Genomic DNA, 113054 nt, shown 5'->3' on the forward strand with positions numbered 1-113054 from the left:
AGATGGGTATCAGAGACAGCCCCGGAGGCCACCCAAGCCCCGGCGGGCGAGAACGGTGAAACCGGCGAGGGCAGCGAGGGCGGTGAAAGCCAGCCCACACCGGCCCCCACAGCCGCACCCACTCCGGCCCCGACCCCGGCGCCCACACCCGCGCCCACCCAGGCGCCCAGCACCGGCCTGTCCATGACCTGGCCGCTGCCCGGCTACTCCAAGCTGTCCACCCATTTCGGCGAGGTGATCTACGGCAGCCCTCATTACGCCATCGACATCCCCGCCCCCAAGGGCACCCCCATTGTGGCGGCAGCGGACGGCACCGTGCTGCTGGCGGGCTGGAACTCCAGCTACGGCTACTGGGCCCTCATCAACCACTCGGACGGCATTTCCACCGTATACGCCCACATGACCGAGGGCAGCCTGGCGGTGAGCGCCGGTCAGACGGTGAAGAAGGGCCAGACCATCGGCGGCGTGGGCAACACCGGCTTCTCCTTCGGCAACCACCTGCACTTTGAGGTTCGCAAGAACGGCGTGAAGGTGGACCCGCTGGGCTACGTCTCCCCCTGACCGAATTTTCATTTTGAACGCACAAACGCCCCCGCCCCGGAAGTTATTCCGGGGCGGGGGCTTCAGCTTATCGATTCATTCGCTCTGATAATGGAGCGACACAAAAAACGTCAGGATTCACGGGCATGTACCGGAAATCCTGACACCTTGACAGAAAAAATACCCGGTTTCGTGTGCGAAGTGCGCGAAACCGGGTGTTTTTTCGCCGGAAAAGGGTACTGGGGGAAACCAATAAGCATCCCCCGCGCCTTGCGCGGGTGGTGCGTTTGGTGTCCCTCAGGAGTCTGGCGAACTTTTCGCCAGACTCAATTCAGGACTTTTTATAGCCGCACTTGGGGCATACGCCGTTCTCGTTCAGGGCGATGCCGCACAGGGGGCAGCGGTCGATGTGGTTGCGGGTCTCGAACTCGGCGCTGGCTGCGTTCACGCCGCTGGTGAAGGTGATCTTGGCGATGTTCAGCTTGTCCTTCAGCAGGTCGTAGACGATCTTGATCATGCCTTCCACGGTCAGGGTCTCCTTGGTCACCACCAGGCGGCACTCCGGATAGGCGGTGGCCAGCTCGGTCTGGAAGGCGGGGCCCTTCATCTGGTTCTGAGGCGCGCCGTTTCGGATGCCCTGCTCCTCATACACCTTCAGTACCGCGGGCAGCAGGGGGTCGTCCTCACGCAGGATCAGCGCGTGGTCAAAATTCTTCAGCACCTCCCAGGCGGTCTTCTGGATCTCGTTGCAGGGGAAGACCATGTTCACGCCGGGCTCCACCGTGTCCTCCACTTCGATGGTCAACACGCCGGTGTGCCCGTGCAGATACTGGGCTTCGCCCTTAAAGCCATAAAAACGGTGGGCATACTGCAGGTCCAATTTGGTGATACTTCTCATGGAATAACCTCCTTAACTGTTTTGATTGCTTGCGTTTTGGGGAGCTTTTCGCCCCGACCGCTGGGGATGCGGCCTCGCCTGTTCGGCCCCTTCATGGCTTTGGCGCTTGGGAGAAAAGCGTTAGCAGGAATATTTCCTGATTAGATGATACACGTTTTTCCTTCTCTTGTCAAGAATAATTCCTATTATTTTGATCTAATTCTGAAAATAAGCCATTCTATACAAAAAATCCGCCGCTGTTTTGTTCCAAACAACGGCGGATTTCGTTTCAATTTTGTTGATTGGGGGCAGGCACACAAAAGCGCCCGCACAGGTTTGTAACCGGCGCGGGCGCTTCGTTTTGCATATGTATGAAAATCAGAACTTGGCCAGGACCTTGCCCTCATCCTGCCGGTCGAACAGCACCGCGCTGATGTGGTCCAGATAAATCAGGGCCAGATGCTTGCCGCTGTCGGCCTTGTAGGCCTCCTTCAGGTCGGGCATGGCCTCGTACACCGCCGCGTAGGTCTCGGGGCTGCGGTCGAAGTTCACGGTGCCCTGAATGCGCAAAAAGCTCTCCTCGCCCAGCGCCACGCACAGCTCCAGATTGGTGTTGTCCAGCAGCTGCTTGTAGGCTTCCTTGTCCTTGCACAGGGCCAGGTAGAAGTAGCCCTTGTAAATCATATAGTGGTTCACGGGGCGCACACGGGGGCAGTAGCCCTCCACGGTGGCCAGATACATCGTGGGTCTTGCCTTTAACAGCTCCATCAATTCATCCATCATGAATCCCTCTCTCCCAGCGTACCCGGTCCGCTGCCCCCTCCCGGGGCTTTGCCGCACGGCTCAGGCCGCTTTTCTTCTATTATAGCATCCATCCCCCGGGGTGCAAGTACAAATTTATTACGGCACCACCGCACACATGTTCTCGCCTGTTCCTTTTATAAAGGCACTCACACCTCCACCACGCCGGTGTAAACGGTCTTGGCCGGGCCGGTCATTCGGATCTGCCAATCCTCGCTCACCCGGATGGTCAGCCGCCCGCCGGGCAGGTCCAGGGCGATGTCGGTGTCCGGCTCGCACAGCCGCAGCATCACCGCGGCCGCCGCCGAGGCGCAGGCTCCGGTGCCGCAGGCCAGCGTCTCGCCGCTTCCCCGCTCCCACACCCGCATGGCCAGATGGTTCTTGCCCATCACCTGGATGAACTCGGCGTTCACATGCTCGGGGAAGGCCGGGTGGTTCTCGAAGCCGGGGCCGATGCGCTCCAGATCCAGCGCCTGCACATCCTCCACCAGCGTCACGCAATGGGGGTTGCCCATGGAGAGAGCGGTCACCTGCCAGGGCTGGCCCTCCACCGCAATGGCCCGGTTGATCACCGGGTCCGGTCCAAGGCCCTTCACCGGCACCAGAGCCGGCTCGAATTCGGCGGTGCCCATCTCCACCTGCCAGATGCCCTCGCCCTTGCGGGAAAGGTGCTTGATGCCTGCCAGCGTCTCGATGGTCATCTCCTCCCCGGCCACCCCGTGCTCATACAGCCACTGGGCCACGCAGCGGATGCCGTTGCCGCACATGGCGCTCTCGCTGCCGTCGGCGTTGAACATGCGCATGGTGGCGTCGGCCACCTGGGAGGGGGCGATGCAGATCAGCCCGTCCGACCCCACCGAGAACCGCCGGGGGCTGAGCAGCCGGGCCAGCTCGGGGGCATTGTCGATCATGCCCTTCAAACAATCCAGATAAATATAGTCGTTGCCGCAGCCATGCATCTTGGTAAATTCCAGCCGCATGCCCATCCCCTCCTGTCACATTCGGGCCCGGGGCCCGTTGATTCTGCTTTTATTATAGCCGGATTTGGCCCGGCGCACAAGAAGCCTGCCGCCGGGCCGTTTTTTCGGGTTGCACCGGCCTGTTTTAAGGATTTAACCCTTGACAAGGTTCCCCAGATACGCTATAAAATGTATAGTAAATAAAAGGCAGCCCCGCTCGATTCACGCCTAGCGGCTCAGGCGGCGTTGCCCTAACTCGCCCGACTTGCATGGGCATATAATAAGGAGAGTTTTGGAATATGGATACTTTCGAGCGCATCCGTGAGCTTCTGGCGGAGCAGCTGGACATCGACGAGGAAAAGATCACCATGGACAGCAACATCCTGGAGGACTTCGAGGCCGACAGCCTGGACGTGGTCGATATGGTCATGAGCCTGGAGGATGAGTTCGGCGTGGAGATCCCCGACGAGGAGATCGAGAATCTGCACACCGTGGGCGATGTGGTCCGCTACGTGGAAGACAACACCTGATCCCACCCCAATCACATCATGCTGCCTCCCCGGCAGGCCGGCCGGCCCGCCTGGGGGGCTTATTTTTGCCCGGGGGTTCCGGGGCGACGAGTAAGGAAGGAAAAAGCAAATGAGCGAGCAGAAGAAGAAACTGGTGGAGGCCATCACCCCCATCAACGAGGACTTTACCCAGTGGTACACCGACGTATGCCTGAAGGCCGAGCTGGTGGACTACTCCACCGTAAAGGGCTGCATGATCCTGCGCCCTTACGGCTACGCCATCTGGGAGAACATCACCCACATTCTGGACGGCATGTTCAAGGCCACCGGTCACGAGAACGTGGCCATGCCCATCTTCATCCCCGAAAGCCTTCTGCAAAAGGAGAAGGACCACGTGGAGGGCTTTGCCCCCGAGGTGGCCTGGGTCACCTACGGCGGCGCCGAAAAGCTGGAGGAGCGCATGTGCGTGCGTCCCACCAGCGAGACCCTGTTCTGCGACCACTTCGCCCATGTGCTGCACTCCTGGCGCGATCTGCCCATGAAGTACAACCAGTGGTGCAGCGTGGTCCGCTGGGAAAAGACCACCCGTCCCTTCCTGCGCAGCCGTGAGTTCTGGTGGCAGGAGGGCCACACCATCCATGAGACCGCTCAGGAGGCCATGGAGGAGACCGAGCAGCAGCTGAACACCTACGCGGACTTCTGCGAGAACTACCTGATGATCCCCGTGGTGAAGGGCAAGAAGACCGACAAGGAGAAGTTTGCCGGCGCCGAGGCCACCTACACCATCGAAGCCATGATGCACGACGGCAAGGCCCTGCAGAGCGGCACCAGCCACTACTTCGGCGACGGCTTCTCCCGCGCCTTCGGCGTGCAGTTCGCCGGCCGCGACAACACCCTGCAGTACCCCCATCAGACCAGCTGGGGCGTGTCCACCCGCCTGATCGGCGCCATCATTATGACCCACGGCGACGACGAGGGCCTGATCCTGCCCCCGGCCATCGCCCCCTTCCAGGTGGTCATCGTGCCCATCGCCGCCCACAAGCCCGGCGTGAACGAGAAGGCCGAGGAGCTGGCCGCCCGCGTTTCCAAGTTTGCCCGCGTCAAGCTGGACAACAGCGATAACTCTCCCGGCTGGAAGTTCAGCCAGTGGGAGATGAAGGGCGTGCCCCTGCGTCTGGAGATCGGCCCCAAGGACATCGAGAAGAACCAGTGCGTGCTGGTGCGCCGCGACACCCGCGAGAAGTACTTCGTGAGCCTGGATGATCTGGAGACCGAGATCCCCCGCCTGCTGAACGAGCTGGCTCAGAACATCTACAACCGCGCTCTGGAAAACCGCGAGAACCGCACCTGGACCGCCACCACCATGGACGAGGTCAAGGAGCTGGCCGAGAAGAACAACGGCTACATCAAGACCATGTGGTGCGGCGACCTGGCCTGCGAGGAGAAGATGAAGGAAGAGGTTGGCCTGTCCAGCCGCTGCATGCCCTTCGAGCAGGAGAAGCTCAGCGACGTCTGCCCCTGCTGCGGCAAGCCCGCCAACCTGATGGTCTACTGGGGCAAGGCTTACTAAGCCGCACCCTTTGCAGCCCATATTCTGCAACAACAAACCCGCCCCCTCGGACACTTCCGAAGGGGCGGGTTTTCTGTTCTGCACAAAAAACGCGGGAATTTTTCTCCTTCTCCCCGCCCCGGGTTTTGCCCCGTTTGTGCAATGAGCGGGGCCTTCGGTTCGTTTTCAGGGTAAGAGAAGTATTTTTTAACGATCTTTTTCTCCCATTCCCTGAAAAAGGAGGGATTTTCCATGACCCGCAGCTTGACTCGTTTTGCCGCCCTGTCCCTTTGCGCCGGGCTGCTGTTCACTCTCTGCACCGGCTGCGCGCCCGCCGCCCCCGCGCCCTCGGAGGCTCCGGCCAGCTCGGTGACCGCCGAAAGCTACGCGCCCGCGCCCACCACCATCCCTCTGCCGGACCCGCTGCCCGAGCCGCTCCAGCCCACCGAGGAGGAGCTGGCCGCTCTGACCGATGCCATCGAGGCCGGCTTTCGGGCCGACTGGGACCGGCCGGGCCGGTATCTCACCGCCCGGCTGGACAGCGTGCGGGTGATCCCGCCGGAGGAATGGGCGGATCTGGAGCTGCCCCTCACCAGCGGCAACACCCGGCTGGGGGGCAAAAGCTGGATGGACTGCATCACCGACCCGGGCGGCTGCCTGCTGATGGCCCAGACCACCACCGAATATACCCCCGAAGCCCTGGTTGGGGTGCCCCAGTATTCCGACGGGGTGATGACCCACGTGTATCTGGCGGTGAACGGCGACGAGGGCTGGACCATCGCGGACCAGTGGGCCTACTATAAGGGCAGCGAGCTGCCCGAGCCCAGCCCCGACCCGGCCCAGGAGGAGCTTGGCCTGACCCGGAACCAGTGGGTGATGCTGCAGCACCAGACCCGGGCGCTGGCCCTTTCCGGCATCTTCCGGGACCTTGACGATCCCTTAACCGAACTGACCGCCGAAGAATGGGCCAATTACCTGTATGCCCGGTCCGAGAGCTGGTTCGGCCTGGCGGAGGACGGCCGCACCGAGATTCCCGCAGGCACCATTTTCCGGGCGGACTTCACCGACCGGATCAGCGGCGAGGACCCGACCCTCGCCGCGCTGGAAAACACAGAGGAGCCGCTGCCCGCCCCCTGTGCGGCCTGTGAGGAGATCAAAACGCTGCTGGACGCGGACCCCCAGGCCATCGCCTACAGCCGCACCGGCGACGTGGTCACCGCCACCCTGACCCTTCCGCTGGAAAGCGGCACCGTGGCCATGGAATACATCTTCGGCCTGGTGCCGGACGACCCCGCCCCCTTCAGCCGCACGTATCTGCAAAGCGCCCACCGGGCGTGAGTTTTTCGCACATCCGCCGCGCGTTCTTTTGGCAGACCGCACGGTTTGCCTGATTCCCCAAAAGGAGGGAGTTCCCATGACCCGCAGCACGTTCCGCCTTGCCGCCCTGGCCCTCTGTGCCGGGCTGCTTTTCACTCTCTGCACCGGCTGCGCGCCCGCCGCGCCCGCGTCCTCGGGGGCTCCGGCCGGTTCTGCCGCCGAAAGCACCCTCACCGTCACGCTGCCGGACCCACTGCCCGAGCCCATCCAGCCCACCGAGGAGGATCTGACCGCCATCACCGATGTGCTGGAGACCCGGTTCCGGGCCGACTGGGACCGTCCGGGCCGGTATCTCACCGCCCGGCTGGACAGCGTGCGGGTGATCCCGCCAAAGGAGTGGGCGGACCTTCAGATCCCGCTGACCGACAACACCCCCTGGCTGGACGGCAGAAGCTGCCTGGACTGCATCACCGACCCGGGCGGCTGCCTGCTGATGGTGCGGACCACCACCGAATACACCCCCGAGGCCATTCTCTGCGGGCCCCAGTATTCCGACGGCACAGCCGACTACGTGTATCTGGCCCTGAAAGAAGACGCAGGCTGGACCATCGCGGACGGCTGGCGCTATTACATGGGCGGCGAGCCGGTCACCCCCAGCACCGACCCCATGCAGCAGGAGCTGGAGCTGACCATACAGCAGTGGCTCATGCTGCAGCACCAGACAAGGGCGCTGGCCCTTTCCGGCATCTTCCGGGACCTTGACGACCCCTTACAGGAGCTGACCCCCGCCGAGTGCGCCTGGTACCTGTACGCCCGGTCCGAGAGCTGGTTCGGCCTGACCGACGAGGGTCGAACCCAAACGCCCTCCGGCATCATCTTCCAGGCGGATTTTGCCCGGGAAAACGCCTCCTGGGCGGGGGACTGGCGGGGCGGCGGGCCCTGCATGCCGGTGGCCCTGCAGAGCCCGGAGGAGGTGCTCCCCGCCCAGAACCCGGACGAGGCCGCCATCCGCGCCGCGCTGGACGCGGACCCGGACGCCATCGTGTATGAACGCACCGGCGACACCGTGACCGCCACCCTGACCCTGCCGCTGGAGAGCGGCACCATCGCCATGGAATACACCTTCGGCCTTGTGCCGGACAGCACCGGCCCGGTGAGCCGCACCTGGCTGCAAACCGCCCGCCGGCTGTGAATGCCGCCCGCGCACACAATTCTCTTCAAGCCGCAGTCAACCGCGCCCGGAGCAAAGCCGGGCGCGGTTTTCGCGTCTTTTTCTGCTGCCAAAGTTTTTTCCTGTTTTTCATCCAATATGCCTATTGACAATATAGGTTTTTGGCCGATTCGCCGGATTTTCCCGGCTTTTTTGTGCGAATTCCCCTTGTGATTCCCCTGCTTTTGACGGGTTTGGCCCATTCGATTTACAGCTCTGCCGTGGACAAGTGTTCCTTTTTGTGCTACACTGGAACAACTTACTTTTTCCCAACCAGCGATTCGACGCTTTTTTATAAGGAGGAAACAGCGTGCAGCGATTATCCAAACGGGACAGCTTCTTTGTGGGCCTGACCCTGTTTTCCATGTTTTTCGGGGCGGGCAACCTGATCTTCCCGCCCTTTCTGGGCGCGCAGGCGGGCACCGATACCTGGCCCGCCATGATCGGCTTTGCCATGAGCGCCATCGGTCTGCCCGTTCTGGGCGTGGTGGCGGTGGCCCAGTCCGGCGGTCTGCCGGTGCTGGCGGGCCGGGTGAGCAAACGGTTCGCCTGGCTGTTCACCCTGCTGATCTATGTGTCCATCGGGCCGGGGCTTGCCATTCCCCGCACCGCCAGCACCTCCTTCGAGATGGCGGTGAGCCCCTTCTGGCCGGACGCGCCCCTCTGGGTGCTGTGCGCCTATTCCTTCGTATTCTTCGCGGTGGCCATGCTGGTGGCCTTCAAGCCGGAAAAGCTCACCGACCGGCTGGGCAAGGCGCTGGGACCCATTCTGCTGGTGCTGATCTTCGTCATGGTGGCAGGCTGCTTCGTGAACGCCCCCGGCGGCTACGGGGTGCCCAGCCGCAACTACACCGGAAACGTGGTGGCCCAGGGCTTTGTGGACGGCTACCAGACCATGGACACCATTGCCGCTTTGAACTTCGGCATCATCATCGCGCTGAACATCCAGAACCGGGGCGTGACCGATGAAAAATCGGTGGTGCGCCACACCATCCGTGCGGGCTGGATCGCCGGTGCGGTGCTGCTTGTGGTCTACTCGGCGCTGGCTCACATCGGCGCGGTGAGCGGCGGCAGCTTCGACAATTATTCCAACGGCGCGGGCGTGCTCACCAACCTGATGAGCTGGATGTACGGCCCGGCGGGCACCGCCCTGCTCGGCCTGATCTTCGTGATCGCCTGCCTGAACACCTGCATCGGTCTGTTCAGCTGCTGCAGCGAATATTTCAGCCTGCAGTGGCCCAAGATCCCTTACAGGGCCTGGGTGGTCATCTTCGCGGTGATCAGCTTCTTTGTTTCCATCGCCGGGCTGAACACCATCCTGGCCATCTCGGTGCCCATCCTCAGCGCCATCTACCCGGTGGCCATCGTGCTCATCGCGCTGGGCCTCGCCCACCGCATCACCGGCAAGGCGCCTTTGTGCTACCCGGTGGCGGTGGCCTTCACCATTCTGATGAGCGTACCCGGCGCTCTGGTGCAGGCAAAGCTGCTGGGCGGCCCGGTGGCGGCCTTCTTCGAGGGCCTGCCCCTGTATACCGAGGGCCTTTACTGGCTGCTGCCCGCCGTTCTGGGCGGCGTGCTGGGCGCGCTGGCCAGCCTGCTGGGCATCGGCCGCCGCCGCAAACTCTGATTTTCTTCTCTATATGCATTTTCTCCCCAAGCATGCACAAGGCCCCCGCGGGCAAACGGCTGTTCTGCCGCCCCGCGGGGGCCTTGTGTTTTGTTTTGTATCTTAGATAAGAGAAAACGCCTTTGCCGCTGCTCAGTCGCTAAAGACATATCTGTCCAGCCGGTCGAAGGCCTCCTGAATCCGGGAAAGCGGCGAGGCCACATTCATCCGGATATGGCAGGGCCCCTGGAAGGCGCGGCCGTCCTGCCAGCCGACGCCCACCGCCCAGCCGGCCTTCAGCACCTCATCCAGCGTGCGGCCGGTGCGCCTGCAGTATTCGGTCAGCTCCAGGAACAGCATGTAGGTTCCCTGGGGCATGGCGGCCCGCACGCCCTGATAATGGTCCCGGATGTGCTCACAGGCATAGCGGCAGTTGCCCTCCAGCACCTGCAGCAGCTCCGCCACCCATTCCTCGCCCTCCTGGCTGTAGGCGCCCAGCAGCGCATGCATGGAAAGCACGTTCATCTCGTTGTAATGGGTGGAGCGGCCCTCGCCGGTGACCCGGTCGCGCAGATACTGGTTGTAAATGATGTGATAGCTGCCGGTCAGACCCGCCAGATTGAAGGTTTTGGAGGGGGCATACACCGCCACCGTGTGCTCTCTTGCCCAGTCGTTCACCAGCAGGGTGGGGGTGTGCTTATGGCCGGTATACACAATGTCTGCCCAGATTTCGTCGCTGATCACCAGGCACTGGTTCTTTTCAAACACCTCCATGGCCTTTTCCAGCTCCCAGCGCTCCCATACCCGGCCCGCCGGGTTGTGGGGCGAGCAGAAGATGGCCAGATGAATCCGGTTCTCCCGCAGCTTCCGGTCCATGTCCTCGTAATCCATCCGCCATATTCCCTGCGCATCCTGCGCAAGGGGGCTGTACACCGGCACCCGCCCCAGCATATCCACATCCGCCTTGAAGCCCACATAGACCGGGCTGTGCAGAAGAATTCTGTCGCCGGGGGCGGACAGGGTCTTCACCGCGCTGGTCACGCAGCCGTGCACCCCGTTTTCATAGCCGATGTATTCCTTTTTCAGATCGGCGAAGCTGTTGCGGCGGGTCCGCCAGCTTATGATTTTGGAAAAGTATTCCTCCCGGGGCTGAAAATAGCCGTACAGCCCATGCTGCGCCCGCCGGATGATGGCCTCCGGCACCGCCGGGCAGGTGGCAAAGTTCATATCCGCCACCCACATGGGAATGGCATCAAAGCCCTCCGCCGGGGCCTCCGGCTCACTGCCCCAGTATTTCTGGCCGATGCCCTCGACGGCGGTTGCATCAAAGCCCCGCCGGTCGATGATGGAGGTAAAATCGTATTTCATTGCACTCGTCTCCTTTTCCGCGCAAAGGGTGCCTGCTTTCAGGCAAACACCTCCCGGCTGCGGCGCACATCATCGGCATAGGCCTCGTTGATGCGCTGCTGCACCCGCAGATAAAGCGCCAGCTCCTCCTCGGTGAACTCGGCCAGCCGGTCAAAGGTTCGCTGCTGGCAGTCGGCGCTGAAGGCGGCGTGGTCCCGGTACAGGGCCTGACCGCTCTCGGTCAGCTGCAGCTTGTACTGGCGGTTGTTGGCGGTGTTGCGCAGCTGCTCCACCAGCCCCTTCTCCCGCAGCTTGCGCAGGGTCTGCGAGCAGGCGCTGGGGGTCTTGCGCAGAATAACGGCCAGGTCCGCCGCGGTGATGTCCGGGTACTGGGCGATCAGGTCGATCATATGGGCCTGGGCCTGATACAGCATGCACGCACCGTACCGGTGGGGCATGGCGTCGTATTCACACATCAGATCGTAGGCCTGGTTCTGCTGGTTCCAGATCTGCTCCAGCAATTCGCGGCGCTTTTCGTCGTTCACAGCCGTGTTCCTCCCGTCTTGTTTTGCCTGCACCGAGCCCTCAGGGCTGGCCGGTCAGGTCCCGCACCACCTTGCCCGCGATGATCAGCCCCGCCGCACCCGGCACAAAGCTCACGCTGCCGGGGGTCTGCTTTTTGGGGTTTCCCTGCCGCACCGCAGCGCCCGGCACCTCGGCCGGGCCGTCCAGCTGCTTCGGAGTGAGGGCAGGCTCGGTGGAATACACCACCGGAATGTTTTTGTAGCCTCTTGCCCGGCACTCCCGGCGCATCACCCGGGCCAGGGGGCAGGCGGTGGTCTTTTCAATGGTGGTCAGCTCCAGCAGCTCCGGGTGCAGCTTGTTGCCGGTGCCCATGCTGGAGATCACCGGCACTCCGGCGGCCAGCGCCCGGCCGATGATCTCCAGCTTGGCGGTCACGGTGTCCACCGCGTCCACCACATAGCTGGCCCCCTCGAAGGGGATCTGGTCGGCGGTGTCCGGCATATAGAACAGGGCGAGGGCCTGGACCCGGCAGTCCGGGTTGATGGCCCGGATGCGCTGGGCGGCCACCTCCACCTTGCTGCGGCCCACCGTGTCGGTGAGGGCGATCAGCTGGCGGTTGCGGTTGGAGTCGGCAATGGTGTCGTCGTCCACCAGGGTCAGACGGCCCACGCCTGCCCGGGCCAGGGCCTCGGCCACGTAGCCGCCCACGCCGCCTACGCCGAACAGAATCACGTGGGCGGCGTGCAGGGCGTTTACGCCCTCCTCGCCAAGCAGAAGGGCGGTGCGCCGTTCAAAGGGTGCGATGCTCATGGGTCTTGGTTCTCCTTTTTTGGGGTATCGTTTGGATGAAAAAGGGGCCGGGGGCAGCTTCCCCCCGGCCCGGCGCTCGCTCAGCGCTCGAAGGTCATGTTCAGATCGGTGCTCCAGCTCTCGCCCGCGGCCAGGGCGGCGGCGCAGGGCTTCTCGTTCCAGTCCCCGCCGAAGGTCTCGGTATCCGGCAGGCTGTGCCAGGGCTCGATGCACACAAAGTGCAGGTTCGGGTTGCCGGGCGCGCTCCAGATCAGGGTGTAGGCAAAGCCCTCCAGGCCAACGGTGACGCGGCGGCCAGTGTCCTTCTCCACCACGCTCAGGGTCTTGGCGGTCAGCTGGCTCATGCAGGTGGAATCGTGGTCGAACATCCGGTCGTCCATGGGGATGACGGCGCTGTTCTCCATCAGCACACGGATCTCGCCGGTGACCAGGCCGCTGGTGGCGCCGGTCTCGATGACCACGGGGGTCTGGGGGGTATCGAAGCGCAGCTCGTAGTCGGCGGTGGTGTGCTTGTCGTCAAAGGGCAGCGCGAAGCCCGGGTGGAAGCCGAAGCCGAAGCGCAGCTCTTTGTCGCCGGTGTTGGTCACGGCGATGGTCTGGCGCAGGGTGCGGCCGGTCAGGGTGAAGGTGCTCTCCAGGGCGAAGTCCCGGGGCAGCTTCTTGCGGGTTTCCTCATTAGAGCGCAGCACAAAGCGCATCACACCGTTTTCGGCGCTCACGAACTCGTGCTCGAAATCCCGGCCGAAGCCGTGCTGGCCGCCCTCGTAGGTCTCGCCGTCCAGGGTGTAGCGGCCGCCGCTGAGCTTGCCGCAGTAGGGGAACAAGATGGGTGCGCGGCGGGGCCACACATCCTTCTGGCCGTCCCACATCATCTCGGCGCCGGTGGCCTTGTCCACCACGCTCATCAGCTCAGCACCCTTGGACTCCACGGTGACGGTCAAAAATTCATTTTCAATGGTATGCTGCATAAAAACGCTGCCCCTTTCTTTTTGGTAAAGACGTTACCTAAAGTATAGTACACCCGGGGGAAAATTCCAAGAGTGTCGATTGGCACGTTTGCGGAATATTCTGGAACCAGAGCGGACGGCACACACGCACCCGCCCGCACGCCAAATACCAACCAACGAAAGGAGTTTTGTCCCATGATGAACGGCTGCCTTTTGGTGCAGAGCTACGCCGCCCGCCAGAGCGCCCCGGTGCCGGGCGTGACCGTGACGGTGCGCGGCGAGGGCCATGCACCCGTAACCGTGACCACCGATGAAACCGGCACCGCGCCGGTGATCACACTGCCCGCGCCGGATAAGGCGCTCAGCCTGGACGAAGCCAACACCCAACAGCCCTACAGCGTGTGGGAGGTCACCGCTGAGAAGGAGGGCTACCAGACCGTGACCATGCAGGGGGTGCAGGTGTTCGCCTGCCAGACCGCCCTGATCCTGCTGGAGATGCTGCCTGCCCAGCGGCTGGGCGGGCCCCAGCCAAAGCCGGAAAGCTTCGACATTCCGGCCCACTCCCTCTACCGGCCCGAGGGCCCCTCCAGCGTGGCCCCGGCGGCGAACTGCCCGGCCCCGCTGGTGCTGGCCACCCCCATCGTGCCCACCACCATCACGGTGCACCTGGGCAAGCCCAAGGAGAGCGCCCGCAACGTGACGGTGAGCTTTCGGCACTACATCGCCAACGTGGCCTCCAGCGAGGTCTACCCCACCTGGCCGGGCGTGACCAAACCCGCGGCGGCGTTTGCCAAACAACGGATTTTTCCGGCGGATGTGGTATACTAGCCTTAACGAAACATTCCCCCAAGACCGCGGCACCGCCGCAAGGAGACTACTCTTATGTGCACAAGCATTGCTTTTTCCGCCCCCTATCCCCTGTTCGGCCGTAATCTGGACCTGGAAACGCCCTTCGGCCAGCAGGTGGTGGCCACCCCCCGCTCCTTCGCCTTCCATTTTCACCGCCGCCCGTCGATGCCTCACCATCTGGGCATGATCGGCATGGCCACCGTGGCCGGGGGTGTGCCCCTGTATGCCGAGGCCATGAATGAGGCCGGGCTGTACATGGCCGGGCTGAACTTCTCCGGCAACGCCTACTACACCCCCGCCGACCAGGCCGCGCCGGACGCGGTGGCTCCCTATGAGCTGATCCCGCTGGTGCTGGGCAGCTGCCGCACCCTGAAGGAGGCCCGGGAAATGCTCACCGGCATCGACCTGCTGGGCATCCCCTTCGCGCCGGGCTATCCGCTGGCCCCGCTGCACTGGCACATTGCCGACGGCACCGGTTCGCTGGTGATGGAGGTCACCGCCGAGGGCTCCCGCCTGTACGAGGACCCGGTGGGCGTGCTCACCAACAACCCGCCCTTCCCGGTGCAGCTGGCCAACCTGACCGGCTACCAGACCCTTTCCGCCGCGCCGCCGGAAAACCGCTTCGCCCCCGGCCTTGCCCTCACTCCCTACGGCCAGGGCATGGGCGCCATCGGCCTGCCGGGCGACTGCTCCCCCATGAGCCGGTTCGTGCGGGCAGCCTTTCTGAAGGGCAACTCCATCCACACCACCGGCGACGACGCGGTGAACCAGTTCTTCCACATTCTGGACGCGGTGGCCATGGTGCGGGGCAGCGTGATGACCCCGGAGGGCAAGCCGGACCTGACCCTCTACTCCTGCTGCGCTGACCCGGCCCGGGGCGTGTACTACTTCAAGACCTACGACAACAGCCGCATCCACGCGGTAAGCCTGCTGCGGGCCCCGCTGGAGGCAAGCACCCTCTGCTGCTGGCCGCTGCCTGGCGGCCACGGCTTCGAAGCCCTGAACTGAATTCTTCCCTTTTCCCCCTGGCCTTCGGGTCAGGGGGATTTTTTCCTTTTCCTCCTTTTTTTGCCGCAAACGCAAAACCGTTGTTTGGCAAACCGTTTCCCGCCCGGATTCAGCGTATGATGAATACAGGTCAAAGGCGATGCGCCTTGCCGGTTTTCCCTTTCTTGCAAACGCTGTGTGCTGCTGCAAACGGGCAAGCAGGCCCGGGTCCTCCCGCTTTTTGTACCATCCATTTTCTTTTTATCGCCGGGCAGGGTAGCGCCCCCCCGGCACAGGAGGTATTTTTTATGTACTACAGCAACGGCAACTACGAAGCGTTTGCCCGCCCCCGCACCCCGAAAAAAGCCGAGGGCAAATCTGCCTGGCTGGTGGGCGGCGGCCTTGCCAGCCTCTCGGCGGCGGCCTTCCTCATCCGGGACGGCGGCGTCCCCGGCGAGCGCATCCACATTTTGGAGGAATCGCCCCTGCCCGGCGGCGCCTGCGACGGTATTCTGGACCCCCAGCTGGGGTTTGTGATCCGGGGCGGCCGGGAGATGGAGGACCACTACGAATGCCTGTGGGACCTGTACCGGTCCATCCCCTCGCTGGAGGTGGAAAACGCCAGCGTGCTGGATGAATTCTACTGGCTCAACAAGGACGACCCCAACTTCTCGCTGAACCGGGCCACCCTGAACCAGGGCGTGAGCGCCGAAACCGGCAACCGCTTCGGTTTAAGCGACGCGGCGTCTCTGGAGCTGATGGCGCTCTTCTTCGCAAAGGACGAGGACCTGTACAACAAGACCATCGACGAGGTGTTCAGCGACGAGTTCTACGCCTCCAACTTCTGGCTCTACTGGCAGACCATGTTCGCCTTTGAAAAATGGCACTCGGCGCTGGAGATGAAGCTCTATCTCCACCGGTTTTTGCACCACATCGGCGGTCTGCCCGACCTTTCCGCCCTCAAATTCACCCGGTTCAACCAGTACGAATCGCTGATTTTGCCGCTGGTGGAGTACCTGAAAAAGGAGGGCGTGCAGTTTGAATACGGCATCAAGGTGACCAACGTGCTGTTTCACTTTTTGCCCGGCAAGAAGGTGGCCCACCGGCTGGAATTCATCCAGAACGGCCAGCCCCGCAGCCGGGAGCTGGACGAGAACGATCTGGTCTTTGTGACCAACGGCTCCTGCACCGAGGGCGCGGCCCTTGGCTCCAACGACGAGGCGCCCCGCCTGACGGTGGAGAACGGCGAGGGCAGTAGCTGGCAGCTGTGGAAGAACCTGGCGGTTCAGAACCCGGCCTTCGGCAACCCGGACGCCTTCTGCTCCGACATTCAGGCCACCAAGTGGGAATCCGCCACCGTGACCCTGCTGGACGACCGCATCGCCTCTTATGTGCAGAAGATCTGCCACCGGGACCCCTATTCCGGACGGGTGGTGACCGGCGGCATCGTGACCGCCAGGGACTCCGCCTGGCTGATGAGCTGGACCTTCAACCGGCAGCCCCACTTCAAAGCACAGCCCGCGGGCCAGCTGGTCGGCTGGATCTACGGTCTTTCCCCCGATGAACCCGGCGACTATGTGGGCAAGCCCATGGCGGAATGCACCGGCGCCGAGATCTGCATGGAGTGGCTGTACCATCTGGGCGTACCCGAGAACGAGATCGAGCTGCTGGCCCGTGAGGCCGCCTCCACCGTTCCCTGCATGATGCCCTACGTGACCGCCTTCTTCATGCCCCGTGCCGCAGGCGACCGGCCCCAGGTGGTGCCCGCCGAATGTGTGAACTTCGCCTTCCTTGGCCAGTTCGCCGAGACCCGGCGCGACACCATCTTCACCACCGAATACTCGGTGCGCACCGCCATGGAGGCGGTCTACACCCTGCTGGACGTGGAGCGGGGGGTGCCCGAGGTGTTCGGCTCCGCCTACGACCTGCGGTGCCTGCTCAACGCCACCCACTACCTGCTGGACGGCCGCAAGCTCACCGACATGAAGCTGCCCCTGCCCTACAAGCTGGCCCTGCACGCCGGGCTGGACAAGTTCCAGGGCACCGTGCTGGAGGAGCTGCTGGCCCGCTACCAGCTGATCTGACCCCAAGGCAGGCCAGGCCCGGCACAACACCAGGCCCGGCAAAAGCCGAAGCCAACGAACCATCCTGAGGAGGAATCATCCATGAAAGAAACCAATTACACCTATACCCACACCGGCGCGGACTACCTGAACGACGGCCCGCCCCGGGCGGAATTTACCCCCGACGGGGAAACGGCCTTTGTGCCGGTGAACGGCAAGAGCGGCCTGCTGGTGGGCGCGGCTCTGGTGGGGGTGGGGCTCGTCTCCATTCTGGCGCCGGGGGCGGCGGGCATCTCGCTGGCCACCCTGCTCACCGGTGGGCTGGGCGTTTACGGCATAGCTCAGATCATCGCCTTCGCCCGCCTTCCCTGGGACAAGCGCAGCGGCTGGACGCTGGCCAACGGCATCGCCATGACGCTGCTCAGCGTCGTTACCCTCTGGATGGCCCTGACCACCCCCCTCGGGATGGTGAGCATGATCGCATCGCTGGCCTCGGTGGCCGCCTTCTTCGGCCTGCTGGCCGGTGTGGGGCAGCTGTTCCAGTACACCACCCTCCGGCGCACCAAAAGCCCCGGCGCGGGCTGGGTGCTGGCCAGCGGCATCGTGAACCTGCTGGTGGGCCTTGTGGTCATGGCCGCTCCGGTGGCCGGCTGGTTCGCCCTGAGCACCCTGTGGGGCACCTTTCTCGCCGGCAGCGGCGTGGCGGTGCTGGCGGAATCCTGCTCCGGCCACCGGGGCCTGCGAGCGGTGGAATAACCGCTCCCGGCTCCGCGCCGCAAACCGCAAATCAAAGAACGCCTTTCCGAAGTTCGGAAAGGCGTTCTTTTTTGCCTGCATTTTTCCGTTGCCGCAGGCGCTTTCCTCCACCATGCTCCCACAGCCCTCTGCCGTGCCCGCCAGCGCGTGCCCAGCCCCGGGCAGGGGCCTTGTACTCAGAGTTCAAACAGCCGCCCAGGGTGCCCTGCAGCCCGCCCCAGAGGGTGCCGGCATCCCCGCAAAAAAGCCCCCGAGCTGCATTAGCCGGGGGCTCTGGATATGTATGGGTCACTCCTCGTTGGGGTCCGGCTCGTGGTCGGTGATGGGCATCTGCACCAGCAGCTCAAAGCGGCTCTTCTCGAACTTGAGCAGCCCCTCGTCCCGCATCTTGCACAGCTCGTTGGACATGGCGCTCCGGTCCACAAACAGGAAGTCCGCCAAATCCTGCCGGTTCAGCGGGATCACAAAGGTGCGGCTGCCCGCCTTGTGGTACTGGGCGCTCAGGTAGTCCTGCAGGCGCTCGCGGGTGGTGCGGCGGATGCTGTCCTCCAGCTTTTTGGTCAGCCGCTGGGCCTTCTGGGCCACCGCCAGAGTCAGGTTCTGCACAAAGCGGATCTGCCCCGGGTCGGTGAGCCGGTTTGCCCGCAGCAGCCCCTCCACCCGGAAGAAGAGCACCTCGGCGGCAGTGGCGGCGGTAATGGTGCTGTGCAGCCGGTAGCCGCCCACCGCGTTCAGCACGCCCAGGGTGTCGCCGGGGCCCAGCACATCCATCAGGTTGCTGTTGCCCGCCGCATCCGCGTGGGCCAGATGCAGATTGCCGGAAAGGATCAGCGCCACCTCCTCCAGCGCATCGCCGTCCTGCCCGATCACCGCCCGCCGGGCATAGCTCGCCCGCCGGGCATTCACGGCCGCCAGCGCACTGCGGATCTCCTCATCGGTCATGTTGCGGAACAGGATGCAGTGCCGCAGCGTTTCCAGCTCCACCCCCAGCCGCTGTTCCATGGATTGTTCGGTCTCCATGCCGGTTCCCCCTTTTTGCTCCGGCATGCCATACCGCAGCCGGTATTCCTGCTTTACATTGTTCTGTTTCATCCTTATTATACTCCTTGTGCGGCGGCCTGCAAGACCGCCCTTTTTGTGTTTTGACTCAGCGAAGCGGCGGGCCGTATCCGGTCCGCCGCTTCGTGTATTGGTGCCAGGGAATTACTGTTCGCTGCCGGTGAGGGTGCGCAGCTCCTCCATGGCCTCCGGGTGGAGGCTGGTGGTGGAGCCGGGGTTGCGCTGCAGTACCCGTGCCGCCCGGCGATACATCTCGTCGGTGCGCCGGTGCATGGCCGACAGCTCCCGCTGAATGGCCTTCTGGTCCGGCCCGGCAAGACCCGGGTGCAGCTTGCCCTCCCGCCGCAGCTGTTCCAGCTGGCGGCTCATCTGCCAGAGCATCCTGCGGCGGCGTTCCCGGGCCGCCTCCAGCCGCAGGCTCACCACGCCGGCGGCCCGCTCGCCCTCCTTGCGCAGGCCGTCCAGGGCATCTCGGGCATCCTGCTGCAAAAAGACCCCTGCAATTTCCAGCCGCCTTTGCAGCCGTGCAATCTGCTGCCGGCTTGCGCTCAGCTGCTCCAGCAGCCGCCGCAGGTCCAGGGCCTCCCGGGTGGAGGCGATTGCATCCGCCGCAAAGGCCAGGGTCAGCGCCGCGGCCAGCATGGCCGCCGCCGGGCCGCTCAGTGCGGTGACGGCACCCGCCACCGGGGGCTGGATGACCCGCAGCAGCAGTACCGAGAATACGCCCCAGCACAGCGAGGCCATCAGGCAGATGTACCCGTTCAGGTTCCACTTTTCCTTGCTGTAGTCCCAGTAGCGTACATGGAACATCCGCTCCATGGCCCAGCCGGTGGCGTATTCCAGCGCCGTGGCCCAGAACATGCCGCTGAAAAACAGCATCGGCAGGCTGCCCGCCACCGGGGCGCACAGGGCCAGAATGGCCACCGCGCCGAACCCGTAGATGGGGATCACCGGCCCATGCAGAAAGCCCCGGTTCACCCAGTGCTTCTGACGCACCGAAACATACCCGCTTTCCCAGACCCAGCCCAGAAATCCATAGCTAAAAAACAGCAGCACCCATTGGGGAAGTGTATAAAGTCCCAACATCATATTGCTTCATCCTTCCATTGGCCCGGCCGTCTCGCCGGGTCCATGATCTCATTGTACCCTTTCGGGGCTTTTGTTGCGGTTGGCTGCACAACGGACTGGCTCTTCCGTACAGATTTTGCGCATTTTTCCGCCCGCCCGGCTCATAGGATGATACGGCGGCAGCTGCCGCGAAATGCATCGAACAGGAGGGATTTTTTCATATGGCGTCCATTCATTACATTCTGGAGGAGCATTTTCTTGCCAAGGGCGACCGGGAGCGGGCGGCGGCGGTGCGCCGTCTGGCCGAGGCGCTGACCGAAAGCACGCCCCAGCCGCCCAAAGAGGAGCCGGAGCGTTGACGCGGGCGGCGCTCTACTGCCGCCTGAGCCGGGAGGACGAGGGGCTGGAAGCGTGTGCCGAGAGCGAGAGCATCCAGAACCAGCGCTCCATGCTGCTGGCCTGGGCGGAGCGGCTGGGCTATGCGGTGCAGGGCGTTTACTGCGACGAGGACTACTCCGGCGCGGACCGGGATCGCCCGGCCTTCAACCGGATGCTCGCCGCCGCCCGGGCCGGGCAGATCGACGTGATCTTAGCCAAAAGCCAGTCCCGCTTCACCCGGGACATGGAGCTGGTGGAAAAGTACCTGCACGGGCTGTTTCCTCTCTGGGGGGTACGGTTTCTGGCGCTGGTGGACCATGTGGACACCGGCGACGCGGCGGGCAAAAAGAGCCGCCAGATCTACGGGCTGATGAACGAGTGGTATCTGGAGGACCTTTCCGCCAATGTGCGGGCGGTGCTCACCCACAAGCGGCGGCAGGGGTGCAGCATCGCCAGCAGCCCGCTGTATGGCTACCAAAAGGACCCGGCCCAAAAGGGTCACCTTCTGCCGGACGAATCCACCGCCCCGGTGGTGGAGCGCATCTTCGCGCTGGCCCTTTCCGGCCTGGGGTGCGCGGCCATCGCCCGTCGGCTGAACGCCGAGGGCATCCCCGCCCCCGCCGCCGCCAAGGCGCTGGCGGCGGGCAAAGCGCCGGGGCCGGGCCTCTGGAGCAAGGCCACGGTGCACCGGCTGCTCACCAACCGCACCTACGCGGGGGATCTGGTGCAGGGGCGGGTGGAACGGATCAGCTGGCGGGGCAAACAAACCCGCCGCCTGCCGGAAAGCCGCTGGATCGTGGCCCCCGCCAGCCAGCCCGCTCTGGTGAGCCGGGCGGTGTTCGACCGGGTGCAGGCGATGCTTGCCGCCCGGGCCCGCTCGGGCAGCCGGGGCGCGCCCCATCCGCTGGCCGGGCTGGTGGTCTGCGGCCTGTGCGGTCATTCGATGGAACAGACCCGCTCCGGCACCATCCCCAAAAGCGGTGCGCCCACCCGGTATTTCCGCTGCCGCACCGCCCGCCAGAGCCCCACGGCCTGCCCCGGTCAGCCCTATCTGCCCCTTTCGGAACTGGAAGCGCTGATCGCCGGGCGGGTGGCCGCGCTGTTTGAAGCCGCGGCCAGCCTGCCCCCGGCCCCGGCCAAGGCCCCGCCCCCCGGCGCGGGGGCGGGGCGGCGGCTGCGGCTGGCGCTGGCCCGGCTTTATCAGGACAAGGCCGCCGGGGTTCTGGGGGAGGAGGAATTTGCCGCTTTGCGGGGCGAGCTGCTGGCCCGGCTGCGGCAGCTGGAGCCGCCCCAGGGCCCGGAAGCGCCCGAAGCGCCGGACCCCTCCACCCCTTTGCCCCTGAGCCGGGAGCTGACGGCGGCGCTGATTGAAAAGATTGTAGTCTGGCCGCCGGACGCAGCGGGCAACCGGCGGCTGGAAATTTTCTGGCGGGTGTAACGCGCGGGTTTGGTCACGCCCGCCTGGCCGGAGCAGGCCCTGCGGGCCAACATCCACGCCCAGATCAGTCTGGCCATGAACCGCATCTTCACCGAGTGGTACCCCAGCCGGGGCTACACCTTCAACATCACCAACTCCACCAGCTACGACCAGTATTACGTGCACGGGCGCAACATCTTTGAGGTGATGGAAAAGCTCACCGACGACATCTTCAACACCTATGTGCGCCGGCAGGGCACCATCGAGCCCTACTACACCGAATACTGCGACGGCAAGTCCGTCACCTGCAAGGGCATGAAGCAGTGGGGCACGGTGGACCGGGCCAACGAGGGCAAGAACGCCCTGCAAATCCTGAAATACTACTACGGCAACGACATCGAGATCGTGCGCACCAACAACCTGCAGGACATCCCGGAAAGCTATCCCGGCAGCCCGCTCCGCCGTGGCGACAGCGGCACCAACGTGCGCATCATCCAGCGGCAGCTCACCCGCATCGCCAAGGACTACCCCTTCTTCGGCAACCCGGGCACCGACGGCGTGTTCGGCGCGGCCACCGAGTCCACGGTAAAGGCCTTCCAGAAGCAGTTCAGCCTGACGGTGGACGGCGTGGTGGGCCGGGCCACCTGGTACAAGATCAGCTATATCTATGTGTCGGTGAAGGACCTGGCGGAGCTGACCAGCGAGGGCGAAAAGCCCAGCGGCGAGAGCAACGTGAACGGCAGCACCTACCCGGGCACCGCTTTGCAGGTGGGCAGCACCGGCACCGGGGTGGAGCGCATCCAGTTCTGGCTGAATGCTTTGGCCGAATTCGACCCCGCCCTGCCCAGCCTCACGGTGGACGGCATCTACGGCAATGCCACCGCCAATGCGGTGCGCGCCTTCCAGCGGGAGAACGGCCTGACCGTGGACGGCGTGGTGGGCCCCGCCACCTGGGAGGCCATTGCCGCCGCCTACAACAGTCTGGAAAGCGACATTCAGGACCAGCCCAGCGGCTACCCGGGCACCCCGCTGCGTCAGGGCGACCGGGGCGACAGCGTGCGCCTGATGCAGTTCTACCTGCGCATGGTGGCCTCCAACTTCTCGTCCATCCCCACCATCACGGTGGACGGCATCTTCGGCGCGGCCACCACCAGCGCGGTGAAGGCCTTCCAGAAGGAATTCGGTCTGACCCAGGACGGCGTGGTGGGCCCAGCCACCTGGCAGAAGCTGTATGAGGTATACGGCGACGTGGCCGACAGCCTGCTTGCCCCCAACCAGCGCCCCGGCACCTACCCGGGCACCCCCCTCAAGCAGGGCAGCACCGGCAAGTCGGTGCGGGAGGCCCAGTTCTATCTGAAGCTGCTGGCAGTCTACTTCCCCACCCTGCCCACCGTGACCATCGACGGCATCTACGGCCCGTCCACCACCGCGGCAGTGCGGGCCTTCCAGACCATGTTCGGCCTGACGGCGGACGGCATCATCGGCCCCGCCACCTGGCAGGCGCTGTATGAGCAGGCCCAGCGGCTGCGCTCGTCCGACGGGCTGCTGGCCGCCTTCAACCTTGTGCCCTGGCCCGGCTTTGAGCTGATGATGGGCGCCGAGGGGCCCTCGGTGGCCTTTGTGCAGTTTTTGCTGCGCTATATCAGCTATTTCTACGACACCGTGCAGGACCCGGGCAAAATCGACGGCATCTTCGGCCAGAGCACTCTGGATTCCCTGCACAGCTGGCAGCTGGAGTTCAACCAGCCCGAGAGCGACACGGTGGACGAATTCACCTGGAACGCGCTGGAGGCCACCTTCCTGAGCCTGGCCGGCGGGGTGCCGGATTCCACGGTGCCCGCCGCCGCGCCGGAGTACCCGGGCTACGTGATGGCTCCGGGCAGCGCGGGCGGGGCGGTAAGCTCGCTGCAGCAGGCCATGAACGGCATCGCCCAGCTGTACTGCGTGGCGGATTTTGTTCCCAACGACGGCGTTTACGGCACCGAGACCACCAGCGCGGTGACCGCCTTCCAGCAGGGTCTGGGCCTGCCCGCCACCGGCGTGGTGGACCGCACCACCTGGGATGCCATCTTCGCGCTGCTCTATCCGCCCATTCCCGAAGCCTGAACACCCCACCAAACGAAAGGAGCGAACACCATGCCCAAGATCTTTGTGTACGATGCCTATTCCAACAAGATGATCACCTACAACCTGGGCGAGAACGACACCATGCCCTACTCCTACGGCACCACCATGAAGGTGAAGGAGTTCCGGGGCAGCAGCCAGAGCCCCACCCTCTGGACCACCACCGCCGCCATGGAGGCCTGGAACCTGACCCGCCGGTCCTACGGCAAGGGCATCCACATCGGCTACGCCTTCAAGCGCATCTGGGAGGGCGGCCACGGCACCCGCAGCCAGCACTACGCGGGCGTTGCCTTTGACGTGGGCCAGGGCCAGGGCTCCAGCGCCCGTAACGCCATCTGGAAAGCGGCCAAAAACACCGGGGCCTGGGGCTACGTGGAGCCCCAGGACATGACCCCCACCTGGGTGCACTTTGACCGGCGCTACGGCAAGCCCGCCTGCAGCGGTACCACCGCCGGATACCCCACTGTGCGCCGGGGCTCGGTGAACACCTACGTGCTCATTCTGCAGGACGCGCTGAACGCCCTGGGCTATTCCACCCGCACGCTGGACGGCAAGTTCGGCGCCAACACCGAAAATGCCCTCAAGGCCTACCAGCGGCAGAGCGGCCTGACCGCGGACGGCATCTGCGGCTGCAACACCTGGAAAAAGATCACCGCCGCCTCGGTGGGCATCGGCCGCACCAAGACTGTGATCGACTGACCGCCGTCCTCTCACAAAAAGCCGGGCTTCCCAACGGGAGGCCCGGCTTTTCTGTAAACTTTTTGTACCCATTTCATGACAAAATCACTCAAAATATGGACTTTTGCGCTTGTTTGTTTATAATAGGGAATAAGACTGTTTTCCCGCGCCGGGTTTTGCCCGCCGCCGAAAAGGGGGCTTACCTGTTTATGATCCGCAAAAATCAGAGGCTGCTGAACATCGTCAACTGCCTGTTGGATATCTCGCTCATCGCGCTGGCCTATCTGCTGGCGGTGTGGCTGTGGCTGGGTGTTTACCGCGACAACCTGTTCAACCCGGCGGTGGTGCTGCTGCGCACCGGGTCGCTGCTGCCCGCTTTTTTCTACGGGGTGGTCATGGCCGCCATCTACTATGCCTTCAAGCTGTACGGCTCCTTCCGGTTCTCCACATTGCTGGACGAAACGGTGGCCCTGCTCAAGGCGAACCTGCTGGGCCTTTTGCTCATCGGCATGACGCTTTACCTCACCCGGGCGGTGGATTTCTCCCGCGGGGTGCTGGCGCTGTTTTATGTGTTCTCCACCGTTCTGGTGGTGGCCAAGCGGATCACGGTGCGGCGCATTCTGCGCCACTACCGGATGCTGGGCTACAACCTGAAGCACGTGCTGATCGTGGGCAACGGCCGGCTGGCTCTGGAATATGTGGACTCCCTGCGCCGCAACCCCCAATACGGCTATAACGTGATCGGCTATGTTGCCGCCAGCGAAAAGCCGGGCCTGGGCAGCCATCTGGGCCGCTACGAGGACCTGCCGGACCTTCTGAGCGGCCCGGCGGTGGACGAGGTGATCGTGGCGCTGGAGCCCCACGAGGCCCGGTTTATGAACACCATCATCGCCGCCTGCGAGAAACAGGGCACGAAGATCCGCATCATCCCCTTCTACAACGACTACATTCCCAGCCGCCCCACCGTGGATGTGATCGGCTCGGTGAAGCTGATCAGCATCCGCACCATCCCGCTGGACAACATGCTCAACGCCGCCTTAAAGCGGGCCATGGATGTGGCGGGCAGCCTTGTTCTGATCGTGCTCACCAGCCCCATCATGCTGATCGCGGCCATCGGGGTGCGGCTTTCCAGCCCGGGGCCGATCCTGTTCCGGCAGGAACGGGTGGGCCTGAACAAACAGACCTTCACCATGTACAAGTTCCGCAGCATGCGGGTGAACGCCAGCCAGGACACCGGCTGGACCCAGGACGCCGACCCCCGCAAAACCTGGTTCGGCAGCCTGATCCGCAAGTGCAGCATCGACGAGCTGCCCCAGTTCTTCAACGTGCTGAAAGGCGACATGAGCCTGATCGGCCCCCGGCCGGAGATCCCCCATTTTGTGGAGCAGTTCAAGGAGACGGTGCCCCTTTACATGGTCAAGCATCAGGTGCGGCCGGGCATCACCGGCTGGGCCCAGGTGAACGGCTTCCGGGGCGACACCTCCATTGAGGGACGCATCCAGTGCGACATCTGGTACATCGAGAACTGGTCCATCTTCCTGGACATCAAGATCCTGTTTATGACCGTGTTCGGCGGCCTGTTCAACAAGGAACAGCTGCAGACCGGCCACGCGGCCTCATCCCCCAAAAACGGACAGGCTGAGGACAAAACGGACAAGCCGGACCAATAACAAAAAGCGCCGGGCCGGTGCGAAGAGAAAACCTCTCTCGCACCGGCCCGGCTTTTCTGTTTTATCCGGCGGAACGCTCCGCCCGGCTTTGATACCACCGGCAGGCGGCAATGCACAAAAGGATCTGAACCGCCGAGGAGATGGGTGTGCCCAGACCGATCTCAAACAGACCCACTCCCGGGATACGGCTCATCAGATACACTACCGGAATGCGCACGCAGAAGGCGCCCACCACACCCTGCACCATCACAAACACGGTGCGGCCGCAGCCGTTGAAGCAGCCCACAAAGCAGAACAGCACCGCGGTGAGCAGGCAGTCGATGGCATAGGCCTTCAGATAGGCGTGGGCCTCGGCAATGACCAGCGGGTCAGCAGTGAACAGCCCGGCCAGCTGTGCGCCGCCGAACAAAGGCGGTGCCCGCAAACCGCCCCACGATGATCAGGTCCGCTGCGCCGTACATGGCCTGCAAAAACAGCGCCGCCAGAATGTTGCCCCGGGTCAGCGCCGGGGCGTTTTTTCACTTTGCCCGTTCATAAAATTCTCCTCTTTGTGTTGCGCAGAGCGAAAAAAGAGCCGGCAAAGGGGTTGTCACGCGGGCTGTTTGTTTTTGGTGAACTTCAGCGCCAGCGCCGCTGCCAGAACGCCCGCCAGAATCTTGCACACAAAGAACGCCGCCACGCTGCGCGAATCGCTCACGCTGGACACAAAGGCCATCTGCCCGCCCAGCACGAAGGCCCCGCTCACCGACACCGCCGCGTTCATCACCTTGCCCCGCACATCCATGCGGGAGTAAAGGGGCAGCATGGACACGGTGGACACCAGCGAGGCCAGCAGCCCCAGCACCGCGTATTCGTTCACGCCCAGCCGCCCGGCCACCCGGCGCACCGCCTCGCCGCAGCGGGCCAGCAGCAGAGCCGTGGCCACCATGGCGCCGCACACCACCACCGTGATCTTGAACACGATGATCAGCGCCTCGGCCACCAGGCTCTGGGGGGCGATGGCCAGCCCGGGCAGAAACAGGCCCAGCGCCACCGCGCCGAAGGCCAGCACGCCCAGCACCCGCACCGCCTCGCCAAAGCCCGCCAGCGCACCCAAACAGAGCCGGGGCGCTTTGGCCAGACCCAGCACCAGCAGCGCGCAGAGCACCAGCACCGGCCACAGATTCTGCGCCAGTGCCAGCGGCGCAAGGCCCAGCGCCAGCCCGCCCGCCACCAGGCCCGCGGGCAGGGCGATCAGACCCCACACCACGCCCTGCATAAAGCCGGTGACCTGATAGTTTTCCAGACTGCCCAGAGCGATGGGCAGCGTAAAGCTCACAAGGCAGCCCAGAGTGGAGGCCACCAGCAATCCGCTGTAGGCCGCCAGAGCCTCGCTGGCCGCCAGCTGGCTGGCGGTGGCCCAGCCGCCCATGTCCGGGGCCAGCAGCATGCCCGCCAGCAGCGACGCGTCGAAGGGCAGCGCCCGGCTCACCGCCGAAAGCCCGCCCTCCAGCGCACCCACCGCGGCGATGATGAGGCAGTAGATACCGGTCATGGAAAGGCTCAAACCGCCCATGGCCGCAAGCCCCCGGTCCAGCTCGGCGGCAACGCCCAGCCGCCCGCCCAGAGCCTTATCAAACAGGCCCAGGGCCGCAAAGCAGAGCAGTATCCCGATGCAGATATTCATGGTTTTCTCCCCCGTTTTTCCGTTTGCACCCGGGCACAAAAAAGCGGCCCGGCCCCCTTTTGCAAGGGGAGCCGCGCCGCGTTGTTTTGTTCTGTGCTCCGGGCGCGTCATGCCCAGTATATCACATTTTTTTGCCGCCGCGAAGCGGGGTTTCTCACAGGTTCAGCACCTTGGACAAAAAATCCTTCAGCCGGTCGTCGTGGGGATCTGCGAACAGGTCCCGGGCGGGCCGGTCCTCCCGGATCTGGCCGTCGGCCATGAAGATGACCCGGCTGGACACCTCGCGGGCAAAGCTCATCTCGTGGGTGACCACCACCATGGTCATGCCCTCGGCGGCCAGGTCCTTCATAACCTGCAGCACCTCGCCCACCATCTCGGGGTCCAAAGCGCTGGTGGGCTCGTCGAAGAGCATCACGTCCGGCTCCATGGCCAGCGCGCGCACGATGGCCACGCGCTGCTTCTGGCCGCCGGAAAGCTGGGCGGGGTAGCTGCCCGCCTTATCCGCGAGGCCCACCCGGTCCAGCAGCTGCAGGGCCTTTTCCTCGGCGGCCTTGGGGTCCATCTTGCGGATCTTCACCGGCGCGGCGGTGATGTTCTGCAGCACGGTCATGTTGTTGAACAGGTTGAACTGCTGGAACACCATGCCGATCTTCTGGCGGTGCAGGTCGATGTTGGTCTTTTTGTCACAGATGTCCACGCCTTCAAAGAACACATGGCCGCCGGTGGGAACCTCCAGCAGGTTCAGGCAGCGCAGAAAGGTGCTTTTGCCGCTGCCGGAGGGGCCGATCACCGCCACCACCTCACCCTTGCGGATGGTGGTGTTCACGTCCTTGAGCACATGCAGCTTGCCGAAGGACTTATTCAAATCTTTTACAACGATCAGTTCATCTTGTGCCATTGGCCATTTTCCTTTCTGCAAACGCGATCAGACGGGAGGTGAAGAAGGTCATGATAAAGTAGATGATGGCAGCCACGGCAAGGGTCTCCAGCTGGATGTAGGTCACCGACATCACGCCGCTGGTCTGATACATCAGATCAGCGATGCCGATGATCGACACGATGGAGGATTCCTTGATGACGGTCACGAACTCGTTGCCCAAAGCGGGCAGGATGTTCTTGATGGCCTGGGGCAGCACCACCATCATCAGGGTCTGGCTCTGCTTGAAGCCCAGACTGCGGGCGGCCTCGGTCTGGCCCTTGTCCACCGCCTGGATGCCGCTGCGCACGATCTCGGCCACATAGGCGGCGCTGTTGATGCTCATGGCAAAGATGCCGGCGGCAAAGCGGTCGAAGTTGGGAATGAACGATACGGTGGGGAAGGTGATGCCCGCCATGGGCAGACCGTAAAAGATAAACATCAGCTGGATCATCAGCGGGGTGCCGCGGATGAACTCGATGTAGGCGGTGGCAAACCAGCGGGTGGGCTTGAGCTTGCCCATCTTCATCACGGCCAGCAAAGTGCCCAGAATGGTGCCCAGCAGCACCGCGAAAAAGGCGATGATAAGGGTATTCATCACGCCCTGCCCAAAAAAGCTGCTGTATTTGGTGGCGATGCGGACCATCCGGTCCAGAAAATACAAAAGCCCTTCAATCGGATTCATACAGTACCTCTCTTATTGGAAAACACAGCAGCATCCTCACGCCCCGGAATGGTGCGTGAGGATGCCTTTTCTTTTTGATGCGCGGCTCAGATGCCCATGCTCTGGCTCAGCTCCACCGCTTCGTCGTAGGCGGCCTGGAAGGAACCGTCGGCGGTCACGTTGGCGATCACCGCGTTCACCAGCTCCTTCAGGTCCTCCTTGCCCTTGGCCAGCACGGCGGCCTTGCCGAAGTTGGCCTCCTCCTGGCTGAAGGTGAAGTTGGCCTGGGCGATGCCCGGGTTATTGGCCACCAGGCCCTCACCCACAGCGCCGTCCACCACGATGGCGGCAATGTTGCCGTTGGCCACTTCCATGGCCAGAGCGGGCCATTTGTCCAGCTCGAACAGCTTGGAATCGGGCAGAGCGCTCTGGATCAGCTTGCTCTGGGTGGTGCCGCGCTGGGCGCCAACCTGCTGGCCGGCCAGGGACTCCTTGGTGGTGTAAACTTCCTCATTGCCCTTCTTGACGATCAGCATCTGCTCGTCCTTCTGGTACATATCGGTGAAGTCGATCTCCTTGGCGCGCTCCTCGTCCACGGTGAAGGCGGCGATGCCGATGTCCACCTGGTTGGACTTCACGGCGGGGATGATGCCGTCGAAGGCCATGTCCATTACTTCCAGCTCAACGCCCAGAGCGTCGGCGATCTGCTGGGCCAGCCACATGTCGCAGCCCACGAAGTTGGCATTCAGGTCCTTGAACTCGAAGGGAGCGTACTGGGCCTCGGTGCCCACCACCAGCTTGCCCTTGGCCTTGATGGCCTCGATGGTCTCGCCGGTGTAGGAAGAGTAGTCGTAAGCAGCGGTGGAAGCGCTGGCAGCTTCGGAAGAAGCGCCGGTGGAGGCGGCCTCAGAGGAAGAAGCAGCGGCGGAAGAGGCGGTGCTGGAAGAAGCGCCGCCGCAGGCGGCCAGGCTCAGGCTGAGAACAGCCGCCATGGCAATGGCAAGAAACTTTTTCATGGTTGGATTCCCTCCGTATATGGGGCGGCTTCGGGATGCTGTTGGTTCCCCGGTCGGGCTCCCTTTGCCCGGCCCGCGCCGCCGTGGTTTGTTTTCGATTGGCTTTCTGGGGGGCGTCGGCCCCGTCCATGTGTATAATTATACGCGCCATTCCGATTTTTGCAAGGCATTTTTGCAAAAATATTCAGTCTCAGAGGGTTTTTCCATGAATCTCACAAAACCGGACCGGCTTTGGCGGCGGCTCTGTGCAGTTTGCACGGAAGCAAATGCATAAACATTCATTATGCAATGAATATGCAGCAGCTTCTCCGGTCACTTCACCGCCGGGATAACGGTGGAGCCGTTGGGGATCACATACACCAGCTTGCCGTCCAGCTCCAGCTGGCGGCACAGCTCGGCCGGGTCGGTGAAGGCCTTGATGCCCATGCGCGCCAGCGGCTCGGCGGGGGCGGTGGTGAGCATGCGGATGTTATACCGGGCGGCCTGCTCGCAGTTCAAATAGAAGATGTAGCCGGGGATGGTGAAGTTCTTGCGCAGGTCCGCGTCCAGGGTACCGGCGCAGAGGGAGTCCACCCAGTCAAAATATTCGGCGGGGCCGCCGCCGTCCCGGCATTCGGCCAGCAGCACCAGCGTTCCGCCCTTTTTCAGGCCGAACTCCACGTTGTCGATGGTCTTGGTGCCCTGATACAGCGACATATCCTTCGGGTAGCCGCCGCAGCTGGTGATGATCACATCCGCCTTTTCCGGGATGGGGGTCTGGTACATGGCGTCAGCGGCCTTGCAGGCCTCCAGCCAGGAATCCAGCCAGTGACCGGCGGTGATGCGGGCCAGCTTCATGCCCGCGTTCATCACCAGATTCACCACATACAGCTGCTCCACCATGGCCGCCGCCTCGCACATGTCCTCGTGCAGGGGGTTGCCCTTAAGCACCGCGTTGCCGATGGCCGGGTTGGAGTGGGGCTCGTTGGGGTCCAGCGAATGGGCGTGGTTCTGCTGGATGGTCTTCATGGAGGCGATGCCGGGCAGGATGCTCTTGCGTCCGCCGCCGAAGCCCGCCATCACGTGCTGGGTGGCCGCGCCCAGAGCCACCACCTTGCGGCCCACCGCCAGCGGGTTCACCACCACATCGGTGCCCCGGCTGGTGGTGCCCAGATAAACAAGGTCGTCGGCCAGGCAGTCGTGGTTCACCACCCGCACCCGGTCATAGACCGCATCGGTCACCAGCGTGCGCAGCTCGGCCTCGTCGCCGCCGATGTGGGTGCCGTTGGCCACCAGAATGACCAGGTCGTCGGTCTTGATGCCGCATTCCTTCTCCATATACTCCACCAGCGCCGGGATCACCAGATCCTGCCGCATCCAGAAGCGGCTCATGTCGCTGATGATGAGGGTCACCGCATCGCCGGGCTGCAGCCAGCCGCGCAGGGGCTTTTCGTGGATGGGCGCTTCCAGCGCGGCGCGCAGGGCGGCGGGGATGTCTTCGATGGGGGGCTCGTTGTGGCCGCGCAGCTCCTGGTACCGGGCATTCTCCGGCAGATCCAGCTGGACCCGGCCGCTTCCGTAGGCAAAATCAAAGCAGGGCATATCTTCACATTCCTTTCTGTGGGGCGGCCGGCGCTTTGGGCCGCAGCGGCGCGCCGGGCTGGCGCACCAGACAGTATTGGGTCAGTTCAAAATGGCTTTTCAAGGTCTTGTACACATCAAAGCCGTAGTGGTTGTAGCGGGGCAGGTTGGCCGGGTTGTGGGTCTCCAGCGAGATGAGCAGCCCGTGTTCGTCGGCGTAGTCCAGTACCGGCTGGATCATCTTGTGGCCCACCCCCGCGCCCTGTAAGGCCGGGCGCACCGCGAAGTAGATCAGCTGCATCCGGTTATCCGGCAGCTCCTCGGTCCAGCGGGAGTTCAGATACTGCCGGCCCAGAAAGAAGTTCCACAGGGTTTTCAGCGACCAGTCCTCCCGCACCAGACACACATCGGTTTTCAGGGCGTAGAAGGCCTCGGTGGAAAAATACCGCAGCGGGTCGTAGGGCTCGGTCTCGTCGTCCAGAATCACCAGCCCGCCCACCTCGTGGCTGTCCGCATACACGTTGCAGCAGGAGAGCATCTCGTTGGCGTCGCAGTTAAAAATTTCCGGCAGGGTGCGCTGGCGCACATCCGCGTCCGGGATCAGCTGGCGATACAAGGGGTCCGCCTGAAAGCACTCGGTCAGGGTGCGGATCACGTTGGGGATGTCGTATTCCGTGACCCGGTAAAGTCGGTCGGTCTGCACGGCGGCTCACTCCCCTTTCCCGGCAAAAAATTCGCCGGTGGCCTGCTTGAGGGCCTTGCTCAGCCGGGCAAGGTCGGCGGTCTCGTTCTTGACGATTTCTTTCAGCAGCTCCTGCTGGTCCTTTTTCAGCTGCTTGACCTGGGCCAGGGCGGCGGTGTGGTCCGGCTTTTCGGCGGTTTCCTCCGCCTTGATGCGGCGCAGAAGACTCCCCAGCGCCAGCCGTTCCTGCAAGCGGCCCGCGCCCCACATCAGCCGCTCGGGGGGCTGGTTGCGGGCCTTGTCCGCAAAGTAATCCACCACCGCCGGGTCAAAGGCGTTGGCGTAACGGTTGTCGTCGATGTCGCACAGGCTCTCCACCGCCTGTTTGCCCATGCCCGCGGCCAGCTGCCAGGCGGCGGTGTGCAGCGCGCTCAGGTTGGCCTGGGTGTTCTCGTGGGGGAAGATGGCGTTTTCGCTCCAGTCCAGCCGCACGAAGCAGTCCTGCGCAAGGCGGAAAATCTCCAGCAGGCGGCGGCGCAGCGCGGCGCGGTCCGCCTCCTCCATCGTCACCTCGCCCTGATTCACCTTCCAGACCCAACGGGTGAGCTTGTCCGCCCGGCGGGCGGCTTCGGCCAGCTTTTTGCGGAAGGCGCCCTCGGTCTGGGGGCTCAGCTTCTGGCTGGTCAGGCTGGCATCCAGCGCCCACAGCCGCTCGGCAAAGTCCAGCGGAGGCAGCACGCAGCGGTCCAGCCGCAGCAGCACCCAGGTGTAGAACAGATGGTGGAACAGATACACCTTTTCATCGTATGCCCTGTCGTTGTCAAACTGGGAGTGATAGTGGGTGGCCATGAACCGGCCGCCGCCGAACTCGTCCACCATGCTGGGCACGCCGCCGATGGCCATGGAGAAATCGTCCGACCAGGTCTGCACCGGGCAGACGACCCCCACGCCCTTGGGGTAGAGGTTCGCCACCTCCTGGGGCAGGGCGCGGATGCACTCCTTCAAAAAGCGCTTCAGCTCGTACACGCTGCGCACCTGATGCTTTTTGCCGTGGGCGTGGGCGGGCAGCTCCAGATTGATGTTGGCGATGACCCGGCCCGCCCAGTCCGGCCGGACCCGGAAGATCTGATTGTAAGCGCCGGTGGACCAGTCGTAGCGGCTGTCGATCACGCCCCATTCCTCGGCGGCGAAGGCGCAGAACACCAGCGTCTTTTTGGGCTTGTAGCCCGCCAGCTTCAAAGCCCGGGCCATGCCCAGCATCAGGGAAACGGCGGTGTTGTCGTCCTGAAAGCCCTCAAAATAGGAATCGTAGTGGGCGCTCACCACCACCATCTCGTCGGTGTCCTCACCGGGCAGGGTGCCCACGATGTTGTAGCTCTCGGTTTCGGGCATCACGGTGGACAATGCGTCCAGCGTCACCTCGGCGCAGCGGCCGAAGCCAAGGTGCGCCGCTTCGGCCAGAGCGGCCGCGTCCTTGCGGGCGATGGAGAAGGCCGGCGCCTGCCGAGGGCCGCAGATGTTCTGGGCGTTCAGCGCCTGCTCGTTCACCTCGCCGTAGCCGCCCGCCTGCACCGCCAGAATGGCTGCCGCGCCCCGCAGATGGGCCTGATAGGCCGGATAGTTGATCCACCAGTCGTTTCGCTGGTTGATGTGCACCAGCACCAGCTTGCCCCGCACGTCCAGCCGGTCCAGCTCGGCGGCGGTGCCGGTGCCCGCGTCGATGAGGGTGTAGTGCTTCGGGCCCTTGGTGTCGAAGTCGGTCTGGTAGCTGCCCAGCTCGGCGGTGTGGGCGCGGCCCTCTTCGTCTTTATAAGTAAGGCGGGCGTGGTGGAAGTCCCACCCGTCCAGCGTAAAGCGGTGCTTTTCCACCGAAAGGCCGATGGCACGCATCTCGGCGGCCAGCACTTCGCCGGTCTCGAACTCGGCCCGGCTGCCGGCGGTGCGGTAGCCCAGCACCGGGTTGGTGCGGGGCTCCTCCATCCGCTTTGCCAGCACGTAGGAATAAGAGATATCCAGATACCGCCGGATGCGGTTCCACTCCTGCAGCTGCTGTTCGATTGTTTCCATACTCGGTTCCCCCTCCAAACGGCGAGCCGGTTTGGCTCGACCGCGCAAATTAATCCATTTTAATCTTGGTATATCACAGCCGCCGGGCTTTGTCAAAACAAAAAGCCGGGGAGCCTTAGCCGGGGTGACATAAGAAAACAACGCCGGAAAAGGCCCGCTTTTGCGGGATTGCAGCGTCAAAGCCCCTTGACAACCACCAAGGGTGCCTGCGAGGCTTTTCCTTGCACTCCCATCAAAATCGGGCCTTTTCCGGTGCTTCGCAGTTCTGCCCCAGGATTTTGGATGCAGAAAGTGCGAAAAGGGGCAGAGCAAGCCTTGGTGGCTTGCCTGCCCCTTTGAACATTTTGTGCGCCAAAATCCTACGGCAGAACCGTCGTTTTCTTGTGCCACACCGGCCTTACTCCCCGGCCCGTTGTTCTGTTTTCGCTTCAGGCGGGCTGTTCGGCGAGCAGCTGCTGCACCGTAACCGACCGCATGGAATTTTCCATCACCTGCTGCAGCTCCAAGAAGTAGTGCTGCATGCCCGCGATGGCGCCGCTCTGCTCCGGCGTTTTTGCCGTATCATCCAGGCAGCGGCCCAGCATGGTGTGGTCCTCCATACAGGTGATGATGTCCAGCATGGTGATCTGGCTGGCGGGGCGGCCCAGCTTGTGGCCGCCGGTCACGCCGCTGCGGGCCTGCACCAGCCCGGCCTTTTTCAGCCGGCTGAGCACCCGAGGAATCACATTTTCCGGCACATCCATGGCCGCGGCAATCTTGCCCGCCTGCGCATAATCGGTCTGCTGCGCCAGATAAAGCATGCAGCGGATGCCGTAATCCGTTTCCAAACGCAAACGCATGGGAAATCGCGTCCTCCTTTCCGTTGTTCTCAAACTCTCTCATCCAAATATTGATAAAACGCCCGCAGGCAGGATGTATAAAGCCCGCGAGCGGAGTGATATTCCTTTGGAATCCCGTCAAAGCGGGTGGATTATTTAAATAATGATTTAAATAAAAGAAAGTTCATTGTTTAATCATAGTATGGATGGCTGTTTTTGTCAATAAAAGTACGATCATTCGCAAGCAACATTTCACAATTTGTTAAGATTCTTTGCGCCGCCGGTGAACTCGGCCTGTATTTTGTGTGACATTGTCGCTTTTTTCGCCCATAAGGCAGTTGTAAAACCGCTCAAAATCGAGTAAAATGGTAGACAAGGACCCCCTTTGATTGACGAGCGCAGGGAAAGGAGCGTTTGGTATGGAATTCTATCGTTGTGAACACTGTGGCAATATTGTTGCCTTTTTGAACAAGAGCGGCGTGCCCGTGGTCTGCTGCGGGGAGAAGATGAAGCTGCTGGAGCCCGGCGTGGTGGATGCCGCGGTGGAAAAGCACCTGCCGGTGGTGGCCGTGAACGGCCGCACGGTGACGGTGAGTGTGGGCAGCGTGGCCCATCCCATGACCGAGGAGCACCTGATCCAGTGGATCGTGCTGGAAACCAGCCAGGGCTGGCAGCAGAAGGCGCTTTCCGCCGGGGACGCCCCGGAGGTAAAATTCGCGCTGGCCGAGGGCGAGGCCCCGGTAGCCGCCTGGGCATACTGCAACCTGCACGGCCTGTGGAAGACCGTGATCTGACCCTGAAAAACACATTGGCCCCCGGAGAACTCCGGGGGCCTTTTTCTGTATTTCAGCCCAGCGCCAGGTTCAGCGCCATCAGCAGGCCGAAGCCCACCGCCGCCGCCAGAACGCCCCCGGCCCCCTGCTGCGCCGCCGCGGCCAGCGGCTCCTGCACCGCCGCCGCCAGCATCACTCCGGCGGCCAGCGCCAGCAGCCAGGGCATCAGCCCGGCCAGCACGCCGCCCGCAAGCATTGCCGCCAGCGCCGCGCCCAGGGGTTCCACCAGTCCGCTGGCCACCCCCGCGCCGAAAGCCCTCCAGCGCCCGGCCCCGGCCCGCCAGATGGGCAGGCTCACCGCCGCGCCCTCGGGCAGGTTCTGCAGGCCGATGCCCACGCTCAGCGCCAGCGCACCCGCCGCGGCTCCGGTCTGACCGGCTGCGCCCGCCGCGGCCAGACCCACCACCATGCCCTGGGGCAGGTTGTGCAGCCCGATGGCCACCGCCGCGCCCCAGCCGCCGGACCTGCCCGGCCGGGCGGAGCCGTTTTCCAGCGCACCCGCCAGCCGCTCGGCCAGCAGCAGAAGTGCCGCCCCGGCCACCAGCCCCGCCGCCGGGGCAAGCCACCCGCTCTCGGCCGCGGGCAGCAGCAGATTGAACACACAGGCCGCCAGCATCACGCCGCCGGCCAGCCCCTGGCCCGGTCCGCCGCCGGGCGCGGGCCGGGCCAGAAACACCGCCCCCGCCCCCAGTGCGGTACACAGGCAGGGAAAGGCGGTCATGGAGACCGCCGTCAGAATCTGGTGCATCTTGTCTCTCCCCCTTTCCTCTGCCCTCACCCTATGCGAAGGGGGCGGCGGGGGTTCCTGACCGGAGCGCCTGCGTCCATGGGGGGAAACCTGCCTGTTTTCAACGCTTTCCACTTTTTTGTGTGGAAAACCCGCTGAAAAGGGCCCCGGTTTTCCACAATGAGGAAACTGCCGGGGCCTTCTGTTTGCTGAAAATAATTCCTGTTACCTGGTTTTTGCCATTTTCCCACCATTTTTTTGCAGGGATTTTACAAAACACCGGGTTTTCCACACCCGGTGGAAACCCCCGATGTTGAAAACCTGTCGAAAACCGTGGAATACTTTTCGTATTTTTGTGGAAAACTTTCCCGCCGGGAATTACTCCACCCGGTATTCGTCGGCCAGATCCCCCCGGGTGGCGCACCAGTAGGCGGCCATGCTCTGACCGGGGGTGCCGGTGACCTCATCGGACAGATACTCCGCCAGCGCGCCGGGCTGCCAGGCGCGGGCGGCGTCCTCGCTGTCAAATTCCACCTCGGCGTAGAAGAACTCGCCGGGCTGGCCCGCGTCCACCTGGTTCACCTCCAGCACAAGGCCGCCCTCCAGCCGGTAGCGGCGCTGCTCCTTCTGAATGAGCGGCCGCTGCAGAAAGGCCTCCAGCCGGGCAAAGAGCGCCGGGTCGATGGGCGCTTCGATCTCCTCCCGGGCCAGGCCATCCGCGCTGGCCTTGCCTTTAAAGCAGAGGATGTAATCGGTTTTGCCCTCACTTTCCTCGCTGCGGATGCGCACGGTGGGGCGGGTCGTCACATAGCCCTGGCGCATCACGAAGGTTTTCACGGGGGCAAGGCCCTGGGGCCAGCCCTTCACCAGCCACTTGCGTTCGATCTCCATGGTCGTTTCTCCTTTTTCAGGGCCTGCACCGGCGGCGGATTTCGCTTGCCACCGGGATGCAAACCGGGTATACTGGAATTAATAGTAAAAATTTTTGCAGTCGGGGCCGGGCGGCCCCGCACAAACGCTCGGTTTTATTATAAAAGAAACCGTCAGGAAAGGAAAGTGTACCATGAAACAGACCCGTCCCTACCCCGTTTACACCGTGACCAAGAAGGCCGAGAACAGCATTCTCAGCGGCCATCCCTGGGTCTATGCCGACGAGCTGACCGGCCAGCCGGAATCGCAGCCGGAAAACGGCGCGCTGGTGGATGTGCTGAGCGGCAAGGGCCGTTACCTGGGCACGGGTTTTCTGAGCTGGGAGAGCAAGATCCGCATCCGGCTGATCAGCCGTAACGCCAACGACAGCTTCGACGAGGCCTTCTGGCGGCGGCGCTTTGAATACGCCTGGGCCTACCGCAAGACCGTGATGGGTGAAGAGGACCTTTCCTGCTGCCGGGTGATCTTCGGCGAGGCGGACCAGATGCCCGGCCTCACCGTGGACCGCTTCGGCGACATTCTGGTCACCCAGACCCTGTCCTACGGCATGGAGATCCGCAAGGCCCAGCTGTTCCCTTTGCTGGTGGATGTGCTGCGCGCCGACGGCCAGATCATCAGCGGCATTTACGAGCGCAACGATGTGGCCCTGCGCGCCCGGGAGGGCCTGTTTGAAAACAAGGGCTGGTTCGAGCTGCACGGCGAGGACCACCCCGCCTCCACCGTCACCGAGATCTGCGAGAACGGGGTGCGCTACGCGGTGGATTTTGAGAACGGCCAGAAGACCGGCTTTTTCCTGGACCAGAAATACAACCGCCGCCAGGTGGCAAAGCTGGCCCGGGGCAAGCGGGTGCTGGACTGCTTCACCCACACCGGCAGCTTTGCGCTGAACGCCGCCTACGGCGGAGCCGCCCACGTGACCGCGGTGGATGTGAGCCAGACCGCGGTGGACATGGCCCGGGCCAACGCCCGGCGCAACGGCCTTGAGGACCGGATGGACTTTGTCTGCACCGATGTGTTCGAGCTGCTGCCCACTCTGGAGGGCACCCACAACTACGACTTTATCATTCTGGACCCGCCCGCCTTCACCAAGGCCCGCAAGACCGCGGCCAACGCCATGCGGGGCTATAAGGAGATCAACTACCGGGCCATGAAGCTGCTGCCCCGGGGCGGCTACCTGGCCACCGCCAGCTGCAGCCACTTTGCCACCGAGGAGATGTTCATCAAGATGCTGAAAAGCGCCGCAGCGGACGCCGGCCGCCAGCTGCGCCAGATCGAGGTGCGCCAGCAGTCCCCGGACCACCCCATCCTGTGGAACGTGGAGGAGACCAACTACCTGAAATTCTTCCTGTTCCAGGTGATCTGACCGGCGATCCGGCCCAGCTCCGCCCGAACCGGCACGCTGCCGCCCGCAAGGGCCTTTCCCACCGCCGGAAAGGCGGGGGAAAAATCACACTTTTCGCCGCCGGTTCTCGGCACTGTCACCAACAATTTTTGCCCGCGTGGGCCCGGTCTTTGCAAACCCGCCAAACTGCAAGGCCGGGCCCTTGTTTTGAATTGACGGCGCGTGTAAAAAACCATATAATTTTTTGTGAAATATTCGTATGGGAAACCGCCGGGCCCGTCCGGCCTTTCGTGAGGGAGGAACAGTTATGGCACCAGCCAATACCAAAGAGATCTACGGTTCGCTCGTGTTCAACGAGCATGTGATGAAGGAGCGCCTGCCCAGCGCCACCTACAAAAGCCTGAAAGCCACCCTGCAGCGGGGCGCGGCACTGGATCTGGACCTGGCCAACGTCGTGGCCAGCGTCATGCGGGACTGGGCCATTGAAAACGGCGCCACCCATTACACCCACTGGTTCCAGCCGCTCACCGGCATCACCAGCGAAAAGCACGACAGCTTTTTGAGCCCCAACAAGGACGGCACCGCCATCATGGAGTTCTCCGGCAAGGAGCTGGTGAAGGGCGAGTCCGACGCTTCCAGCTTCCCCAACGGCGGCCTGCGCGCCACCGCCGAGGCCCGCGGCTACACCGCCTGGGACCCCACCAGCTATGCCTTCATCAAGGACGGCACCCTCTGCATCCCCACTGCCTTCTGCAGCTGGACCGGCGAGGCGCTGGACAAGAAGACCCCCCTGCTGCGCAGCATGAAGGCCGTGACCACCCAGGCCAAGCGGGTGCTGCACCTGTTCGGCAAGGAGGTCAGCCATGTGGATGTGACCGTGGGCCCCGAGCAGGAGTACTTCCTGATCAAGAAGGAGCATTACGCCGCCCGTGAGGACCTGATCCTCACCGGCCGCACCCTGTTCGGCGCTGCCCCCTCCAAGGGCCAGGAGATGGAGGAGCACTACTTCGGCGCGCTGCGCGGGGAAGTGTCCGCCTTTATGAAGGATCTGGACCAGGAGCTGTGGAAGCTGGGCGTTTCCGCCAAGACCAAGCACAACGAGGTCGCCCCCTGTCAGCACGAGCTGGCCCCCATCTTCGACCGGTGCAACGTGGCCGTGGACCACAACCTGCTCACCATGGAGATGATGAAGAAGCTGGCCCCGAAGCACGGCCTGGTGTGCCTGCTGCACGAAAAACCCTTCGAGGGCGTGAACGGCAGCGGCAAGCACAACAACTGGTCCCTGTCCGCCCCCGGCATGAACCTGCTGGACCCGGGCGACACCCCCAAGGACAACCTGCAGTTCCTGATCTTCCTGGCCGCCATCATCAAGGCCGTGGATGAATACAACGACCTTTTGCGCATGAGCATCGTGGGCGCGGGCAACGAGCACCGCCTGGGCGGCAACGAGGCGCCCCCGGCCATCGTGTCCATCTTCATGGGCGAGGTGCTGGAGGGCATTCTGGACGCCATCGCCTCCGGCAGCGAGTACGTGGCCCCCGCCGCCGCCAAGATCGACCTGGGCGTGGAGGTCCTGCCTCAGTTCGCCAAGGACGACACCGACCGCAACCGCACCAGTCCCTTTGCCTTCACCGGCAACAAGTTCGAGTTCCGCATGCCCGGCTCCTCGGTGAACATCTCCGACGCCAACACCGTGCTGAACACCGCCGTGGCCAAGGAGCTGAAGGGCTACGCCGACGAGCTGGAGCAGGCCGAGGACTTCGACAAGGCCGTGGTCAAGCTGATCAAGCGCACCATCCGCGACCACAAGCGGGTGATCTTCAACGGCAACGGCTACAGCAAGGAATGGGAAGAGGAGGCCGCCCGCCGCGGCCTGAAGAACGAGCCCAGCGCCTGCGAAGCCCTGGGCGCCTTCGTGGCCCCGAAGAACATCGCTCTGTTCGAGCAGATGGGCGTGCTGAACGAGGCCGAGTGCCGCAGCCGCTACGAGGTAAAGCTGGAGAACTACGCCAAGGTTCGCCACATCGAGGCCGTGACCATGCTGGAGATGGCCCGCCGCCAGCTGGTGCCCGCCGCCAGCCGCTACATGGGCGACATTGCCAAGGGCATGAACCGGAAGAAGTCCGCCTGCCCGGGCATCAGCTGCAAGGCTGAGGAGAAGGTGCTGCGCCAGCTGACCAACTACACCGACGCCATGAGCGACGCGGCCGACCGCCTGGAGGCCTGCGTGGAGAAGGCCGAGCGCAGCGAAGGCGCACTGGCCACCGCCCGCTGCTACCACGACGTGGTACTGCCCGCCATGGCCGACCTGCGCGCCGCCGCCGATGCCGCCGAGTCCATCTGCGGTGCCGAGTACTGGCCCCTGCCCAGCTACAGCACCATGCTGTTCTACGTGTAAGCGTGTAAACGCGGGACAAGCCCCTGCAATCCAAAACAAAACCAGCCGCCGCCCCGGCGCACAAACGGGGCGGCGGCTGGTTTTTTCACACGCAAAAAGACCGGCAGTCCAAAACGGCTGCCGGTCTTCTTTTGCTCGCTTTTATGAATCACTTACGGATCACGGAAATGCTGTCCACTTTGATTTGCCCGCCGTCGGTTACCGTCCGGATAGAGCCGGATATTTCCGTGGAGTCCTGCGCAGATTCGTCCACCGAAAGATGAACGACGAAATTGAATTCCCCCGAATTTTTGCCATTTCGCACGGTCAGTTCGACGGTTTCAGCCGATACGTCCGCTTGGGCATTTTGAGCAATTCCCATTACAATGGTAAAAACCCGCTGATTCAACGCGCTTTCATAGCCGGTTTGCGTCATATCTCCAGCAAACTGCGTATTGCAATATTCCAGCAATTCGGAAGTTTCATCGGAAGTTATTCCAACAGTTGCCAAAACATCTTCACTTGTTTCCAGCTCCATCAGGGTCTGAGCGTCTTCAAGCGTGCATGTGAACGCTTTCTTCAAAAACAACGAAGCAGCTTTCTCTTCCTTGGAAGGAGCAAGTGAAGGGAAAAAGATTCCCGCCACGGCAATCACAACAGCAGCTGCAATCAGTACAAGAATCAACCCACGTTTACTTCTGGAATTTTTCATAATTTAATACATCCATCTCCTTTCTCTGTGCAGGCATTATTTCAGCCATCAATCGTCAAAAGCCCCACATTCCTTCACCAGCAAACTTCGCGAGCAATTCCACATTCAAAATCATGTCCGGGGCTGTTATCTTAGTACCAGTTTAGCAAGGCAATATATATTTGTCAATAACAAATATATAAAAGTACTGAATAACATGCTATAATGTTCGATGAAAGGGGAAGGTGCACGCTCTATGAAAACAGAGAAAACAGAAAAGGCAAACGACACCTCCAAAAAGGGAAGCTGGGATGCCTTGAAGAAGGCGACCACGGAAATGCTGGTTCTCTTTATGCTGCGCCAAAAACCCATGTACACCTACCAGATGGCGCAGGAAGTGGAGCGGCTGACCCAAGGGGTATTGACCTACAATACCATGTATCTTGCGGTATACCGGCTTCAGGCAAACGGATACATTGAGGAAAAGGAAAAGCGCATCGAAGATGGGCGGGCGCGGATCTATCTGGCTCCTACGCCTGCAGGGGTAAGCTATTATGAAACCTTGCGGCAGGAATATCAATTGTTTACTGCTACCCTGAACACCTTGATGGAGCAGGATGGAACGATCTACGACGGAGGAACAAGCGATGCGTGAAAATGAGCAAACCCGCTTTTTGAAAACAGCACAGGCTGTTTTGCCCGGCCCCACAGCGCGAAAAGCGTTTGTGCAATATGTGCAGACCGTGACGCAGGATATGCAGGAAAATGCGGAGGCCGGGGATTTCTCCGCCATCGCAGAGCAGCTGGGGCCTTCTCCCCGGCAAGCCGCATTGGATTTCTTTGACAGTCAGTCTCCCGAAATTCAAGCCCAATGGACCGCGGAAGGCAAGCGAAGGAAAACGCTTCTCTGGCTGGCTGTGGGTGCGATTCTTGCAATTCTGCTTCTGACCGTGGCTTTTTTTGTGGTAACAGAAGGCGTGATGATCGTGAACACCGAAACAACGAATTTCGATTTCAGCGGCACCAGTATGACCTTAGAGGAGCAGACAAAATTGGTTATGGAGCTGATGAAGCCGGAGGGGTGACCAAAGACCCAAAAGCAGCAGGAGAGTAGTACGAGCAACAGTCGTACCGCTCTCCTGCTTTGTTGTTTTCCTCTGCATCCCCATGGGCGACGGGGTTGCGTATACGCTCTCCGCTGCGGGCAATGGATACCGGCAAAACATACAGCCGGCAGCGCCGCTTTTCGTGAATACTTTTCATTGACAAATATACCGCCATTTTGTTACACTGAAGCTGGGAAAGCACTCCTCAAGAAAAGAGGTCCGGTGATTTCCGTGCAGAAAGAAAAAACTGCCTAAAGTGAAATGGTGCGAGGAGGAGTGTCGCCGTGCTTGCGAATTTGATTATGGGATTGGAACTGCTGCTCATCTACCTCATCAAATACGGGCTGTTCCTCATTCCCTTGTACTTTGTTGTGAAATTTGCGATAATCGCGGCATTGCGAACGGTCCGGGAGGAGTATGCGGCGGAGCTGTACGACCATCCCGGTCCCACCGGCGATGAGAACGATGGAGCGATGCTGTGAATTTGTTATACAGAACGGGTGGATAGCATGAATCACATTGTTTCTGGATTTCTTTATTTTCTGGGGTCTTTGATCGCGGCCGGCTGCTTTTTGGGGATTTTTGTGTATTCTCGAAATCAGATTCGCTGGATCGCGAAGCGCACCGAACCGCACCGACCCCATCTGATGGCCGAGCTGAAGCTTGGCAAATGGGGCAGCGCTGTCGGCTTTGTCATTACGGTGGCAGCCATTGTTCTGGAACTCTGCTCACTGCCTGTAATATCGGCCCGGATCGGCAGCGCATGTCTGACAGTTTTTATCCTGCTTCAGATTGCGGCACATCTGCTTTTCCGCTGGAAGGAACGATAATGCCCCCTGAGAAGCCCCCCTTCTTCCATTTTCCGCACGCAAAAAGACCGGCAGTCCGAAACGGCTGCCGGTCTTTTCTTGTTTGTTGATTTCAGGCGGCGGCTGCCAGGGTCAGGCTCTGAGCCAGCGCTTCCACCTGGTCGGCGGTGAGGGGGGCGTCCTCCTCCATGCGCAGGGCCACATAGACCCCAAGCTCCTTGTCGTAGGCCAGCGCCCCGTGGGCGGTATGCTCTTGGGCAGCCGCCGCGCTTTCGCCCGGCTCTGTCTGGCCGTAATGCACCGTGGCCACCGCGTTTTCGCCGGACGCGGTGCGCTTTACCACCCGGTAGTCCTCCCAGAAGCAGCTGGAGGGTGTGCGCAGATAACAGTACACCAGCTTGTACTCCTTCCCGGCCTCCGGTTCATTCCCCGGCTCGGCGGCCTCGATCAGCCCGTAGCCGATGCGGCCCACCGCATTGCCCGCGCTGTCGCAGACCAGAAGCTGGGTGTTCATGCCCTGGTCGAAGACCCGGTCGGCCTTCTCCGGCTCCTTCAGGCTCCAGCCCTGGGGCAGAAGGAAGCTGGCGGTGAAGGGGGCCTGGTCATAATATTCTCCGTTATACTCGCTCCGGCCCTCCTGATAGGCGGGGAAGGTGGCGCTCACCCGCTGGATCATATCCTGCTCGCTGGTGCTCTGTGGAATGCTTTCCACCGGCTGAGCCTCCGGGGCGGCGGGTGCCTGGGGCTGGGGCTGCCCCTGGGCCAGGGCCAGCAGATCCACCGACAGCTCCGCCTCCTCGTCGGAATAGAGGCAGGCGCTCAGGTTCAGGTCCAGATAGCCCTGGGCACACTCGATCTGATAGGTCTGCCCTGCCTTCCAGGCCTTTCCGGCGTTCTCCTTTTCCATCAGGTGGATGCTCATACCGCCCTCGCCCATGGCGGCGCGGCCGCTGATCTGGATGTTCCAGTCCTCACCGGGCCAGCCCTCGGGCAGGGTGAACTCCACGCCCTTTTCATAGGGGCGCAGGCTGCCCTCCAGAAAGGCCATGGCATCCTGACCGGTCTGGGGAATGCTGCTGCCCGCCATCACGCTGCCGCTGGCGGGGCTGCTTTCCTCCGGGGAGTGCTGCCCCTGCCCGGCGCAGCCGGACAGCACCACACAGAGGGCCAGCGCACAGGCCAGCGCCTGTTTCCTCATTTTCCCGCTTTTTTCTCCGTGTTGCTTCGTCATGGCGGCACACTCCCTTCCGGTTTGTCTTCATAGATAGAACGCGCCGGAGGGGCTGTTTATTTCACATTTCGGCGGGATTTGCGCTTTTTCACTCCGCCGTGCCGGGTGTGCCGCTTCCGGCAGCCTCAGCCCGCCTGGCCCAGCTCCTCCATGGCCTCGCGGGCGTTGTCGGCCGAGAACAGAAAAACGCCGCTCCGGCTGTATACCTCCACATGAGACCCCACGTAACGAATGATGCAATCCATACTCGACCCTGCCTTTCTTCTGATTCCTTGTGTTGCTTTCGGGGGCCGCGCCCCCTTCCGATGGTCTTATTCTACCAAAGAAGCAGTCCTATAATTTGTACTTCAAGCATTTCCACTCGGAAATGCAGTCCCATAAACCTCCCTTTTAACGCAAACAGAAAAAGGCCCCCGGAAACCTCCGGGGGCCTTGCTGCTTTTGATCAGGTTATTCCGCCTTCTCGTACACGGCCTCGATCTCGGCCACGTACATGGTGTGGTAGTCCTTCAAAGGGTAGCAGTCCTCATCGCAGCTGTTGCCGGGCAAAAAGCACTCCGGCTCCAGCGACTGGGCGTAAAGGCTGCGGCAGACCAGCACCAGCCGGGCCTCCTCAAAGGCGGGCGCGCCGTCGAAGTCCCGCACGTTGAAGCCAACCTTCGCGATCTTATCCTCGTCCCGGCCGCTCACCTTGCCCAGATACCCCAGCTCCTTCTTCGCGCCCTCGCCGTAAAAGCTCAGGGTGAAGCGGCCGGCCTGGTCCACAAACTCCTTGGTGTAGCGCTGGGGGCGCAGATAGATCTGCACCACATTCTTGCCCCACAAAACACCCATGGAGCCCCAACTCACGGTCATGGTGTTCACGGTGCCGTCGGCCTTTTTGGCGCTCACCAGCGCCCACTCCTTGCCGATCAGCTCAAAGGGATTGCCGCCGATGGCAGCGGGTTCGATCTTGCGATACTCCATTTGTCAAAACACCTTTCTTTCGCTCGATTTGCCGGTTTTCTGGCTGTCCAGCACGGGGGCCACCGCCCGGTAGCGGTCGTAGCAATACTGGATGATGGCATTGCGCTTGACCAGGCCGATGAAGCTCTTTTTGTCGTCCAGCACGGGCACAAAATTCTGGGTCATGGCGGCGGCCACCAGTTCGTCCATCTGGGTGGTCACGGCCACGGGCTTGTAATCCCGCTTGCGGGGGATGCTGCTTAAGGGGATATCCTCCGCGTCGTCCAGGTCGATGCCCTGGTTCTTGATGGCCCAGAGCAGGTCGCCCTCGGTCATGGTGCCCACATACTCGCCCACCCGGTTCAGCACCGGGATGCTGGAATAACGGTGGTACTCCATTTTTTCCAGCGCCTGGCGCAGGGTGAAGTCCTCATACAAAAAGGCCACGTCCTGCTTGGGCGTTAAAAAGAACAGCAAATTCACTCACAAAACCTCACTTTTCGCGCTGCATTCTCACTCGGCAGCCCCACAGGGTTCACAACGCGGCGCTGCCTCAAAAAGCGAGCCGGAATGCTCCGGCCCGGGATTCCATGTTTGTTCCAGGATTCTGCATTTCTATTTTATCACATTTTTCCCTTCGGGGTGTGAAAAACTTATGAAGGCAGCGCCGGACGGCGCAAAGGGGCTTTTTTGCCCGGTTTCACTGGTCAACCGCCTCGATTTATGATATGCTTTAAGGTACCGATTCTGACCTGAAAAGGATGTGTTGCCCATGGCCCGATTCCGCCGCCTGGCGGCTTTTGCGCTTTGCCTTGCCCTGCTTGCCGGCTGCGGCGGCAATGCCGCTTCCTCCGCTTCCTCGCAGGCGGCTTCGTCCGCCTCCTCCGCAGCCTCTGTGCCCCAGCAGAGCGCCAGCGCCCCCACCGCTCTGGTGCTGGGCTACACCCCCTCGGCGGGCTTCAACCCCTACGCCTCCTCCTCCAATCTGGTGGAGCAGAACGCCGGGCTGCTGTTCGAGTGCCTGGTGGAATTGACGCCGGAGCTTTCGCTGGAATACCGGCTGGCGGATTCCATCGTATCGGCGGGCGAGACGGTGACCATCCACATCCGCCCGGGCTGCACCTTTGCGGACGGCACCGCCGTCACCGCGCAGGATGCCGCCGCCAGTCTGGAGGCCGCCCGCCTCAGCGAGCGCTACGCCGCCCGCTTTGCCGGTGTGACCGAGGTGAAGGCCAGCGGCGACACCGTCACCGTGACCCTGTCCGCGCCGGATTCCATGTTCGCCTACCTGTGCGACATTCCGGTGCTCAAGGCCGCCGAGACCGCCTCGGCCCAGCCCACCCCCAACGGCCGCTACACCTACGGCGACAGCGGCAGTCTGGTGCGCAACGCCTCCTGCGCCTTCGCGGAAAACGGGCCGGACACCATTTATCTCACCGAGGTGAGCAGCTACGAGGAAATGGTCTCCGGCTTTGCGGTGGGCAGTCTGAACCTGTACACCGCCAGCGACTCCGCCCAGACCAGCGCGGGCTTCTCCAGCGTGTCGGACTATTACAAGACCAACAACCTGGTCTTCCTGGGCATCAACGCCACCCCGCCGGAGAGCGGCGAAAAAAGCCCCCTGCTCACCACGCCCGGCGGGCGCGGCCTGCTCAGCCAGCTGATCGACCGCACCCAGCTGGCCCAGAAGAGCTACTACTCCCGTGCCTACCCGGCCACCGGCTGCATCAACGACCACTACGACTGCGTGGCCGACGGCCACGTGATCCTCTCGGGCGCCGAGCTGACCGCCGACCAGGCCGCGGCCGACATGGCCGCCCTGGGCTACAGCCTGGACGACGCGGGCTACTACCAGAACGCGGACGGCGAGCGGCTGAGCCTGCGGCTGCTGGTCTACAGCGGCAACACCTACAAGCGCTACGCCGCCACCCTCATCAAGGAGCAGCTGGGCGCGGCCGGCATCTATGTGGCGGTGGAGGAGACCCCGGATTTTGACGTTTACAGTCAAAAAGTTGCATCTGGTGATTTTGACCTGTACATCGGCGAGGTCAAGTTGTATAATAATATGGATATGAGCCCCTTTTTTGAAGGGGGTCAGGCCAGTGTGGGCATTGTGCAGAGCGAAGCGCTCGCCGCCGCCTACGCCGCCTTTAAGGCAGACCAGAACACCGCCGCCGCGCTGGAAGAGGCCTTTGCCGCCGAAATGCCCTATGTGCCCTTGTTGTGGCGCAACGGCACGGTGGTGCACAGCAACGGCATCAGCGGTCTGAGCTGTTCCATCAGCAACGTATTCTATTCGCTGGAAGGCCTGCGCTTCGACGCGGCCGAATAACCGACCCCACCGCCCACGGGCGGATACAAATGCAAAGGAGCGGCAGTTTATGATCACATTGCAAAACCCCATGGGCACCATAAGCATGACGTCGGACTACTTCGCCGAGCTGGTGAGCCAGGCGGCGCGCAGCTGCTACGGCGTGGCGGGCATGGCCACCGGCGGCCGCGGAGACGATTTGAAGAGCCTGGTGTTCGGCAGCGATTTCCCGGAAAAGGGCGTGCGCGTGACCCAGTCGGACCGTCAGCTCACCATCGAGCTGCACATCAAGGTGGGCTACGGGCTGAACATCGCCACCATCGTGAAGAGCATCACCCACAAGGTCAAGCATGAGGTGGAAAAGGCCACCGGCCTGACCGTGGCCCGCATCGAGGTCTCGGTGGACGACATCGTGGCGGACTGACCCCGCCCCATACAACAACGACATTTTACTTTACATGAGGTGCAATAGCTTATGATTACCGGTAAGATCCTGCGTGACGCCATCATCTCCGGCGCCAACAACATCTCCAACCAGCGCTCCCGTGTGGACGAGCTGAACGTTTTCCCCGTGCCGGACGGCGACACCGGCACCAACATGAGCATGACCGTGATGGCCGCTGCCCGTGAGCTGGAAAACCTGGCCGACAGCTGCACCGTGGGCGAGGCCGCCAAGGTGGCCGCTTCCGCCATGCTGCGGGGCGCCCGCGGCAACTCCGGCGTTATCACCAGCCTGCTGTTCCGCGGCCTGTCCAAGGCGCTGGACGGCAAGAAGGAGGCCGGTGCCGAGGATCTGGTCCACGCGCTGGAAAAGGGCGTGGAGGCCGCCTACAAGGCCGTGATGAAGCCCACCGAGGGCACCATGCTCACCGTGGCCCGCATCGCCAGCGAGGAGGCCACCGCCAGCGGTCTGGCCGATGTGAACGAGCTGTGGACTCTGGTGCTGGCTGCCGGCCAGCGCGCACTGGACAACACCCCCAACCAGCTGCCCGTCCTGAAGAAGGCCGGCGTGGTGGACGCGGGCGGCCAGGGCCTGATGGTGATCTTCGAGGGCATGGACATCGTGTTCAAGGGCGGCGAGCCCGTGAAGGGTGAGGAGCAGACCCAGAGCAAGGTCAAGCACTCCAGCGACGCCGCCGGCAAGGGCGTGTTCAGCGACGACCTGATGAAGGTTGAGGACATCAAGAACGGCTACTGCACCCAGTTCCTGGTGAACAAGAACGAGGGCGTTTCCAGCGACAAGCTGCGCGCCTTCTGCGAGAGCAACGGCGACAGCGTGGTGGTCATTGAGGACGACGATGTGATCAATTGCCACGTGCACACCGCCGACCCGGGCAAGATCCTGAGCCACGCCATCCAGTACGGCTACCTGACCGGCTTCAAGATCGAGAACATGCACGAGCAGTTCCTGGCCCGCCAGAAGCAGGGCAAGGGCCTGGAGAAGCAGAAGGAAGCCGAGCAGGCCGAGCAGACCAGCCCCTTCGTGTACGCCGCCGTGGACCCGGACCAGGAGTACGGCTTTGTGGCCGTGGCTGCCGGTGAGGGCCTGGCCAACGTATTCACCGACCTGGGCGTTTCCGCTGTTGTGTCCGGCGGTCAGACCATGAATCCCTCCACTGAGGACATCGTGGCTGCGGTGCAGAGCGTGCCCGCCAAGACCGTGTTCGTGCTGCCCAACAACAAGAACATCATCATGGCCGCCGAGCAGGCCCAGAAGCTGGCCGACCGGCGCATCGTGGTGCTGCCCACCCGCACCATTCCCCAGGGCATCACCGCCATGCTGAGCTTTGACCCGGACGCCACCGTGGACGCCAACACCATCAACATGATGGACGCCGCCGGTCAGGTGAGCACCGGCCTTGTGACCTTCGCCGCCCGCAACAGCGACTTCGACGGCCACAAGATCAAGAAGGGCGAGATCATGGCCATGGAGAACGGCAAGATCGTGAACATCGGCACCGACATCACCAAGACCACCTACCGTCTGGCCCGCAGCATGGTGAAGAAGGACACCAGCTTCATCACCCTGATCTCCGGCTGCGACGTGAGCGAAGAGGACGCCCAGCGCACGCTGGAGCTGGTGCAGGCCAAGGTGGGCGACGGCATCGAGGTCACCCTGATCAACGGCGGCCAGCCCGTCTACTACTACATGATCAGCGTGGAGTAAGCCTTCCCTGATCGCAAAGCGTTTTCAAGCGTTTCTCAAGCGCCGCCGAAAATCGGCGGCGCTTTTTTCTACCCTTTGATTCTCAAGCCAAAAAGGAGGCCCCGCCATGAAGCCGGATACCCCCATTCAATACGTCAAGGGCGTGGGCCCCAAGCTGGCCGAGCGGTTCGCCCGGCTGGGCATCGCCACCGTGGGCGACCTGCTCTGCCACTATCCCCGCCGCTACATCGACTACAGCCAGCCCAGCCCCATCGCCGAAGCCCCCTCCGGCGCCGAGGTGGTCATCAGGGCCGAAGTCTGCGCTAAAAAGGGCGCGGTGCGCCTGCCCGGCGGCCGCACCATGGTGCAGGCCACCGCCGCGGACGATACCGGCACCCTGACCCTCACCTGGTTCAACACCCATTTCATGGCGGACAAGCTGCTGCTGGGCGAGGAATACTACTTTGAGGGCCGGGCGAAAGGGGCGCTCTCCCGCCGGGAGATGGCAAACCCCATCGTGCGCACCCAAGCGGAGGTGGAGCGCAAGCCCTTCGTGGCGGTCTACCCCCAGACCGAGGGCCTGGCCAGCGGCCAGATCGCCCGCTGTGTGGAGAACGCGTTGGCCACTGCCGACCCGCTGCCCGAGCCGCTGCCGCCGGACTACCTGCCCCGCTTCCGGATGCCGGATAAGTGGACGGCAGTGAAGAACATCCACCACCCCTCTTCCCCCCAGGCACTGGCGGCGGCACGGCGGCGGCTGGTGTTTGAGGAGCTGTTCACCCTGCAACTGGGTCTGAGCCTTTTAAAAAGCCGGGGCGCGGTGAAGAGCGGCGCGCCCATGCAGCCCACCGGCCTCACCCCCTTCTGGGACAGCCTGCCCTTCTCCCCCACAGGGGCGCAGCGGCGGGCCGCCGCCGAGATCTGCGCCGACATGGCCGCAAAGCAGCCCATGAACCGGCTGTTGCAGGGCGATGTGGGCAGCGGCAAAACGCTGGTGGCGGCGGCGGGCGTTTACATGGCGGCGAAGAACGGCTACCAGAGCGCCCTCATGGCCCCCACCGAGATTCTGGCCGCTCAGCACGCGGCCACATTACAGACCTTTCTCGCGCCCTTCGGGCTGCGGGTTGCCCTGCTCACCGGCGGCATGAGGGCCGCCCAGAAGCGCACCACCCTTGCAGCCATCGCCGCACACGAAGCGGATCTGGTGGTGGGCACCCACGCGGTGATCAGCAGCGGGGTGGAGTTTGCCCGCCTTGGCTTTGCGGTGGTGGACGAGCAGCACCGGTTCGGGGTGCGCCAGCGAGGCCTGCTGGCGGACAAATCCATCGCCCCCCATGTGCTGGTGATGAGCGCCACGCCCATTCCCCGCACCCTGGGTCTTTTGATGTACGGCGACCTGGACATCTCCATTCTGGACGAGCTGCCCCCCGGCCGTCTGCCGGTGAAGACCTACGCAGTGACCGGAAAAAAGCGGCGGGACATGTACCACTTTTTAGACGACCAGATCGACAAGGGCCACCAGGTCTACATCGTCTGCCCCCGGGTGGAGGAAAGCGATACCGAAGCGCCCGGCGCGGCGGACCTGCAGGCGGTGACCAGCTACCTCACCGATGTGGCACAGGCCCTTTTGCCCCACCGGCGCATCGGCCTGATGCACGGCAAGCTGAAACCCAAGGAAAAGGCCGCTGTGATGGACCAGTTCAAAAACGGCGAGCTGGATGTGCTGGTCTCCACCACCGTGATCGAGGTGGGCGTGGATGTGCCCAACGCCACCGTGATGGTGATCGAGAACGCGGAGCGGTACGGCCTGTCGGCGCTGCACCAGCTGCGGGGCCGGGTGGGCCGCGGCGGCGGCGAGGCCTACTGTATCCTCATCAGCGACCACACCGGCGAGGCGGTGCGGGACCGGCTGCGCTTTCTCTGCCACACCCAGGATGGCTTCGAGATCGCCAAATACGACCTGGAGACCCGCGGCCCCGGCGACTTCTTCGGCGACCGGCAGCACGGCCTGCCCACATTGCAATTGGCCGACCTGATGGGCGACACCCGCACATTGGAAGCCGCCCAGAAATGCGCCCACGAGCTGCTGGAGCAGGACCCCAAGCTCGCCGCCCCGGAGCACAGCCTGCTGGCGGCGCAGGTGTCCCATTTGTTTGAACGCACCACCTTCAACTGACCAGGCGGCGGGCGGCCAAACGCCGCGCCCCGCAAAAAGGAGAAATGACCATGCTCCGTGTAGGCATCGCCGGAATCGGCTCCATTGCTCAGGTGTATCTGGGCCTGTTCGCTGCCGGGAAAATCCCCGGCGGGCGCGTCACCGCTCTGTCCAGCCGCAGCCCGGACCATCTGACCAGCGCCCGGGACGCCTTCTGTACCCCGGACACTGCCCTTTTCACCGACTACGAAGCCATGCTGCACAGCGGCCTTATTGACGTGGTGATGATCTGCACGTCCCACAACCGGCATGTGCCCATGGCGCTACAGGCGTTAAAGGCCGGGGTGCATCCCCTGATTGAAAAGCCGCTGGCGGTGGACGCGGACGAGGCCCGCACCCTGCTGGATGCCTGCCGTGCCCACCCGGAGCTGACCGCCGGGGTGCTCTACTGCCGCCGGGCCAGCACCGCCTATCAGCAGGCAAAGCAGCTGGTGGAACGCGGTGCGCTGGGGCAGCTCAAACGGGCCTGCTGGCTCATCACCAATCTCTACCGCACCCCCGCCTACCACGCCAGCCAGCCCTGGCGGGGCAGCTGGAAGGGCGAGGGCGGCGGACTGCTGCTCACCCAGGCCAGCCACCAGCTGGACCTGCTCACCTGGCTCTGCGGCATGCCAAGCGGGGTGACAGCCCTGTGTGAATTCGGGGCCGAGCGGGCCATTCAGGTGGAAAACGACGTGACCCTGCACCTGCGCTGGACAGACGGCGCCACCGGCCAGTTCATCGCCTCCAGCCGGGAATTCCCCGGCACCAACCGGCTGGAACTCAGCGGCAGCAAGGGCCAGCTGATTCTGGAAAACGACCGACAATTCACCCTGCGCCGCCTTTCCCGGGACGAGCGGGACTTCGCCCAAAGCACCACCGGCTATTTCGGGCCCATCCCCTTCACCGAGGAGCAGTGGACCGCCCCCGAGGAGCCGAACGAAGCCCAGCAGGCGGGCATCGTGGCGGATTTTCTGGCAGCAATCGCCCAGCGCCGCGCCCCTCTCTGCCCGGCAGCCGACGCACTGGAAAGCCTGCTGGTCACCAACGCGGCCTATCTCTCCGCCTGGCAGGGCGGCACCGTTCCGGTGCCCCCGTCCCCGGGCGCCTACGCCGCCGAACTGGCAAAGCGGACGAAAGAGGAATAAAAAGAAAAACGCCCCCGTGCCTGCCGTTTCTGGCAAGGCCCGGGGGCGCTGTTTTGTATATTCAGTTCTGTTCCGCGGACGGCTGGGCATTTTCGTCCCGCAGGTTCACGCCGCCGCAGTTCAGCCGGAACACATGGAAGCCGATCTCGGCGAAGGGGTAGCGGTTCAGCAGCGCGCTGGCCGCGTTCAGCACCGGCTTCAGATCAAAACAGATGCAGTCGATGTAGGAATAGGCAAAGCCGGTGGCTCCGCCCAGAATCCACAGATTCTCCCCTGCCGCCTGCTGCAGCTCATCCTCCAGGCGGCCCCGCAGCTCCACCCGCTGGGCCTCCGGCACCTGCTCGGTGCTGTAGAAGAAAAAGCCGCAGATCACGCCGTCCGCCTGCAACCGGTCCATCCGGGAATCGTCGCCCCGGTAGTAGTCCGCCAGCAGCTCGCTGCAGCAGGTAGCACCGGCGATCACGTCCTGCCGCAGAGCCCAGTCCTCCTGGGTGGCGGGCTCGTAGCAATAGTTCTGGTAATTCCAGCCGATGGACTGGGCCTCGTCCAGCGCGGCCTCGTCGCCGCCGCAGAACCAGTCCGCCATCTGCCTGCGCAGCTGGCGCAGCGGCATGCCGCCCTGGGGCCGGGGCTCGCTCAGCACCTCCAGCCGCTCCACGCGGCACAGCGCGGCTCCCTCGCCCATGGCCTGGCTCAGCAGCCGGGCCGCGGGCGCGATGTCCTGCCCGGCGTGCAGATCCGGGGCCCAGAGAGCCACCACGGCCTTCTCGCCCCTCTTCTGGGGCCAGGCCAGCGCCTCCTGCAGGGCCGGGGCATCCGGGTCAGCGGGCTGGCCCGCCCAGAATACCCAGTGCTCCGCCAGCGCCGCGGGGGCCTGCTCCCGCCAGTGAAGGATCTGAATCAGCCGGGTGGGCATGCACTCGGCCCACACCGCCAGCCGCAGACGGCTATCCAGCCCGGTGTCCAGCGAGAATTCCGCCCCGCCGAACACCCCGGCCAGCAGCTCTGCGTGGGCCTGGCGGGCTTTTTCGCTCTCGCCCGCTTCGCTCAGCGCCCGCAGCTCGGCTTCCCGGGCCGAAAAGGCGGCCCAGTAATCCCGCACACGCTCGGTGAAGGGCTGCTTTTGCACCGGCAGGGCAATGGCGCTGCGGCACCAGTCCAGATACCGCTCGGTCTCCTCATCGCCGGGGGCCAGCTCGTCCGCCCGGTCAAAGGCCTCCAGTGCCTTTTCCTCTTTGCCCAGATGATACCAGGCGTACCCCGCCCGGAAATGCCACAGCGGGTCCGCCGCGCTCTGCTCTTTGCACAGCTCCAGGATTTTCAGCGCCTCTTCAAAGCGGCCCAGGTTGTTCAGCGCCCGGGCCTGCTGGCCCAGCAGCTTCGGCCCGCGCTGTTCGGGCGAAACCTCCAGAATGGCTTCCAGAATCCGCTCGTACTGCCGGTCCGCGTTCCAGGCCTCGATCTGCTCCAGCAGGGCCTCGTTTTCCGGCGCACCGCCCTTTGCCGGGCAGGCATTGGGCCGGAGGTTCTCGCCCAGCGGGGCACGGGGCTCCAGCTGGGCCTCATCGAACCGGCGCAAAAGGCCCTCGGCCTCCTGCTCCAGCTTATAGGCCATCTCCTCGTTATAAAGGGGCGCGGCCTGATACAGGTTCACCTCGCCCCCATCGGGCAGCGGGCAGACCGCCGCCGCGTCCGGCACGCCGCCGGGGGTGAGCAGGATCACCCCGGTAAAGCCGCAGCCGGGTGCAAAGGGCCGCCCGTTGGGGATGGTATGACCCCAGCCCAGCCAGGTGCCCTGCTGGCGGGGCATGGCGGCCAGCAGCCGCAGCCAGCCCACCGGCCAGGCGTCCCGCGGGTCGGCGGAAAGGGCGTTCCAGTCCGGGGGCAGATACATCATGATCTCGGCCCGCTCGGCCCCAAAGCCCGCCAGCTCCGGCGGCACGTTCATGGGCACAGCGCCCATGCCGCAGGTGATGAGCACCGTCCAGTGCCGGTGCCGGGTGGGCCCCAGAACCAGCAGCTCCACCCCGCCCTGCTCGGCCGGGGGGATCACCCGATCCACCGGGCCCAGCCAGCGGCGCAGATGCTCGATCAGCCGTTCCTTCTGCTCCTTTGTATAGGCGGCAGCGGGAGCCAGCGGCCCCTCCTCCTCCGGGGGCAGGGGCAGCTCGTCCGCCGAGTAATCCTCGTATTGCGGCTCGCCCCAAATCTTAAACCGGGGGTCGAACCGCTGGTAGGCGAAGAGCCGTTCCTCCCGGCTGCGGCCCACCTGATACCCCAGCCGGAAGCAGCCGCTGCGCTCAACGAGCAGATGGGCCAGCTCCAGCCGACGGCCCGGCTCCTTTTTGCGGATGGCCGCCTTTGCCAGCCGGTCCAGCTCCTCCAGCCGGGCGGTGAGGGCGGCGGCCCAGTCCTGGCCGATCTTGCCCGCGCCCCGCTGGTTCATGTCCAGCCGCAGGTTCACAAAATTGCCCTGGAAGATCAGGTCCGCAAAGCAGTAGATGCCCTCAAAGAGGGGATTCTCCGCCCCGAAGGCTGCGGCGGCTTTTGTCAGGCCCTCGTCGTCGCCCAGCATGCAGAACAGCGCTTCTTCCGCGGGGGTGCGCAGGCCTCGGTCTGCACGCTCCTCGCTCTGGGCCGGGCAGATGCCCTCCGCCTCCAGCCGGGCTGCCTCGATCTGCTCAAGGCTCTGCCCCGCCTGCAAGCGCTCCAAAGCGTCCGCAAGGCGGCGCTGGCCGGGGTGGGCGGCAAGGCCAGCCTCCAGCAGCGCGATGCCCTCGGCCCTGTCGCCAAAATGGGCGGCAAGCACCGCCGCCAGATACCGGCAGGTCTCGTCCTGCCCGTCCAGCGCAAGACCCATGCGGGCCAGACGCAGCGCCTCCTCGGGCGCACCGGTATACAGCCGGGCCAGCGCCAGACTGCGGCACCATTCCGGATTGCCCTGGCCCTGCTCCTCCAGCCGGGCCAGCCACTGCACCGCCTGCTGCCAGGCCTCGTACTCCGCCGCGCCCAGGTCCAGCCGGGCCACTAGCAGCGCCAGCTCCAGGTCCGCGCGCATCTGCTCCCGGCTGACAAGGCCAAGATCAATGGCTCCCTCCACCTGATCCTGCACCAGATCCAACGCGTCGTACCAGCGGCGCTGGGCCGCCAGCTCCTCAGCGCGGATTCGGGTCTTTTCGTCCAACAGCCCTGTCATCCCCTGTCTCGTTCTCCTTCCCTGTTTTCTGTGTCAAATTCCCTGTGCTCAAAAGCCCAGCTTGAAGCTTTCGCCCTCCACGGCCACACCGGCGCTGCGGCTCACCGGAACCGGCACGCCGTCCCCGGTGTCCAGCGTCTGGCCCTCGGCCAGCTCCAGGTCCCCCTCCAGCAGATCCATGACCAGATTTGCCAGCAGGTCCCGCAGCTCCACCGGGCGGCGGGCGCTGTGCAAAATCTCCAGCTCGGGCAGCTCAAAGTCCCGCAGGCCATACGTGTAGGCGCACACCCCCTGCTCGCTCTGCCACAGGCCGAAGTACACCCAGTTCAGGATGGGCAGCACGTCCTCCTTCATGGTGTCGGCCACGGCCTGGTAAAAATCCGGGGCCAGCAGGGTGCCCGCCGCCATCACGCCCAGCGCGCCGGGCTGGGCGCAGGCCGCCGCGCTCACCTTGGTGAGCAGCTTGGCCGCCTCCACCGGGCTCGCCTGCCCCTGGGGCAGCACGGTAATGAGCAGATGGGCCTTGTGGGCCGCCGCGGCCTGCACCGCCTGGGGCCACCAGTAGTTGGTTTTCGCCTGCTGCTCCGCCTCGCCCTCGGGCACCGGCGCGTCGATCAGCGCTACCGCCGCGATCATGCCCTGATCGTCAAACACCACGTTGCCGGTGGCGGGGACCTCCTTTTCACCGTTCCCCGCCAGAGCCCATTCGCTCTGCAGGTCCCGGAGCAGCTTCTCCCGGTCAAAGGCGGGCTGCTCCAGCAGCACAAAGTTCACCAGCGTGCCGCCGGTCGCTCCGGCCACGGTCTTTTTCTCTTCCATGGTGGTTCCTCCCTATCCGCCCGTTCCATTGCGGGCCGTTTATTCAAATGGTCAGGGCCGCTGCCCGGCCAGATTTTCGTTTTTAGCCGCCGGGGGCTGTTTGCCCGCCTGCATCGCCAGCAGCACCAGCGCCGCCACAGCCGCCAGGGCCACCGCCGCGGGCCAGGCCACCCACACGCCGGTCAGCTCCAGGAAAAGGGGCAGCACCAGCAGCATCAGGGGCTGGGTGCCCAGCGGTTCGCCGTAGGCCAGAATGCCGCTGAACACCGGCTCGCCCACCGCGCAGAAGTAGCTGCTGCAAAAGCGCACCACCGCCATGACGGGGTAGCCGATGCAAAGGGTCCACATGGCCGCCGCACCCTCGGCGGTGGCCTCGGGGCTGGCCCCGAACACCAGCGGCAGCTGGCTGCGGCCAATCCAGGTAAGAACGCTGCACACAAGGGCAACCCCCACCGCAAGGCTCAGGCCCCACCGGCGCAGCAGGGCCAGCTGGCCCCACTCGCCCGCGCCCCGGGCATGGCTGAGCAGCGGCTGCACGCCGTCGCCCACGCCGGTCACCAGCGGGATCACCGCGCCCAGCACATAGCTGAGCACCGCATACACCGCCACGCCCCGGGTGCCGCCCCAGTGCAGCGCCTGCAGATTGGTGATGAGCAGAATCACACTGGTGGAGATGGAGAGGCCAAAGGGCGAGATGCCGTATTGCACGATGCCCCGGAGCATCCGCCGGCGGGGGGCGAAATCCGCCCGGCGCAGCGGCAGCTCCCGCACGGCCAGCAACGTGGGCAGGGCCAGAACCGCGCAGAGGATCTGGGACGAGCCGGTGGCCACCGCGGCGCCCGCCAGCCCCCACTGAAAGACCTGAATGAACAGCCAGTCCATGAGGATGTTGCCCAACAGGCCCACGATGGTGAAGCTCATGGCCTGCATGGTCTTGTGGCTGCCCCGCAAAAGGGGCAGCACGCCGGTATTGATGGTCTGGCCCAGAGCCAGCGCGCAGATCATCCGGCTGTATTCCAGCGCCGGGGCATACAGCTCCCCCTTCGCGCCGATCAGCGGCAGGATCACCGGGCAGGCCAGCCAGAGCCCCACGCTCATGGCCACGCCCGCCGCGGCCAGCGCCGTGAGGGTGTTGCCCCGGGCCAGCGCGGCTTCCTCCTTATCGCCCCGGCCCAGAGCGGTGGAAAGACGCACCGCGCCTCCCAGCCCCAGACCCAGGCTCACCGCCTGGATGAAGGCGGTGATGGGCCAGGCCACGTTGATGGCCGCAAGGCCGATGTCGCCCAGATTCCGGCCGATAAAAAAGCCGTCCACAATAATAAAGCAGCTGTTCAGCAGCTGGCTCAGCATGCTGGGCAGCGCATAGCAAAAAAACTGTCGCTTCAAGGGGGTCAAGACACCCGCTCCTTTCCGTTTGCCAGGGGTCCGGCCCCGCTTTTATTCGTTAAACAAGATTGCGCCGCTCGCCCTGCAAAAATGCCTCCAGATTGGCGCACACCTCGGCGCTCAGCCGGGCCAGCGCCTCCTGGGTGGCCCAGGCCACGTGCGGAGTAAGCAGCACATTCGGGCAATGGAGCAGCTCATCCTTCGGGCGCACCGGCTCGTGGGCCGCCACGTCCGAGGCATAGTAGCCCAGATGCCCGCTTTTCAGCGCGGCGCACACCGCCGCCTCGTCCACCAGCGCGCCCCGGGCGGTGTTCAGAAGAATCGCTCCCGGCTTCATGGCCGCCAGGGCCGCCTCGTTTATTATGCCCCGGGTCTCGGCGGTGGCCGGGCAGTGCAGGCTCACCACGTCGCTGTCCTCCAGCAATTGCTCGAAGGGCACGAATTCCACCCCGTCGGCGGCATATTCCGGCTTCACATGGCGGGTATAGGCCAGCACCCGCATACCGAAGCCCTTTGCGATGCGCGCCGCCGCCCGGCCGATGGCTCCGTAGCCCACCACGCCGAAGGTGCGGCCCGCCAGCTCAAAATGGGGGTGAATGCCGTAGGAATCCGGCACGCCGGTCTGCCAGTAGCCGTCCCGCAGGCTGGCGGCCCGGCCGGCGATGCTGTTGGCCAGCTCCAGCAGCAGGGCAAAGCCGTGCTGAGCCACACTCTCGGTGGAATAGCCCGGCACATTGGCCACCGCCACCCCGTGGCGATGGCAGGCCTCCAGATCCAGACTGTCGGTGCCGGTGGCGGTCAGGCCCACCCAGCGAAGGCGCGGGCAGGCATCCAGCACCGCGTCGTCGATGCGGCACTTGTTGCTCACCGCAAAATCCGCGTCCCGCAGCCGGTCGATCAGCTGCTCCGGAGGCGTGCGGGGGTATTCCTCCACCACATCCGCCAGGTCGTACAGGCCGGTCCAGTCCAGGTCTCCCGGGCGCACACAGTAGCTGTCCAGCACAACAATTTTCATCGGTTCTTCTCCCCCTTTGCGGAGCGTTTGTGCCCCATTTTTGTCTCTTTTGTAATTTTACCTGCTTTTGCGGGGCCCTTCAACCCCCGCTGCTGGATTTTTTCCTCCGGTTCGTATATAATGAAAAGGTAACTATTGCGAGGGGGGCTTTTGCATGTATACGCCAAGGCTTGTGATCCGCAAGCTGCTGCTGGGCGCGGTGCTCATGACCGTGGCCATCATCATCACGGTGCTGATCCGGGAAAATATGGATGTGAAGGACCCGGAGCAGGCGCTGCCCACCATCACCATCACGGTGAACGGGGACATGAACCTGAACGACAAGATGGTTTTCCGGGCCGGATACGAGTGGAACTTCTTCACCACCGTGGCCAAGAACACCCCCACCTATACCAGCGCCACCCTGCGGGAGCAGCTGTATCCGGTGGATCTGGCCCCCAACAGCGTGCTGGACATCAGCTTTTCGCTGCCGCCCAAGACGCTGCGCATCCAGCGCGCGTCGGACGATGCGCTGGAAAACTTTGTGGAGCTGGCCGATGTGAGCGACGGTCAGATCATCAGCCCCGGCACCCCGGGCCTTTACCTCTATCAGGTGGAGGCGGGCTTCGGCTGGCGCGGCTCGATTCGTTATTTCTTCCTGGTGCGGGTGCAGCAGGCTGCCTGAGCGTGAATTGAAAAATAGAAAGGGAGCGTTCCTTCGCAGAACGCTCCCTTTTCTGTTGTATTTCAGGGCGCGGGCGCTTCACTGCCCGCCAGAGCCAGCGCCGCATTGTGGCGGGCCAGCAGCCGCCGCTGGTAGTCGCCCGCATAGGTGCCGTGCAGCAGCTTGGGCAGGGCTTCCTCCTCCAGCGAGTGCCAGCACGCGGCCTCCTGCCCCGGCAGGATGGGGTAAAACAGCACGCTGTTTTTTTCCGCCGCCGCCAGACACTGGGACCCGAAGCCCACCACCAGCACCTTCTGCCGGTCGTAGCCCCGGTTCAGCAGCTCGTTCACGCAATAGGCCAGCTCCCGCCGCTTGATGCACATCGCCGCGCAGGGGGGCAGGCTGTGGAAATTCCACTCGCTGCAGGCCGAGCGCACGTTCAGATTGGTGAGCAGCACAATGTCGGCCACGATGCGCATTCGTTCCAGGCAGGCCCTTACCCCGTCGAATGCCTGACCGCGGGCGGCGTCCAGGGCGTATTCCGCGCCCAGCAGGCAGACCATGAACGCCTTGGCCCTCGGCGGGATCTTCTGTGTCCGTTCCATAACAACGCCCCCAATTTCAATCAAATTATCCGCGCCGGGTAAAATTCTTTATAACTTAACTATACCAGCACAGCGGGGGCAGTTGCAACAGTTTTTGTATGTTTTTAATGATTTTTTGTAATTTTATTGAATAATTCTATCTCATTCTCCCAAAACCTGGCCGATGGGTTGCTGGATGCACAGGGTGGCCAGCTTGTCCGCCGGGGTGGGGGTCATGTTGATGACCACCAGCTCTTTGCCGCCGTAATAGCGCAGAAGGCCCGCCGCCGGATACACCGCCAGACTGGTGCCGCCCACGATGAGCAGGTCCGCCGCCTCCAGCGCGCGCACCGCCCGGGTCAGCACCTTCTGGTCCAGCGATTCCTCATAGAGCACCACATCCGGCTTCACGACGCCGCCGCACTCGCACCGGGGAATGCCCTGGCTCTCGGCAATGAACTCCACCGGATAGAACTTGCCGCAGCGGGTGCAGTAGTTGCGCAGGGTGCTGCCGTGTAATTCCAGCACGTTCTTGCTGCCCGCCGCCTGGTGCAGCCCGTCGATGTTCTGGGTGATCACCGCTTTCAGCTTGCCCTGGGCCTCCAGTCTGGCCAGCCGCAGATGGGCCGCGTTGGGCTTTGCGTCCTTCACGATCAGCTTGGCCCGGTAAAACCGGTAGAACTCCTCGGGATCGGCTTCAAAAAAGCTGCGGCTGATGATCTGCTCCGGCGGGTATTTCCACTGCTGGTTATACAGGCCGTCCACACTGCGGAAGTCCGGGATGCCGCTCTCGGTGCTCACCCCCGCGCCGCCGAAAAACACGATGTTATTGCTCTTTGCGATCAATTCCTCCAAACGCTGGTCCATGGGGCCACACTCCTTTGCCTTGCATCTCTTTGCCGCCCGGGGGCGGTTGTAGTATAATAAAATCATACCACAAAACACTCCGCCCGGCCATGCCGCCGGGCGAAAAAGGGGAGGAACGGATATGGCAAAGGAGATCACGGCGAGCCTGGTGTTTGAGCATCTGCCCGCCCGCAAGCCGGACAGCCACAAGGGCAGCTACGGCAAGCTGCTGTGCGTCTGCGGCTGCAATCAGTACCGGGGCGCGGCGGCGCTGGCGGTGGAGGGCGCGCTGCGCGCCGGGGCCGGGGTGCTGACTCTGGCGGCCATCGAGCCGGTGATCCAGGCGGTGGGCGCCCGCTGCCCGGAGGCGGTGTTCCTGCCCTGCCGCACCGGTGAGGACGGCGGCATCGACCCGGCGGAGGGCGAGCGGATTCTGCAGGCGGCCCGTGGCTCGGACGCGCTGCTCTTCGGGCCGGGTCTGGGCAACACGGCGGGCACCGCGGCCCTTCTGGAGCAGCTGGGCGAGAGCGCGGGCTGCCCCCTGGTGCTTGACGCGGACGGCCTGAACGCCGCAGCTGCCATGCCCAGCTTGCCCCGCCCCGCCAACCTACCCCTCATCATCACCCCCCATCCCGGCGAGATGGCCCGCCTCTGCGGTGTGACCACGGCGGAAATCAACGCCAGCCGGGAGAGCGTGGCCGCGGGCTATGCCCGGGCCAACCGGTGCGTGGTGGTGCTGAAGGGACACCGGACCATCGTGGCCGGGCCCCAGGGCGAGGTCTTCTGCAACACCACCGGAAACCCGGGGCTTTCCCGGGGCGGCAGCGGCGACATTCTGGCGGGCATGACCACCGCCTTTCTGTGTCAGGGGCTGGACCCGCTGTATGCGGCGGTGTGCGCGGTGTGGCTGCACGGTGCGGCCGCGGACCGGTGCGCCGCCCGGCTGGGCCAGTACGGCATGCTGCCCCACGACATTTTGTACGACCTGGGCACCATCTTTGCGAACAGCGGCCGTTAACGGCCCGCCGATAAACTGCAGGCAAAAAAGGGGGGACCGCCATGCAGAACATGAACGCCTACTACGATTTTTCCGGCCAGAAGTTCGGCCACCCCTTAAGCCTGAGCATCAACGGCTTTGACCGGCAGGTGTTCAGCCAGCAGACCAGCCTGGAGCTTTCCTACGTGCTGGAGGGGCGGTATGAGGTGATCACCGAGGGCTTTTCCCGCATATTGGACCGCCACCAGCTGGCCCTCATCGCCCCCAGCGAGATCCACATGATCCGCAAGGCACCCGGCGCGGAAAACGCTGCGGCCAGCGTGATCCTCACGCTGCACATCGACTTCGAGCGGATGCCCGAGGCTCTGGTGGGCCAGGTGGAGGGGCTGTTCTCCACCCTGGTCTGCACCGAAGAGGAGAATGCCGCCCTGCTGGGCCGGGTGCGGCAGACTCTGGGTCGGCTGCTGCGGCTGCTCACCCAGCCGGAGCACAGCCTGTTCCAATTGAATGCCCTGATGATGGAGCTGGCGGACCTGTGCGCCAGCGGAGCGCACCGGCCCATGGAGTCCATCCCGCTGCAGTCGCCCCTGCACGAAAGCTCCCGCCGGGCCATCCGGTTCATCAACCGGAACTTCCGGCGGGACATCCATCTGGAGGATGTGGCGAAGGAGCTTTCCTTCAGCGTGTCCTATACCTCCAAGCTGTTCACAAAGCACATCGGCCTGCCCTTTGTGAAGTATCTTTCCTATGTGCGGGTGCGGGCCTCGCTGGAGGCGCTGCTGGAAGGCAAGGAGAGCATCGAGGCCATCGCACTGGACTGCGGCATGGCCAGTGCCAAGGCCTATGCCGCCGCCTTCAAGGAGATGTACGGCATATTGCCCAGCGTCTACCGCAAGCGCTTTTTGCAGAACCTGCGCTACAGCGAGACCGGCGCGGACCAGAAGATGCGGCTGGACGCGGCCCATCTGGCCCTGCTGGACCACCTGCTGCGCCAGCCGGACCAGATGATCTACCAGGCCCCCGGCCTTGCCATCCTGCGCCGGGGCGAGGCGGTGGTGTGCGAGAGCGAAGGCCCCGCCGCCCTCACCCAGCAGCAGGGCAAGCTGGTGGTGGAGTTCGGGCCGAAGCAGGATTAACCTCCATTTTCAACTTTTCTTCCCAGAACAAATAATGCCGGTTTTGGCGTTTCAGCGCACTAAAACCGGCATTTTTTGTCTTTTCCCGGCGTTTTTATGACCCAACCCGTCAAACTTCTAACAAAATCCCGCCGTTGATGGCAACCAGCGCCCGGGCTTTTGCCCGCCCGGCCGTGCTATAATGGGGCCAACGAAACGAAAGCACCCAACCGGCACGGCAGACCAGCGGCCCCGTGCCCCATACGAAGGAGTTTGGCTATGAGCAAATACGAGCATCTGCTTTCGCCCATCAAGATCGGCGAGACCACCGTGAAAAACCGCATCTTCATGCCGCCCCTGTCCACCAATCTGGCGGATAAGGGCTACGTGACCGACGAGCTGGTGGAGCACTATAAGGCCCGCGCCAAGGGTGGCGTTGGTCTGTTCGTCACCGAGGTGGTGACCGTGGAGCCCACCTACTGCTACCTGCCCGGCGACATGTGCATCTACGACGATTCCTTCATCCCCGGCTGGAAGAAGCTGGCCGACGGCGTACACGAGTACGGCGCGAAGATCCTGCCCCAGCTGTTCCACCCGGCGCATGTGGCCTTCCCCCTGCCCGGCACCCCGCAGCTGATCGCCCCCTCCAACGTGGGCCCCTACTACGCCAAGGCTGCGCCCCGCGCCGTGACCAAGGAAGAGCTGAAGGTCATCATCCGCCAGTTCGGCGAGGCCGCCAAGCGCGCCCAGATCGCCGGTGCCGACGGTGTGGAGATCCACGCGGCTCACGCCCACGGCCTGCTGGGCGGTTTCCTGTCTCCTCTCTATAACAAGCGCACCGATGAATACGGCGGCGACATCGACCACCGCCTGCGCCTGACGCTGGAGGTCATCGAGGAGGTCCGCCGGGTCTGCGGCAAGAATTTCATCATTGACGTGCGCATCTCCGGCAGCGAATACACCGACGGCGGCCTGAACCTGAACGACATGATCTACGTGGCCAAGCAGCTGGAAAAGGCCGGTGTGGACTTCCTGCATGTGTCCGGCGGCACCACCATCGCCCGGGGCAGCTCCATCCCCGCCCCCGGCACCCCCATGGGCTCTCACGCCGCAACCGCCGCCGAGATCAAGAAGTACGTGTCCATCCCGGTGGCCACCGTGGGCCGCATCACCGAGCCCTGGATCGCCGAGGAGCTGATTGCCAACGGCAAGGCGGACATCTGCATGATCGGCCGCGCGAACCTGTGCGACCCCGAGTTCGCCAACAAGGTGGCCGCTGAGAAGGCCGACGACATCCGCCCCTGCATCGGCTGTCTGCGCTGTTTGAACGGCATCATGTTCGGCAAGCGGGTCGCCTGCACCGTGAACCCCTCCTTCGAGCTGGAAAACGAGGACACCCTGGCCCCCGCCGCTGAGAAGAAGAACGTGCTGGTGATCGGCAGCGGCCCCGCCGGCATGGAGGCCGCCTTCGTTGCCGCTAAGCGTGGCCACCATGTGGTGCTGTGCGAGAAGGAAGCCGAGCTGGGCGGTCTGATGCGCATCGCCGCGGTGCCCATCGCCAAGCAGGACCTGACCCGTCTGATCCAGTACATGGCCCGCCGTCTGGAGGGCGCGGGCGTGGAGGTACGCCTGAACTGCGCCGTGGACCAGGCCATGCTGGAGGGCGAGTTCAAGGGCTATGAGGTGATCGCAGGCGCGGGCGCACAGCCCATTGTAATCCCTGCCTTCACCGGCTTCAAGCAGTGGATGACCGCCGACGATGTGCTGGCGGGCCGGGCCTTCCCCGGCCGCAAGATCGTTGTGATCGGCGGCGGCTCGGTGGGCTGCGAGACTGCCGACTACCTGGCCCCGCTGGTGAACGACCTGTACCCCCGCAACCGGGAGATCACCCTGCTGGAAATGGCTCCCGGCGTGATGGCCAGCGAGTCCGGCCCGGGCCGCAGCCTGCTGGTGCAGCGCATGATGGCCAAGGGCGTGCAGATGATCTGCGGCGCCAAGGTGGAGAAGGTGGACGAATCGAGCATCTGGTACACCAGGGACGGCCAGCAGCACTGCATCGCCGACGCGGACACGCTGGTTCTGGCCATGGGCTACAAGGCCGACCCGGCGCTGGAAGAGATGCTGAAGGCCGCCGGCGCAAGCTACCACCTGATCGGTGACGCCAACAAGGTTGGCACCATCAAGGACGCCATCGGCGCAGGCTACGAGACCGCCAAGGCCCTGTAATTCCCTGCCCCCGCGCGGAGCTTCCCCTTATCCGCGACCGCATTCCCCAAAATCCCAAAACAGAACGCCGCACCGCTCCATTCTTTCCCCTGGAGCGGCGCGGCGGTTCTGTTTATTATGTTCTTTTTCGAATCCCGGTCAGCACAAGCCCCGCCGCCACCAGCGAAAGCAATCCCAGCCCCAGCGCCGCCATGCCGCCGGAATAGCCGAAGCGGTCGCACAGCGCGCCCGCCAGCGGGCTCACCGGCAGCATGGCCAGACTATAAGCCATGCTCTGCACACTCACCAGCGTGGCACGCCGGTCGCTGGGAAAATCCCGGTTCAGCCGGGCGGTCATCTTCACCTCCAGCAGCCCGTCCCAGAAGGTGGCGGCGGCTCCGGCGGTCAGTGCCAGACCGAGCACCGGCGCGCCCGCCAGCGCCAGACTGCACCCGATGCCCGCCGCACACACCACGGCCACCCGGCCGAAGCGCCCGCCCACACGGCTTGCCAGAGCGGACCCGGCCATACCCGCCAGCCCCATCACCGCCAGCGCCGGGCCCAGCAGGCCGCCGGGCAGGCCCAGCTCCATCAGGCGCTGCTGCAGCAGCTGGCCCCCAAAATAGGCGCAACAGCCGCAGGCGCCGTCCAGCAGCATCTTCTCCACCGCCGCCGGGTTGCAGCGCAAAAAGCTGCCGGTGTCCGCCACATGCCGCCGCAGCCGGGCCCGGAATTCCCGGAGCGCGGCCGATGCCTTCTGCCCGCAGGGCGGCTCGGTCAGCCCGAGGGCCAGCACAAGCCCCGTCAGAGCGGCGGCCAGGTCCGTCAGATAGGCCAGCCGCCAGCCCAGAGCCAGCGCCGCCCCGGCACACACCGAACAACCCATGGCCGACGCGCGAAAAAGAACGCCCATTCGCCCGGCCACCCGTTCATAGTCCCCGGCGCGGTTTGCCTGCAGCAGGCTGTCGTAGGTGATGGCCTCCCGGGTGCCACTGATCAAATTATAGGAAAGCGCCGAAAGCCCCATGGCAAGGCAGACGCCCCCGATGCCCCGGCTGGCGATCATGGCAAGGCAGGCCAGCGCCCGCACGGCCATGCCCGCCGCCAGAGTGCGCTTGCGGCCAAACAGGTCCGCCGCCATGCCGCTGGGCACCTCGCAGAAAAAGCTGACCAGATGAAAAAAGCCCTCGGCCAGACCGATCTGGGCCAGCGAAAAGCCCCGCCCGGCCAGCAGCACCACCCAGATCACCTGGGCAAGTCCGAATCCGCTCACCGCTTCGAGAAGATACAGTGCGCGGAGCTGATGTTTTATTTTCATACCAAAAAATCCTTTCCGAAAACATGGGTTCACGCCCTGTTTCGGAAAGGATGCATTGCACAAAAATCTTCCCGGGAAATCCCCGGAAACGTGACCTGTTCAGGCACGGCGGCAGCGTTCTGACCGAAAAAAGGGCGCACTTCGAGCCGGAACTGCCATTTCGTTGCCTTTTTGTACACGAACCGTGCGCATTTTCCATCCCATGGCTGCGCCCTCCTTTCCGTTGTTTCTGCCCTCATCATACCATGGCCGCCCCACCCTATGCAAGCTGTTTCAGCTTTTGAAGTGGCGGAACACCCAGTACATGGCCGCGATGGTCACCAGCAGCGTCGCGCCCGCCAGTGCCACCTCCGGCCGGTTGGCCGGGTCGGTGTCGATCACCCGCGGCGTCCACAGCAGCACGAACAGCGCCACTGGCCAGCCGTAGTGAACCAGCTTCATCCAGCGGCTGCGGGCTTTGGGCACATCGCTTTCCAGCTGCTCCGGATGCAGGGCGGTGCAGCGCACAATGAGCAGAATCCCCGGCCCCATCCGCCGCCAGACCAGCTGCGCGGTATAGGGAATGCCGTCGATCTCGAATTCCGGGGCCATGCTCTCCCTGGTCACCACCAGATTCACCCCCTGCTGCTCGCCGTAGCGGCAGAGGGCCGCCGTCAACTCCGCCGGGTTTGTCACCGGGTCGTCCGGCGTGAAGGTGAACACCTTTTTTGCCTCGGCCCTTGCCACCTTTTTGTAGTCCCGGGTCCACTCCCCGAACAGACCCGCCCGGTTTTCCGGCGCGTCCATCCGGTTCAGCAGGCCGTCCAGAAATTCCTCGTCCGGCCGCGGGGCGCTTTGCAGCTCCCGGCAAAAGCGGATGGCCGCCTCCAGCTCCTTCTGCCGCCGCTCCAGCCGGAACTGCTGGGCCGTCGAGACCTGAGCCAGCGTGGTTTTTCCTTCCAGACAGGCCCCGATCTCCTCCAGCGGCACGTCCAGCATGCGCAGCGCCCGGATCAGCTTTAAATCCCGGATGTCCTGTTCCGAGTAGTCCCGGTAATCGTTGTCCGGGTTGCGGTGAGGATGGATGAGGCCCTGGTCCTCGTAAAAGCGCAGGTTCCGCCGGGAGATGCCGGTGGCCGCTTCGGTTTGCTTTGCGTTCATGGAATTCGCCTCCTGTTCTCTGTTCTGCACCCTCAGCATAAGGGATGCACCAGATGCCAGGTCAATGCTTTTTTGAAAATTCGCGCCGAAAAATGTTCACCGGCCCTGTTTCCAGATGCTGATGCCCCACAGCACAGCATTTTCCACGAACACCGCAAACGAGATCCACAGCCAGCGGCTGAACACAAAGAAGAAATCCGGCCGGGTGCGCATCTCGCCCTCCCACACGCCGAACCACCGCTGCAGCAGGCTGTAATAGGGGATGCCGTCCTGCAATTCCGGCACCAGCGCCCCCAGACAGTTGATGCCCAGGTCCACCGTGACGAACAGCACTGCCACCAGTACCGCCAGCGAAAGGATTCGTGCCAACCTCATTCGTTCTTCCTCCTTTGGAGTCTTTTGTCCATTGTAGCACGCCGCCCGGCGCGGCGGCAATCCGGTTGTCATTCCTTCAAAAGCCGATTCAGCAGCGCCTGCCGGTTGTTGATAAACAGCTCGGTGACCCGGTAGCTTTCCGTCTCCTCGTATTCACACGGGTGAAGCCTGCCCTGGTCAAAGCAGTAGATCGCCGCGCCCGGAATCCCCAGCAGAATCGGGGAATGGGTGACGATCAAAAACTGTGCGCCGTCCTTTGCACAGCGGTCGATCTGCATCAGAAGCGAAAGCTGCCGCTGCGGCGACAACGCAGCCTCCGGTTCGTCCAGCAGATACAGCCCGTTCGCTCTCAGATTGTTCTGCGCCAGCGCCAGAAAGCTCTCCCCATGGGATTTTTCGTGGTATCCGGCGGAAGGGTGCAGCGCGTCCGCATAGCTTTCCTCCTGTGTTGCCACATTGTAAAAGCTTTCGGCCCGGAGAAAATATCCCCATTTTTCCCTGCGGTGCCCCTTCACCAGCCGAATCGCTTCCCACAGCTCCGAATGGGTATCCCGCGTGGAGAACCGATAGTTTTTGCTGCCGCCTTCCGGATTAAAGCCATGAGCCACTGCGATCGCCTCCAGCAGGGTGGACTTGCCGCTTCCGTTTTCCCCCACAAAGAAGGTGATGGGACGGTCCAGCTCCAGCCGCTCCAGCCCTTGAAACGCTTCTATTTCTCTCAGATAACTTCCGCGCCCGATTTTCTCCCAATCAAATAATACACTTTGTATAAATTGTTGATTCAATACACTCACCCGCTTCCCCGGCTCGCTCTTTTTCGGTGTGCTTTGCCTTTATTCTACCGCAAAAGGCGCTTGTCTTTCCACCATACTTGGGTACGGGCCGCCGCGCCTTTCCGCCACAAAAAAGCGGCGGGGTCATTCCCCGCCGCTTTGCTTACTTTCCACAGTATCTGTGACGCCGCTTTTCTCCTTTTCCCGCAGCGTCAGCCCTGCCGCCAGCAGATAGACCGCCGCCAGTGCCGCCAGCGCCGCGAAGAGGGCGGGCGACGGCTGAATCAGCGGCAGATATCGTTCCGGGTTCAGGTCGGCATTCCACTCGAACAGCCTGCCGGTGGAAAGACTCTTCGCCCAGGTAATTCCATTCAGCTGCCGCAGCCACCAGACTCCGCCGCTCATGCCCAGGGTGAGCAGAGCCGCCAGCAGCTGCTGCCCCCGCCGCTTCAGCGCCAGGGCATAGACCACGGCCAGCGCCGCCAGCAGCCCGGCGAAGAATTCCCCCTGCCGCTGCCAGAGCACCAGCGGCAGCTCCAGCCACAGATAGATGGCCCAGAACCCGGCCAGCAGCGCAAAACCCGGCAGCGGCAGCAGCGCCCGGCCCCGGGGCATGCGCCAGCCAAGGGTGAGCTTCTCCGGCGAACCGGCAAAAAACCGGCGGTGCAGCAGGCGCAGGGTAAGGGCGGTGGCCCCCAGCGCCAGCGCCGCCGAGAGCACCAGCGCCAGCCAGAAGCTCTCCAGTCTCGGCTCCTTCTGGGTCTGGAGCAGCAGCACCGCCGGGCCCAGCCGCACAAACATCCCGACCAGCAGCACGAGCTCCAGCGCAGCGGACCAGTTCACCGCCAGATTCATCCCGGCCGCGCCCAGCCAGAACCACCGGCTGTGGCGGGCGTAGTACCGCTGCAGATAGGCCCCGTAGCAAAGGCAGGCCAGATACACCGCATAGCACACCGCCAGCGGCGCGAAGGTGGCCAGCAGATAAAACAGCAGCCCGCCGCCCAGCGCGAAGGCAAAGGAGAGCAGCCCCTGCCAGTCCGCCCGGGTCAGCGCCCGCACCGGCTTTTCCTCATCCAGCAGATCGTCCGCCGTGACCCCCAGCGCCTTTGCCAGCGGCACCAGCAGCGGCAGGTCCGGGTAGCCCCCGCCCGACTCCCAGCGGGAGACGCTTTTGTTGCTCACCCCCAGCGCGTCCGCCAGCTGCTGCTGGGTCAGGTTCTTTTCCTTCCGGTAGCGTTTGAGCCGCTCGCTGAAGCCCTGCTCCATTCTGGTTTCCGTTCCGTCTTCCATGCTCGGCCCCTCCTTTCGTTCCGGCTTCATTGTAGCAGGAATCCCCTCCCGCCGCCACCCCGCCGGGCGGGAATCCGCTCCCGGAACGCGGGAATCGCCGGTTTTTTGCAAAAAAAGAGAGCGTCTTGCTGTGACGCTCTCTTTTCATATTCCAGTCACCGCAGCTTCTGGTAGGCCAGACGCTCGCCGCCGTGGTGGCAGTCCACCACGCCCCGCAGCCCGAAGCCGCATTTTTCCAGCAGCCGCTGCATGGGCAGGTTGTCCCGGTGGGTGTCGATGCGCAGATTATCGCACCGCTGCCAGCACCAGTTCAGGCACCAGGCCGCCGCGCCCCTGCCACCGTAGGAGGCCACCCGATGCACGACCCAATAGGGCCGCTCCTCCTCCAGCCAGCTGCCGTCCCGGATGACAGCATAGTCCTCATCCGGCCCGGGGGCAAAATAGAAGGCCGCCAGCAGCGCCCCGTTCTCCCGGCAGAGCCAGGCCCCGCCGGACTGGATGTCCTCTGTGAGCTGGGCCTCGTCCGGGTAAACGGTGCCCCACTGGTCCGGGTTGCCCTGCTCGGCCATAAACTGGCGGGCGTGGGCGTACAGGGCCATCATGGCGGGCAGGTCCGCCAGGGTGGCCCGTTCCATTACAAATTCGCTCACAGGCTCCTCCTTTGCTTTGCGGCAAAGCCCAGCAGATAGCCCGCACTGGTGAGTGCCAGGGTGAGCAGCGCCTGGGCGGGCAGATATGCCCCGCCCAGCAGCTCGGCCGAGGGGGTCAGCATCAGGCTCATGCAGGCGCCGTACATCTGGCTCAGGGCCCCCAGCACGCTCACCGAGGGCACAAAGCCGAACACCACATTGGCCACGCCCCACCACTGCAGCAGCCAGAAGCCGGGCCAAGGGCGCTTATCCTCCCGCGAGCACCAGTGGCCCAGTGCATACCACACCGCCACCAGCGCGGCGGACAACGCCGCCTGCAGCCCGATTATGACCCCGGTGCTGCTGGAGATCAGCACCACCAGATTCACCAGCACGATGCCTGCCACGGTGGGCAGAAAGGCCAGGATCAGCAGGTCCCGTTTTTTCATGGGCGTGTTCCTCCTTGATAGCGCAAGCGGGCCTCCCGCAAAAACGAGAGGCCCGTTTTGAATGCCGTTTACTTGTTCTTGTACATCTCTTCGTAGTACTTCTGGTAGTTGCCGCTGGTCACGTTGTTCATCCACTCTTCGTTGGCCAGGTACCAGTCGATGGTCTTCACGATGCCCACCTCAAAGGTAGTCTCCGGGTACCAGCCCAGCTCCTCCTTGATCTTGGTGGGGTCGATGCCGTAGCGGCGGTCGTGGCCCAGACGGTCGGCCACATACTTGATCAGGCCCTCGTTGATGCCCTCATCTTTCAGCCGGTCGTGCAGCTGGTTGATGATGGTCTTCACGATGAAGATGTTGGGGCGCTCGTTGTGGCCGCCCACGTTGTAGACCTCGCCGTCACGGCCGCCCTCGGCTACCATGTCGATGGCCTTGCAGTGGTCCTCCACATACAGCCAGTCGCGCACGTTCATGCCGTCGCCGTACACGGGCAGCTGCTTGTGGTTCTTCACGTTGTTGATCATCAGGGGGATCAGCTTCTCGGGGAACTGATAGGGGCCGTAGTTGTTGGAGCAGCGGGTGATGTTCACCGGCATGCCGTAGGTGTCGTGGAAGGCCATGACGAACATGTCAGCGCTGGCCTTGGAGGAGGAGTAGGGGCTGTGGGGGCACAGCGGGGTGGTCTCCATGAAGTAGCCCTCCTCGCCCAGGGAGCCGTACACCTCGTCGGTGGAAACCTGCAGGTACTTCTTGCCCTCGGCCCACTTGCCGTCCTTGTACCAGGCGTTCTTGGCGCACTGCAGCAGGTTCACGGTGCCCAGCACGTTGGTCTCCACGAAGATCTCGGGGTTGGTGATGGAGCGGTCCACGTGGCTCTCGGCGGCGAAGTTGATCACGTAGTCAAAATCGTATTTCTCGAACAGGCCGTTCACCAGCTCCCGGTCGCAGATGTCGCCCTGCACGAAGATGTGGCGCTCGTCGCCCTCCACACCCTTCAGGTTCTCCAGGTTGCCCGCGTAGGTGAGCTTGTCCAGGTTTACCAACTGGATTTCCTTGTACTTATTCAACATGTAGTAAACAAAGTTGGAACCGATAAAGCCGGCGCAGCCGGTGATGAGATAGCGTTTCATCTATTTATACTCCTTATTCAATGAATGAGACAATTCGTAAAAAAGCGGTCATTCGCCGTTCCAGTGGGCGAAGAAGTCGGCCAGGGCCACCTTCCAGTCGCGCATGTTGTTGCCCACAGTGCAGGCGAGCATGCGGTTTTCCAGCGCACTCCAGGCGGGGCGGTCAGCGGCGGCGGGGTGCTTGGCGGAATATTCCGCGCTGGTGCAGGGGGATACGGTGGCATCCACGCCGGACAGGCGGATGATCTCGGAAGCGAACTCATACCAGGAGCAGATGCCCTCGCCGGTGCAGTGGTAGACGCCGTAGTCGTGGCTCACGGCCAGCTGCAGCAGATGATGGGCCAGGTCCTCGGCGTTGGTGGGGTTGCCCAGCTGATCGCTGACCACCTCCAGCTTGCCGAACTTCTTGCCCGCGTTGACCATGGTCTTCACGAAGTTCTTGCCCGCGTAGCCGTAAAGCCAGGCGGTGCGCACGATGAAGTACCGGTGGCAGAAATTCTTCACATATTCCTCGCCCAGGGCCTTGGTCTTGCCGTAGACGCTCTTGGGGTCCACCCGCTCGCTCTCGTCCAGGGGCTTGTCGCCCTCGCCACGGAACACGTAGTCGGTGGACACATGGATGAGCCGGGCGTTGATGCGCTCGGCGGCCTGGGCCAGGTTGGAGGCGCCGATGGCGTTCACCTTGAAGGCACCTTCCGGATTGGTTTCGCAGCCGTCCACGTTGGTGAAGGCGGCGCAGCTGATGATGGTATCCGGCTGGTGGCGGCGCACAAAGGCGATGGTGGCGTCCCGGTCGGTGATGTCCAGCTCGTTCACATCGGTGGCGATGACGGTGGCGTTCTTCAGCCGCTCAGGCACAGGGCCCAGGGCGCTGCCGCCGTTTTTCAGCTGGCGCTGGATCTCGGTGCCCAGCTGACCGCTGGCGCCGGTGATGAGAATCTTCATGCAGGGGCCTCCCTTAGTATTTGATCTTTGCGTCGGCCACGCGCTTCAGGTGTTCGCCGTAGGGGCTCTTGCCGTAGCGCTGGGCGCTTTCCAGCAGCTTCTCCTTGGTGATCCAGCCGTTCCTGTAGGCGATCTCCTCGGGGGCGCTGATCTTGATGCCCTGGCGCTTTTCCACCATACGCACGAAGTCGGCGGCTTCCACCAGGCTGTCCATCGTGCCGGTATCCAGCCAGGCAAAGCCACGGCCCAGCAGCTGCACGTCCAGCTTGCTTTCCTCCAGATACATGGCGTTCAGGGTGGTGATCTCCAGTTCGCCCCGGGCGCTGGGCTTCACCTGCTTGGCCTGAGCGCTGACCCGGTTGTCGTAGAAGTACAGACCGGTGATGGCGTAGTTGGACTTGGGCTGCGCGGGTTTCTCCTCCACGCTGATGACCCGGCCATTCTCATCGAATTCCACAATGCCGAACCGCTCGGGGTCGTTCACGTAGTAGCCGAACACGGTGGCGCGGCCGTTTTCCTCGGCGTTCTTCACGGCGGCCTTCAGGATGCGGGAGAAGCCGTTGCCGTAGAAGATGTTATCGCCCAGGATCATGGCGCAGCAATCGTCGCCGATGAACTCCTCACCCAGCAGGAAGGCCTGAGCCAGGCCGTCCGGGCTGGGCTGGACCTTGTAGGACAGATGCACGCCGTACTGGCTGCCGTCACCCAGCAGGTTCTCGAAGCGGGGGGTATCCTCCGGGGTGGAGATGATCAGGATGTCCTGGATGCCGGCCAGCATCAGCGTGGACAGGGGGTAGTAGATCATGGGTTTGTCGTACACCGGCAGCAGCTGCTTGCTGGTGACCATGGTGAGCGGATACAGGCGAGTGCCCGCACCGCCGGCAAGGATAATACCTTTCATTAGCGTTACGCTCCTTTTTTGCCCGGTGTTCGCCGGGGTATGATATAAAAAATTTGCGCAGCTTAATACAAAGCGGAGCTACAGCCGCTATCAACTTTTTTAGCGGACTCGACCGGTAGTCGGGTCCAATACGCAGTCGCGGATGCACCGGGCTTTCCTCAGCGACGACCGCTGACTGCCTTGGCGGACTCGACTTTTTTCCGGACTCGACCGGAAGTTATGTCTGATCCGCAAACCCACCGCACCGGGCTTTCCTCAGCAAATACCGCTGGCCCCCTTAGGGGTGCAGCCCATGAGCCGGGTGGAATTGAAATTTGTTTTTTCGTCAAGCACCGTTGCACGTTTTACCAATGCAACCCGGCCAACGGTCAAGCCCATTAAAAAGGCCGCTGGAGGTTTTCGCTGAGGAAAACCCGGTGCTTATTATTTTGCCAGCCGGACTCAGCCAACGGTCGAGTCCGTTAAAAAGGCCGCTGGAGGTTTTCGCTGAGGAAAACCCGGTACTTATTATTTTGCCAGCCGGACTCAGCCAACGGTCGAGTCCGTTAAAAAAATCGCCAGCCCCATTTGTTAAAGTAGCGGCCCATGCTCTTGAGCTGCTGCAAAAAGGGCTTCAGGCTCTTGTTGGGGGCCCGGTGCCAGGCGTGGTAGGCGGTGAACTGGGGCAGATAATACACAAATCCCTTCTGCCGGGCCTTCTGGGTGATGTCCGCGTCCTCCACATACATGAAGTAGCCCTCGTCAAACCCGCCGATGGCCTTGTACACACTGGTACGCATGCAGAAAAAGCTGCCGGTGCAGAACTCGATGGCCGTGGGCACGCTCAGGTCCTCGTCCAGCATGGCGTATCGGTCGCCGAATTTTTTCAGCCCCGGCACCCCCTGCCGCGCCGCAAGCCCCAGAATGTTGGGCTTGCGCTTGGGCAGAACCTGCACCCGCCCATCCGGGAAGAGCAGCTTCGGGGTGGCCATCACCACATCCGGGTGGCCGTCCAACCAGTCGCAGATGGCGGGCAACACGTTGTCATCAATGAAAATATCCGGGTTCAGCACAAAGTGATATTCACTGTCCAGCAGCGGAAGCACCTGATTGTGCCCCTTGCCGAAGCCCAGATTCTCCGGCAGCCGGATAACCTTCACGTTTTCAGGAAAGCCCTGCCGCTCCAGCGTTTCGCCGGTTCCGTCCGGGCTGGCGTTGTCCACCAGATAAACTGTCAGCGCACAGTCCTTCGTGTATTTCAGCAGCGATTCCACCGCCCGGATCACCTCGTCGGCTCCGTTATAGCTCACGATGCAGGCGCTGATCTTCCTCATTGGGGCATCCTCCAAGCGTAAATAGTCTATTTTAGTATAGCATTTTTTGCCCGCTTCTACAAGAAAAAACCGCTGTTCCGGCCTGTTTTACAGTCTTTTTGCTCCCTGCCGCCCTCTTTTTTTGCCTTTTTTGCCCGTTTCCCGTTGACAGAACCAAAAAACTTTACTAGAATAAAGCCAAGGCCGGCAGCGGCCTTTTTCCAGCACCTCTCACTTTACCGCTGCAATTCATTGTGGCGACAAAGTGAACTTCTTTTTTCACAGGGAGGAACCACACATGAAACTTCGCAAGACCATGGCAGGCGTTCTGGCCTGCGCCATGCTGGCCACGCTGGCCGGCTGCGGCTCCGGCGGCACCTCGTCCGCCGGTTCCACTGCTTCCGCCGCTTCCGCTGCCTCCGGCTCCGCCGAGGGCGCAACCTACCGGGTGGGCGTGTGCCAGCTGATGCAGCACCCCGCGCTGGACGCCGCCACCCAGGGCTTTCAGGATGCCCTCACCGAGGCCTTTGGCGACGCCGTCACCTGCGACGTGGAGAACGCCTCCGGCGATAACTCCAACTGCGTTACCATCATCAACAGCTTTGTGTCCTCGGATGTGGACCTGATCCTGGCCAACGCCACCACTCCGCTGCAGGCAGCCGCCGCAGCCACCGACAGCATTCCCGTCCTGGGCACCTCCATCACCGACTATGCCACTGCCCTGGATGTGACCGACTGGACCGGCTCCTCCGGCCGGAACATCAGCGGCACCACCGACCTGGCCCCGCTGGACGGTCAGGCCGACATGATCAAGGAGCTGTTCCCGGATGCCAAGAACGTGGGCCTGCTCTACTGCTCGGCGGAGCCCAACTCCAAGTACCAGGTGAACGTGATCACCGAATACCTGACCGAGCTGGGCTACACCTGCACCGAGTATTCCTTCTCGGACACCAACGACCTGTCCGCCGTGTGCACCAGTGCCTGCGCGGCCAGCGATGTGATCTACATTCCCACCGATAATACCGCCGCCAACAACACCGAGCTGATCGCCAACATCGCGGTGCCCGCCGGGGTGCCCATCGTGGCGGGCGAGCAGGGCATCTGCAGCGGCTGCGGCGTGGCGACCCTGTCCATCGACTACTACGAGCTGGGCCGCACCACCGGCGAGATGGCCGCCCAGATCCTCACCGGCGAAGCGGACATCACCACCATGGAGGTGCAGTCCGCCCCCACCTTCACCAAGATGTACAATGCAGCCCTCTGCGAGCAGCTGGGCGTGACCATTCCTGAGGGCTACACCGCCATCGAGGCGGAATGATCCATCATACGCCGGGCACTTGCCGGCTTTAGGAGGAGCTTTTCGTGTTCATCACCACACTTCTGAACGCCCTGCCGGGCGTGGTCGCCCAGGGCCTGATCTGGAGCATCATGGCCATCGGCGTTTACATTACCTATAAGATTCTGGACGTGGCCGACCTGACGGTGGACGGCACCATGTGCACCGGCGGCGCGGTGTTCATCATGCTGGTCACCGGGGGCTGGAACCCCTGGGCCGCTCTGGTGGCCGCCTTCCTCTCCGGCATGGCGGCGGGCCTGGTCACCGGTCTTTTGCACACCGCCTGCGGCATCCCCGCCATTCTGGCCGGCATCCTCACCCAGCTGGCGCTGTATTCCGTGAACCTGCGCATCATGGGCCAGTCCAACCGGCCCATCAGCGTGGACAAATACCCCCTGCTGGTGAGCGCCCGCAACGTGCGGGAGGCAGCGCTCTCCAACCCCATTCTGGTCTGCGTGCTGTTCACCGCCGCCACCATCGGCGCGCTGTACTGGTTCTTCGGCACCGAGCAGGGCTGCGCGGTGCGTGCCACCGGCGCGAACCCCAACATGGCCCGCGCTCAGGGCATCAACACCAACTTCACCACCGTGCTGGGTCTGATGCTCTCCAACGGATTGGTGGCCCTGTCCGCCGCGCTGCTGGCCCAGTACCAGGGCTTTGCGGATGTGCAGAGCGGCCGCGGCGCCATCGTCATCGGCCTGGCGGCGGTCATCATCGGCGAGGTGCTGTTCTCCAAGATCTTCCGCAACTTCGCTCTCAAACTGCTGGCCGTGGTGTTCGGCTCGCTGATCTACTATCTGGTGTATCAGGTGGTCATTTTGCTGGGTCTCAAGAGCGACGACATGAAGCTCATCACCGCCCTGATCGTGGCGCTCTTCCTGGCCGTGCCCTACTGGAAGGGCCGGTACTTCGCAAAACGCACCGGGAAAGGAGCGGGCAGCCATGCTTGAACTGAAAAACATCTACAAAACCTTCAACCCGGGCACCGTGAACGAAAAGCGGGCGCTGCAGGGGCTGAACCTCTCGCTGGCCGACGGCGATTTCGTCACCGTGATCGGCGGCAACGGCGCGGGCAAATCCACCATGCTGAACATCATCTCCGGTGCCTACGCGGTGGATGAGGGCAGCATCTCCATCGGCGGTGTGGATGTGACCAAGCTGCCGGAATACAAGCGCGCGCCCTACATCGGCCGGGTCTTTCAGGACCCCATGATGGGCACCGCCGCCACCATGCAGATCGAGGAGAACCTGGCCCTCGCCGCCCGGCGGGGCCAGCGCCGGGGCCTGCGCACCGGCATCAGCCGGGCCGAGCGGGAGCAGTACCGGGAGCTGCTTAAAATTCTGGACCTTGGCCTTGAGGACCGCCTCACCAGCAAGGTGGGCCTGCTCAGCGGCGGCCAGCGCCAGGCGCTGACCCTGCTGATGGCCACCCTGAAAAAGCCCCAGCTGCTGCTTCTGGACGAGCACACCGCCGCTCTGGACCCCAAGACCGCAGCCAAGGTGCTTTCGGCCACCGAACAGATCGTCCGGCGGGACAATCTGACCACCCTGATGATCACCCACAACATGCGCGACGCCATCGCCCACGGCAACCGATTGGTGATGCTGTACGACGGGCGCGTGGTGGTGGACGTGCGGGGCGAGGAGAAGCGCCGCCTGACCGTGGAGGACCTGCTGGAGAAATTCAACCAGGCCAGCGGCTCCACCGAGGCGGACGACAAGCTGCTGCTCTCCTGACCGCTTCACTTCTTTCCTAACGCTTTCCCCTCCGATTGGCTGCCTTGGGGGCCGTTCCCGTTTTTGCGGGGCGGCCCTCAATGGCCAACCGGGGCCGAGGAAATATACCGAAAAGCGCCCCCGGCGCATCTCACCCCGAGCAGGTGGATGCCCCGGGGGCACTTTTTTGCGTTTCCCTTTACAATCCAAGTCTTCCATGCAATAATAGGGCCAGTTGTTTTGTATTCTGTATGAGAAAGGGGGGCCTGCCCCGTGGAAACGGCCCAAATGCCTGCCTTCACCCCGGAAGCGGCGGTGGCGCAGTTTGGCGACACCGTGTTCCGGGCCGCCTTCGGTCTGGTAAAAAACCCGCAGGACGCGGAGGACATTGCCCAGGAAGTATTTTTGAATCTGGTGCGTCACGCACCCCAGTTTGATTCCGCCGAGCACCAGAAGGCCTGGCTGCTGCGCTGCACCATCAACCGGTGCAAGAGCCATTTCCGCAGCGCCTGGGTGCGCCGCAGCGCCCCGCTGGACGAGCACCTGTCCACCCCTTTCACCCCCGCAGAGAACACCGTGCTGGACGCGGTGGCCGCCCTGCCCATGAAATACCGGCAGGTGATCTATCTGCATTACATCGAGGGCTATTCCACCGCCGAGATCGCGGCGCTGCTGGATTTAAAGCAGAACACCGTGCTCAGCCAGCTTTCCCGCGGGCGGGCCCTTCTGAAAGACACGCTGAAAGGAGAATTTTGACCATGCCCGACTCTCAGGATTACAAAAGCGCCATGGACAAAGTGACCGCCGGCCAGCGCTGGAAGCAAGCCACCCTGGAAAAGATGCAGGCGGAGGCCGGGGCCCAAAAGGCTGCCCGCTCCCGCCGGACCATTCCCTTCCGCCGTGCCATTCCGCTGGCGGCGGCCGCCGCCGTCTGCCTGCTGGTGATCCCGGCCGCGGCCCGCAGCCTGACCCCCATCTCGGGCGGAGCCACCGCGGCGGACCAGGCCAGCCCCCGCGCTGCCACCCGCCAGATGCCGGAAAGCAGCGCCGCCGCAGACAATGGTGCCGTGCCCTTTGCGCTGGCCGCCGCACCGGAAGCCGCCATGGCCGAAGCCCCGCAGGATACCGCCGCCGCACCCGCCTACACCACCGTGGAGGCTCCTTCCCCCGAATCTGCTCTGCCCGCGCAGGCTCTGCCCGCCGGAGAGGCGGAGGGGCTGGACGCGGCGCTGGACCAGCTGGACCAGATCCTCGCCGCCGAGGGCGAGGGCCGCACCCGGTCGGATGTGCTGGCCGGCGGCCTTGTGGAGGGCGACTGCTTCGTCTTCGTGCTGGCAGGCGACAGCGAGACCAGCTACCGGCTGTATCAAATCCCCTGCGCCCAATAAAAATTAAAAAAGAAACCGCACCCTCGCTTGTGAGCCTGTTGTGGCCCAGCGGGGGTGCGCTTTTTCTATATAAAGATTCAAAGCCGGGCGGACCACTCCTCAAAGCGGGCCTGCCATTCCAGATATTCCTGCCGCACCTGGCCGTAGCGGCGCTCGCCCACCGGCACCCGCCGGCCGCTGCGCAGAATGAACTCGTACCGGCGCAGCCGCTGCACCTGATGCAGATTTACCAGAAAGCCCCGCTGGGTGCGCAGAAAGGGCCGGCCTGCCAGCAGCGTCTCCAGCCGGGCCAGGCTCATGCGGCAGGGCAGCGGCGGGGTGTTGTCCACAAAATGGAATTCCACCGTATGACCGTCCAGCCGCAGGGATTCCACCCGCACCAGATTCACCTGGCATATCTCCCCGTCCACCGGCAGCTCCAGGGTGCAGGGAGCCAGCTGCTGGGTCAGCAGGTCCTCGAGACAGGGGCCCAGGCACTGGTCCAGTCGGTCCTTGCGCAGGTACCGGTAGACGCGCAGCTCGTAGCCCTCCGGCGCAAATTCACAGAAGGCCGACACCAGAATCACCGGCAGCTCCGGCCATCGGGCCCGCAGCCGCCGGGCCGCCTCCAGCCCGTTCATCCGGGGCATCTGCACATCCAAAAACACCGCATCGTAGCGGCAGGCCTCGCACTCTGCCAGCAGCCGCTCGGCCTCGGAAAAGCAATCCACCCGGCAGCCGCTCTTCTGCCAGGGAGCGAAGCTGCGCAGCATCCGGGCCAGCTGCCGCCGGTAAAAGAAGTCATCATCGCACACCGCAAACCGGTACATCCTTCCTCCGCCCCCTTTCCTTTATTATAAAAGCCCAGGCACCCGCGCGGAGGACGAACTTTCCTTCGTGTTTCTTCGGGGTTTTCCGACAAAAGCAAAAAAGCGGCCGGGGCCTCCTGTTCGGGGGTTCCGGCCGCTTTGTATCGTTCCGGATTTATTCGGCCTTATTCCGCAGTGCCATGACCACGTCCTCCGGCTTTACCGGCAGAGTGTGGAAGGCAACGCCGGTGGCATTCTGGATCGCGCCCAGAATCGCCGGAGCGGGGGTGTTGATGACCAGCTCGCCGATGCTCTTGGCGCCGAAGGGGCCGCTGGGCTCGTAGCTGGACTCAAACTCCACCCGGATGGCGCCCGCCTCCAGGCGGGTGGGAATCCGGTACTGCAGGAAGGAGTCGTTCATCATCCGGCCTGCCTTGGTGTACTGGATATCCTCATACAGGGCCATGCCGATGCCCTGCACGATGCCGCCCTCGGTCTGCACCCGGGCCAGGTTCTTGTTCACCACGGTGCCGCAGTCCACGGCGGCCACGTAGTCCATCAGCTGAATCTTGCCGGTCTCGGGGTCCAGGTCGATCTCGGCCATGCCCACCATCATGGGCGGGGGCGATACGGGGGAAGAATGGCTCTCGCAGGCGGAGATGCACCGGGCGTGGCCCTCAAAGCTGGCGTAGCCAATGGCAGACAGGCTCACTTCCCTGTCGGTGCCGGGCACGAAGACCCGCCCCCCGTCGAACTCGGCGGTGTCGGCGGGCACATCCAGCATCTTCGCGCCCTGGGCCAGAATCTTCTCCCGCAGCTGGGCGCAGGCCTTCACCACGGCCATGCCGGTCACGTAGGTGGTGGAGGAGGCGTAGGAGCCGCAGTCGTAGGGGCTCTGGTCGGTGTCCACGCCGCGCACCGAGATGTTCTCCATGGGGCAGTCCAGGCAGTCGGCGGCCATCTGGGTGAGGATGGTGTCACAGCCGGTGCCCATATCGGTGCAGCCCACCAGCAGGGTGTAGAAGCCGTCGTCGTTCAGGCGGATCTCCACGCTGCCGATGTCCACGCCGGAGATGCCGCTGCCCTGCATGGCCATGGCCACGCCCACGGCACGGATGTGGCCGTTTTCCAGCACCCGGCGGGGGGCCTTGTTGTCCCAGTCCATCATCTTCTTGGCGGTCTCCATGCACTTGTCCAGAGTGCAGCTGGTGCAGTCCTCACCATAGTACATGGCGAACTTCTGGCCCAGACGGACCATGTTCTTTTCCCGGATGGCGCAGGGGTCCATGCCCAGCTGGGCGGCCAACTCGTTCACGGTGCTCTCCACCGCGAAGATGCCCTGGGTCGCGCCGTAGCCGCGGTAGGCACCCGCGCCCATGGTGTTGGAGTAAACAACCTCGCTGCTGAAGCGGGCAGCCTTCAGGCTGCCGTACAGGGAGATGGACTTGGTGCCCACCAGACCCACGGTGGTGGGGCCGTGCTCGCCGTAAGCGCCCGCGTTGGACAGCGCCTTCACATCCATCGCCCGGATGGTGCCGTCCTCATCCGCGCCGATGCGCACGGTGACGCGCATCTGGTGGCGGGGGGAGCCGTTTGCCTGGCTCTCCTGACGGGTGAAACACAGGCAGGCGGGGCGGCCGGTCTTCATGGTAACAAAAGCGGGGTACACCTCGCTCACGGCGCTCTGCTTGGCGCCGAAGCCGCCGCCGATGCGGGGCTTGATGACCCGAATGTTGGCCTTGCTCATCTCCAGCGCGTTGGACAAAATGCGCCGCACATGGAAGGGCACCTGGGTGGAGGAGACCAGCGTGAGCCGGCCGTACTCGTCCAGATAGCTGAAGGTAACAAACGGCTCCATCATGGCCTGGTTGTTGGCCTTGGTGTAGAAGGTCCGCTCGATGACCACCGGGCAGGTGGCCAGCTCGGCCTCCACGTCGCCGTTTTCCATGCAGTCGGTGCTGCACAGGTTGCGCTTGTTGTCCGCGCCCACGGGGCACAGGGCCTTGAAGTCCTCTTCAGGATGCACCAGAATCGGGTTGTCCTTGGCCTGGGTGAAGTCCAGCAGGGGCTCCAGCACCTGATATTTTACTTTAATGAGGCCCACGGCCTTGGCGGCGGCAGCCTCGGTCTCGGCGGCCACCAGAGCCACCGGGTCGCCCACGCAGCGCAGGCGGCGGTCCAGGATCAGCCGGTCGTAGGGGCTGGGCTCCGGGTAGGTCTGGCCCGCGGTGGTGAAGCGGCTCTGGGGTACATCTTTATAGGTAAAGACGGCCACAACGCCGGGCACTTTCAGGGCGGCGGCGGTGTCGATCTCCTCGATCAGCGCGTGGGCGTGGGGGCTGCGCAGCATCTTCACCATCAGGGTGTTGGCGGGGACCATGTCGCCGGTGTAGACCGGCTTGCCGGTCACAAGGCTCATGGCGTCCACCTTGCGGATGGCCTGATTCACGTATTTCATTCTGCTTTGCCCTCCTTTGCGGCCAGCCAGGCGCGAATGGCCCGCAGCTGGCTCTGGTAGCCGGTGCAGCGGCAGAGGTTGCCCTCCAGATACTCCCGGATCTCCTCGTCGGTGGCGTCAGCGCCCAGCTCTTTGCCCATGGCCAGCACGCTCATAATGAAGCCGGGGCTGCAGAAGCCGCACTGCTCGCCGCCCTGGTCTGCCAGAAAGCCGCCGAACTCCTCGGCCTCCTTCTGCAGGCCCTCCAGGGTGGTCACGGTGTGGCCGTCTGCCTGGCCGGCCAGCACGCTGCAGGACAGCACCGGCTTGCCGTCCATGTGGACGGTGCACAGGCCGCAGCCGGAGGTCTCGCAGCCGCACTTCACGGATTTGCAGCCCGCGTCCCGCAGAAAATGCAGCAGCTGGGTGTCCGGCGCGGTTTCGGCGGTATAGGGTCTGCCGTTCAATTGAATGGTCACCTGCATGGATCAGCCCTCCTGTAAGGCCGCAAGGCAGCGGCCGGTCAAAACGTTTGCCAGATGGCGGCGATATTCCTCACTGCCGCGCATGTTGCCCGCAAAGGTCAGCTGGCTCTGCATGGCAGCCTGGAAGGCCTCCAGCGCGGCCTTGTCCGCCGAAAGAGCCAGAGGCGCGTTCACCACTTCGGCCCGGGCGGGACGTGCGCCCACCACCATGCGGACCTGGCCGTCCTTCTCGGAGGCGGCAACCGCCAGCACCGGCAGATCGGTCTCGGCGTTGCGCATGGTCCGGTAAACCGGGCGGCGGCCGTTCTTCTTCACGTGAATGCGCACCAGAATGTCCCGGTCAGCGGGCAGCTTGGCGTACTGCTCCAGCGGCATGCGGCCGGCCTTGAACAGCTCCACCTCGCAGTCCAGCGCCAGCAGGGCGCAGAGCAGGTCGGAGAAGCCGAACCGGGCCGCGATGCTGCCGCCCAGGGTGGCGCAGTTGCGGAACTGCACGCCCACGATGTGGCGGGTCATCTCCTTGAACAGGCCCCCGAAGGCCCCGTTCAGCGCCTCGCTGGTCTCCAGCTGGCGCAGGGTGACCATGGCCCCCAGCGAAAACTCGCCTTCGGTCTCTTCAATGGTATCCAGCCCCAGTCCGCTCAGGTCCACAAGGGTACCCACCCGGCGGCGGGTCAGGCGCAGCCAGCAGCCCCCGGCCAGCAGGGTGGTGCTGCGCTTCTGGTTCAGCTGCCAGGCCTCTTCCAGCGTGGCGGCCTTCACATATTGCTGTGCGGTAAACATGCCTCACAGTCTCCTTTCCGTTTTCTCCGGAGCAAGGCCCCGGTCAAGGGCATTCGTTCTCATCTTAAGGCAATACCGCATAATTCCAGGTGGTGGAGCACGCCAGAAAATTTTTCGTGATATGAACCAAAAAGCGCAGCCAATCCTTGGTGGATTGACGAGCATTTTTGGAAAATAGCACGGAAAATTTTGGCGGGATACGCCGCCTGAGCCGTTAGGCGTGAATTATGAGGTGCTGCCTTAATTTTAGCAAAGCGGCAGGGCCTTGTCGAGAGAAAAGCCCCCACGCGCACAAAAAAAGACCCGCCTTAGTGTGTAAGACAGGTCTTTGTGGTGCCTCCGATCGGAATCGAACCAATGACACGGGGATTTTCAGTCCCCTGCTCTACCAACTGAGCTACAGAGGCGTTTTTTGGTGGAAGTTACAGGGCTCGAACCTGTGACCCTCTGCTTGTAAGGCAGATGCTCTCCCAGCTGAGCTAAACTTCCAGACAAAAAAATGGAGCGGCTTACGAGGCTCGAACTCGCTACCTCCACCTTGGCAAGGTGGCGCTCTACCAGATGAGCTAAAGCCGCTTATATAATGGTCGGAGTGGCGGGATTCGAACCCACGGCATCCTGCTCCCAAAGCAGGCGCGCTACCAGCTGCGCTACACCCCGTTGTGTTCAGGGCCCCTGTTCGTTGGGTGCTTGATTAGTATACTCAATTTTAGGCCAGGTGTCAACACCTTTTTGAAAAAAATTTAAAAAAATTTGCGGGGCATAAAAACCCCGCAAAAACACTTATTCGTGGTGCTCCAGCTTGGCCTCCACCTCGGCCTCCTCGTTCTTGATCTCCCAGTGGATCAGGAAGGTCAGCGCGGCCCGCAGCACGATGATCGCGCCCACGATCAGAATCTCGCTCATCTGGCGCACCACCACGGTACGCAGGATCTCGCTGCCCAGCTTGAACTCCAGGCCCATGGCCATGCCCTTGGCCAGCTTGAGCCGGGTCAGGGGGTCCCGGCGCAGATAGTTCCAGATGCCCCGGATGCCGGCGGCGATCAGCACCGCCACGCCCATGAACTCAAACAGCAGGATGGCGCCCTCCACGATCAGGTGCAGCACGTCGTTCAACAGTTCCATTGTGTTCTCTCCTTTTTACTCGCTGGGGCGGCGTTGCGCCCACTGGTCCAGCCGGTCCAGCGTTTCCTCGCTGAACACCGGCAGGCCATTTTTCAAAAGCAGGTCGGCGGCCACCCCGTTGCCCGGCACCAGCGTACCGGTAAAGCTGCCGTCGTAAATCGTTTCGCACCCACAGGAGGGGCTGCGGGCCTTGAGCACCGCCGCCTGGCATCCGGTGAGCCGGGCAAGGGCCAGCGCCTCGGCCGCGCCCTTTTCGTACTGGGCGGTCACATCCTGCCCGTCCCGGTTCATCACCCGGCTGCCCTGCCGCTCGGCGGGGGTGCGGGGGGTGGGCAGACCGCCGTAGATCTCCGGGCAGACCGGCACCGGGGTACAGTCATGGCTTTTGAGCCAGTCCACAAGGGGCCCGTTCTGTTTTGCGGCCCCGTCATACCGGCAGGCGCAGCCCAACAGGCACGCCGACACCAGCAGCTTCATCTTCTCCACCCCGCGTTTCGCTTCGGGCATGAACGCCCTGCTTTCTGACTATAACTATACCATATGGAATTGCCCGGCGAAAAGAGGTTCTATGACTTTGTTACAGAGTTTTACCTATTTTCGTGCTAGGATAAGAGTGAAGAAACCAATCGAATGTATCCCGAACCTTGAAGGAGGTCGTTTTTATGGCAATGTTTTCTGTTACCACCCAGGATTTTGAAAAAACCGTCATCGAATCTGCTGCCCCGGTGCTGGTGGAGTTCACCGCCCCCTGGTGCGGCTACTGCCGCCGCCTGGCCCCGGTGCTGCAGCGCATGAGCGCCGACGAGGGCATGCTGCCCATCGCCGCCGTGAACATCGACGAGGAGCCCGCGCTGGCCGAGCGTTTTAAAGTAGATACCATCCCCACCCTGCTGGTGTTCCGGGGCGGCAGCCATGGCCCGGCTCTGGTGGCCCCTTCCACCGCCGCTCAGATCAAGGAGTGGCTGGCCGGTCAGGAGGTGTGAGCCATGATGAAAAAACTGTGGGACGTGGTGATCGTGGGCGGCGGCCCCGCCGGATATTCCGCCGCGCTGTACGCGGTGCGGGCGGGCTATTCCACCCTGGTTGTGGAGATGCTCAGCCCCGGCGGCCAGATGGCCACCACCAACGCCATTGAAAACTACCCCGGCTTCGTGGAGAGCGTGGACGGCTTTGAGCTGGCCATGACCATGCAGCAGCAGGCGGAGAAATTCGGCAGCGAGACCTTGTATGCTCAGGTGACCGCGGTGCAGCTGGAAGGGGCCGAAAAGCACCTGACCACCACCGAGGGCGAGCTGCGGGCGAAGGCTGTGATCTTCGCCACCGGCGCGGACCCCCGCCCCCTGGGCCTAGCCGGGGAGGACGTCCTGCGCGGCCGGGGCGTGGCCTACTGCGCCACCTGCGACGGCGGCTTCTACCGGGGCAAGACCGTGGCGGTGGCCGGCGGCGGCAACTCTGCCGCTGAAGACGCGCTCACCCTTTCCAAGCTCTGCAAAAAGGTGTACCTCATCCACCGGCGCGATACCCTCAGCGCAACCCGCAGCTATTTAAAGCCGCTGGAGAAGGCCGAGAACATCGAATTTCTGTGGAACAAGCAGGTCACCGGCTTTGAGGTGGACGGCACCCTCACCGGCCTGACCCTCACCGACACCAAAACCGGCGAGGAGAGCCCGCTGCCGGTGGACGGCCTGTTCGTGGCCATCGGCCGCCAGCCCAACACCTGGCTGGTAAAGGACCAGCTGGAGCTGGACCGCCAGGGCTACATTGTGGCGGACGAGAGCTGCCGCACCAGCCAGCCGGGCGTGTTCGCCATCGGCGATGTGCGCACCAAGCCCCTGCGCCAGGTGGTCACCGCGGTGGCCGACGGCGCCACCGCCAGCAAATACCTGGAGGAGTACCTGAACGGGCTGGACTGATTGATTCCTTGTTTGACTCTGAACCTTTTGCTTTTTTCTTTTTCGGTTTTCCACACCGCGGGCGCTGCCCGGTGGAAAATCCGCGAAATTTCCTTCTTCTTTTCCCAAATAAAAGGCAAGGGCCGTTCCCGAAGATTCGGGAACGGCCCTTGCCTTATTTTCAGCAATACAGACCGTTGGCGGTCATGTAGTCGGCGATCTCCTTGCCGTGCTGCTGCTCTTGCTGCTGGATGGCGGTCAGCGCGCTGCGGGCCGCCGGGTCGGAAAATTCAAACACCGCGGTGTTGTACACCCCGGAAACGAACTTCTCGGTGGCCAGCACATCCGCCAGCAGGTAGGCATCGCTCTTCTTCTCGGCCCGGCTCACCTGCGCACGCTGGGGCTCGGGCTTTTTGGCGTTCTGGCTCTGGCCCGGCTTCAACGTGGGGGTCTCGCCCGCCAGCATGCTTGTCACGGTATCGTAGTGGTTCTGCTCGGCCTTCTCCAGCCGGGCGAACATCTGCCGGAGCGCCGGGTCACAGGCAGCCTCGGCAGCCTTGTGGTACTTCTCGGCGCAGGTCTTTTCCTCGTTTTGCAGGTCCTTCAAAAGGCTCTGCTCCTTTTTGGTCAGGTTCATGGCGCATCTCTCCTTTTCTGAACGGCCCGATGTTCCGGGCTTCTGGCATCAGTATGCCGCAGAAAAGGGGGAATTATGCGCCTTACTCCACCCGCCGCCGGGCCGACGAGCTGGGGATGCCCAGCTCCTCCCGGTATTTGGCCACGGTGCGCCGGGCCACCGGCAGGTTCACCGCCTCCAGCGCCGCCCGCAGCGCCTCGTCGGACAGGGGCTTCGCCGGGTCCTCCGCCTGCACAAAGCGCAGCAGCTGGCGCTTGATGCTCTCGCTGCTCACCTGACCGCCCTCCACCGACACACCGGCGGAGAAAAAGCGTTTCAGCGGCAGGCTCTTGCCCTCGAACTGCAGGGTCTTGCCCTGCACCGCACGGCTCACGGTGGAAAGGCTCAGCCCCAGGCTCCGGGCCATCTGGGTCAGGGTCATAGGCTTGAGCGGCCCGCCCCGCAAAAAGAAGTCCTGCTGGTCCTGGGCCAGCTGGCGCAGCAGCCGCACCAGGGTGCTTTCCCGCTCGGCCACCGCCCGCAGCAGCTGCTGGGCCTTGGCGCGCCGGTCCTTTAAATAACTCTTGGCCTCGGGGGAGCCGCTTTGCTGCAGTAAGCTGCAGTTCTGTTCGTTCAATTGCAGCCGGGGAGCCAGCCGCCGTTCCAGCTCAATGACCACCTGGCCGTTCTCCCGGCGGAACACCGCCTCCGGGATCTGATAGGCCAGCGGTCCCGCACCGTAGCCCCCGGCCGGGCGGGGGTTCAGCGCCCGCACCGCCTTTGCCGCCGCCTGCGCCTGGGCCGGGGTGCACTCCAGCAGCCGGGCGATGGCGGTCATGTTGTTTTTGGCCAGCAGCTCCAGCCCCTGGCGCACCAGCCGCACTGTATGCTCGTTGAAATCCTTTGTCTGGGCCAGCTGCAGCACCAGACACTCGGGCAGAGTGCGCGCCGCCACGCCCGCGGGCTGCAGGCTCTGCAATACATACAGCGCCTGCTCCATCTCAAACACGCTCACGCTCCGGTCAGCGGCCAGGTCCTCCAGCGAGAACTCCAGAAAGCCGTTTTCATTCAGGCATTCCGCCAGATAATCCGCCAGGCGGCGCAGCTCGTCGGACAGGCGGGGCAGGTGCAGCAGCTGCTCGTGCAGCGCCTGGGCCAGGCTCTCGCCCCGGTCCGCCGGGTCGGCCAGCGTGGCCATCCGGTCCCATTCGCCGTCGCCGCCCCGGCTCCATTCGCCCAGACCCTCTCCGGCGGGCAGGTCCCACACCGCGGCGCTCTCGCTGCCGGTGGCCTCCCACCGGTCCGCCTCGCCGCCGTTCTCCTCGGCGGTGGGCTCCGCCGGGTCCGGCAGATATACCTCTTCCGGAAGCTCCAGCTCCAGCAGCGGATTCTCCAGCGCCTTCTCCTGCAAAAACTCCTGCAGCTCCAGCACCGGCATCTGCAAAATCTCCAGCGACTGCCGCTGGCTCTGGCTCAAAACCTGTTTTTGTTCCTGACGCTGCACCAGCTCCATGTTGCTCCGCTCCTTTGCAATATTTCTTCCTTTATTATATCGGTTCCCGGGCGGCGGAGCAACCGAAGGCGGCTCAGCTCAGCTTCAGATCTCCTTCCCGAATCCAGCCCATGCGGCGGAAGAGCTGACCGATGGCCCAGCACAGCACCGCAGGCAGCACAAAGGAGATGAGGATCAGCCCCAGCCAGTCAAAGGCGGTGATAGCCGCCTTGGCACCGCTGGCCACATCGTTGACCCAGCCGGTGTACACGCCGATCTGGCCCACCAGACCGCAGGTGCCCATGCCGGAGGACACGGCGGCGCCGTTCATCTCCAGCCGGAACACGCAGGTGGCCAGCGGGCCGGTGATGGCGCTGGTGAGGATGGGCGGCAGCCAGATGCGGGGGTTCTTCACGATGTTGCCCATCTGCAGCATGGAGGTGCCGATGCCCTGGCTGACCAGGCCGCCCCAGCCGTTTTCCTTAAAGGACATCACCGCAAAGCCCACCATGTTGGCGCAGCAGCCGGCCACCGCCGCGCCGCCCGCCAGCCCGGTGAGGGACAGCGCCGCGCAGATGGCCGCCGAGGAGATGGGCAAAGTGAGGGCGATGCCGATCACCACCGACACCACAATGCCCATGAGCAGGGGCTGCAGCTCGGTGGCCCACATGATGAGCTGACCCACCGAGCTGGCCGCCGCGCCGATGGCCGGTGCAATGGCGGCGGAGAGGGCCACGCCCACCAGAATGGTCACCAGCGGAGTGACCAGCAGGTCCACCTTGGTCTCCTTGGAGACCGCCTTGCCGCACTCGGCGGCGATGATGGCGATGATGAGCACCGCCAGCGGGCCGCCCGCACCGCCCAGGCCGTTGGCCGCGTTGCCCACGGCGATCAGCGAAAACAGCACCAGCGGCGGGCACTGCAGCGCGTAGCCGATGGCCGCCGCCATGGCCGGGCCGCTCATGGCACTGGCGTAGCCGCCGATGGTGCTCAGCAGCTCCACGCCCAGCTGCTTGCCCAGCGTGTCCAGAATGGTGCCGATGAGCAGCGAACAGAACAGGCCCTGTGCCATGGCGCCCAGGGCATCCACCCCGTAGCGCCGGGCCGAGATCACAATGTTTTTTCGTTTCAGAAATTCCGCCACTTGATTCACGATTTTCTTCCTCCCTCTGTGCGGCTCCGGCAGGTCCAGGCCGCATTTTCGTTTATTTTATAACAACTTGTCGGGAATGGCAAGAGGGTCCCGCCGGGCCTGGCCTAACAAAGGTTTTACCTGCATTTTTTGCTTTCTTTGCAGAAAACGCGGTATAATAAAATGGATTCTCTGATTCATCGAAATCCATTGGGAGGATTTTATTTTATGATCATCACCCCGCATCACATCAAGGAAAACAAACAGATTCAAACCTACATCCGCCGGGCGGACGACACCCTCGCCGCCATGGGCTATACCGAGCACAGCACCGCCCACGTGGCCCGTGTGGCCCATTTTGCCGAAAAGATCCTGACCCATCTGGGCTATTCCCAGCGCACCTGCCAGCTGGCCTGGATCGCCGGCTATATGCACGACATCGGCAACGTGATCAACCGGATCGACCACGCCCAGTCCGGCGCGGTGATGGCCTTCCGCATTCTGGACAATCTGGGCATGGAGGCGGACGAGATCGCCACGGTATGCTCGGCCATCGGCAACCACGATGAGGCCACCGCCTACCCGGTGAACCCGGTGGCAGCGGCGCTGATCCTGGCCGACAAGACCGATGTGCGCCGCAGCCGGGTGCGCACCAAGGACCCGGCCCAGTTCGACATCCACGACCGGGTGAACTACGCGGTGGAAAAGGCCTCCACCACCCTCACCGACGACGGCGCGGTGCTGCTGGAGCTGACCATCGACACCGCCATCTCGCCGGTGATCGACTACTTCGAGATTTTTATGGACCGGATGCTGCTCTGCCGTAAGGCGGCGGACAAGCTGGGCCTTAGCTTCCGGCTGGTGGTGAACGGCCAGACCATCCTGTGAGCCGCCTCTGAATCCAAAAACAAATCGCCCGCCCGGCATATTCTCTTTTCAGAGAATGCCGGACGGGCGATTCTTCTTTTTTGTTTTTTGGGCAGCTCAGCCCTCGCCGTAGACGGCGTGGATGGCCTCCACCGCGTTGGTGTAGGCCTCGGTCACTCCGGCCATGGCCTGCCGGGCCCCTTCCAGGTCCCCGGCCCGCAGCTGGCCCAGCTGGGCGGTGGAGCGCTCAAACAGAATATTCAGCGACAGGTTGCCGCTGGTCCCCTTCAGGGAATGGGCGGCAGCGGCGGCGGCTTCGGTGTCGCCCGCGGCCAGCGCTGTTTGCAAAGCACTCAGGGTCTCATCCTGCAAAAAGCGCTTCAAAAAGCGCTCCAGCAGGGCCTCGCTGCCCATGAAACGGCCCAGGGCGCCGTTCACATCTACGCCGCCCTGCTCCAGAATTGCCTGGCTCTGTGGGTTCATCTCAGCCTTCCTCCTTCGTTTCATACAGTGCACGGATCTGGGGATGCACCTGCCGGAAGCATTCCAGCAGCCGGGGCGAGAACGTGCCGCACTCCCCGTTCAGAATCATCTCCAGTGCCTTTTCGTGGGAAAAGGCCGCCTTGTACACCCGGGGGCTGACCAGTGCATCGTACACATCCGCCAGCGACACGATCTGCGCACCCACCGAGATCTCATCCCCCACAAGGCCGTGGGGATAGCCCCGGCCGTCCCACCGCTCGTGGTGGTGGAGCGCAATATCGATGGCATATTCGTAGGCGCTGTGGTCCCGCATCTGGGGGATATTCTCCAGCAGCTTTGCGCCCTGGATCGTGTGGGTCTTCATCACCTCAAACTCCTCGGCCGTGAGGCGGCCGGGCTTGTTCAGGATGGCATCCGGGATGGCGATCTTGCCCACATCGTGCATCACCGCCGCCAGGGCGATGTCCTCCACGGTCTGCTGGCTCATCCCCGCACCCATCTCGGTGTGGGTGAGCAGCTCCCGGGTGATGTGCTGCAGCCGGCGCACATGATCGCCGGACTCGCCGCTGCGGAACTCGATGGCCGCCGCCAGCGAGGCGATCATGCCGTGGCCCAGCTCGATGATCCGGCCCGCCTGGGCCAGCAGCTCATCCTTCTGGCGCTCCACCACGCTGCCCAACCGCCGCCGGGCGCGGAACAATTCCACCACGCTGCCCACCCGGCGCTGCACCAGATAGGGCACCACCGGCTTGCCGATCACGTCCATCACGCCCAGGGCATAGGCTTCCTTCATCATCTCGTCGCCGGTCTCGGCGGTGATCATAAACACCGGCACCTGCTCGGTAAGGCCGCGGGCATGCAGCTCACGCAGCACCTCCAGCCCGTTCATTTCGGGCATCATCACATCCAGCAGCACGGCGCACAGCCGCCCCGGGTCCGCCAGAATGGCCTCCAGCCCCTGACGGCCGTTTTCCGCCTGCTCGATGCGGTACTGCCCGGCAAATATATTCTCCAGAATCGCCCGGTTCAGCTCGTCATCGTCCACGATGAGAAGGGTCTCCGGCGCTGCGGGATCTGTCTGCGTCATAGTCGACGGGAACACAGGGTTCACTTCCTTTCTGTTCTGCAGAGTTTCTGCAAAAAACAGGGCGCAGGGCAAAGCCCCACGCCCTATGTTAACTATTATAGTATGCGTTACCCGATCCCGTCAAATCAAATCTTTGTAACCCTTGCAAAATTCGTTCAAAAAACGATTTCAGCGGATCATTCCGGGGCCTTCATGCTTTCCACCATGCTGATTCGGCGCAGCTTTCGGTGCATCACCAGATTCACCAGCGCGCTGAACACAAGGGTGAGCAGGGCGCTGAACACGTAGCTCAGCGGCTTGATGGTGCGGCCGAACATCACCGCGTCCACCTCCACCGAGTGGATCACGAACATGTGCAAAAAGATGCCCAGCACCAGCCCCGCCAGCGTACCGATGACCGACAGCGCCACCGACTCCCGGTACACGTAGGCGGAGACCTCGCTGTCGTAGAAGCCCAGCACCTTGATGGTGGCGATCTCCTTGGTGCGCTCGGTGATGTTGATGTTGGTCAGGTTGTACAGCACCACGAAGGCCAGCACACCAGCGGAAACGATGAGCACCACCACGATGATGTCGATCTTCTGCATCATGCCGCTGAAGGTGCTCTTCAGGTCGCTGATCTGGTTCACGCCTGCCACGCCCTCGGTCTTGAGCAGGGTGCTGTTCAGCGCGGCCCGGCCCTCGTCGGAATCATCCGCCGCGTGGCCCAGCACCAGATCGAACTCCGGCGCAGCGCCGAAGCCGGACTCGTAGGTCTCGGCGCTCATGTACACGTAGTTCTCCACGTAATTTTCCACGATGCCGTCCACCCGGAAGGTGCCGGTGCGGCCATCCTTGTTTTCCAGGGTCACGGTGTCGCCCACCGACAGATTCGCCCGCTCGCTCATCTTCTCGGTGATGACCACGCCGGTCTCCGAGAAGGCCACCGCATCGCCGCTCACCCGCTCGTGCAGGTCCACGAAGCTGCCGATTCGGCTGCTCTCCTGAGGAACAAACAGATAGGTCTCGAAGGTGATGTCGTCGAATTCGTTCTCGCTCTGCTCCTGGTGCACCAGGGTCCAGTCGGTCACCAGCGAGGAATCGCCCAGCACCTCTTCCAGCTCGCTGCCCTCAAATTCCTCCGGGTCCCGCACGCTCACGGTGAAGTCGTAGGTAAACACCTTGCCGAACTGCTTGTTCACGATGTCGCTGATGGAATCGTGCAGGCCGAAGCCGGTCACCAGCAGAGCGGTGCAGCCCGCGATGCCCACCACCGTCATAAAGAACCGCTTTTTGTAGCGGAACAGGTTGCGGGCGGTGACCTTGTGGGTGAACTTCATCCGCTTCCACACCGGCCGTACCCGCTCCAGCAGGATGCGCTTGCCCGCCTTGGGGGCCTTGGGCAGCATCAGGGTGGCGGGGGCCTCCATCAGGGTAGCCCAGCAGGCATTCAGAGTAGCCGCCAAGGTGCACAGGATGGCCGCCCCCGAGGCAATGGCCGCATAGGGAACATTAAACAGACGGTATATCTTCGGTAGAGTATACATCATGGAGTAGGCATTCCAGATAACGGTGGGGAACAGATTGAAGCCCACCAGCAAACCGAACACGCAGCCCGCCACGGTGGCGGTCATGGCGTAGATCACATACTTTGCCATGATGGATTTTTTGCTGTAGCCCAGCGCCTTCATGGTGCCGATCTGCAGCCGCTCCTCCTCCACCATGCGGGTCATGGTGGTCAGGGCCACCAGCGCCGCCACCAGGAAGAAGAACACCGGGAATACCCGGGCGATGGCCTCCACCTTCTGCACGTTGGATTTCAGCGAGGCGAAACTCACGTTCTCATCCCGGGTGAGCAGGTACCATTCCGGCTCCTCCAGTTCGTCGATCTCCTTCCGGGCGTCGTCCAGCTGCTGCTTTGCGTCCGCCAGCTGCTCTTCGGCGCTCTTTTTCTGCTCGGCGTATTCCGCCTCGCCCTCGCTCAGCTGCTGCTTGGCGTCCTCCAGTTGGGCGGTGCCGTCCTCCAGCTCAGCCTTGGCGGAATCCAGCTTCTCCTGGGCCAGCTCCAGCTCCAGCTGGGCAAGCCCCGGGGCCATGCTCAGAGCGCTCTCGCCCTGGGCGATCTGCTTTTCGCCCTCGGTGATCTGTTTTTTGGCCTCCTCCAGCTTAGCCTTGGCGGCTTCCAGCTGCTTTTCGCCCTCGGTGATCTTGGGCTCGTTCTCCGCGATCTGGGCCTTGGCGGTATCCAGCTGAGCCTGGGTCTCATTCACAGCCTGCTGGCCCTGGGCCAGCGCGCTGTTGGCCTCGTCCAGCAACGCCTGGGCCGCGTCCGCCTGGGTGCGGGCGGCCTCGGCCTGACTGGTCGCCAGATCCAGCGCCTGCTGGGCGCTGTCCAGCCCGGTCTGGGCGGTCTGGACCCGGGCCTGGGCCTGGGTGCGGGCAGCCAGCAGCGGGGCGGCCTCGTCCGGCTTCTGCGCGGCCCATTCCTCTTCGGTCAGCTCGCCCCGGGCCGCGTCGATGGCCGCCTGGGCGTTGGTCAATTCGGTGTTGGCCGCGTCCAACTCGGCGGCGGCCGCGTCCCGTTTGGTCTGGGCCTCGGCGCGGGCGGCCTCCAGCTGGTCGGCCAGCTGCCGGGCACTCTCCACCGTGGGCTTCAGCTCATCCACCCGAGCCTGCAGCTTGGGCAGGGCCTCCTGGGCCTGGGTCAGACTGGGTTCCAGCAGCTGGACCAGCTGTTTCGCCTGCTCCAGCTGCTGCTTTGCGTCTGCCAGCTCCTGGCTCTTCTGCTCCACCTGAGCCACGCCGGCCTCATATTCGGCCTTTGCGTCGATCAGCTTGGCCTGTGCGTCCGCCAGCTGCTGCTGCTGGGCGGTCAGGGTGCCGGGCAGACTTTCCTTATTGGCATCCAGCTCGGCCTGACCGTCCTCGATCTCCTTCTGGGCATCTTCCAGCTTTTTCTCATTTTGCTCGATCTCGCTGCGGCCGTCCTCCAGCTCCTCCTCCGCGTCCGCTAGCTTCTCTTCGGCTTCGGCCTTGGCGTCCTCATATTCGGCGGTGGCGTCGGCCAGCGCCTCTTCGGCTTCGGTCTTCACCTGCTCATAGCGGATGCGGCTGCGCTCGCCGCTGATGTCCTCCAGCTTCTGGGCAGTCAGGTCCACATAGTCGGTGTAGGCGTCGGTGAGGCTGTCGTAGGCCTTGGCGCCCTCCACCTGCACATAGATGTCGGTCCACACATCCAGCGCGAAGTTCTGCTCGCCGGTGTAGAGCACCACATCCACGGTGCCGTCGCCCACGCTGGCGCTCTCCCGCTCGATGGAGAAATAGGCGCTGGTGCTCACCACGCCCACCACCTTCAGCTCACTGCGGGTGAAGGTGTCCTCCCAGTCCTCGTTATCCGGCGAGATGGTCAGGGTGTCGCCCACCGAAAAGCCCATGGCCTGGTAGTCGGAGCCCTGCTCCACCACGCACTCGTCCTCCTTCACCGGCAGGCGGCCCTCCACCACCTCCATCCGGTTCAGGTAGCCCTGGGGCTCCTTTTCCTCGATCTGGTCCAGCGGTACGCTCTGGATGCGGGCCACCAGCCCGTCGCCGGAGGGGGTGTTCACGATGGCATCCGCCGAGTAGGCGGGCATCACCTGCTCCACCCCGTCAATGGCGCGCACCGCCTCCACATCCTCGTCGGTCAGGCCCAGGGTGCCCACGATGCGCAGGTCGAACAGGTCGGTCTCGTCGAAAAAGCGGTCGGCGGAATAGCGCATGTCCGGCGTGGTGGCCAGCAGACCGGCCAGAAAGCCCACGCCCAGAGCCACAATCGCAAAAATGGCCAGAAACCGGCTCAGGCTCTGGCGGATGGTGCGCACCACCGTTTTGCGGTATGTACGTTTCATTTTTTACCACTCGATCCTTTCCACGGGGGTGGGGTTCTCGTTCACCTCCACACCGGCCACCTGGCCGTTGCGGATGTGGATCACCCGGTCCGCCATGGCGGTGAGGGCGGAGTTGTGGGTGATCACGATGACGGTGCGTCCGGTCTGGCGGCAGGTGTTCTGCAGCAGGGCCAGCACCTGCTTGCCGGTCTTGTAGTCCAGCGCGCCGGTGGGCTCGTCACACAAAAGGATCTTGGGGTTTTTGGCCAGCGCCCGGGCGATGGACACCCGCTGCTGCTCGCCGCCGGAAAGCTGGGCCGGGAAGTTGTCCATCCGGTGCTCCAGCCCCACCTGGCGCAGGGTCTGCTCGGCGGGCAGCGGCTCCTTGCTGATCTCGCCCGCCAGCTCCACATTCTCCAGCGCGGTCAGGTTCTGCACCAGATTGTAAAACTGGAACACGAAGCCCACATCGTAGCGGCGGTAGCGGGTGAGCTGCTTCTGATTGTAGGCGCTCACCTCCTGGCCGTCCAGAAAGATGTGGCCCTCGTCGCAGCCGTCCATGCCGCCCAGCATGTTCAGAACGGTGGTCTTGCCCGCGCCGGAAGGCCCCACGATCACGCAGAATTCGCCCTTGTCGATGAAAAACGAGACGTGATCCGCCGCCGCGATGCGGTTTTCACCCATCTGGTAATATTTGCACACGTTATCGAATTCCACAAAATGCCGTTCCATTGCGTCGCTCCTTTGGGGGAATGGCTCCCCTGTGATACCTTTATTATAAACAAAGTTTTTGGGCCACACAACCAACAATCCTGATACAATCCGTGAATTTTTTAAGAAATCCGCCCAAAATTCTTCCGGTTCGGGCGCAAAAAAGGCCCCCGCCGTTCCCGACGGAGGCTAAAATTATTCGCCGTGGATCTGGGGCATCGGGCCGCCGAAATCGAAGGTGAGCTCCAGCCGGCCGTTCACCGGCCGCCAGCCCGCCCGCAGGCGGTGCTCCACCGCCCCGGTGTGGGCAGGGTCGGTCAGCATCAGCAGGGCCAGATACTGGTCGTGGCCGTAGCGGCAGCACACATCGCCCCGGCGCAGCGTCTGGCTGAGCAGAAAGCGCAGCTCCTGGTCCGCCCCGGCGCTGGCCGCGCCGAGCTGCCCGCCCGCGCCCGCCAGCAGCAGCACCGTCACCTGACCGGTGCGGACCGCCTGCCGCCGTGCCATGGCATACAGCATGGGCAGCTGGTCGTACTCGCAGAAATAGGGGCCCGGAGGGGCGTTCTTTTCGTGACCCTCCAGCTTCTGGCGGATGCGCAGCATCTCCTCCCTGCCCCGGCTTTCGCCCTCGGTGGCCCACTGATGAATGGCCCGCAGCCGGGCCGGCGGGGCCTGCCCCTGCCGCTCCATGAGCATCTCGGCCAACAGGGGGTACTGGCTGCGCACCGCCGCCTTCATGTTCAGCTCCTGCATGGCCGCAAACCGCACGATCTGCAGCTCCATATCGTCCGGGAAGAGCAGCAGCGCCTCGGCACACACCGCCAGCGCCCGGCGCGCATCCGAGCGCTCCCGGTCCTCCAGCAGCAGCGCCGCCGCCCGCCGGGCAGCGGCCAGCCAGCCGTCCCGGATCAAAGCCGCCTGCCCGGCCACCCAGGGCCGGTCCGCCAGCTGGGGCAGAAAATCCCCGCAGCAGATGCCGTCCAGCTCCTCCCAGGCCGCCAGAGCCAGGGCTTTGTCCGGTTGGTTCACCGCCTGCTCGGCCAGCCGTCCCGCCTGCCACAGGTCCACCTCCAGCGAAAGGTCCGGCGCAAGGCGGTACTGCTTGTCCTCCACAGTAACCAGCTCCCGCTCCACGCCCCGCTGCTCCAGCAGACGGCGCAGCGAGTAGGCGGCGTTTTTCAGCGCACCCGCCGGGTTGTGGCTCTCCTCCTCAGTCCAGAGCAGACCGGCCAGCGCCTCATTGGAAAGAGGTGCGCGGCCGTTCAGCGCCAGCAGGGCCAGCATCTCCAGATTTTTGTTGATCCGCTCGCCCCGGCGCACCAGAAGCTGACCGTCCAGCCAGACGGCCAACCCGCCAAAGGTCTCCACCCGCATGCTGTGCTGCTCCATGCTCCGCTCCTTCCGCGCCGCCCCCGAGGGGCTTTGGCTCTGTTGTTTTTTCCCATTATACCGGCTTTGCGGCGTTTTGTATAGCCGCTTTGCATGATGAAACGGCCCGGAGAAACCTCCGGGCCGTTTGCTTGTTTGTTTACAGGGTATCGTCCGCCCTTACCGCAGCCTTACCGGTGTTCACCTCCAGGTCGAAGAAGGGGCGCAGATCCTCGTTTTCCACCACCCGCTTGTACAGGGAGGAGGAAACGTCCCCGAACAGCTCCACCTGGCCCATGTTGCACTCCATGGCGTAGCCGTACTGCTCCGGCTGGGGGGTGCGCAGGGTCACACTGCCCGCGTTCACCTCGATCTTTGCCTCGCCGTTCACGGTGCCGCTCACATCCACGCTGCCCGCGTCGGCGCTCAGGTCCATGGAATCGGCCTGCACCCGGCGCAGCTGCACGCTACCCGCCTGCACATCCACTTCCAGATCGCCGCAGGCCAGCTCCTCGCCGGTGATACTCCCGGCGCTGCACTCCAGCTCCACCGCGTCGTACCAGGCATCCCGGGGCAGCACCACCTCCACCACGTCGCCGTCGCCATGATTGCGGCTGTGGTTGTGGTCCGAGTGCACGGTCAGGGTCCAGACGCCGTTTTCCCGGCTGCTGTCCACCAGAACATCGTCACAGCTGCCGGTGTTCAGCGCAAAATCATCGCCCAGAGTCAGCTCCAGGCGGCCCACCTCCACGGTGAAGTCCAGCCGCTGCACATCGCCGGTCTGGTGGGGGACCTGCCAGTCCCCCGAACCCGCCAGAGAAAGCGACGGGTCATCCACCGCCACCGAGGCGTCTGTGCTGCGGCCCCAGTGCCAATCCCAGCCCCACATGGGCTTTGTGCCGGAAATCAGATTGTTGCGGCTGAAGGCATCGCTCCACACGCCGCCGGTGATCATGCCCAGCACACACAGCAGGATGCCGGGGATCAGCATGGCCAGCGCCGCCATAAAGCAGTATTTGATCACACGTTTCATTGCTCATTCCCCCTCGCTTTGTTCTGTGCCAGCCTTTCTTTGGCCCAGTGCCAGCCCCGCACGGCCATGCGCCAGAGCCAGACCAGCAGCCAGAGCAGCGCCAGACCGATGCCCAGCACCAGAAAGCCCAGGGCAATGTCCAGCACGCCCAGGCCCGCCACCAGCAGGGCGGTGCCCACGCCGGTCCAGAGGGTCAGGAAGCCCTTGACCACCACCACAATGCCCGCAATCACCATTGCAACTCCGCTGAAGGCCAGCGTAGCCCCGGTGATGGCCACCGCCGCCAGGATGCCCAACACGGTGCCCAGCACGCTCAGCCACAGGGGCGACAGGATCAGCGCCGCCGCCACGACCACCACCCAGAACAGGGTGCGGTTGTCGGATTTCGGGGCCGCGCCCGGGTACTGGGGCGGATTCGCATATTGGGCCGCGCCCGCCGCGGCACCTGCCGCCTGCCCGGCGCCCTGCGTCTGGTAGCGGGGCGGGATGCGGCTGCCCGGCACGTTGGCCTTGATGATGGCGGCCACCTTTTCCGGGCTGCCCAATTCGGCCAGCACCGCCTGCTCCTGCTCGGGGCCCGCCTCGTCAAAATATTCCTCGTAGTAGCGCAGGGCCTCTTCCCGTTCCTCCTGGGTCACATCCGCCAGAAGGCGGTTCAGCCGCTGCAAAAATTCCTGTTTCGTCATTGGTCGTCTTCCCCCTCCAGCAGCATGGAATCGATCTGCTTTTTGTACTCGGTCCACTCGGCCCGGTATTGCTCCAGCGCCTGGGCCCCCGCCTGGGTGAGCCGGTAATACCGGCGGTTACGCCCGGCAAACGCCTGGTCATAGGTTTCCAGGTACCCTTCCTTCTGCAGGCGGCGGAGCACCGGGTACAAGGTGCTCTCGCTCACCGTCATGATCCGGCGCACATCCTGGGTGATCCGGTACCCGTAGGTGGGTTCCTTTGCCGCCGTGCTCAGCACCAGCGCATCCATCAGCGCCGCTCCGTTGTTGAACGCCACGCCGTCGCCTCCCTTTCTGTTTCTAACAATATTATATTTCGTATAATATTAAATGTCAATATAATATTATGCGAACAAAAAAGAACAGCCCCGGGGGTTCCCGGAGCTGTTCTTGTGCGTCAGCTGTTTTGTCCCTTTTTGAAGATGATGAGCTTGGAGAAAATATAGTTGAACAGGATGACCAGCACCTGATCCACCAGCTTCACCGCCAGGAACCAGAGCCCCTGCCAGCCTTCCGGCACCAGGGCCATGCCGATCAGGTCCACGCCGATCCACATGATGGCCACATCCATCACCAGGGTGCCCAGACGGCAGCCGATGAAGGAGGCGAACTCCCGCATCGCGTCCATTCCCCTGCTGTGGCTGCGGAAGACCCAGATGCGGTTGGTACAGTAGGCGAACAGGATGCAAATCACGTTGTCCAGCAGGGTGTTCCAGGTGGTGGGCATGCCCATCCAGCGGAACACCAGTGCCAGCACGATGTTCAGCAGCGTGGCCAGCCCGCCGAAGAACAGGTAGGCCAGCTGCTCGTAATATTTCTCGATCAGCCCTTTCAGCTTTTCGATCATCCCTCGATGACCTCCACGGTCTTCATCACAACGGGGGTCACGGGGCGGTCCTGGAAGCCGGTGGGAGTGTTGGCGATCTCGTCCACCACGTCCATACCATTGACCACGCGGCCGAAGGCAGCGTAGCCGCCGTCCAGATGAGGAGCGTCCTCATGCATGATGAAGAACTGGCTGCCGGCGGAGTTGGGGTCCATGGCGCGGGCCATGCTGATCACGCCGCGCTCGTGCTTGATGGGGTTCTTCCAGCCGTTGCGGGCGAACTCACCCTTGATGTGCCAGCCGGGGCCGCCCATGCCGGTGCCGTCCGGGCAGCCGCCCTGGATCATAAAGCCGGGGATGATGCGGTGGAAGGTCAGGCCGTTGTAGAAACCCTCGTTCACCAGCTTGAGGAAGTTCTCCACGGTGATGGGTGCGGCCTGAGCGTCCAGCTCCAGGTCGATGGTCTTGCCGTTTTCCATGGTGATGCGTACCATAGTAAAATCTCTCCATTCTTTGTTTTTTCACAGAGCGCCCGCAGTGGACGCCCGTACACAGAAGAAAGGCGGCCCGGCGCACAGCCGCACGCCGGGCCGCCCTTTTCGGTTATTATAGCATAATGCGAAGCGTTATGGTATAATTCGCCATCTTTTCCGGTTGCCCCGTAAGGGGCGAGGAAAAGGGCATTAAAATCCCGTATAATAGCCGCTCTGCGGCTATTATAGCATATTTTGCCCACCGGGCACAGGGGGAAAATCAGCCCTCCAGCTGGGCGGCTTCCTCAATGAGCTTTGCGCAGGCGTCGATGCCCAGGGCCGCGTTCAGGCACAGGTCGTAATACTGGGCCTCGCCCCAGCGGTTCTGGGTGTAGTAATTGTAGTAGGAGGCGCGGCGCTTATCCTCCTTCTGGATGCTTAGCTCCATGATCCGGTCCTCGGTGCCGGGGGCGAAGTCCCCCGCCGCCAGGGCGAACTTTTTGCGGAAGTCCATGGTGGCATGCAAAAAGACCTTGAGCACATCCGGGCGGTCCCGCAGCACGTAGTCGGCGCAGCGGCCCACGATCACGCAGGGGCCCTTTTCCGCCAGCTGAGAAACGATGTGGGACTGGATGATGTAGACCTGATCGTTCAGCGGCAGATCGCCGCCCATGGTGTACAGGCTGTACAGCAGGCTGGCGGAGTGGCGCTTTTCCACCGCCGCGATGGACTCCTCGGAAAGGCCGCTCTCCTTTGCGGCCATGGTGATGAGCTCCTTGTCGTAGAACGGGATGTTCAGATCCTGTGCTACCTTGCGGGCGATGTCCAGACCGCCGGTGCAGTGCTCACGGCTGATGGTGATGATGTTGCGCTTCATACAATTGACCCCCTTTATGGCGGTGCTTCCGCCTTGTGGTTTTTATCGCGCACAGCACGCCGGGATGCGCGCCGGTGCGTTTGGAACAATGACCGGTCAGCTGCCGGTGTGCACCTCGCCCACCAGACCGCCGCCGCTGGAATCGATGGCGTATACGGTCAGCCGGCCCGCCTGGCTGAGCAGCTCGGGCGGCAGGCGCACCGCGCCCTCTCCGGTGCGGCTCAGGTAATGGAAGGCCTTATGGGCGGTGGTGGCGTGGGCCACGCCGTCCGGCACGGTGCAGGCCAGGGTGCCCTCAAAATCCTCCGGCAGGGGCATATCCTCGCCCTCGGCGCTCTGGAACAGATAGCAGCCCAGCTGCTCCAGCGCCCGCAGCCCCACCCGGCGGCGGATGGGATGGCCCGCATCCTCGCCGGGGTGCTTGCCGGTGATGATCACCGCCTCGCCGCTGTAGGCCGCCCAGAACTCCTTGGCCGGGTAGCGTGCCTCCGCTTCCCGGTCGGTGGGGGCCAGGCTGTCGTTCACCAGCACGTATATCTGGCCGTTTTCCTCCTCAAAGCCCCGCAGGGCCATGCACTGGTCCGCCCCGGTGGCAAAGGCCCCGGGCAGCAGCGGAAGGCCCAGACGGGCGGCATCCTCGCTGTTGGCCGCGTAGTGCATGCGCAGACCGATGGAATGCCCTGCCTTCACCTGCTGCCACACCGAAGCCGGGTCCAGATAGGCCCGGTAGGCCTGGTAGCCGTAGCCGCCGGCCAGAGCAGTCATGAAGGCGTAGTTGAAGCAGTCGCCCAGTGCGTAATCCCGCATGCCCCAGCCCAGCTCCTCGGGCAGGGCATCCTGGCCCCAGCGGTTAATCATGGAGGCCAGGGTCACCGCGGCGCTCATGCTCCCCGCAAACACCGGGTCCCGCAGCTGCTGGCTGTAGGCGGGCAGGCGCAGCAGACGGCCGTAGGGCTCCGCCTCCTCCCAGTGCCAGTCCACCGGCCGCACGCTGGCGGCCAGCAGCCGCACCAGCGGGGTGAGCTGCTCATCGTTGGTATAAAGGTAGATCCGCAGCTGGGCAAGGCTGGCCCGCCCCGCCGGGACATGGATGGTGTCTCCGCTCACATAGGCGGGCTTTGCCGCCTCCTGATGCAGGCTCTCGCGCCGGATGTAGGGGCTCCATTTGCCCAGGGTCAGCCAGCCGGTCCACTCGCCGTCCACCAGTACCCGGGCCTGGGCCTCCACCACCGTGCCCTTGGGCGTCTCGGCGTTCCAGCTCACGGTCAGCTGGCGGAAGGCCGGGAAGCGAATCTCCGGCGAGGTGAAGCAGCCGTACAGCACATACCGCCCGCCGGTCTGCTCCAGACAGACGGCGTTTTCGGTCAGGGCCACGTTGTCCAGCCCGCCCTTGGTGAAGGCATCGGTGCCGCTCATCAGATACAGGTTTTTCAGCATAGAGCCAATCCTTTCCGGTCATGGGGGCGCTTGTTTCGTGCGCCCCGCGTTCTACTTTTATCCTATCCTTTCAAAGGCGTTCTGTCAAGCAAAACGCCGGTTTACGCCCGCTCCTTTGTATAATTTGCACGGTATTTCCCCCGCTATGCCCACAAAAATGCCCGGCCACCGGAAATCGGGGCCGGGCATGGGCAAACTCAGCGCTCTTCCTGCTGCCAGCCGTCTCCGGCGCGCCGGAAGGCGGCGGGCGCGGGGGTGTTCAGCAGCTCCAGAATGGAGTCATCGTAGTTGCAGATGGTGTTCAGATGATAAAACTCAAAGTGGGCGGCATCCGCCATGTAGTCGGGGCTCTCGTCCCCCGCGAAGATGCGCCAGCCGCTGTCCGGTGCATTTGGGTCCAGCGGCGCTTCCCGGTAGAGGTAGCCCACCGGCATCCCGTCCACGGTGATCCGGTCGCTGGCGATGCAGGCCACCTTGTCGCCGCCCTCGTAGCCGGTGAGCAGCTGCCGCATCTGGCCGGGGGCCAGCTTATACTGCTTGGGCGGGCGCTTGTACCAGGCCGCCGCCTGCCAGGGGCCGGTGAGCAGCTGCTCCAGCACCCGGCAGTTCAGCTCCACGTACCGGCGCATCTCCTCCTTGTCCACCTTGCCCTCCTCGGCCATCTGGCCCCGGAACATGTCGTAGCAGGCGCCGCACAGGTAGCCCGCCGCGTATTCCAGGAAGCTGTCGTACCGGTCCGAAGCCGCAGAGGCCAGCGGCCGGGCCTTCTTCCAGAACTCCTCCTCGGTGATGATGCCCGCCGCCAATGCCGCGCGCCACATTCCCAGCCGCTCGGCACAGTCAAAGGCAAAAAAGCCCTTGCGCCCGGCGATGGGAGCCAGCAGCTCGGCAAAGTCTTTGCAGGCGGTAAAGAGGAATTTTCCCCGCTCGTCCAGCGCATTCACATCAAAGCAGGGGCGGCCCTTCCAGAAACTGCGGAACTGGGTGTAGTCGTTCTGGGTGTTGTATTCCGCTTCGGCAAAGGCCGCAAGGCCCTCTGCGTCGTCCGCACCGTAGAGCTTGCGGCAGTGCTCCCGCACCGCGGCGGCGTCGCCGCCGTCCCGGCCGCAGAGGAACAGACGGTCCGCGCCCATGGCCCCGGGGATGCCCGGCACCTTGCGCAGAGCCGCCGGGCCGGTGAGCAGCAGCGCGAACCGGTCCGGCTCGCAGGGAGCGGCTTCGCCCTGCCCCTGAGCCTTCATCCGGTCCAGAAATTCCAGCAGCGCCCCGGCCAGGTCGTAGGTGTCCCGGCGCAGGGGCCGTTTGTGATTGAATACGTTCATGTACCTTCTCCTTTTTTATGATACCGTTCAGGCCCGGTATTTTGTCTTCCATTTGCCGCTGACAAACCGCCCCACAAAGAAGGCGCTGCGGCAGACCCAGTCGATGACCATGGCGATCCACACGCCCACGGCCCCCATGCCGAAGCCGATGCCCAGCACGTAGCTGAAGCCCAGCCGCCAGATCATCATGCTGGCGATGCTCACCACCATGGTAAAGCGCACATCGTTGGCGGCGCGCAGGGCGTTGGGCAGCACAAAGGACACCGGCCACAGCACGATGCCGCAGGCGCAGTGGATGAGCACCAGCATCCAGGCGATCTGGTAGGTTTCGGCCGAGATGTTGTAAAGCCCCAGCAGAAGCGGCATGCCCAGAATCACCAGCAGGTTGAGGGTGCCGTCCACCACATAGGTCAGGCCCACCAGCTTTTTGGTGTAGCCGATGGCGGCCTTCTGATCCTGTGCGCCGATGCACTGGCCCACCACCGTGATGAGTCCCAGGCCGATGGCCTGGCCCGGGATGCAGCCGATGCTGTCCAGATTGTTGGCCACCGCGTTGGCGGAGATCTGCGCCGTGCCGAACACCGAGATGATGCTCACCACCAGCACCCGGCCCAGCTGGAACAGGCTGTTCTCGAAGGCGGAGGGGATACCGATGTTCAGAATCCGCAGCGCCAGCCCCTTTTTCAGCCGCAGGCACTGGGCGGGGCGCACATGCACCCGGTTCATGGGGTTGGAGGCCCGCCACAGAATCAACCCGGCGGCCAGGGCACGGCTCACCAGCGAGGGCAGGGCCACACCGGCCACACCCAGCCCCAGGCCGAACACACAGATGGCGTTGCCCGCCACGTTCACCACGTTCATCAGGATGCTCACCTGCATGCTGATCTTGCTGTTGCCCATGCTTCGGAACAGGGCCGCACCCGCGTTGTACAGGGCAATGAAGGGGTAGGATGCCGCCGAAATGCGCAGATATAAGAGCGCCGCATCCATCACCTCCGGCTCGATCTGCCCGAACAGAAGGCGCAGCAGCGGCCGGGTAAAGGCCAGGGCCACCACCATGAAGCCCACGCCCGCCAGCGCTGCCAGATGAAACAGCTGGCCCGCGCTGTTTTTCGCGCTGGGCACATCCCGCGCGCCCAGATACTGGCTGATGACCACCGCACCGCCGGTGGCCAGCGCCGCAAAAATATTGATGATGAGCACGTTCAGCATATCCACCAGCGATACGCCGGAGATCGCCGCCTCGCCCACGTAGGACACCATCATTGTGTCCGCCATGCCCACCGTTACCGCCAGAAACTGCTCCACCACCAGCGGAGCCAGCAGCCGGGCCAGATCCCGCCGGGTAAACTGCACGCGCATTTCGCCTGCCGTTTTTTCCACTTAACACACTTCCTCACACCCGTTTTTTTCACCGGTTTCTTTCTTGCCTCATTCATTTTAGGCCCGGCGGCGGCCAAATGCAAGGGTGCCCGGCAGACAAAGAAAAGCGGCGGGTGAAACTTTCTTTTTTATTTTACACAAAACCTATTGTTTTTTGCCCTCTGTTTGCTATACTGATAATATATCCTAAATACACCCCCATAACGGTGCGCGGCCGCTGCCGCGCGGCAAAGGAGAGCATAAAAATGGATGTTCGTTTCTTTTTCAGCATGTCTTACGGCGTTTACATCGTGACCAGCATGAACGGCGAAACTCCGGTGGGCTGCACCGCCAACAGCGCCATGCAAATTACCGCCGAGCCCGCCACCATCGCGGTGAGCATCAACCACGACAACCTGACCCATAAGGCCATTTCCGAAAGCGGCATGTTCGCGCTGAATGTGCTCAGCGAGGCCAGCGACCCGGGCCTGATCGGCGGCTTCGGCTTCCGTTCCAGCCGCGACGTGGACAAGTTCGCCGGTGTGGCCTGGCACTACGAGCAGGGTCTGCCCGTTCTGGAGGACACCATGGGCTGGGGCCTGTGCAAGGTAATCGACAAGATGGAGACCGAGACCCACACCGTGTTCCTGGGCAAGGTGATCGATACCGGCGTGTTCGCCCAGACCGCCCCCGCCATGACCTACGAGTACTACCACAAGGTCATCAAGGGCTCCAGCCCCAAGACCGCCCCCACCTACGTGGCTCCCGAAGCGGTGGCCGAGCTGCCGGTCACCAAGACCCAGTGGGTCTGCACCGTCTGCGGCTACATCTACGAGGGCGACCAGCTGCCTGCCGGCTTCACCTGCCCGCTGTGCGGCGTGGGCCCCGAGTTCTTTGAGAAGAAGAGCGTGGAAGTGCCTGCCGACGAGGTCAAGCCCGCTTCCGCCTCCGGCACCAAGTGGGTGTGCACCGTCTGCGGTTATGTCTACGAGGGCGACGAGCTGCCCGAGGGCTACACCTGCCCGCTCTGCGGCGTGGGTGCCGAGTTCTTTGAAAAGCAGGCCGCTCCCGCTGCGGACACCGACGAAAACACCGAGTGGGTGTGCTCGGTCTGCGGTTACGTGTACGAAGGCGCCAAGCTGCCCGAGGGCTACACCTGCCCCCTGTGCGGCGTGGGTGTGGACCAGTTCGAGAAGCGCAGCAAGTAACTCCGTTTTTTCAAAGGCGGTCCGGCGCATTGCCGGGCCGCCTTTTTTGCGTTCAAACCAATGGAAAAAGCCCCGGCGAAATTGCTGGGTGTACGTAAGACAGTATTGCGCTAAGATTGACGAAGCGGCACGAAACCGCATGGAGCTGATCGTGCCGGAGTTGGCGAAGCGAAACGGCGTGACCGAGAAACTGAAAGCCGACACCAAATGGAATGGGCACGGCAGATGAACGCTTGCAAGGCACAGGCAGGGGAAATTGTGAAAATCGAATTGATTTATGATTGAGCGAGGAAGTCCGGGCAGAAAACTGTTCGGACTTTTCTCATATAGTCCCAAATGACGGTAGAATTGTTCACAGGTTTTATGGTGTAATTTGAATATGAAAATTGAGCAACAAATCGGAAGTTGCAGAGGAAAATGTACTATGAAATGTCCATATTGCCAAGAAGAAATGCAGCTGGGCTATATCCCTAACGGGGGACAGCCTGTGCAATGGATTCCGAACGGAGAAAGACCATCGGTTCTCTCTTTTTCAATTGCAGAACAGGGAGTTCCCCTAATCAATCAGTTCAAACCGTTAAAAGCGAATGGATATAAAGCGGAAGCGTATTATTGTTCAAATTGTAAGGTAATCATTGCACCGACAAAAAACTGATTACGGAATGTCAACTTCCAGTTTGGAGAATTGAAAAAACGGAATTTACCTATTAAGACATATAAACTCTTGACAATAAAGCTCCTATATAGTACGTTTATAACAAACTACTATATAGGAGCTTTTGTATGGAAATGAATGGAGGATTTCTTGTCACCAAAATAAAACAGCTTGGAGACCGGATTTTCGAGAAGATTCTCAGTGAAAAGAATATTGATGCGTTTAATGGAGCCCAGGGACGTATTCTTTATGTGCTGTGGCAGGAGGATGGTATCTCAATCAGGTCACTCTCGACTAAATGCGGATTAGCGATAACATCTCTTACTACGATGCTGGAAAGAATGGAAAATCAAGGGCTGATAAGCCGTGTTCAGTCTGAAACGGACAAAAGGAAAACACTCCTGTTTCTGACTGAGAAAGCACATGCCTTAAAGGGCGAGTACGATTCTGTATCTGATGAGATGGGCAGTATTTACTACAAAGGTTTTTCAGAGGATGAAATTGCCCGGTTTGAGGAATGCCTCGACCGCATCAGAAAGAATCTTGAGGAGTGGCAGAAGTCATGAGTATTGGTATCAAAGATCAGATTCAGAACATGAATATCGTCATCGGTTGCGCAGTGGGGTGTACATATTGCTATGCCCGCAACAATGTGAAACGCTGGCATATGATTGATGACTTCGCTGACCCTGAATTCTTTCCGGGTAAGCTCAAGATGATGGAAAAGAAACGTCCGCAGAACTTTCTTCTTACCGGGATGAGCGATCTCTCCGGATGGAAGCCGGAATGGAGAGACGAGGTATTTGCAAAGATCTGTGAAAATCCACAGCATCAGTTCCTGTTCCTTACCAAGCGACCTGATTTGCTGGATTTTGATACCGATCTGGAAAACGCATGGTTTGGCGTTACGGTGACGAGGAAAGCAGAACTGTGGCGTATCGACGCCCTTCGGAAAAACGTCAGAGCAAAACACTACCATGTTACCTTTGAGCCGTTATTCGACGATCCCGGTACAGTTGACCTTTCCGGAATCAACTGGATCGTTGTCGGCACTATGACCGGGGCTCAGAGCAGGAAGATTCATACGGAGCCGGAATGGGCATGGTCTCTGACGGATCAGGCGCACGCACTCGGCATTCCGGTGTTTATGAAGGAAGACCTTGTCCCTATCATAGGGGATGAAAATATGATTCAGGAAATGCCGGAGGAATTCAATAAAGTGTTAGAGGTACAGAAATCATGGCAGAAGTAATCGATGGAATCCTCATTCGTGAGGTGGAAACAAAGAACATCATGACCAAGTCCAGTCTGCCGGTAGGCGGGTACTCGGTTAATCCCTATGTGGGCTGTACACATGCCTGCAAGTATTGCTATGCTTCTTTTATGAAGCGTTTTACCGGACACACGGAGGAATGGGGCACTTTCCTTGATGTGAAGCATTGGCCGGAAATTAAAAATCCGAAGAAATATGCCGGACAGCGTGTGGTCATCGGTTCTGTGACGGATGGATACAATCCACAGGAAGAGCAATTCGGGAATACCAGAAAACTTCTGGAGCAGTTGATCGGCAGTGACGCAGATATTCTGATCTGCACAAAGTCGGATCTTGTGGTACGGGATATTGATCTGTTGAAGAAGCTTGGACGTGTAACCGTTTCATGGTCGATCAACACACTGGATGAAAATTTCAAGAACGATATGGATTCTGCTTCGAGCATTGAGCACCGTATCGCTGCTATGAAGCAGGTATATAAGGCAGGTATCCGTACAGTCTGTTTCGTATCCCCGGTATTCCCCGGTATCACGGATTTTGAAGCGATCTTTGAGCGGGTAAAGGATCAGTGCGATCTGTTCTGGCTCGAAAATCTCAATCTTCGAGGCGGTTTCAAAAAGACAATTATGGATTATATCGCCGGAAAATATCCTGATCTTGTACCGCTTTACGATGAGATCTATAACAAGCATAACCGCAGCTACTTTGAAGCACTTGAAGTAAAAGCTGAGGAAATGGCTAAGAAGTATGATTGTGCCTTTGTGGATAATGAAATGCCTTATGGCAGAGTCCCGCAGGGACATCCGGTGATTGTAGATTATTTCTATCATGAGGAAATCCGTGGGACAGAGAATACCGGAAAAAGAAATTGCTAACTTCCAGTTTGGCGAACTGATAAAAACCCTTTAGGAACTAAAGGGCGCACTTCTATACTCTCCTAACGGGAGTATCGTGCGTCCTGCGGAGCTTTATTCTCCGTCAGCAGGAGAATACTGCATGACCGAGAATGTTGCGTCACTTCGTTCCGTCAAGGTGCCTACGC

At 63.0% G+C, this 113054-nt stretch carries 108 protein-coding genes, 4 tRNA genes and 1 pseudogene; 45 read left to right on the forward strand and 68 right to left on the reverse strand.

The window, feature by feature from the left end; translation table 11 throughout:
* Positions 1-561: M23 family metallopeptidase (locus B5F28_RS05085; RefSeq protein WP_158097523.1), on the forward strand; the 561-nt coding region annotated here is incomplete at its 5' end.
* A 310-nt stretch (positions 562-871) separates the two neighbouring features.
* Here the strand turns inward: B5F28_RS05085 and B5F28_RS05090 are convergent.
* From B5F28_RS05090 to dapF, 3 genes are all read right to left on the reverse strand, one after another.
* The gene (locus B5F28_RS05090; protein WP_087294020.1) at positions 872-1438 is read right to left on the reverse strand and encodes a 6-pyruvoyl trahydropterin synthase family protein; all 567 of its coding nucleotides are present in this window, start codon (positions 1436-1438) and stop codon (positions 872-874) included.
* A 357-nt stretch (positions 1439-1795) separates the two neighbouring features.
* The gene (locus B5F28_RS05095; RefSeq protein WP_087294022.1) at positions 1796-2200 is read right to left on the reverse strand and encodes a pyridoxamine 5'-phosphate oxidase family protein; all 405 of its coding nucleotides are present in this window, start codon (positions 2198-2200) and stop codon (positions 1796-1798) included.
* Between the two features lie 167 nt (positions 2201-2367).
* Positions 2368-3198, reverse strand: coding sequence for a diaminopimelate epimerase (dapF, locus tag B5F28_RS05100; RefSeq protein WP_087294024.1), 831 nt, complete (start codon positions 3196-3198; stop codon positions 2368-2370).
* A 278-nt stretch (positions 3199-3476) separates the two neighbouring features.
* Between dapF and acpP the strand changes: the two genes are divergently transcribed.
* The 5 genes from acpP to brnQ all read left to right on the forward strand — a co-directional run bounded on the left by acpP (position 3477) and on the right by brnQ (position 9389).
* Positions 3477-3707 carry an acyl carrier protein gene (gene acpP, locus B5F28_RS05105; RefSeq protein WP_058964107.1) on the forward strand — a complete coding sequence of 77 codons (231 nt, stop codon included), beginning with the start codon at positions 3477-3479 and terminating at the stop codon, positions 3705-3707.
* 109 nt (positions 3708-3816) lie between these two features.
* A complete protein-coding gene (proS, locus tag B5F28_RS05110) occupies positions 3817-5256 on the forward strand; it encodes a proline--tRNA ligase (protein ID WP_087294026.1) in 1440 nt (479 codons plus the stop codon).
* A gap of 231 nt (positions 5257-5487) precedes the next feature.
* A complete protein-coding gene (locus B5F28_RS05115) occupies positions 5488-6573 on the forward strand; it encodes a hypothetical protein (protein WP_087294028.1) in 1086 nt (361 codons plus the stop codon).
* Between the two features lie 76 nt (positions 6574-6649).
* A complete protein-coding gene (locus B5F28_RS05120) occupies positions 6650-7744 on the forward strand; it encodes a hypothetical protein (protein WP_087294030.1) in 1095 nt (364 codons plus the stop codon).
* Positions 7745-8072: 328 nt separating this feature from the next.
* Complete coding sequence (brnQ, locus tag B5F28_RS05125; RefSeq protein WP_087294032.1) at positions 8073-9389, forward strand: branched-chain amino acid transport system II carrier protein; 1317 nt, start codon at positions 8073-8075, stop codon at positions 9387-9389.
* A 132-nt stretch (positions 9390-9521) separates the two neighbouring features.
* Here brnQ and B5F28_RS05130 read toward each other — a convergent pair whose 3' ends face one another.
* From B5F28_RS05130 to B5F28_RS05145, 4 genes are all read right to left on the reverse strand, one after another.
* A complete protein-coding gene (locus B5F28_RS05130) occupies positions 9522-10736 on the reverse strand; it encodes a MalY/PatB family protein (RefSeq protein WP_087294034.1) in 1215 nt (404 codons plus the stop codon).
* 38 nt (positions 10737-10774) lie between these two features.
* On the reverse strand, positions 10775-11260 hold the full coding sequence (locus B5F28_RS05135) for a MarR family winged helix-turn-helix transcriptional regulator (protein ID WP_247643408.1): 486 nt from the start codon (positions 11258-11260) through the stop codon (positions 10775-10777).
* Between the two features lie 40 nt (positions 11261-11300).
* Positions 11301-12050, reverse strand: a complete 750-nt coding sequence (locus B5F28_RS05140; RefSeq protein ID WP_087294036.1) for a tRNA threonylcarbamoyladenosine dehydratase — start codon at positions 12048-12050, stop codon at positions 11301-11303.
* Between the two features lie 80 nt (positions 12051-12130).
* Entirely contained in the window at positions 12131-13018 is an 888-nt protein-coding gene (locus tag B5F28_RS05145) for an aldose 1-epimerase family protein (protein ID WP_087294037.1), read from the reverse strand.
* 174 nt (positions 13019-13192) lie between these two features.
* Between B5F28_RS05145 and B5F28_RS05150 the strand changes: the two genes are divergently transcribed.
* From B5F28_RS05150 to B5F28_RS05165, 4 genes are all read left to right on the forward strand, one after another.
* A complete protein-coding gene (locus B5F28_RS05150; protein ID WP_087294039.1) occupies positions 13193-13825 on the forward strand; it encodes a carboxypeptidase-like regulatory domain-containing protein in 633 nt (210 codons plus the stop codon).
* A 54-nt stretch (positions 13826-13879) separates the two neighbouring features.
* Positions 13880-14854, forward strand: coding sequence for a choloylglycine hydrolase (gene bsh / locus B5F28_RS05155; protein WP_087294041.1), 975 nt, complete (start codon positions 13880-13882; stop codon positions 14852-14854).
* Between the two features lie 287 nt (positions 14855-15141).
* Positions 15142-16917: an oleate hydratase gene (locus B5F28_RS05160; protein ID WP_087294043.1), complete on the forward strand. Its 1776-nt coding sequence runs from the start codon at positions 15142-15144 to the stop codon at positions 16915-16917.
* An 81-nt stretch (positions 16918-16998) separates the two neighbouring features.
* Complete coding sequence (locus B5F28_RS05165; protein WP_087294045.1) at positions 16999-17652, forward strand: HdeD family acid-resistance protein; 654 nt, start codon at positions 16999-17001, stop codon at positions 17650-17652.
* Between the two features lie 288 nt (positions 17653-17940).
* Here B5F28_RS05165 and B5F28_RS05170 read toward each other — a convergent pair whose 3' ends face one another.
* Together B5F28_RS05170 and B5F28_RS05175 are read right to left on the reverse strand one after the other, a co-directional pair.
* Positions 17941-18744 (reverse strand): Crp/Fnr family transcriptional regulator, encoded by an 804-nt coding sequence (locus B5F28_RS05170; RefSeq protein WP_087294047.1) that lies wholly within the window; start codon positions 18742-18744, stop codon positions 17941-17943.
* Between the two features lie 111 nt (positions 18745-18855).
* Positions 18856-19800 (reverse strand): putative ABC transporter permease, encoded by a 945-nt coding sequence (locus B5F28_RS05175; RefSeq protein ID WP_087294049.1) that lies wholly within the window; start codon positions 19798-19800, stop codon positions 18856-18858.
* A 200-nt stretch (positions 19801-20000) separates the two neighbouring features.
* Between B5F28_RS05175 and B5F28_RS15030 the strand changes: the two genes are divergently transcribed.
* From B5F28_RS15030 to B5F28_RS05195, 5 genes are all read left to right on the forward strand, one after another.
* Positions 20001-20138 carry a hypothetical protein gene (locus B5F28_RS15030; protein ID WP_247643409.1) on the forward strand — a complete coding sequence of 46 codons (138 nt, stop codon included), beginning with the start codon at positions 20001-20003 and terminating at the stop codon, positions 20136-20138.
* The gene (locus B5F28_RS05180; protein ID WP_247643410.1) at positions 20135-21595 is read left to right on the forward strand and encodes a recombinase family protein; all 1461 of its coding nucleotides are present in this window, start codon (positions 20135-20137) and stop codon (positions 21593-21595) included. The genes B5F28_RS15030 and B5F28_RS05180 overlap by 4 nt, the downstream gene beginning before the upstream one ends.
* Positions 21596-21604: 9 nt before the next feature.
* Positions 21605-23680 carry a peptidoglycan-binding protein gene (locus tag B5F28_RS15275; protein ID WP_275532607.1) on the forward strand — a complete coding sequence of 692 codons (2076 nt, stop codon included), beginning with the start codon at positions 21605-21607 and terminating at the stop codon, positions 23678-23680.
* A gap of 30 nt (positions 23681-23710) precedes the next feature.
* Complete coding sequence (locus tag B5F28_RS15280) at positions 23711-24397, forward strand: peptidoglycan-binding domain-containing protein (RefSeq protein WP_087294054.1); 687 nt, start codon at positions 23711-23713, stop codon at positions 24395-24397.
* Between the two features lie 188 nt (positions 24398-24585).
* Positions 24586-26046: an undecaprenyl-phosphate glucose phosphotransferase gene (locus B5F28_RS05195; protein WP_087294057.1), complete on the forward strand. Its 1461-nt coding sequence runs from the start codon at positions 24586-24588 to the stop codon at positions 26044-26046.
* 61 nt (positions 26047-26107) lie between these two features.
* On the opposite strand, the gene B5F28_RS05200 is transcribed toward B5F28_RS05195, so the two are convergent.
* The 9 genes from B5F28_RS05200 to B5F28_RS05240 form a co-directional block, all read right to left on the reverse strand.
* Positions 26108-26455 (reverse strand): MATE family efflux transporter, encoded by a 348-nt coding sequence (locus B5F28_RS05200; protein ID WP_343212740.1) that lies wholly within the window; start codon positions 26453-26455, stop codon positions 26108-26110.
* 180 nt (positions 26456-26635) lie between these two features.
* Positions 26636-27712 (reverse strand): ethanolamine utilization protein EutH, encoded by a 1077-nt coding sequence (eutH, locus tag B5F28_RS05205; RefSeq protein WP_158097524.1) that lies wholly within the window; start codon positions 27710-27712, stop codon positions 26636-26638.
* Positions 27713-27866: 154 nt separating this feature from the next.
* Complete coding sequence (locus B5F28_RS05210; RefSeq protein WP_206423054.1) at positions 27867-28595, reverse strand: ATP-binding cassette domain-containing protein; 729 nt, start codon at positions 28593-28595, stop codon at positions 27867-27869.
* 1 nt (position 28596) lies between these two features.
* Positions 28597-29313: an amino acid ABC transporter permease gene (locus B5F28_RS05215; RefSeq protein ID WP_414600586.1), complete on the reverse strand. Its 717-nt coding sequence runs from the start codon at positions 29311-29313 to the stop codon at positions 28597-28599.
* Positions 29314-29399: 86 nt separating this feature from the next.
* Positions 29400-30308 (reverse strand): transporter substrate-binding domain-containing protein, encoded by a 909-nt coding sequence (locus B5F28_RS05220; protein WP_087294066.1) that lies wholly within the window; start codon positions 30306-30308, stop codon positions 29400-29402.
* 312 nt (positions 30309-30620) lie between these two features.
* Entirely contained in the window at positions 30621-31889 is a 1269-nt protein-coding gene (locus B5F28_RS05225) for a nickel-dependent lactate racemase family protein (protein ID WP_087294068.1), read from the reverse strand.
* 4 nt (positions 31890-31893) lie between these two features.
* The gene (locus B5F28_RS05230) at positions 31894-32571 is read right to left on the reverse strand and encodes a GNAT family N-acetyltransferase (RefSeq protein ID WP_087294070.1); all 678 of its coding nucleotides are present in this window, start codon (positions 32569-32571) and stop codon (positions 31894-31896) included.
* A gap of 6 nt (positions 32572-32577) precedes the next feature.
* The gene (locus B5F28_RS05235; RefSeq protein ID WP_087294072.1) at positions 32578-34617 is read right to left on the reverse strand and encodes a M28 family peptidase; all 2040 of its coding nucleotides are present in this window, start codon (positions 34615-34617) and stop codon (positions 32578-32580) included.
* A gap of 428 nt (positions 34618-35045) precedes the next feature.
* Entirely contained in the window at positions 35046-35456 is a 411-nt protein-coding gene (locus tag B5F28_RS05240) for an RrF2 family transcriptional regulator (protein ID WP_087179927.1), read from the reverse strand.
* A 398-nt stretch (positions 35457-35854) separates the two neighbouring features.
* Between B5F28_RS05240 and B5F28_RS05245 the strand changes: the two genes are divergently transcribed.
* A complete protein-coding gene (locus B5F28_RS05245; protein ID WP_087294074.1) occupies positions 35855-36229 on the forward strand; it encodes a desulfoferrodoxin family protein in 375 nt (124 codons plus the stop codon).
* Between the two features lie 52 nt (positions 36230-36281).
* On the opposite strand, the gene B5F28_RS05250 is transcribed toward B5F28_RS05245, so the two are convergent.
* Positions 36282-37016, reverse strand: coding sequence for a ZIP family metal transporter (locus tag B5F28_RS05250; protein WP_247643422.1), 735 nt, complete (start codon positions 37014-37016; stop codon positions 36282-36284).
* Between the two features lie 357 nt (positions 37017-37373).
* Positions 37374-37886, reverse strand: a complete 513-nt coding sequence (locus B5F28_RS05255) for a CYTH domain-containing protein (RefSeq protein ID WP_087294076.1) — start codon at positions 37884-37886, stop codon at positions 37374-37376.
* 172 nt (positions 37887-38058) lie between these two features.
* Between B5F28_RS05255 and B5F28_RS05260 the strand changes: the two genes are divergently transcribed.
* The gene (locus B5F28_RS05260) at positions 38059-39288 is read left to right on the forward strand and encodes a class I SAM-dependent rRNA methyltransferase (RefSeq protein WP_087294078.1); all 1230 of its coding nucleotides are present in this window, start codon (positions 38059-38061) and stop codon (positions 39286-39288) included.
* Positions 39289-39574: 286 nt separating this feature from the next.
* The gene (locus B5F28_RS05265; RefSeq protein WP_087294080.1) at positions 39575-41665 is read left to right on the forward strand and encodes a glutamine synthetase III family protein; all 2091 of its coding nucleotides are present in this window, start codon (positions 39575-39577) and stop codon (positions 41663-41665) included.
* 148 nt (positions 41666-41813) lie between these two features.
* Here the strand turns inward: B5F28_RS05265 and B5F28_RS05270 are convergent, their stop codons facing one another.
* Positions 41814-42356, reverse strand: a complete 543-nt coding sequence (locus B5F28_RS05270; protein WP_087294082.1) for a hypothetical protein — start codon at positions 42354-42356, stop codon at positions 41814-41816.
* A 235-nt stretch (positions 42357-42591) separates the two neighbouring features.
* On the opposite strand from B5F28_RS05270, the gene B5F28_RS05275 reads away from it, so the two are divergent.
* The 4 genes from B5F28_RS05275 (at position 42592) to B5F28_RS05290 (ending at position 44271) form a co-directional block, all read left to right on the forward strand.
* Positions 42592-42990, forward strand: a complete 399-nt coding sequence (locus B5F28_RS05275; protein WP_087294084.1) for a PadR family transcriptional regulator — start codon at positions 42592-42594, stop codon at positions 42988-42990.
* Positions 42953-43420, forward strand: coding sequence for a hypothetical protein (locus B5F28_RS05280; RefSeq protein WP_143424690.1), 468 nt, complete (start codon positions 42953-42955; stop codon positions 43418-43420). The genes B5F28_RS05275 and B5F28_RS05280 overlap by 38 nt, the downstream gene beginning before the upstream one ends.
* Positions 43421-43725: 305 nt before the next feature.
* Complete coding sequence (locus B5F28_RS05285) at positions 43726-43923, forward strand: hypothetical protein (protein WP_087294088.1); 198 nt, start codon at positions 43726-43728, stop codon at positions 43921-43923.
* 27 nt (positions 43924-43950) lie between these two features.
* Positions 43951-44271, forward strand: coding sequence for a hypothetical protein (locus B5F28_RS05290; protein ID WP_087294090.1), 321 nt, complete (start codon positions 43951-43953; stop codon positions 44269-44271).
* A gap of 91 nt (positions 44272-44362) precedes the next feature.
* Here B5F28_RS05290 and B5F28_RS05295 read toward each other — a convergent pair whose 3' ends face one another.
* From B5F28_RS05295 to B5F28_RS05305, 3 genes are all read right to left on the reverse strand, one after another.
* Positions 44363-45448 carry a hypothetical protein gene (locus B5F28_RS05295; protein WP_087294092.1) on the reverse strand — a complete coding sequence of 362 codons (1086 nt, stop codon included), beginning with the start codon at positions 45446-45448 and terminating at the stop codon, positions 44363-44365.
* 483 nt (positions 45449-45931) lie between these two features.
* On the reverse strand, positions 45932-46447 hold the full coding sequence (locus B5F28_RS05300; RefSeq protein WP_087294094.1) for a flavin reductase family protein: 516 nt from the start codon (positions 46445-46447) through the stop codon (positions 45932-45934).
* A 3-nt stretch (positions 46448-46450) separates the two neighbouring features.
* Positions 46451-46909 (reverse strand): CBS domain-containing protein, encoded by a 459-nt coding sequence (locus B5F28_RS05305; RefSeq protein ID WP_087294096.1) that lies wholly within the window; start codon positions 46907-46909, stop codon positions 46451-46453.
* A 289-nt stretch (positions 46910-47198) separates the two neighbouring features.
* Between B5F28_RS05305 and B5F28_RS05310 the strand changes: the two genes are divergently transcribed.
* From B5F28_RS05310 to B5F28_RS05330, 5 genes are all read left to right on the forward strand, one after another.
* On the forward strand, positions 47199-48758 hold the full coding sequence (locus tag B5F28_RS05310; protein WP_087294098.1) for an ABC transporter substrate-binding protein: 1560 nt from the start codon (positions 47199-47201) through the stop codon (positions 48756-48758).
* A 49-nt stretch (positions 48759-48807) separates the two neighbouring features.
* Positions 48808-49161 carry an Asp23/Gls24 family envelope stress response protein gene (locus B5F28_RS05315; protein ID WP_087182992.1) on the forward strand — a complete coding sequence of 118 codons (354 nt, stop codon included), beginning with the start codon at positions 48808-48810 and terminating at the stop codon, positions 49159-49161.
* 51 nt (positions 49162-49212) lie between these two features.
* On the forward strand, positions 49213-50904 hold the full coding sequence (locus B5F28_RS05320; protein WP_087294100.1) for a DAK2 domain-containing protein: 1692 nt from the start codon (positions 49213-49215) through the stop codon (positions 50902-50904).
* A 106-nt stretch (positions 50905-51010) separates the two neighbouring features.
* Positions 51011-53059: an ATP-dependent DNA helicase RecG gene (recG, locus tag B5F28_RS05325; protein ID WP_087294102.1), complete on the forward strand. Its 2049-nt coding sequence runs from the start codon at positions 51011-51013 to the stop codon at positions 53057-53059.
* A gap of 50 nt (positions 53060-53109) precedes the next feature.
* Positions 53110-54225, forward strand: a complete 1116-nt coding sequence (locus B5F28_RS05330) for a Gfo/Idh/MocA family protein (protein ID WP_158097525.1) — start codon at positions 53110-53112, stop codon at positions 54223-54225.
* A 61-nt stretch (positions 54226-54286) separates the two neighbouring features.
* Here B5F28_RS05330 and B5F28_RS05335 read toward each other — a convergent pair whose 3' ends face one another.
* Genes B5F28_RS05335 through B5F28_RS05350 form a run of 4 tightly spaced genes read right to left on the reverse strand, consistent with a single transcriptional unit; the run spans position 54287 to position 60641 of the window.
* On the reverse strand, positions 54287-57421 hold the full coding sequence (locus tag B5F28_RS05335; protein WP_087294106.1) for a suppressor of fused domain protein: 3135 nt from the start codon (positions 57419-57421) through the stop codon (positions 54287-54289).
* 48 nt (positions 57422-57469) lie between these two features.
* Positions 57470-58240 (reverse strand): DUF4261 domain-containing protein, encoded by a 771-nt coding sequence (locus tag B5F28_RS05340; RefSeq protein ID WP_087294108.1) that lies wholly within the window; start codon positions 58238-58240, stop codon positions 57470-57472.
* A 51-nt stretch (positions 58241-58291) separates the two neighbouring features.
* Entirely contained in the window at positions 58292-59635 is a 1344-nt protein-coding gene (locus B5F28_RS05345) for an MATE family efflux transporter (RefSeq protein WP_087294110.1), read from the reverse strand.
* Positions 59636-59684: 49 nt separating this feature from the next.
* Positions 59685-60641 (reverse strand): D-2-hydroxyacid dehydrogenase, encoded by a 957-nt coding sequence (locus B5F28_RS05350; RefSeq protein WP_087294112.1) that lies wholly within the window; start codon positions 60639-60641, stop codon positions 59685-59687.
* A gap of 154 nt (positions 60642-60795) precedes the next feature.
* Between B5F28_RS05350 and B5F28_RS05355 the strand changes: the two genes are divergently transcribed.
* Positions 60796-61305: a hypothetical protein gene (locus tag B5F28_RS05355; protein WP_143424691.1), complete on the forward strand. Its 510-nt coding sequence runs from the start codon at positions 60796-60798 to the stop codon at positions 61303-61305.
* 62 nt (positions 61306-61367) lie between these two features.
* On the opposite strand, the gene B5F28_RS05360 is transcribed toward B5F28_RS05355, so the two are convergent.
* Both B5F28_RS05360 and B5F28_RS05365 read right to left on the reverse strand, forming a co-directional pair.
* Entirely contained in the window at positions 61368-61889 is a 522-nt protein-coding gene (locus tag B5F28_RS05360; protein WP_143424692.1) for a hypothetical protein, read from the reverse strand.
* 141 nt (positions 61890-62030) lie between these two features.
* Entirely contained in the window at positions 62031-62735 is a 705-nt protein-coding gene (locus B5F28_RS05365) for an NAD-dependent protein deacylase (protein WP_087294118.1), read from the reverse strand.
* 121 nt (positions 62736-62856) lie between these two features.
* Between B5F28_RS05365 and B5F28_RS05370 the strand changes: the two genes are divergently transcribed.
* The 3 genes from B5F28_RS05370 to B5F28_RS05380 all read left to right on the forward strand — a co-directional run bounded on the left by B5F28_RS05370 (position 62857) and on the right by B5F28_RS05380 (position 67052).
* Positions 62857-63732, forward strand: coding sequence for an NAD(P)H-hydrate dehydratase (locus B5F28_RS05370; protein ID WP_087294120.1), 876 nt, complete (start codon positions 62857-62859; stop codon positions 63730-63732).
* 41 nt (positions 63733-63773) lie between these two features.
* Positions 63774-64847 (forward strand): helix-turn-helix transcriptional regulator, encoded by a 1074-nt coding sequence (locus B5F28_RS05375; RefSeq protein ID WP_087294122.1) that lies wholly within the window; start codon positions 63774-63776, stop codon positions 64845-64847.
* A gap of 258 nt (positions 64848-65105) precedes the next feature.
* Entirely contained in the window at positions 65106-67052 is a 1947-nt protein-coding gene (locus B5F28_RS05380; protein WP_087294125.1) for an oxidoreductase, read from the forward strand.
* Positions 67053-67167: 115 nt separating this feature from the next.
* Here the strand turns inward: B5F28_RS05380 and B5F28_RS05385 are convergent, their stop codons facing one another.
* The 11 genes from B5F28_RS05385 to B5F28_RS05435 all read right to left on the reverse strand — a co-directional run bounded on the left by B5F28_RS05385 (position 67168) and on the right by B5F28_RS05435 (position 77291).
* The gene (locus B5F28_RS05385; protein ID WP_087294127.1) at positions 67168-68349 is read right to left on the reverse strand and encodes an MFS transporter; all 1182 of its coding nucleotides are present in this window, start codon (positions 68347-68349) and stop codon (positions 67168-67170) included.
* A gap of 273 nt (positions 68350-68622) precedes the next feature.
* Positions 68623-69489 (reverse strand): MerR family transcriptional regulator, encoded by an 867-nt coding sequence (locus B5F28_RS05390; protein ID WP_158097526.1) that lies wholly within the window; start codon positions 69487-69489, stop codon positions 68623-68625.
* Positions 69490-69585: 96 nt separating this feature from the next.
* Positions 69586-69864, reverse strand: coding sequence for a hypothetical protein (locus B5F28_RS05395; RefSeq protein WP_087294131.1), 279 nt, complete (start codon positions 69862-69864; stop codon positions 69586-69588).
* 68 nt (positions 69865-69932) lie between these two features.
* Positions 69933-70649 (reverse strand): AAA family ATPase, encoded by a 717-nt coding sequence (locus B5F28_RS05400; protein WP_087294133.1) that lies wholly within the window; start codon positions 70647-70649, stop codon positions 69933-69935.
* Positions 70650-70781: 132 nt separating this feature from the next.
* Positions 70782-71927 carry a helix-turn-helix domain-containing protein gene (locus B5F28_RS05405; RefSeq protein ID WP_158097527.1) on the reverse strand — a complete coding sequence of 382 codons (1146 nt, stop codon included), beginning with the start codon at positions 71925-71927 and terminating at the stop codon, positions 70782-70784.
* Positions 71928-72082: 155 nt separating this feature from the next.
* On the reverse strand, positions 72083-72577 hold the full coding sequence (locus tag B5F28_RS05410) for a GNAT family N-acetyltransferase (RefSeq protein ID WP_247643411.1): 495 nt from the start codon (positions 72575-72577) through the stop codon (positions 72083-72085).
* On the reverse strand, positions 72574-73005 hold the full coding sequence (locus B5F28_RS05415) for a hypothetical protein (protein ID WP_087294137.1): 432 nt from the start codon (positions 73003-73005) through the stop codon (positions 72574-72576). The genes B5F28_RS05410 and B5F28_RS05415 overlap by 4 nt, the downstream gene beginning before the upstream one ends.
* Before the next feature lie 68 nt (positions 73006-73073).
* Positions 73074-74132: a dTDP-glucose 4,6-dehydratase gene (gene rfbB, locus B5F28_RS05420; protein ID WP_087294139.1), complete on the reverse strand. Its 1059-nt coding sequence runs from the start codon at positions 74130-74132 to the stop codon at positions 73074-73076.
* 48 nt (positions 74133-74180) lie between these two features.
* Complete coding sequence (gene rfbD / locus B5F28_RS05425) at positions 74181-75077, reverse strand: dTDP-4-dehydrorhamnose reductase (protein WP_087294141.1); 897 nt, start codon at positions 75075-75077, stop codon at positions 74181-74183.
* A gap of 13 nt (positions 75078-75090) precedes the next feature.
* Positions 75091-75978 carry a glucose-1-phosphate thymidylyltransferase RfbA gene (gene rfbA / locus B5F28_RS05430; protein WP_087294143.1) on the reverse strand — a complete coding sequence of 296 codons (888 nt, stop codon included), beginning with the start codon at positions 75976-75978 and terminating at the stop codon, positions 75091-75093.
* A gap of 545 nt (positions 75979-76523) precedes the next feature.
* The gene (locus B5F28_RS05435; protein WP_087294145.1) at positions 76524-77291 is read right to left on the reverse strand and encodes a glycosyltransferase family 2 protein; all 768 of its coding nucleotides are present in this window, start codon (positions 77289-77291) and stop codon (positions 76524-76526) included.
* Between the two features lie 277 nt (positions 77292-77568).
* On the opposite strand from B5F28_RS05435, the gene B5F28_RS05440 reads away from it, so the two are divergent.
* The 5 genes from B5F28_RS05440 to B5F28_RS05460 all read left to right on the forward strand — a co-directional run bounded on the left by B5F28_RS05440 (position 77569) and on the right by B5F28_RS05460 (position 81710).
* The gene (locus tag B5F28_RS05440) at positions 77569-78588 is read left to right on the forward strand and encodes an ABC transporter substrate-binding protein (RefSeq protein WP_087294147.1); all 1020 of its coding nucleotides are present in this window, start codon (positions 77569-77571) and stop codon (positions 78586-78588) included.
* A 50-nt stretch (positions 78589-78638) separates the two neighbouring features.
* Complete coding sequence (locus B5F28_RS05445) at positions 78639-79556, forward strand: ABC transporter permease (protein WP_481808389.1); 918 nt, start codon at positions 78639-78641, stop codon at positions 79554-79556.
* A complete protein-coding gene (locus tag B5F28_RS05450) occupies positions 79549-80343 on the forward strand; it encodes an ABC transporter ATP-binding protein (protein ID WP_087294151.1) in 795 nt (264 codons plus the stop codon). The genes B5F28_RS05445 and B5F28_RS05450 overlap by 8 nt, the downstream gene beginning before the upstream one ends.
* Positions 80344-80595: 252 nt before the next feature.
* Positions 80596-81078, forward strand: a complete 483-nt coding sequence (locus tag B5F28_RS05455; protein WP_247643412.1) for an RNA polymerase sigma factor — start codon at positions 80596-80598, stop codon at positions 81076-81078.
* A gap of 2 nt (positions 81079-81080) precedes the next feature.
* Positions 81081-81710: a hypothetical protein gene (locus tag B5F28_RS05460; RefSeq protein WP_087294155.1), complete on the forward strand. Its 630-nt coding sequence runs from the start codon at positions 81081-81083 to the stop codon at positions 81708-81710.
* A 77-nt stretch (positions 81711-81787) separates the two neighbouring features.
* On the opposite strand, the gene B5F28_RS05465 is transcribed toward B5F28_RS05460, so the two are convergent.
* The 10 genes from B5F28_RS05465 to B5F28_RS05510 all read right to left on the reverse strand — a co-directional run bounded on the left by B5F28_RS05465 (position 81788) and on the right by B5F28_RS05510 (position 87805).
* Entirely contained in the window at positions 81788-82519 is a 732-nt protein-coding gene (locus B5F28_RS05465; protein ID WP_087294157.1) for a LytR/AlgR family response regulator transcription factor, read from the reverse strand.
* A gap of 154 nt (positions 82520-82673) precedes the next feature.
* A complete protein-coding gene (locus B5F28_RS05470) occupies positions 82674-84956 on the reverse strand; it encodes a xanthine dehydrogenase family protein molybdopterin-binding subunit (protein ID WP_087294160.1) in 2283 nt (760 codons plus the stop codon).
* Positions 84953-85420 (reverse strand): (2Fe-2S)-binding protein, encoded by a 468-nt coding sequence (locus B5F28_RS05475; protein ID WP_087294162.1) that lies wholly within the window; start codon positions 85418-85420, stop codon positions 84953-84955. Before B5F28_RS05475 ends, B5F28_RS05470 begins: the two co-directional genes overlap by 4 nt.
* Before the next feature lie 3 nt (positions 85421-85423).
* Positions 85424-86203 carry an FAD binding domain-containing protein gene (locus tag B5F28_RS05480; RefSeq protein WP_087294164.1) on the reverse strand — a complete coding sequence of 260 codons (780 nt, stop codon included), beginning with the start codon at positions 86201-86203 and terminating at the stop codon, positions 85424-85426.
* Between the two features lie 331 nt (positions 86204-86534).
* Positions 86535-86610: transfer RNA gene (locus B5F28_RS05485), tRNA-Phe, on the reverse strand.
* 6 nt (positions 86611-86616) lie between these two features.
* A tRNA-Val gene (locus B5F28_RS05490) sits at positions 86617-86692 on the reverse strand.
* 11 nt (positions 86693-86703) lie between these two features.
* Positions 86704-86779, reverse strand: a tRNA-Gly gene (locus B5F28_RS05495).
* Positions 86780-86787: 8 nt separating this feature from the next.
* Positions 86788-86863 (reverse strand) — tRNA-Pro (locus B5F28_RS05500).
* 123 nt (positions 86864-86986) lie between these two features.
* Complete coding sequence (locus B5F28_RS05505; RefSeq protein WP_087294166.1) at positions 86987-87328, reverse strand: DUF1622 domain-containing protein; 342 nt, start codon at positions 87326-87328, stop codon at positions 86987-86989.
* Positions 87329-87343: 15 nt separating this feature from the next.
* Positions 87344-87805 carry a 2-thiouracil desulfurase family protein gene (locus B5F28_RS05510; protein WP_087294299.1) on the reverse strand — a complete coding sequence of 154 codons (462 nt, stop codon included), beginning with the start codon at positions 87803-87805 and terminating at the stop codon, positions 87344-87346.
* 185 nt (positions 87806-87990) lie between these two features.
* Between B5F28_RS05510 and B5F28_RS05515 the strand changes: the two genes are divergently transcribed.
* The gene (locus tag B5F28_RS05515) at positions 87991-88311 is read left to right on the forward strand and encodes a thioredoxin family protein (RefSeq protein ID WP_247643413.1); all 321 of its coding nucleotides are present in this window, start codon (positions 87991-87993) and stop codon (positions 88309-88311) included.
* A 3-nt stretch (positions 88312-88314) separates the two neighbouring features.
* Complete coding sequence (gene trxB, locus B5F28_RS05520; protein ID WP_087294168.1) at positions 88315-89241, forward strand: thioredoxin-disulfide reductase; 927 nt, start codon at positions 88315-88317, stop codon at positions 89239-89241.
* Positions 89242-89401: 160 nt separating this feature from the next.
* Here trxB and B5F28_RS05525 read toward each other — a convergent pair whose 3' ends face one another.
* From B5F28_RS05525 to B5F28_RS05535, 3 genes are all read right to left on the reverse strand, one after another.
* On the reverse strand, positions 89402-89857 hold the full coding sequence (locus B5F28_RS05525) for a spore coat protein (RefSeq protein WP_087294170.1): 456 nt from the start codon (positions 89855-89857) through the stop codon (positions 89402-89404).
* 82 nt (positions 89858-89939) lie between these two features.
* Complete coding sequence (gene rpoN / locus B5F28_RS05530; RefSeq protein WP_087294172.1) at positions 89940-91349, reverse strand: RNA polymerase factor sigma-54; 1410 nt, start codon at positions 91347-91349, stop codon at positions 89940-89942.
* A 73-nt stretch (positions 91350-91422) separates the two neighbouring features.
* On the reverse strand, positions 91423-92481 hold the full coding sequence (locus B5F28_RS05535; protein WP_206423052.1) for a PTS sugar transporter subunit IIC: 1059 nt from the start codon (positions 92479-92481) through the stop codon (positions 91423-91425).
* Positions 92482-92688: 207 nt separating this feature from the next.
* On the opposite strand from B5F28_RS05535, the gene B5F28_RS05540 reads away from it, so the two are divergent.
* Positions 92689-93348, forward strand: coding sequence for an HD domain-containing protein (locus tag B5F28_RS05540; protein WP_247643414.1), 660 nt, complete (start codon positions 92689-92691; stop codon positions 93346-93348).
* A 96-nt stretch (positions 93349-93444) separates the two neighbouring features.
* Here B5F28_RS05540 and B5F28_RS05545 read toward each other — a convergent pair whose 3' ends face one another.
* The 14 genes from B5F28_RS05545 to B5F28_RS05610 form a co-directional block, all read right to left on the reverse strand.
* Entirely contained in the window at positions 93445-93810 is a 366-nt protein-coding gene (locus B5F28_RS05545) for an Hpt domain-containing protein (protein ID WP_158097528.1), read from the reverse strand.
* Position 93811: 1 nt separating this feature from the next.
* A complete protein-coding gene (locus tag B5F28_RS05550; RefSeq protein WP_343212742.1) occupies positions 93812-94912 on the reverse strand; it encodes an HD domain-containing phosphohydrolase in 1101 nt (366 codons plus the stop codon).
* 161 nt (positions 94913-95073) lie between these two features.
* On the reverse strand, positions 95074-98763 hold the full coding sequence (locus B5F28_RS05555; RefSeq protein ID WP_087294178.1) for an FtsX-like permease family protein: 3690 nt from the start codon (positions 98761-98763) through the stop codon (positions 95074-95076).
* A gap of 3 nt (positions 98764-98766) precedes the next feature.
* Positions 98767-99474, reverse strand: coding sequence for an ABC transporter ATP-binding protein (locus B5F28_RS05560; RefSeq protein ID WP_087294180.1), 708 nt, complete (start codon positions 99472-99474; stop codon positions 98767-98769).
* A 174-nt stretch (positions 99475-99648) separates the two neighbouring features.
* A complete protein-coding gene (locus B5F28_RS05565) occupies positions 99649-100842 on the reverse strand; it encodes an AfsR/SARP family transcriptional regulator (protein WP_087294182.1) in 1194 nt (397 codons plus the stop codon).
* Between the two features lie 139 nt (positions 100843-100981).
* Positions 100982-101854 carry a DUF4097 family beta strand repeat-containing protein gene (locus B5F28_RS05570; RefSeq protein ID WP_087294185.1) on the reverse strand — a complete coding sequence of 291 codons (873 nt, stop codon included), beginning with the start codon at positions 101852-101854 and terminating at the stop codon, positions 100982-100984.
* Positions 101851-102540, reverse strand: coding sequence for a DUF1700 domain-containing protein (locus B5F28_RS05575; RefSeq protein WP_087294187.1), 690 nt, complete (start codon positions 102538-102540; stop codon positions 101851-101853). Before B5F28_RS05575 ends, B5F28_RS05570 begins: the two co-directional genes overlap by 4 nt.
* The gene (locus B5F28_RS05580) at positions 102537-102857 is read right to left on the reverse strand and encodes a PadR family transcriptional regulator (protein ID WP_087294189.1); all 321 of its coding nucleotides are present in this window, start codon (positions 102855-102857) and stop codon (positions 102537-102539) included. Before B5F28_RS05580 ends, B5F28_RS05575 begins: the two co-directional genes overlap by 4 nt.
* Before the next feature lie 119 nt (positions 102858-102976).
* Positions 102977-103426, reverse strand: coding sequence for a GtrA family protein (locus B5F28_RS05585; protein ID WP_087294191.1), 450 nt, complete (start codon positions 103424-103426; stop codon positions 102977-102979).
* A complete protein-coding gene (locus tag B5F28_RS05590) occupies positions 103423-103899 on the reverse strand; it encodes a peptidylprolyl isomerase (RefSeq protein WP_087179983.1) in 477 nt (158 codons plus the stop codon). Before B5F28_RS05590 ends, B5F28_RS05585 begins: the two co-directional genes overlap by 4 nt.
* Before the next feature lie 259 nt (positions 103900-104158).
* Positions 104159-104755 carry a cytidylate kinase-like family protein gene (locus B5F28_RS05595; protein WP_087294193.1) on the reverse strand — a complete coding sequence of 199 codons (597 nt, stop codon included), beginning with the start codon at positions 104753-104755 and terminating at the stop codon, positions 104159-104161.
* A 96-nt stretch (positions 104756-104851) separates the two neighbouring features.
* The gene (locus B5F28_RS05600; RefSeq protein ID WP_087294195.1) at positions 104852-106192 is read right to left on the reverse strand and encodes a cysteine peptidase family C39 domain-containing protein; all 1341 of its coding nucleotides are present in this window, start codon (positions 106190-106192) and stop codon (positions 104852-104854) included.
* A 197-nt stretch (positions 106193-106389) separates the two neighbouring features.
* Complete coding sequence (locus tag B5F28_RS15065) at positions 106390-107514, reverse strand: immunity protein Imm33 domain-containing protein (RefSeq protein ID WP_087294197.1); 1125 nt, start codon at positions 107512-107514, stop codon at positions 106390-106392.
* Between the two features lie 27 nt (positions 107515-107541).
* Positions 107542-108876 carry an MATE family efflux transporter gene (locus tag B5F28_RS05610; protein ID WP_087294307.1) on the reverse strand — a complete coding sequence of 445 codons (1335 nt, stop codon included), beginning with the start codon at positions 108874-108876 and terminating at the stop codon, positions 107542-107544.
* 266 nt (positions 108877-109142) lie between these two features.
* Here B5F28_RS05610 and B5F28_RS05615 point away from each other — a divergent pair, with 266 nt between their 5' ends.
* From B5F28_RS05615 to B5F28_RS05635, 6 genes and pseudogenes are all read left to right on the forward strand, one after another.
* Positions 109143-110084, forward strand: a complete 942-nt coding sequence (locus B5F28_RS05615; RefSeq protein ID WP_343212743.1) for a rubredoxin-like domain-containing protein — start codon at positions 109143-109145, stop codon at positions 110082-110084.
* A gap of 100 nt (positions 110085-110184) precedes the next feature.
* Positions 110185-110369, forward strand: a pseudogene (locus B5F28_RS14430) (TnpV protein); the annotation flags it as partial.
* A 139-nt stretch (positions 110370-110508) separates the two neighbouring features.
* On the forward strand, positions 110509-110739 hold the full coding sequence (locus B5F28_RS15070) for a PF20097 family protein (protein WP_087294199.1): 231 nt from the start codon (positions 110509-110511) through the stop codon (positions 110737-110739).
* A 128-nt stretch (positions 110740-110867) separates the two neighbouring features.
* Positions 110868-111305 (forward strand): radical SAM mobile pair system MarR family transcriptional regulator, encoded by a 438-nt coding sequence (locus B5F28_RS05625; RefSeq protein ID WP_087294201.1) that lies wholly within the window; start codon positions 110868-110870, stop codon positions 111303-111305.
* Positions 111302-111991 (forward strand): radical SAM mobile pair protein A, encoded by a 690-nt coding sequence (locus B5F28_RS05630; RefSeq protein ID WP_087294203.1) that lies wholly within the window; start codon positions 111302-111304, stop codon positions 111989-111991. Before B5F28_RS05625 ends, B5F28_RS05630 begins: the two co-directional genes overlap by 4 nt.
* A complete protein-coding gene (locus B5F28_RS05635; protein WP_087294205.1) occupies positions 111979-112887 on the forward strand; it encodes a radical SAM mobile pair protein B in 909 nt (302 codons plus the stop codon). Before B5F28_RS05630 ends, B5F28_RS05635 begins: the two co-directional genes overlap by 13 nt.
* Positions 112888-113054: the final 167 nt, after the last annotated feature.

Source organism: Gemmiger sp. An194 (assembly GCF_002160145.1).
Taxonomy (GTDB): domain Bacteria; phylum Bacillota; class Clostridia; order Oscillospirales; family Ruminococcaceae; genus Allofournierella.

Bases quoted from the DNA above. Each gene is read 5' to 3' on its own strand.
- B5F28_RS05090 (WP_087294020.1), bottom strand. From the start codon at position 1,438: ATGAGAAGTATCACCAAATTGGACCTGCAGTATGCCCACCGTTTTTAT.
- B5F28_RS05095 (WP_087294022.1), bottom strand. From the start codon at position 2,200: ATGATGGATGAATTGATGGAGCTGTTAAAGGCAAGACCCACGATGTAT.
- dapF (WP_087294024.1), bottom strand. From the start codon at position 3,198: ATGCGGCTGGAATTTACCAAGATGCATGGCTGCGGCAACGACTATATT.
- acpP (WP_058964107.1), top strand. From the start codon at position 3,477: ATGGATACTTTCGAGCGCATCCGTGAGCTTCTGGCGGAGCAGCTGGAC.
- proS (WP_087294026.1), top strand. From the start codon at position 3,817: ATGAGCGAGCAGAAGAAGAAACTGGTGGAGGCCATCACCCCCATCAAC.
- B5F28_RS05115 (WP_087294028.1), top strand. From the start codon at position 5,488: ATGACCCGCAGCTTGACTCGTTTTGCCGCCCTGTCCCTTTGCGCCGGG.
- B5F28_RS05120 (WP_087294030.1), top strand. From the start codon at position 6,650: ATGACCCGCAGCACGTTCCGCCTTGCCGCCCTGGCCCTCTGTGCCGGG.
- B5F28_RS05130 (WP_087294034.1), bottom strand. From the start codon at position 10,736: ATGAAATACGATTTTACCTCCATCATCGACCGGCGGGGCTTTGATGCA.
- B5F28_RS05140 (WP_087294036.1), bottom strand. From the start codon at position 12,050: ATGAGCATCGCACCCTTTGAACGGCGCACCGCCCTTCTGCTTGGCGAG.
- B5F28_RS05145 (WP_087294037.1), bottom strand. From the start codon at position 13,018: ATGCAGCATACCATTGAAAATGAATTTTTGACCGTCACCGTGGAGTCC.
- B5F28_RS05150 (WP_087294039.1), top strand. From the start codon at position 13,193: ATGATGAACGGCTGCCTTTTGGTGCAGAGCTACGCCGCCCGCCAGAGC.
- bsh (WP_087294041.1), top strand. From the start codon at position 13,880: ATGTGCACAAGCATTGCTTTTTCCGCCCCCTATCCCCTGTTCGGCCGT.
- B5F28_RS05160 (WP_087294043.1), top strand. From the start codon at position 15,142: ATGTACTACAGCAACGGCAACTACGAAGCGTTTGCCCGCCCCCGCACC.
- B5F28_RS05165 (WP_087294045.1), top strand. From the start codon at position 16,999: ATGAAAGAAACCAATTACACCTATACCCACACCGGCGCGGACTACCTG.
- B5F28_RS05170 (WP_087294047.1), bottom strand. From the start codon at position 18,744: ATGAAACAGAACAATGTAAAGCAGGAATACCGGCTGCGGTATGGCATG.
- B5F28_RS05175 (WP_087294049.1), bottom strand. From the start codon at position 19,800: ATGATGTTGGGACTTTATACACTTCCCCAATGGGTGCTGCTGTTTTTT.
- B5F28_RS15030 (WP_247643409.1), top strand. From the start codon at position 20,001: ATGGCGTCCATTCATTACATTCTGGAGGAGCATTTTCTTGCCAAGGGC.
- B5F28_RS15280 (WP_087294054.1), top strand. From the start codon at position 23,711: ATGCCCAAGATCTTTGTGTACGATGCCTATTCCAACAAGATGATCACC.
- B5F28_RS05195 (WP_087294057.1), top strand. From the start codon at position 24,586: ATGATCCGCAAAAATCAGAGGCTGCTGAACATCGTCAACTGCCTGTTG.
- eutH (WP_158097524.1), bottom strand. From the start codon at position 27,712: ATGAATATCTGCATCGGGATACTGCTCTGCTTTGCGGCCCTGGGCCTG.
- B5F28_RS05215 (WP_414600586.1), bottom strand. From the start codon at position 29,313: ATGAATCCGATTGAAGGGCTTTTGTATTTTCTGGACCGGATGGTCCGC.
- B5F28_RS05220 (WP_087294066.1), bottom strand. From the start codon at position 30,308: ATGAAAAAGTTTCTTGCCATTGCCATGGCGGCTGTTCTCAGCCTGAGC.
- B5F28_RS05225 (WP_087294068.1), bottom strand. From the start codon at position 31,889: ATGCCCTGCTTTGATTTTGCCTACGGAAGCGGCCGGGTCCAGCTGGAT.
- B5F28_RS05235 (WP_087294072.1), bottom strand. From the start codon at position 34,617: ATGGAAACAATCGAACAGCAGCTGCAGGAGTGGAACCGCATCCGGCGG.
- B5F28_RS05240 (WP_087179927.1), bottom strand. From the start codon at position 35,456: ATGCGTTTGCGTTTGGAAACGGATTACGGCATCCGCTGCATGCTTTAT.
- B5F28_RS05245 (WP_087294074.1), top strand. From the start codon at position 35,855: ATGGAATTCTATCGTTGTGAACACTGTGGCAATATTGTTGCCTTTTTG.
- B5F28_RS05250 (WP_247643422.1), bottom strand. From the start codon at position 37,016: ATGCACCAGATTCTGACGGCGGTCTCCATGACCGCCTTTCCCTGCCTG.
- B5F28_RS05255 (WP_087294076.1), bottom strand. From the start codon at position 37,886: ATGGAGATCGAACGCAAGTGGCTGGTGAAGGGCTGGCCCCAGGGCCTT.
- B5F28_RS05260 (WP_087294078.1), top strand. From the start codon at position 38,059: ATGAAACAGACCCGTCCCTACCCCGTTTACACCGTGACCAAGAAGGCC.
- B5F28_RS05265 (WP_087294080.1), top strand. From the start codon at position 39,575: ATGGCACCAGCCAATACCAAAGAGATCTACGGTTCGCTCGTGTTCAAC.
- B5F28_RS05270 (WP_087294082.1), bottom strand. From the start codon at position 42,356: ATGAAAAATTCCAGAAGTAAACGTGGGTTGATTCTTGTACTGATTGCA.
- B5F28_RS05275 (WP_087294084.1), top strand. From the start codon at position 42,592: ATGAAAACAGAGAAAACAGAAAAGGCAAACGACACCTCCAAAAAGGGA.
- B5F28_RS05280 (WP_143424690.1), top strand. From the start codon at position 42,953: ATGGAACGATCTACGACGGAGGAACAAGCGATGCGTGAAAATGAGCAA.
- B5F28_RS05290 (WP_087294090.1), top strand. From the start codon at position 43,951: ATGAATCACATTGTTTCTGGATTTCTTTATTTTCTGGGGTCTTTGATC.
- B5F28_RS05295 (WP_087294092.1), bottom strand. From the start codon at position 45,448: ATGAGGAAACAGGCGCTGGCCTGTGCGCTGGCCCTCTGTGTGGTGCTG.
- B5F28_RS05300 (WP_087294094.1), bottom strand. From the start codon at position 46,447: ATGGAGTATCGCAAGATCGAACCCGCTGCCATCGGCGGCAATCCCTTT.
- B5F28_RS05310 (WP_087294098.1), top strand. From the start codon at position 47,199: ATGGCCCGATTCCGCCGCCTGGCGGCTTTTGCGCTTTGCCTTGCCCTG.
- B5F28_RS05315 (WP_087182992.1), top strand. From the start codon at position 48,808: ATGATCACATTGCAAAACCCCATGGGCACCATAAGCATGACGTCGGAC.
- B5F28_RS05320 (WP_087294100.1), top strand. From the start codon at position 49,213: ATGATTACCGGTAAGATCCTGCGTGACGCCATCATCTCCGGCGCCAAC.
- recG (WP_087294102.1), top strand. From the start codon at position 51,011: ATGAAGCCGGATACCCCCATTCAATACGTCAAGGGCGTGGGCCCCAAG.
- B5F28_RS05330 (WP_158097525.1), top strand. From the start codon at position 53,110: ATGCTCCGTGTAGGCATCGCCGGAATCGGCTCCATTGCTCAGGTGTAT.
- B5F28_RS05335 (WP_087294106.1), bottom strand. From the start codon at position 57,421: ATGACAGGGCTGTTGGACGAAAAGACCCGAATCCGCGCTGAGGAGCTG.
- B5F28_RS05340 (WP_087294108.1), bottom strand. From the start codon at position 58,240: ATGGAAGAGAAAAAGACCGTGGCCGGAGCGACCGGCGGCACGCTGGTG.
- B5F28_RS05350 (WP_087294112.1), bottom strand. From the start codon at position 60,641: ATGAAAATTGTTGTGCTGGACAGCTACTGTGTGCGCCCGGGAGACCTG.
- B5F28_RS05355 (WP_143424691.1), top strand. From the start codon at position 60,796: ATGTATACGCCAAGGCTTGTGATCCGCAAGCTGCTGCTGGGCGCGGTG.
- B5F28_RS05360 (WP_143424692.1), bottom strand. From the start codon at position 61,889: ATGGAACGGACACAGAAGATCCCGCCGAGGGCCAAGGCGTTCATGGTC.
- B5F28_RS05365 (WP_087294118.1), bottom strand. From the start codon at position 62,735: ATGGACCAGCGTTTGGAGGAATTGATCGCAAAGAGCAATAACATCGTG.
- B5F28_RS05370 (WP_087294120.1), top strand. From the start codon at position 62,857: ATGGCAAAGGAGATCACGGCGAGCCTGGTGTTTGAGCATCTGCCCGCC.
- B5F28_RS05375 (WP_087294122.1), top strand. From the start codon at position 63,774: ATGCAGAACATGAACGCCTACTACGATTTTTCCGGCCAGAAGTTCGGC.
- B5F28_RS05380 (WP_087294125.1), top strand. From the start codon at position 65,106: ATGAGCAAATACGAGCATCTGCTTTCGCCCATCAAGATCGGCGAGACC.
- B5F28_RS05385 (WP_087294127.1), bottom strand. From the start codon at position 68,349: ATGAAAATAAAACATCAGCTCCGCGCACTGTATCTTCTCGAAGCGGTG.
- B5F28_RS05390 (WP_158097526.1), bottom strand. From the start codon at position 69,489: ATGAACGCAAAGCAAACCGAAGCGGCCACCGGCATCTCCCGGCGGAAC.
- B5F28_RS05395 (WP_087294131.1), bottom strand. From the start codon at position 69,864: ATGAGGTTGGCACGAATCCTTTCGCTGGCGGTACTGGTGGCAGTGCTG.
- B5F28_RS05405 (WP_158097527.1), bottom strand. From the start codon at position 71,927: ATGGAAGACGGAACGGAAACCAGAATGGAGCAGGGCTTCAGCGAGCGG.
- B5F28_RS05415 (WP_087294137.1), bottom strand. From the start codon at position 73,005: ATGAAAAAACGGGACCTGCTGATCCTGGCCTTTCTGCCCACCGTGGCA.
- rfbB (WP_087294139.1), bottom strand. From the start codon at position 74,132: ATGAAACGCTATCTCATCACCGGCTGCGCCGGCTTTATCGGTTCCAAC.
- rfbD (WP_087294141.1), bottom strand. From the start codon at position 75,077: ATGAAGATTCTCATCACCGGCGCCAGCGGTCAGCTGGGCACCGAGATC.
- rfbA (WP_087294143.1), bottom strand. From the start codon at position 75,978: ATGAAAGGTATTATCCTTGCCGGCGGTGCGGGCACTCGCCTGTATCCG.
- B5F28_RS05435 (WP_087294145.1), bottom strand. From the start codon at position 77,291: ATGAGGAAGATCAGCGCCTGCATCGTGAGCTATAACGGAGCCGACGAG.
- B5F28_RS05440 (WP_087294147.1), top strand. From the start codon at position 77,569: ATGAAACTTCGCAAGACCATGGCAGGCGTTCTGGCCTGCGCCATGCTG.
- B5F28_RS05450 (WP_087294151.1), top strand. From the start codon at position 79,549: ATGCTTGAACTGAAAAACATCTACAAAACCTTCAACCCGGGCACCGTG.
- B5F28_RS05460 (WP_087294155.1), top strand. From the start codon at position 81,081: ATGCCCGACTCTCAGGATTACAAAAGCGCCATGGACAAAGTGACCGCC.
- B5F28_RS05465 (WP_087294157.1), bottom strand. From the start codon at position 82,519: ATGTACCGGTTTGCGGTGTGCGATGATGACTTCTTTTACCGGCGGCAG.
- B5F28_RS05470 (WP_087294160.1), bottom strand. From the start codon at position 84,956: ATGAAATACGTGAATCAGGCCATCCGCAAGGTGGACGCCATGAGCCTT.
- B5F28_RS05475 (WP_087294162.1), bottom strand. From the start codon at position 85,420: ATGCAGGTGACCATTCAATTGAACGGCAGACCCTATACCGCCGAAACC.
- B5F28_RS05480 (WP_087294164.1), bottom strand. From the start codon at position 86,203: ATGTTTACCGCACAGCAATATGTGAAGGCCGCCACGCTGGAAGAGGCC.
- B5F28_RS05505 (WP_087294166.1), bottom strand. From the start codon at position 87,328: ATGGAACTGTTGAACGACGTGCTGCACCTGATCGTGGAGGGCGCCATC.
- B5F28_RS05510 (WP_087294299.1), bottom strand. From the start codon at position 87,805: ATGAAGCTGCTGGTGTCGGCGTGCCTGTTGGGCTGCGCCTGCCGGTAT.
- B5F28_RS05515 (WP_247643413.1), top strand. From the start codon at position 87,991: ATGGCAATGTTTTCTGTTACCACCCAGGATTTTGAAAAAACCGTCATC.
- trxB (WP_087294168.1), top strand. From the start codon at position 88,315: ATGATGAAAAAACTGTGGGACGTGGTGATCGTGGGCGGCGGCCCCGCC.
- B5F28_RS05525 (WP_087294170.1), bottom strand. From the start codon at position 89,857: ATGAACCTGACCAAAAAGGAGCAGAGCCTTTTGAAGGACCTGCAAAAC.
- rpoN (WP_087294172.1), bottom strand. From the start codon at position 91,349: ATGGAGCTGGTGCAGCGTCAGGAACAAAAACAGGTTTTGAGCCAGAGC.
- B5F28_RS05540 (WP_247643414.1), top strand. From the start codon at position 92,689: ATGATCATCACCCCGCATCACATCAAGGAAAACAAACAGATTCAAACC.
- B5F28_RS05545 (WP_158097528.1), bottom strand. From the start codon at position 93,810: ATGAACCCACAGAGCCAGGCAATTCTGGAGCAGGGCGGCGTAGATGTG.
- B5F28_RS05555 (WP_087294178.1), bottom strand. From the start codon at position 98,763: ATGAAACGTACATACCGCAAAACGGTGGTGCGCACCATCCGCCAGAGC.
- B5F28_RS05560 (WP_087294180.1), bottom strand. From the start codon at position 99,474: ATGGAACGGCATTTTGTGGAATTCGATAACGTGTGCAAATATTACCAG.
- B5F28_RS05565 (WP_087294182.1), bottom strand. From the start codon at position 100,842: ATGGAGCAGCACAGCATGCGGGTGGAGACCTTTGGCGGGTTGGCCGTC.
- B5F28_RS05570 (WP_087294185.1), bottom strand. From the start codon at position 101,854: ATGAAACGTGTGATCAAATACTGCTTTATGGCGGCGCTGGCCATGCTG.
- B5F28_RS05575 (WP_087294187.1), bottom strand. From the start codon at position 102,540: ATGACGAAACAGGAATTTTTGCAGCGGCTGAACCGCCTTCTGGCGGAT.
- B5F28_RS05585 (WP_087294191.1), bottom strand. From the start codon at position 103,426: ATGATCGAAAAGCTGAAAGGGCTGATCGAGAAATATTACGAGCAGCTG.
- B5F28_RS05590 (WP_087179983.1), bottom strand. From the start codon at position 103,899: ATGGTACGCATCACCATGGAAAACGGCAAGACCATCGACCTGGAGCTG.
- B5F28_RS05595 (WP_087294193.1), bottom strand. From the start codon at position 104,755: ATGAAGCGCAACATCATCACCATCAGCCGTGAGCACTGCACCGGCGGT.
- B5F28_RS05600 (WP_087294195.1), bottom strand. From the start codon at position 106,192: ATGCTGAAAAACCTGTATCTGATGAGCGGCACCGATGCCTTCACCAAG.
- B5F28_RS15065 (WP_087294197.1), bottom strand. From the start codon at position 107,514: ATGAACGTATTCAATCACAAACGGCCCCTGCGCCGGGACACCTACGAC.
- B5F28_RS05610 (WP_087294307.1), bottom strand. From the start codon at position 108,876: ATGCGCGTGCAGTTTACCCGGCGGGATCTGGCCCGGCTGCTGGCTCCG.
- B5F28_RS05615 (WP_343212743.1), top strand. From the start codon at position 109,143: ATGGATGTTCGTTTCTTTTTCAGCATGTCTTACGGCGTTTACATCGTG.
- B5F28_RS15070 (WP_087294199.1), top strand. From the start codon at position 110,509: ATGAAATGTCCATATTGCCAAGAAGAAATGCAGCTGGGCTATATCCCT.
- B5F28_RS05625 (WP_087294201.1), top strand. From the start codon at position 110,868: ATGGAAATGAATGGAGGATTTCTTGTCACCAAAATAAAACAGCTTGGA.
- B5F28_RS05630 (WP_087294203.1), top strand. From the start codon at position 111,302: ATGAGTATTGGTATCAAAGATCAGATTCAGAACATGAATATCGTCATC.
- B5F28_RS05635 (WP_087294205.1), top strand. From the start codon at position 111,979: ATGGCAGAAGTAATCGATGGAATCCTCATTCGTGAGGTGGAAACAAAG.